Source organism: Lutimaribacter degradans (genome assembly GCF_023703375.1).
In the GTDB taxonomy this organism is placed as follows: Bacteria; Pseudomonadota; Alphaproteobacteria; order Rhodobacterales; family Rhodobacteraceae; genus Lutimaribacter; species Lutimaribacter degradans.
On sequence record NZ_JAMQGO010000009.1, the window covers coordinates 54911 to 137313 of the forward strand.

Annotated in this window: 87 protein-coding genes (1 of these 87 cut by a window edge); 52 read left to right on the top strand and 35 right to left on the bottom strand. The window is 62.7% G+C overall.

The genetic code is table 11. The features are described 5' to 3' along the window. Positions 1-318 carry the 3' portion of an ArsR/SmtB family transcription factor gene (locus tag M8744_RS13145; RefSeq protein ID WP_251418480.1) on the top strand. Its footprint begins 12 nt before the window's first position, so only the last 318 of its 330 coding nucleotides appear in the window; its start codon lies off the left edge, out of view; it ends in the stop codon at positions 316-318. Between the two features lie 4 nt (positions 319-322). Here the strand turns inward: M8744_RS13145 and M8744_RS13150 are convergent, their stop codons facing one another. Both M8744_RS13150 and M8744_RS13155 read right to left on the bottom strand, forming a co-directional pair. After that, on the bottom strand, positions 323-1255 hold the full coding sequence (locus tag M8744_RS13150) for a DMT family transporter (protein ID WP_251418482.1): 933 nt from the start codon (positions 1253-1255) through the stop codon (positions 323-325). Beyond that, positions 1252-2145, bottom strand: a complete 894-nt coding sequence (locus M8744_RS13155; protein ID WP_251418484.1) for a LysR family transcriptional regulator — start codon at positions 2143-2145, stop codon at positions 1252-1254. Before M8744_RS13155 ends, M8744_RS13150 begins: the two co-directional genes overlap by 4 nt. Positions 2146-2552: 407 nt before the next feature. On the opposite strand from M8744_RS13155, the gene ffh reads away from it, so the two are divergent. From ffh to M8744_RS13215, 12 genes are all read left to right on the top strand, one after another. After that, positions 2553-4043 carry a signal recognition particle protein gene (gene ffh, locus M8744_RS13160; RefSeq protein ID WP_251418495.1) on the top strand — a complete coding sequence of 497 codons (1491 nt, stop codon included), beginning with the start codon at positions 2553-2555 and terminating at the stop codon, positions 4041-4043. 4 nt (positions 4044-4047) lie between these two features. Further along, complete coding sequence (locus tag M8744_RS13165) at positions 4048-4602, top strand: GNAT family N-acetyltransferase (RefSeq protein ID WP_251418510.1); 555 nt, start codon at positions 4048-4050, stop codon at positions 4600-4602. Beyond that, positions 4599-5123, top strand: a complete 525-nt coding sequence (locus tag M8744_RS13170) for a GNAT family N-acetyltransferase (protein ID WP_251418511.1) — start codon at positions 4599-4601, stop codon at positions 5121-5123. The genes M8744_RS13165 and M8744_RS13170 overlap by 4 nt, the downstream gene beginning before the upstream one ends. 3 nt (positions 5124-5126) lie before the next feature. Further along, positions 5127-5732, top strand: coding sequence for a GNAT family N-acetyltransferase (locus tag M8744_RS13175; RefSeq protein ID WP_251418512.1), 606 nt, complete (start codon positions 5127-5129; stop codon positions 5730-5732). Next, the gene (locus tag M8744_RS13180) at positions 5725-6024 is read left to right on the top strand and encodes a chorismate mutase (RefSeq protein WP_251418514.1); all 300 of its coding nucleotides are present in this window, start codon (positions 5725-5727) and stop codon (positions 6022-6024) included. Before M8744_RS13175 ends, M8744_RS13180 begins: the two co-directional genes overlap by 8 nt. 48 nt (positions 6025-6072) lie before the next feature. Further along, positions 6073-6453, top strand: a complete 381-nt coding sequence (gene rpsP / locus M8744_RS13185; protein ID WP_251418516.1) for a 30S ribosomal protein S16 — start codon at positions 6073-6075, stop codon at positions 6451-6453. A gap of 124 nt (positions 6454-6577) precedes the next feature. Further along, a complete protein-coding gene (gene rimM, locus M8744_RS13190; RefSeq protein ID WP_251418518.1) occupies positions 6578-7081 on the top strand; it encodes a ribosome maturation factor RimM in 504 nt (167 codons plus the stop codon). A 4-nt stretch (positions 7082-7085) separates the two neighbouring features. Then, positions 7086-7880 carry a hypothetical protein gene (locus M8744_RS13195; RefSeq protein ID WP_251418520.1) on the top strand — a complete coding sequence of 265 codons (795 nt, stop codon included), beginning with the start codon at positions 7086-7088 and terminating at the stop codon, positions 7878-7880. Between the two features lie 52 nt (positions 7881-7932). Next, positions 7933-8724, top strand: a complete 792-nt coding sequence (trmD, locus tag M8744_RS13200; RefSeq protein ID WP_251418522.1) for a tRNA (guanosine(37)-N1)-methyltransferase TrmD — start codon at positions 7933-7935, stop codon at positions 8722-8724. 338 nt (positions 8725-9062) lie between these two features. Then, entirely contained in the window at positions 9063-9446 is a 384-nt protein-coding gene (gene rplS / locus M8744_RS13205; protein ID WP_251418524.1) for a 50S ribosomal protein L19, read from the top strand. 11 nt (positions 9447-9457) lie between these two features. Beyond that, positions 9458-9679, top strand: a complete 222-nt coding sequence (gene rpmE, locus M8744_RS13210; protein WP_251418526.1) for a 50S ribosomal protein L31 — start codon at positions 9458-9460, stop codon at positions 9677-9679. A gap of 229 nt (positions 9680-9908) precedes the next feature. Then, positions 9909-10718, top strand: coding sequence for a division plane positioning ATPase MipZ (locus tag M8744_RS13215; protein WP_251418528.1), 810 nt, complete (start codon positions 9909-9911; stop codon positions 10716-10718). A 53-nt stretch (positions 10719-10771) separates the two neighbouring features. Here the strand turns inward: M8744_RS13215 and M8744_RS13220 are convergent, their stop codons facing one another. Together M8744_RS13220 and M8744_RS13225 are read right to left on the bottom strand one after the other, a co-directional pair. Next, positions 10772-11632, bottom strand: coding sequence for a DMT family transporter (locus tag M8744_RS13220; RefSeq protein ID WP_251418530.1), 861 nt, complete (start codon positions 11630-11632; stop codon positions 10772-10774). Between the two features lie 43 nt (positions 11633-11675). Beyond that, complete coding sequence (locus M8744_RS13225) at positions 11676-12110, bottom strand: MarR family winged helix-turn-helix transcriptional regulator (RefSeq protein WP_251418532.1); 435 nt, start codon at positions 12108-12110, stop codon at positions 11676-11678. Between the two features lie 165 nt (positions 12111-12275). On the opposite strand from M8744_RS13225, the gene hmgA reads away from it, so the two are divergent. From hmgA to M8744_RS13255, 6 genes are all read left to right on the top strand, one after another. Continuing rightward, complete coding sequence (gene hmgA, locus M8744_RS13230; protein ID WP_251418534.1) at positions 12276-13631, top strand: homogentisate 1,2-dioxygenase; 1356 nt, start codon at positions 12276-12278, stop codon at positions 13629-13631. Further along, positions 13628-13786, top strand: a complete 159-nt coding sequence (locus M8744_RS13235; RefSeq protein ID WP_251418536.1) for a hypothetical protein — start codon at positions 13628-13630, stop codon at positions 13784-13786. Before hmgA ends, M8744_RS13235 begins: the two co-directional genes overlap by 4 nt. A 21-nt stretch (positions 13787-13807) precedes the next feature. Continuing rightward, the gene (gene maiA, locus M8744_RS13240) at positions 13808-14446 is read left to right on the top strand and encodes a maleylacetoacetate isomerase (protein WP_251418539.1); all 639 of its coding nucleotides are present in this window, start codon (positions 13808-13810) and stop codon (positions 14444-14446) included. Positions 14447-14497: 51 nt separating this feature from the next. After that, complete coding sequence (gene fahA / locus M8744_RS13245) at positions 14498-15754, top strand: fumarylacetoacetase (protein WP_251418541.1); 1257 nt, start codon at positions 14498-14500, stop codon at positions 15752-15754. Positions 15755-15878: 124 nt separating this feature from the next. Continuing rightward, entirely contained in the window at positions 15879-16829 is a 951-nt protein-coding gene (locus tag M8744_RS13250; protein WP_251418543.1) for an MBL fold metallo-hydrolase, read from the top strand. A gap of 77 nt (positions 16830-16906) precedes the next feature. Next, positions 16907-17107, top strand: a complete 201-nt coding sequence (locus tag M8744_RS13255) for a hypothetical protein (protein WP_251418545.1) — start codon at positions 16907-16909, stop codon at positions 17105-17107. A 27-nt stretch (positions 17108-17134) separates the two neighbouring features. Here M8744_RS13255 and M8744_RS13260 read toward each other — a convergent pair whose 3' ends face one another. Beyond that, positions 17135-17701, bottom strand: a complete 567-nt coding sequence (locus tag M8744_RS13260) for an HdeD family acid-resistance protein (protein WP_251418547.1) — start codon at positions 17699-17701, stop codon at positions 17135-17137. 159 nt (positions 17702-17860) lie between these two features. On the opposite strand from M8744_RS13260, the gene M8744_RS13265 reads away from it, so the two are divergent. The 5 genes from M8744_RS13265 (at position 17861) to M8744_RS13285 (ending at position 22873) form a co-directional block, all read left to right on the top strand. Continuing rightward, positions 17861-19474, top strand: a complete 1614-nt coding sequence (locus M8744_RS13265) for an FAD-dependent oxidoreductase (RefSeq protein WP_251418549.1) — start codon at positions 17861-17863, stop codon at positions 19472-19474. 5 nt (positions 19475-19479) lie between these two features. Then, positions 19480-19680 carry a DUF2783 domain-containing protein gene (locus tag M8744_RS13270; protein ID WP_251418551.1) on the top strand — a complete coding sequence of 67 codons (201 nt, stop codon included), beginning with the start codon at positions 19480-19482 and terminating at the stop codon, positions 19678-19680. 172 nt (positions 19681-19852) lie between these two features. Further along, positions 19853-21271, top strand: a complete 1419-nt coding sequence (locus tag M8744_RS13275) for a pyridoxal phosphate-dependent decarboxylase family protein (RefSeq protein WP_251418553.1) — start codon at positions 19853-19855, stop codon at positions 21269-21271. A gap of 3 nt (positions 21272-21274) precedes the next feature. After that, on the top strand, positions 21275-22048 hold the full coding sequence (locus M8744_RS13280; protein WP_251418555.1) for an aldolase/citrate lyase family protein: 774 nt from the start codon (positions 21275-21277) through the stop codon (positions 22046-22048). Positions 22049-22222: 174 nt separating this feature from the next. Further along, complete coding sequence (locus tag M8744_RS13285; RefSeq protein ID WP_251418557.1) at positions 22223-22873, top strand: GntR family transcriptional regulator; 651 nt, start codon at positions 22223-22225, stop codon at positions 22871-22873. Here the strand turns inward: M8744_RS13285 and M8744_RS13290 are convergent. Continuing rightward, positions 22870-23580: a type 1 glutamine amidotransferase gene (locus M8744_RS13290; protein ID WP_251418559.1), complete on the bottom strand. Its 711-nt coding sequence runs from the start codon at positions 23578-23580 to the stop codon at positions 22870-22872. The two genes, M8744_RS13285 and M8744_RS13290, sit on opposite strands and share 4 nt — an antisense overlap. Positions 23581-23648: 68 nt before the next feature. Here M8744_RS13290 and M8744_RS13295 point away from each other — a divergent pair, with 68 nt between their 5' ends. The 7 genes from M8744_RS13295 to M8744_RS13325 all read left to right on the top strand — a co-directional run bounded on the left by M8744_RS13295 (position 23649) and on the right by M8744_RS13325 (position 30353). Next, positions 23649-24905 (top strand): cytochrome P450, encoded by a 1257-nt coding sequence (locus tag M8744_RS13295; RefSeq protein ID WP_251418562.1) that lies wholly within the window; start codon positions 23649-23651, stop codon positions 24903-24905. Between the two features lie 52 nt (positions 24906-24957). Continuing rightward, positions 24958-26247: a type I glutamate--ammonia ligase gene (locus tag M8744_RS13300; RefSeq protein WP_251418564.1), complete on the top strand. Its 1290-nt coding sequence runs from the start codon at positions 24958-24960 to the stop codon at positions 26245-26247. Positions 26248-26269: 22 nt separating this feature from the next. Further along, entirely contained in the window at positions 26270-26584 is a 315-nt protein-coding gene (locus tag M8744_RS13305) for a 2Fe-2S iron-sulfur cluster-binding protein (protein WP_251418566.1), read from the top strand. Positions 26585-26882: 298 nt separating this feature from the next. Then, complete coding sequence (locus M8744_RS13310) at positions 26883-27899, top strand: TRAP transporter substrate-binding protein (protein ID WP_434481371.1); 1017 nt, start codon at positions 26883-26885, stop codon at positions 27897-27899. Between the two features lie 107 nt (positions 27900-28006). Beyond that, positions 28007-28609: a TRAP transporter small permease gene (locus M8744_RS13315; RefSeq protein WP_251418678.1), complete on the top strand. Its 603-nt coding sequence runs from the start codon at positions 28007-28009 to the stop codon at positions 28607-28609. A gap of 3 nt (positions 28610-28612) precedes the next feature. Further along, positions 28613-29899 carry a TRAP transporter large permease gene (locus tag M8744_RS13320; RefSeq protein ID WP_251418568.1) on the top strand — a complete coding sequence of 429 codons (1287 nt, stop codon included), beginning with the start codon at positions 28613-28615 and terminating at the stop codon, positions 29897-29899. A gap of 16 nt (positions 29900-29915) precedes the next feature. After that, positions 29916-30353, top strand: a complete 438-nt coding sequence (locus M8744_RS13325; RefSeq protein ID WP_251418570.1) for a universal stress protein — start codon at positions 29916-29918, stop codon at positions 30351-30353. 23 nt (positions 30354-30376) lie between these two features. Here the strand turns inward: M8744_RS13325 and M8744_RS13330 are convergent, their stop codons facing one another. Beyond that, positions 30377-31729 carry an aspartate aminotransferase family protein gene (locus M8744_RS13330; protein WP_251418572.1) on the bottom strand — a complete coding sequence of 451 codons (1353 nt, stop codon included), beginning with the start codon at positions 31727-31729 and terminating at the stop codon, positions 30377-30379. Positions 31730-31740: 11 nt separating this feature from the next. Further along, a complete protein-coding gene (locus M8744_RS13335; RefSeq protein WP_251418574.1) occupies positions 31741-32550 on the bottom strand; it encodes an IclR family transcriptional regulator in 810 nt (269 codons plus the stop codon). Positions 32551-32705: 155 nt separating this feature from the next. On the opposite strand from M8744_RS13335, the gene M8744_RS13340 reads away from it, so the two are divergent. The 7 genes from M8744_RS13340 (at position 32706) to M8744_RS13370 (ending at position 40687) form a co-directional block, all read left to right on the top strand. Beyond that, positions 32706-33647 (top strand): tripartite tricarboxylate transporter substrate-binding protein, encoded by a 942-nt coding sequence (locus tag M8744_RS13340; RefSeq protein WP_251418576.1) that lies wholly within the window; start codon positions 32706-32708, stop codon positions 33645-33647. A gap of 63 nt (positions 33648-33710) precedes the next feature. Next, the gene (locus tag M8744_RS13345) at positions 33711-34241 is read left to right on the top strand and encodes a tripartite tricarboxylate transporter TctB family protein (protein ID WP_251418578.1); all 531 of its coding nucleotides are present in this window, start codon (positions 33711-33713) and stop codon (positions 34239-34241) included. Positions 34242-34250: 9 nt separating this feature from the next. Continuing rightward, entirely contained in the window at positions 34251-35870 is a 1620-nt protein-coding gene (locus M8744_RS13350; protein ID WP_251418580.1) for a tripartite tricarboxylate transporter permease, read from the top strand. Continuing rightward, entirely contained in the window at positions 35753-37219 is a 1467-nt protein-coding gene (locus tag M8744_RS13355; protein ID WP_251418680.1) for an aldehyde dehydrogenase, read from the top strand. Before M8744_RS13350 ends, M8744_RS13355 begins: the two co-directional genes overlap by 118 nt. Next, complete coding sequence (locus M8744_RS13360) at positions 37204-38502, top strand: aspartate aminotransferase family protein (RefSeq protein ID WP_251418582.1); 1299 nt, start codon at positions 37204-37206, stop codon at positions 38500-38502. The genes M8744_RS13355 and M8744_RS13360 overlap by 16 nt, the downstream gene beginning before the upstream one ends. Then, positions 38499-39446, top strand: a complete 948-nt coding sequence (locus tag M8744_RS13365; protein WP_251418584.1) for a phosphotransferase — start codon at positions 38499-38501, stop codon at positions 39444-39446. The genes M8744_RS13360 and M8744_RS13365 overlap by 4 nt, the downstream gene beginning before the upstream one ends. Next, the gene (locus tag M8744_RS13370) at positions 39443-40687 is read left to right on the top strand and encodes a Tm-1-like ATP-binding domain-containing protein (RefSeq protein ID WP_251418586.1); all 1245 of its coding nucleotides are present in this window, start codon (positions 39443-39445) and stop codon (positions 40685-40687) included. The genes M8744_RS13365 and M8744_RS13370 overlap by 4 nt, the downstream gene beginning before the upstream one ends. Here the strand turns inward: M8744_RS13370 and hpaR are convergent. After that, entirely contained in the window at positions 40684-41133 is a 450-nt protein-coding gene (hpaR, locus tag M8744_RS13375; protein WP_251418588.1) for a homoprotocatechuate degradation operon regulator HpaR, read from the bottom strand. The two genes, M8744_RS13370 and hpaR, sit on opposite strands and share 4 nt — an antisense overlap. A 103-nt stretch (positions 41134-41236) precedes the next feature. Here hpaR and M8744_RS13380 point away from each other — a divergent pair, with 103 nt between their 5' ends. From M8744_RS13380 to hpaH, 6 genes are read left to right on the top strand one after another with little or no spacing between them, the layout of a single operon-like run. Beyond that, positions 41237-41632, top strand: a complete 396-nt coding sequence (locus tag M8744_RS13380) for a 5-carboxymethyl-2-hydroxymuconate Delta-isomerase (RefSeq protein WP_251418591.1) — start codon at positions 41237-41239, stop codon at positions 41630-41632. 3 nt (positions 41633-41635) lie between these two features. Next, on the top strand, positions 41636-43147 hold the full coding sequence (hpaE, locus tag M8744_RS13385; RefSeq protein ID WP_251418593.1) for a 5-carboxymethyl-2-hydroxymuconate semialdehyde dehydrogenase: 1512 nt from the start codon (positions 41636-41638) through the stop codon (positions 43145-43147). Between the two features lie 57 nt (positions 43148-43204). After that, the gene (hpaD, locus tag M8744_RS13390) at positions 43205-44185 is read left to right on the top strand and encodes a 3,4-dihydroxyphenylacetate 2,3-dioxygenase (protein ID WP_251418595.1); all 981 of its coding nucleotides are present in this window, start codon (positions 43205-43207) and stop codon (positions 44183-44185) included. 12 nt (positions 44186-44197) lie between these two features. Then, the gene (locus M8744_RS13395; RefSeq protein ID WP_251418597.1) at positions 44198-44515 is read left to right on the top strand and encodes a cupin domain-containing protein; all 318 of its coding nucleotides are present in this window, start codon (positions 44198-44200) and stop codon (positions 44513-44515) included. Between the two features lie 2 nt (positions 44516-44517). Beyond that, on the top strand, positions 44518-45378 hold the full coding sequence (locus tag M8744_RS13400; RefSeq protein ID WP_251418599.1) for a fumarylacetoacetate hydrolase family protein: 861 nt from the start codon (positions 44518-44520) through the stop codon (positions 45376-45378). Continuing rightward, complete coding sequence (gene hpaH / locus M8744_RS13405) at positions 45375-46175, top strand: 2-oxo-hept-4-ene-1,7-dioate hydratase (RefSeq protein WP_251418601.1); 801 nt, start codon at positions 45375-45377, stop codon at positions 46173-46175. The genes M8744_RS13400 and hpaH overlap by 4 nt, the downstream gene beginning before the upstream one ends. A gap of 108 nt (positions 46176-46283) precedes the next feature. Here hpaH and M8744_RS13410 read toward each other — a convergent pair whose 3' ends face one another. The 10 genes from M8744_RS13410 to M8744_RS13455 all read right to left on the bottom strand — a co-directional run bounded on the left by M8744_RS13410 (position 46284) and on the right by M8744_RS13455 (position 56387). Then, positions 46284-47165 carry an alpha/beta hydrolase gene (locus M8744_RS13410; RefSeq protein WP_251418603.1) on the bottom strand — a complete coding sequence of 294 codons (882 nt, stop codon included), beginning with the start codon at positions 47163-47165 and terminating at the stop codon, positions 46284-46286. Beyond that, entirely contained in the window at positions 47162-47965 is an 804-nt protein-coding gene (locus M8744_RS13415; RefSeq protein ID WP_251418605.1) for an aspartate dehydrogenase, read from the bottom strand. Before M8744_RS13415 ends, M8744_RS13410 begins: the two co-directional genes overlap by 4 nt. Beyond that, the gene (locus M8744_RS13420; RefSeq protein ID WP_251418607.1) at positions 47952-48653 is read right to left on the bottom strand and encodes an ABC transporter ATP-binding protein; all 702 of its coding nucleotides are present in this window, start codon (positions 48651-48653) and stop codon (positions 47952-47954) included. Before M8744_RS13420 ends, M8744_RS13415 begins: the two co-directional genes overlap by 14 nt. Continuing rightward, positions 48653-49402, bottom strand: coding sequence for an ABC transporter ATP-binding protein (locus tag M8744_RS13425; RefSeq protein WP_251418609.1), 750 nt, complete (start codon positions 49400-49402; stop codon positions 48653-48655). Before M8744_RS13425 ends, M8744_RS13420 begins: the two co-directional genes overlap by 1 nt. Further along, positions 49399-50370, bottom strand: a complete 972-nt coding sequence (locus M8744_RS13430) for a branched-chain amino acid ABC transporter permease (protein WP_251418611.1) — start codon at positions 50368-50370, stop codon at positions 49399-49401. Before M8744_RS13430 ends, M8744_RS13425 begins: the two co-directional genes overlap by 4 nt. 3 nt (positions 50371-50373) lie before the next feature. Then, positions 50374-51288 carry a branched-chain amino acid ABC transporter permease gene (locus M8744_RS13435; RefSeq protein ID WP_251418613.1) on the bottom strand — a complete coding sequence of 305 codons (915 nt, stop codon included), beginning with the start codon at positions 51286-51288 and terminating at the stop codon, positions 50374-50376. A 71-nt stretch (positions 51289-51359) separates the two neighbouring features. Beyond that, positions 51360-52526, bottom strand: a complete 1167-nt coding sequence (locus M8744_RS13440; RefSeq protein WP_251418615.1) for an ABC transporter substrate-binding protein — start codon at positions 52524-52526, stop codon at positions 51360-51362. A gap of 109 nt (positions 52527-52635) precedes the next feature. Further along, entirely contained in the window at positions 52636-53187 is a 552-nt protein-coding gene (locus M8744_RS13445; protein ID WP_251418617.1) for a 3-hydroxyanthranilate 3,4-dioxygenase, read from the bottom strand. 51 nt (positions 53188-53238) lie between these two features. Next, positions 53239-54192 (bottom strand): dihydrodipicolinate synthase family protein, encoded by a 954-nt coding sequence (locus tag M8744_RS13450; RefSeq protein ID WP_251418619.1) that lies wholly within the window; start codon positions 54190-54192, stop codon positions 53239-53241. Then, on the bottom strand, positions 54189-56387 hold the full coding sequence (locus M8744_RS13455) for a xanthine dehydrogenase family protein molybdopterin-binding subunit (RefSeq protein ID WP_251418621.1): 2199 nt from the start codon (positions 56385-56387) through the stop codon (positions 54189-54191). The genes M8744_RS13450 and M8744_RS13455 overlap by 4 nt, the downstream gene beginning before the upstream one ends. 82 nt (positions 56388-56469) lie before the next feature. Here M8744_RS13455 and M8744_RS13460 point away from each other — a divergent pair, with 82 nt between their 5' ends. Beyond that, positions 56470-57360: a LysR family transcriptional regulator gene (locus M8744_RS13460; protein ID WP_251418623.1), complete on the top strand. Its 891-nt coding sequence runs from the start codon at positions 56470-56472 to the stop codon at positions 57358-57360. Here M8744_RS13460 and M8744_RS13465 read toward each other — a convergent pair. From M8744_RS13465 to M8744_RS13500, 8 genes are read right to left on the bottom strand one after another with little or no spacing between them, the layout of a single operon-like run. Continuing rightward, positions 57357-58079, bottom strand: a complete 723-nt coding sequence (locus tag M8744_RS13465) for an SDR family NAD(P)-dependent oxidoreductase (RefSeq protein WP_251418625.1) — start codon at positions 58077-58079, stop codon at positions 57357-57359. The genes M8744_RS13460 and M8744_RS13465 overlap by 4 nt on opposite strands. A 3-nt stretch (positions 58080-58082) precedes the next feature. Then, positions 58083-58856, bottom strand: coding sequence for a cyclase family protein (locus tag M8744_RS13470; protein ID WP_251418627.1), 774 nt, complete (start codon positions 58854-58856; stop codon positions 58083-58085). Continuing rightward, on the bottom strand, positions 58853-60091 hold the full coding sequence (locus M8744_RS13475) for an SDR family NAD(P)-dependent oxidoreductase (RefSeq protein ID WP_251418629.1): 1239 nt from the start codon (positions 60089-60091) through the stop codon (positions 58853-58855). Before M8744_RS13475 ends, M8744_RS13470 begins: the two co-directional genes overlap by 4 nt. Next, on the bottom strand, positions 60088-61251 hold the full coding sequence (locus M8744_RS13480; RefSeq protein ID WP_251418631.1) for a thiolase family protein: 1164 nt from the start codon (positions 61249-61251) through the stop codon (positions 60088-60090). Before M8744_RS13480 ends, M8744_RS13475 begins: the two co-directional genes overlap by 4 nt. Next, on the bottom strand, positions 61248-62864 hold the full coding sequence (locus M8744_RS13485) for an AMP-binding protein (protein ID WP_251418633.1): 1617 nt from the start codon (positions 62862-62864) through the stop codon (positions 61248-61250). The genes M8744_RS13480 and M8744_RS13485 overlap by 4 nt, the downstream gene beginning before the upstream one ends. Continuing rightward, complete coding sequence (locus tag M8744_RS13490; protein WP_251418635.1) at positions 62861-63340, bottom strand: aromatic-ring-hydroxylating dioxygenase subunit beta; 480 nt, start codon at positions 63338-63340, stop codon at positions 62861-62863. The genes M8744_RS13485 and M8744_RS13490 overlap by 4 nt, the downstream gene beginning before the upstream one ends. Beyond that, the gene (locus M8744_RS13495) at positions 63337-64677 is read right to left on the bottom strand and encodes an aromatic ring-hydroxylating dioxygenase subunit alpha (RefSeq protein ID WP_251418637.1); all 1341 of its coding nucleotides are present in this window, start codon (positions 64675-64677) and stop codon (positions 63337-63339) included. Before M8744_RS13495 ends, M8744_RS13490 begins: the two co-directional genes overlap by 4 nt. An 11-nt stretch (positions 64678-64688) precedes the next feature. Then, positions 64689-65636, bottom strand: coding sequence for a PDR/VanB family oxidoreductase (locus M8744_RS13500; RefSeq protein ID WP_251418639.1), 948 nt, complete (start codon positions 65634-65636; stop codon positions 64689-64691). 139 nt (positions 65637-65775) lie between these two features. Between M8744_RS13500 and M8744_RS13505 the strand changes: the two genes are divergently transcribed. Then, positions 65776-66261 carry a MarR family winged helix-turn-helix transcriptional regulator gene (locus M8744_RS13505; RefSeq protein WP_251418641.1) on the top strand — a complete coding sequence of 162 codons (486 nt, stop codon included), beginning with the start codon at positions 65776-65778 and terminating at the stop codon, positions 66259-66261. Positions 66262-66264: 3 nt separating this feature from the next. Here M8744_RS13505 and M8744_RS13510 read toward each other — a convergent pair whose 3' ends face one another. Continuing rightward, on the bottom strand, positions 66265-67494 hold the full coding sequence (locus tag M8744_RS13510; protein WP_251418643.1) for a cytochrome P450: 1230 nt from the start codon (positions 67492-67494) through the stop codon (positions 66265-66267). Between the two features lie 168 nt (positions 67495-67662). On the opposite strand from M8744_RS13510, the gene M8744_RS13515 reads away from it, so the two are divergent. From M8744_RS13515 to M8744_RS13525, 3 genes are read left to right on the top strand one after another with little or no spacing between them, the layout of a single operon-like run. After that, positions 67663-68682: a TRAP transporter substrate-binding protein gene (locus tag M8744_RS13515; RefSeq protein WP_251418645.1), complete on the top strand. Its 1020-nt coding sequence runs from the start codon at positions 67663-67665 to the stop codon at positions 68680-68682. Positions 68683-68737: 55 nt separating this feature from the next. Then, on the top strand, positions 68738-69247 hold the full coding sequence (locus M8744_RS13520) for a TRAP transporter small permease (RefSeq protein WP_251418647.1): 510 nt from the start codon (positions 68738-68740) through the stop codon (positions 69245-69247). Next, complete coding sequence (locus M8744_RS13525; RefSeq protein ID WP_251418649.1) at positions 69240-70553, top strand: TRAP transporter large permease; 1314 nt, start codon at positions 69240-69242, stop codon at positions 70551-70553. The genes M8744_RS13520 and M8744_RS13525 overlap by 8 nt, the downstream gene beginning before the upstream one ends. 141 nt (positions 70554-70694) lie before the next feature. Here M8744_RS13525 and M8744_RS13530 read toward each other — a convergent pair whose 3' ends face one another. Next, positions 70695-72374: a thiamine pyrophosphate-dependent enzyme gene (locus M8744_RS13530; protein WP_251418651.1), complete on the bottom strand. Its 1680-nt coding sequence runs from the start codon at positions 72372-72374 to the stop codon at positions 70695-70697. A gap of 132 nt (positions 72375-72506) precedes the next feature. Here M8744_RS13530 and M8744_RS13535 point away from each other — a divergent pair, with 132 nt between their 5' ends. Both M8744_RS13535 and M8744_RS13540 read left to right on the top strand, forming a co-directional pair. Then, complete coding sequence (locus M8744_RS13535) at positions 72507-73658, top strand: TAXI family TRAP transporter solute-binding subunit (RefSeq protein WP_251418654.1); 1152 nt, start codon at positions 72507-72509, stop codon at positions 73656-73658. An 84-nt stretch (positions 73659-73742) separates the two neighbouring features. Then, positions 73743-75719, top strand: a complete 1977-nt coding sequence (locus M8744_RS13540) for a TRAP transporter permease (protein WP_251418656.1) — start codon at positions 73743-73745, stop codon at positions 75717-75719. 69 nt (positions 75720-75788) lie between these two features. Here the strand turns inward: M8744_RS13540 and M8744_RS13545 are convergent, their stop codons facing one another. Next, the gene (locus tag M8744_RS13545) at positions 75789-77993 is read right to left on the bottom strand and encodes an NADP-dependent isocitrate dehydrogenase (RefSeq protein WP_251418658.1); all 2205 of its coding nucleotides are present in this window, start codon (positions 77991-77993) and stop codon (positions 75789-75791) included. 196 nt (positions 77994-78189) lie between these two features. Between M8744_RS13545 and M8744_RS13550 the strand changes: the two genes are divergently transcribed. Further along, positions 78190-79155 (top strand): Gfo/Idh/MocA family protein, encoded by a 966-nt coding sequence (locus tag M8744_RS13550; RefSeq protein WP_251418660.1) that lies wholly within the window; start codon positions 78190-78192, stop codon positions 79153-79155. A 36-nt stretch (positions 79156-79191) separates the two neighbouring features. Here the strand turns inward: M8744_RS13550 and M8744_RS13555 are convergent, their stop codons facing one another. From M8744_RS13555 to M8744_RS13575, 5 genes are read right to left on the bottom strand one after another with little or no spacing between them, the layout of a single operon-like run. Beyond that, positions 79192-80133, bottom strand: a complete 942-nt coding sequence (locus M8744_RS13555; RefSeq protein ID WP_251418662.1) for a TonB family protein — start codon at positions 80131-80133, stop codon at positions 79192-79194. Further along, the gene (locus tag M8744_RS13560; protein WP_251418664.1) at positions 80130-80516 is read right to left on the bottom strand and encodes an ExbD/TolR family protein; all 387 of its coding nucleotides are present in this window, start codon (positions 80514-80516) and stop codon (positions 80130-80132) included. Before M8744_RS13560 ends, M8744_RS13555 begins: the two co-directional genes overlap by 4 nt. Further along, on the bottom strand, positions 80513-80926 hold the full coding sequence (locus tag M8744_RS13565; protein WP_353049795.1) for an ExbD/TolR family protein: 414 nt from the start codon (positions 80924-80926) through the stop codon (positions 80513-80515). The genes M8744_RS13560 and M8744_RS13565 overlap by 4 nt, the downstream gene beginning before the upstream one ends. Next, entirely contained in the window at positions 80886-81536 is a 651-nt protein-coding gene (locus tag M8744_RS13570) for a MotA/TolQ/ExbB proton channel family protein (RefSeq protein ID WP_251418668.1), read from the bottom strand. The genes M8744_RS13565 and M8744_RS13570 overlap by 41 nt, the downstream gene beginning before the upstream one ends. Then, positions 81533-81970, bottom strand: coding sequence for a hypothetical protein (locus tag M8744_RS13575; protein WP_251418670.1), 438 nt, complete (start codon positions 81968-81970; stop codon positions 81533-81535). Before M8744_RS13575 ends, M8744_RS13570 begins: the two co-directional genes overlap by 4 nt. Positions 81971-82403 lie beyond the last annotated feature (433 nt).

The following is an 82403-nucleotide window of genomic DNA, read 5'->3' on the forward strand; positions in this document are numbered from 1 at the left end:
CTCGACGCAATCTTCGCCGCCCTGGCCGACCCGACGCGGCGTGCGATCCTGTCGATGCTGCTCGAGGATGACATGGCCGTCACCGATGTGGCCGATCCCTTCGAGATGAGCCTGACCGGCATTTCCAAGCACCTGACCATCCTCACCCGCGCCGGGTTGATCACACAGGAAAAGCGCGGTCGCGTGAAATGGTGCAAGCTGGAACCCGATGCCCTTCGCGAGGCCTCCGTATGGATGCAGGGCTTTGGCCAATTCGAAGCGATCAACCTTGACGCGTTCGAGGCATTCCTGGCGCGCGAATTCGGCGCCGATACCTGAAAATCTATACTGGCCCGCCCTGAGCGGTGCCTTGCGCCGCGCCGGCAGCCTTGCGCGCCTCGTCGTCGCGCAACAGCAAAAGCAGCGCCAGCACGCTCAACCCGACACCGCCCAGCAAGATCGTGGGTGGCGTGCCATGGCCCAGCATGAATTCCCACACCACGACCCAGGTCGGCGTCAGGTAGGTATAAGCCATCACCTTGGCCGAGGGCAGCCGCAGCGTGGCGTATTGCAGCAATACGAATGTCGCCGAGGAGGCAAAGATCGCCAGGTAAGCCAGCGCCACCCAGACCAGCCCCGGCAGCGCGGCCCAGTCGGTGGCCACGATGTCTTGCCAGCCCCACGCACCCACCAGCAAACCGCCCGCCAGCAACATGCCAAAGGTGAACACGACGGCAGGTTCGCCCCGGTTCAATACCCGTACCAGCGGGGTGTAGACCGCGTGCGCCACGCAACCCACGAAATAGATCGCCTCACCCCGGCCAATCTGAAATTGCGCCAACAGGCCCAGATCGGCGCGAAAGATGACCCAAAGCGCCCCGACCGCCCCGATGGCCAGCGCCAACGCCATGCGCGGCGTGGTGACCTGCCGCAGCAACACCCAACCCGCCACAGCCGACACGATGGGTGTCAGCGTGAAGACGGCCGAGGCCGAAACCGCCGGCGCGGTTTTCAGCCCCTCGAACATCAACACGAAATAGGCGCCGAAAATTCCTCCAAGCACCAGGTAGCGCCACGGTGCGCGAAAGGCGCTGCGGGGCAGGCCATGGGTGGCCAGCGCCACGCTGCCCACGATGACCGCCGCCAGCGCGAACCGCAACGCGTTCAACGCGCTTGGCGCGATGTCGTTGGCCACCAGAACGCCAAGCGAGAAAGACCCCGCCACCAGCGCCGAGAACAAAAGCATTGCCAGGTGGCCGCGTGCGACCTCGCTCATGCCGTGGGGCCTTCGCTATCCCAGTCCTTGGCGCGATCCTTGAGAAAGGTCAAAAGTCCTTGCACCTTGGCGGTACGATGAAGATCGACATGGGTGACGAGCCACATTTGTACCGCCCACATCTTTTGCGGCGGCATCACCTCAAGAAGGTCTTCATGGCGCGCGGCCTCCCACAGGGGAAGGAAACCGATGCCCGCCCCCTCCAGCAAGGCCAGTTCCAGCGCGCGGCTTTCGCTGCTGCGAAACCGAATGGCATCTTCATTGACACGGTCGCGCAGCCAGCGATTGAACGGCGCGCGCATCGACGGGTCATCGGGCGCGACAAAGGCGTGGCCGGCAAAATCCTCGGGCCCCTCGGGCAGGCCATGCGCATCGGCATAGGCCCGCGCGGCATAAAGCCCGTGCATCTGGGTGAAAAAGGGCTGAACCACATTGTCGGGTTCTTCCGGTGTGGCACCGGCACGGATGGCCACGTGGGCCTCGCCGTATTCCAGGCGGAACAATCGTTCGCCCGTCAGGTAACGCAGCACCAGTTCGGGATTGTCACGCTGGAAATCCGTCAGCGCCGGAGCCAACAGCGGCGCCAGCCCGGCAAGCGATGTCAGCACCAGTTCACCCCGCATGTCATTGCCGCCACCTTTCAACCGGCCCGCCAATTGCTGAAATTGCTCATCGGTGGTTTGCGCCACCCGCAACAGGTCTTGCCCGGCCTCGGTCGGGGTATAGCCGCGCGCATGGCGCTGGAACAGCTTGACGCCCAGCCGCCCCTCGAGCGCGTCAATATGGCGGATCACGGTGGCGTGGTGCACGCCCAGAACCTCGGCCGCGCCACTGACAGTGCCCAGGCGCGCCACCTGGAACGCGGTGCGAATTTCGTCCCAGTTATCCATCTCTTCCCCATGCTGCCATTCGTGCCACCCGACTATGCGCCGCGGCGACGGGAATGACCAGACCAGCCCGGCAACGGGCCCGGCCCTGCGCAAAGCCCTGCCGCCCCGGCCCGCGCACGCACCAAACCCGCCGGGCACAACAGCGGTATTCGGAACCATGCACACACCACTGTTGTACATGGGCGCAGGCGCGCATGGCTTGACTCGGGTCGCCGCGCGGCATATGCCCCTGATCGATATCCCGGAAGGCTCTGTTCTTCCGGTCCTTGGCCGCAGGCAAGGATCGCCCCCCGTCAGCGCGTTGCGCCCACGGGGGCAATTCTGGTTTGGACGGCCGGGGTTTCGAAACAAAACGCGCGCCCCCATCTGGGCAGGCAAGAATTAGGCCACGCAAAGGAGCCTGCGGCATGTTTGAAAATCTGTCCGAACGCCTTTCCGGCGTATTCGACCGCCTGACGAAACAGGGTGCGCTGTCCGAAGATGACGTGAAAACCGCCCTGCGCGAGGTGCGCGTGGCCTTGCTCGAGGCCGACGTATCGCTGCCCGTCGCGCGCGAATTCATCAAGACCGTGCAGGACAAGGCCACCGGCCAGGCGGTTACGAAATCGGTCACGCCGGGCCAGCAAGTCGTCAAGATCGTGCATGACGCGCTGATCGACACGCTGACCGGCGACGAAGACCCCGGCAAGCTGAAAATCGACAACCCGCCCGCGCCTGTGCTGATGGTGGGCCTGCAGGGCGGCGGCAAGACCACGACCACCGCCAAGCTGGCCAAGCGCCTGAAAGAGAAAGAGGGCAAGCGCGTGCTGATGGCCTCGCTTGACGTCTACCGACCTGCCGCGATGGATCAGCTGGCCGTGCTGGGTGCGCAGATCGGCGTCGATACCCTGCCGATCGTGCCGGGGCAAAAACCCGTCGACATCGCCAGGCGTGCCAAGCAGCAGGCAACGATGGGCGGTTACGATGTCTACATGCTGGACACTGCCGGCCGCCTGCAGATCGACGAAGTCTTGATGCAAGAGGTCGAGGATGTGCGCGATGTCGTACACCCGCGCGAAACCCTGCTGGTGGTCGACGGCCTGACCGGCCAGGTTGCCGTCGAAGTGGCCGAGGAATTCGACGCCAAGATCGGCATTTCCGGCGTGGTCCTCACGCGGATGGATGGCGACGGGCGCGGCGGTGCCGCCCTGTCGATGCGCGCGGTCACGGGCAAGCCCATCCGCTTTGTCGGCCTGGGCGAAAAGATGGACGCGCTCGAAACGTTCGAGCCCGAGCGCATCGCCGGCCGCATCCTCGGCATGGGCGACATCGTCAGCCTTGTCGAGAAAGCGCAGGAAACCATCGAGGCTGAACAGGCCGAGCGCATGATGCGTCGCTTCAAGAAGGGTCAGTTCAACATGAACGACCTGAAGATGCAGCTTGAACAGATGCAGAAGATGGGCGGCATGGAATCGATCATGGGCATGATGCCCGGCATGGGCAAGATGGCCAAGCAGGTGCAAGAGGCCGGATTCGACGACAAGGTGATCCGCCAGCAGGTGGCCCTGATCAACTCGATGACCAAGAAGGAACGCGCCAACCCCCAGATCCTGCAGGCCAGCCGCAAGAAACGCATCGCCAAGGGTGCCGGCATGGAGGTGTCCGACCTCAACAAGCTGCTGAAGATGCAGCGCCAGATGTCGGACATGATGAAAAAGATGGGCAAGATGGGCAAGGGCGGCGCGCTCAAGCAGGCCATGAAGGGTATGTTCGGCAAGGGCGGCATGCCCGACATGAACGACCCCAAGGCGATGGAAGAAGCCGCGAAGGCGATGGGTGGCAAGATGCCCGGCGGGCTTGGCGGCCCCGGGGGCATGCAACTGCCCGGCGGGCTCAGCGGCCTGGGCAAGAAGAAGTAAGCCAATGCCCCTGACCAACGCCCCCACACTGGAAACCGCGAACCTGATCCTGCGCAGCCACGAGGCGCGGGATATCGAGCCGATGATCGCCTTTCTGACCGATCAGGAACGCGCGGCCGGGTTCGGCGCCTATGACAACCGCCACGACGCGTGGCGCTGGGTCGCGCTGTCGGTCGGGCACTGGCACATTCACGGCTACGGCTACTTCACCATCGAAGACAAGGCATCGGGCCAGCCTGCCGGGTTTACCGGCATCTGGAACCCCGATGGCTGGCCCGAGCCGGAAATCGGCTGGGTCGTGTTCGACGGGTTCGAAGGCCGCGGCGTGGCGTTCGAGGCCGCCGCCCGCGCCCGCGACTGGGCCTATAGCGACTTGGGCTTCACCACGCTGACCTCGAACATCGTGCCGGGCAATACCCGCTCGGTCCAGTTGGCCGAACGGCTGGGCGCGTGGTTCGAACGCCAATACCAGAACGCCTACATGGGCACCGAAATGCTTTACCGCCATCCAGGGCCTGACATGCTCGACTCCGACGGCGGAATCGAGGCTTACACATGACGCGGATCACCGTTGATATCCCGGTGATCGAAACCGACCGGCTGATCCTGCGCGCCATGCAGGAGACCGACCTGGACGTGATCGCCGATTTCTTTGCAGATGACCGCAGCAGCTTTGTCGGCGGTCCCAAGTCGCGGGCCGACAGCTGGCGCACCATCGCGGGGGCCCTGGGGCACTGGATGCTGCGCGGCTACGGCATGTGGCTGGCGGCCGAGCGGGCCACCGATCGGCCCGTCGGCGGCGTCGGCTTCCTGTTTCCCGAAGGCTGGGACGAACCCGAACTGGGCTGGCATCTCTATAACGGGCACGAGGGCAAGGGCTACGCCTACGAGGCCGCAATTGCCGCCCGCACCCACGGGGCCAGGCATTTCGGGCTGGATGGCGTAATCAGCTACATAGCACCGGACAACACCCGTTCGGCGGCGCTGGCCCGACGCATGGGGGCCACGCTGGAACGGCAGGGCACCCTTCTGGGGCATGCGGTCGATGTCTACCGCCACCCCACGCAGGAGGCCGCGTAAACCATGGCCACCCGCATGATCCCCACGCTGGAAACCAGGCGCCTTGTCCTGCGCGGCCCCGAGCCGCAGGATTACCCCGATTTCAAGGCGACGTTTTCCAGTTATCGCTCGCGCTTCATGGGCGGGCCGCTCGATGCCTACGAGGCATGGATGCTCTACGCCGCCGAGATCGGGCACTGGCAGATCCGCGGCTACGGCATGTGGATGATCCATGACCGCGGCACCGAAAAGACGCTGGGCATGGCTGGCGGCTGGTTCCCGGCAAAATGGCCCGAGCCCGAGATTGCCTGGATCATCTGGCCCGACGTGGCCGGGCACGGATACGCGCTTGAGGCCACGCACCGCGTGCGCCGCTATCTCTACAACGATCTGGGCTGGCAAACGGCGGTCAGCTATATCGACCCCAAGAACCTCGACTCGATCCGCTTGGCCGAACGGCTGGGCGCGGTGAAAGAGCCCGATGCCCCCTCGATCGACGGCAATGACGCGGTCTACCGCCACCCCGCGCCCGGCGCGCTGGACGGCAGCCAGTTGGCCCACGGGATAGAGATGGAGATCGCCAATTACGCCGATCCGCTGTTCAAGCCGAAAGGGTTTGCCATTGACTGACGATACCACGCAGCGCGCCGCCGCGCTCCTGAAGGAGCACCGCGCCAGCATCGACCGGCTGGACGCGATCCTGGTCTATACCTTGGGTGAGCGGTTCAAGCACACCCAGGCGGTGGGCAAGCTCAAGGCCGAACACGACCTTCCCCCGTCCGATCCCACGCGCGAGGCCGCGCAGATCGAACGGCTCGAAGACCTGGCGCGCCGGGCCGATCTCGACCCGGAATTCGCCAAGAAGTTCCTGAACTTCATCATCGCTGAAGTCATTCAGCACCACAAGAAGCACCAATCGTAGGGCGGGGTTCACCCCGCCTGCCCCCAGCCATTCAAAGGAGAAATCACAATGGCAATGAAAATCCGTCTGGCCCGTGGTGGCTCGAAGAAACGTCCCTTCTACCGCATCGTGGCCGCTGACAGCCGCATGCCCCGCGATGGCCGGTTCATCGAGAAACTGGGCACCTACAACCCGCTGCTGCCCAAAGACAGCGAAGACCGTGTGAAGATGGACCTGGAGCGCGTGCAATACTGGCTGGGCCAAGGCGCCACGCCGACCGATCGCATCAGCCGCATGCTCGAAGCCGCCGGTGTTCTGGACAAGAAAGAACGCAGCAACCCCAACAAGGCAAAGCCGGGTCAGAAAGCCCAGGATCGCGCCGAGCAAAAGGCCGCCAAGGCAGCAGAAGCCGCCGAAGCGCCCGCAGAAGAAGCCACAGCCGAGGAATAATCCCGGCTTTCGGCATACAGGCGGCGCCCGCGTTCAACGGGCGCCGCCTGCCCCGATCCCCTTGCTTTCACGGCACGGATCGGTGTTATTTCTAGCATGAACCCCTCTGTCCGAAGGAGGCAGGATGTCCGAACGGATCTGCGTCGGTGCCATCGGGGGCGCTTTCGGCGTCAAGGGCGAAGTGCGGCTTAAAAGCTTCACCTCGGTGCCTGAGGACATTGCCCATTACGCCCCCCTCGAAACCGAGGACGGCGCGATGGAATTCGACGTGACGCTCGACCGTCCCATAAAGAACGGGCTGGCGGTGCACCTGTCGGGCATTGCCACCAAGGAACAGGCCGACGCGCTGCGCGGTGTGCGGCTTTACGTGCCGCGCGACCGCCTTCCCAGCCTGCCGGATGACGAATTCTACCATGCCGACCTGATTGACCTGCCGGTCTTTGACACGGGCGGCACGCAACTGGGTAGCGTTAAGGCGGTGCATGATCACGGGGCCGGCGATTTGCTGGAAATCCAGGGCCCGGGGCTGAAATCCACCGTCCTTCTGCCCTTCACGCGCGAGGCGGTGCCCACCGTCGATCTCGAGGCCGGGCGCATCGTCGCGGACCCGCCCGAAGGGCTGTTCTGACCATATGCGCATGGTCGTGCATGCCGGGTTCCACAAGACCGGAACCACCAGCATCCAGCACATGTTGCGCCGCAACGGCCGCAAGATCGCCCGCTATTACCGCGTCTTGACCCGCCGCCAGATGCTCGCCACATGCGAGGCCGCGCGCGCTTTTTCGCTTGGGCAATCCACGGCCGATCTTGGGTTGTTCACCTTCGAACTGGCCCAGCTGTTCGAAACACTCGATCCCGCCGACCCCCGCCCCGTCCTGATCAGCGCCGAGGATCTTTCGGGCCACATGCCGGGGCGTTTTGGCCTGACGGGCTATGACGCCGCGCCCCGACTGATGGCCACGCTGGAAGAGGTGGCCCAAGCCTGCCTGCCCGGGCTGGACTTGCACCTGGTCTTCACCACCCGTGCCGCCGCGCCGTGGCTGCGCAGCACTTATGCCCAGCACGTGCGCGCCATCCGCTTTACCGAGGCGCACGATACCTACCTGGCGCGCATGGCCGAGCATGCCGACCTCTCGGCCTGGGCCGCGCGCATCGACGCGGCCACAAGTGCCCCCGTAACGATCGCGCCGCTCGAAACCCACGGCGCCGGGCGGCTCGGCCCGCTAACCGCGCTGCTTGACGTGGCGGGCGCCCCGGCCGCGCTGCGCGACCGCCTTACCCCGCTGCCCCCCGCCAACCCATCCTTCCCCGATCACGTGATCGCGGAAATGCTGGCGCTCAACCGGTCGGACATGGACCATGACGACTGGGTGGCGGCCAAGAAACAACTGATGGAGGCGTGGCGCGCTCAAATCGCCGCCCCTTGACCGGCGCGCCGGGGCTGGCGCCGCGCCCGCGTTTCGGCGTATATCGCGTGCCATGACGCAGACACCCAAATCGCATGGTCGCAAATCCATTACCGCCTCGCCGAAACCGCGGGGCCTGCTGGACGAAACACGCCTTGCCCGCGCCTGGACGGCACAGGTGATCACGCTCTTTCCCGGCGTCTTTCCGGGCGTTCTGGGCGAAAGCCTGACCGGCAAGGCGCTGCGCGACGGAATCTGGCAGCTTGAAACGATAAACCTGCGCGATTTCGGCGAAGGCAAGCACCGCAACGTCGATGACACGCCGGCCGGTGGCGGCGCGGGCATGGTGTTGCGCGCCGATGTCATGGGCCGCGCGCTTGACCATGCACTGGGGCGGGCGCCCGGTCCGCTCGTCTATCTCAGCCCGCGCGGCAAGCGGTTCGACCAGCAGATGGCGCGTGACTGGGCCGCCCTGCCCGGCGTCACGCTGATCTGTGGCCGCTTCGAGGGGCTCGATCAACGCGTGCTTGATCATTACCGCATCGCCGAGGTCAGCCTTGGCGATTTCGTCATGACAGGCGGCGAAATCGCCGCGCAGGCGATGCTGGACGCCACCGTGCGCCTGCTGCCCGGCGTGCTGGGCAATGCCGACAGCACCGCCGAGGAAAGCCATTCGGCCGGGCTGCTGGAACATCCGCAATACACCCGCCCGGCCGAATGGAAAGGCCACAAGATCCCCGATGTGCTGATGTCGGGCCATCACGGCGAAATCGAGAAATGGCGCCGCCACCAGGCCGAAGAGCTTACACGCAAACGCCGCCCCGACCTGTGGAAAGCCAACACCGCGCCGCACAAGGGCGACTGACCCCTTCATCCGGCCCAAACGCCCGCCATCGGACCCGGGCCGCCGCGGGCGCAAGGCTGCCGATCCTGCACGCCCCGCAGCGCCCGCAGGCCTTGCCAGCGAAGGCCAAAGCCCCTATACACCGCGCGTCCGCGACTCGTTTCGGGTCGACGGGCCCTTTTGCGTTTTGCGGCGGGTGATGTCTTCGTTACCCAAGGCCCCGCGCGACTGGCGACTGACAAAGCAATGATGACCTGAACTCTGGCGGGCGGCATGACCGGACCCGGAAGAAGACCAAGAGCTCTGAGGCGCAAGACACCTTTGCGGGAAAAACCGCAAGCAAATCAGGAGACGGTCAGATGGATCTGATCAAGCAACTCGAGGCCGAACAGATTGCCTCGTTGGGGAAAACCATCCCCGATTTCAAGGCCGGCGATACCATTCGCGTCGGCTACAAGGTGACCGAAGGCACCCGCACCCGTGTTCAGAACTACGAGGGTGTTTGCATCAGCCGCAAGAACGGCCATGGCATCGACGCCTCGTTCACCGTGCGCAAGATTTCCTTTGGCGAAGGCGTGGAACGTGTGTTCCCGCTCTACTCCACCAATATCGAATCGATCGAGGTGGTGCGCCGTGGTCGCGTCCGCCGCGCCAAGCTGTATTACCTGCGTTCGCGCCGCGGCAAGTCGGCCCGTATCGCAGAGGTCTCCAACTACAAGCCGAAATCCGGCGCCGAAGCATAAGGACGCACGAGATGAAAAAAGACACTCATCCCGACTATCATTTCATCGACGTCAAGATGACCGATGGAACCATGATCAAGATGCGCTCGACCTGGGGCGCTGAAGGCGACACCCTCTCGCTCGACATCGACCCGACGGTGCACCCGGCCTGGACGGGCGGCTCCTCGCGCCTGATGGATGCCGGCGGCCGCGTCTCGAAGTTCAAGAACAAGTACGCCGGCCTGGGCTTCTGATCCCACGCGCCAGCGCGATAACACCGTGAAACGCCGCCCTCCGGGGCGGCGTTTTTCGTTGCACGGGCACAGTTCGCTGACCCGGCGCGCCACATCCCCCTTCCATATTTCTGCAACAGATGCGAAAGCATCGCCCGGCGGGGAAGTTCCACGCTTTGCAATTTTCCGCTTACACCATATCGTGTTGAGAAATTGCAGCGCGCGACAAGATAAAGGGGCAAAAGCAGCCATGGCGCATATCATCGTGGTCGGCAACGAAAAGGGCGGCGCGGGAAAATCCACCGTGTCGATGCATGTGGCAACCGCCTTGGCGCGTATGGGCCACAAGGTTGGTGCGCTCGACCTGGACTTGCGGCAGAAAAGCTTTGGCCGCTACGCGCAGAACCGGCAGAACTATTGCCAGAAACATGGGCTCGATCTGCCCTCGTCCAGCTATCATGAATTGCCCGAACTCGACCAGGACACGCTGAAACCTGGCGAAAACCCTTATGACCAGCGCCTTTCGGCCGCCGTGGCCCAGTTGGAGCGCGACAGCGATTTCATCCTGATCGATTGCCCCGGCTCGCACACCCGGCTCAGCCAGGTGGCGCACAGCCTGGCCGACACGCTGATCACGCCGCTCAACGACAGTTTCATTGATTTCGACCTGCTGGCCCGCATCGACAGCGACGGGCAAAAGATTCTCGGCCCCTCGGTCTATTCCGAGATGGTCTGGAACGCGCGCCAGTTGCGCGCGCAGGCGGGGCTGAAACCCATTGACTGGGTGGTCTTGCGCAACCGCGTTGGCGCCCAGCAGATGGTCAACAAGGAAAAGATGGGCCGCGCGCTCGACAACCTGGCGAAACGCATCGGGTTTCGCGTCGCGCCGGGCTTCAACGAGCGGGTGATCTTCCGCGAGCTTTTCCCTCGCGGCCTGACCCTGCTGGACCTGCGCGATATCGGGGTAAAACAGCTCAACATCTCGAACCTGGCGGCACGGCAGGAGTTGCGCGACCTGATGAAGGCACTGGACCTGCCCGGCGTTTCGGTGGATTTCTGAAACCGGCCTGCTCCGGGGGCGTCGCCCCCGACGCACACCATCCAAAAAAACGGTCAGGCGCGGCGGCGTGACAGCGCCACGGCGTTCGAAACAGCCAGCGCGCCAATGACCACGGCCCCACCCAGCAGCGCGTAAGCACCCGGATCTTCGCCCACCACCGCCCAGGCCAGAAGCGGCGCCAGCACCGATTCCAGCAAGATGAGCAACCCCACCTCGGCAGAGGGGATATAGCGAGGCCCCAGCGCCAACCCGATCGAGCTGCCGGCGATGAAAACGCCGTGGAAGATCGCGAAATGCCATTGCCCGTCGGGAATGCTGAGGGGCGCGATAAAGGGCCACAGCAGCAGGCTGCCTCCGATATAGCCCACCGGCACCATGGCCACCATCGACACGCTGCGCACCTTGCGCGCCGCTGTCAGACCCGCGGCGAACAGCGCGGCCACCCCCAGCGCGGTCAGGTCGCCCGTCCAATGCGCGCCCTCGGTCTCGCCCGAGCCGTAGGCAAGCAGGCTCAATCCAACGGCGACGGCAAGCATGGTCAACACCATCCGGCGCGAGATGCTTTCGCCCAGGAAAATGCGTGAATAGATCGCGGCGAATACCGGCATCGCCGCAAGGGTGAACACCACGTTGGCCACCGAGGTCAGGCTGATCGCCAGCGGAAACATGATCCCGGCACATCCCACGGCCACGGCATAGATCACGCCGTAGATGCCGGTGCCGGGCAACGCCCGGTAGGGCCGTGTGCCCTGCCAGACGAGCACGCCAACCACAAGCAGTACCCCCGCAATCATGTTGCGCCAGAAGGCGATCACCAGGGCATCGGCTTCGATAAGCCGCACGAAAAGGGAATCAGGCACAACCATCAGAACGCCCAGCGCGGTAATGGTCAGCCCCTTGAGTTGATCCGACATGCGCGCATCTGGCGTCGGGGCGCCTTGAAAGTAAAGCCGGTATTTACCGATCCTGCGCCAGTTTACGCAGGGCCTGCCGCAGCACCGCGTTTTCCCGCGCGGTCAGCTTGTCTGACAGCCCCGCATCGTATCGCATGGCGATCTCGCGCAGGTCGCGATAGGCCGCCCGGCCCTGGCTTGTCAGGTCAAGCCACTCCAGCCGCCGATCATCGTCATCGGGGCGCCGCGTCAGGAAGCGCCGGTCGGCCAGTTTCTGCACCGCGCGGCTTATCTTGGTCTTGTGCATCTTCGAGCGTTGCCCGATCTCGCGGGCGGTCATGCGCCCGTAGATGCCCAGGTGGAACAGAACCCGCCATTCCGTGCGCAACATCCCGTACCTGTCCTTGTAGACCTGTTGAAACGCCAGGCTGCTGGCCTCGGCCGCCTGGTTCAGAAGGTAGGGCAGGAAATCCTGCAGGTCGAAATCATCGCTTTCCATCCAGGCAGTTTCAGCCACAACCGTTTCATCTGCAACCACGATTCGTCCGACGCGCGCCCGAACAGGTTTCGTGCTAGACTGCGCGCAACCGATCACATCATGCGGAGAGGCGTTGTTAGTTACAAAATCAACCGTTAACTCCGCAACAAAACAGGAGGATGCGCAATGAATCAGCAGACCAAATCGCACGGACTGGTGCAGGCGCCAACGCCGGTGGGCACCACGCCCGGTTACATGCCCGGCTTTGCCAATGACTTTGAAACCGAGGCCCTGCCCGGCGCCCTGCCGCAGGGCATGAACAGCCCGCAGAAATGCAATTACGGCCTTTACGGCGAACAATTGTCGGGCACGGCCTTTACCGCCAACCCCCCCGAGCGGACATGGACCTATCGCATCCGGCCCAGTGTGAAACACTCGGCGCGGTACACGAAGATCGACCTGCCGTACTGGAAATCGGCCCCTCACGTCGACCCGGACGTGATCAGCCTTGGCCAATACCGGTGGGATCCGGTGCCCCATACCGACGAGGGGCTGACCTGGCTGACGGGTATGCGCACGATGACAACGGCCGGCGACGTGAACACGCAGGTCGGCATGGCCAGCCATATCTACCTGGTCACCGAGTCGATGAAGGACGCTTATTTCTACTCGGCCGATTCCGAGCTTCTGGTCGTGCCGCAGGAGGGGCGCCTGCGCTTTGCCACCGAGTTGGGCATCATCGACCTCGAGCCGAAGGAAATCGCCATCATCCCACGCGGCCTTGTCTACCGGGTCGAGGTTCTGGATGGTCCGGCGCGGGGTTTCGTCTGCGAGAATTACGGCCAGAAATTCGAGCTTCCGGGCCGTGGCCCGATCGGGGCCAACGCACTGGCCAACCCGCGCGATTTCAAGGCCCCCGTCGCGGCCTTCGAGGATCGCGAGGTTCCATCAAAGCTCACTATCAAGTGGTGTGGCCAGTTCCACGAAACGGAAATCGGGCAAAGCCCGCTCGACGTGGTGGCCTGGCACGGCAATTACGCGCCCTACAAATACGACCTGAGCACCTACTGCCCGGTCGGCGCGATCCTGTTTGACCACCCCGATCCCAGCATCTTTACCGTGCTCACCGCCCCCTCGGGCCATCCGGGCACGGCGAACATCGACTTCGTGCTGTTCCGCGAACGCTGGATGGTGGCCGAGGACACGTTCCGCCCGCCCTGGTATCACAAGAACATCATGTCCGAGCTGATGGGCAACATCTATGGCCAGTACGACGCCAAGCCGCAGGGCTTTGTTCCCGGCGGGATGAGCCTGCACAACATGATGCTGCCGCACGGACCCGACAAGAACGCTTTCGAAGGCGCATCGAACGCCGATCTCGGCCCCGAGAAGCTGGACAACACGATGTCGTTCATGTTCGAAACCCGCTTCCCGCAGCACCTGACCGGCTTCGCCGCGAACGAGGCGCCCCTGCAAGACGACTACATTGATTGCTGGGACAGCCTCGAAAAGAAATTTGACGGCACGCCGGGCAAGAAGTGAACGAAAGCGCCATCGTCATAGTGGCCCTTGCAGTGGTCGTCGTGGCCATCGCCGCGAAAAACCGCAAGGGCCGGATGCACCGCGGCGACGGGCGAACCATTGGCCATCATCGTCACGGTGATGGCCCGGCCGGGCCGGATGCCGGTGACGACTAGGCACATTCCCGGGGAGGGGACATGAAACTTTACAGCTATTGGCGCTCGACCACGTCGGTGCGCGTGCGCATCGCGCTCAACCTCAAGGGCGTGGATTACGAGCTGGAAACCATCGACCTGACAAAGGGCGAACAACGGGCCGAAGGCTATGCCGCGCTGAATCCGGCAAAGGGTGTGCCGACGCTCGTACTGGACGACGGCACCGCCCTGACGCAATCCATGGCGATCCTCGATTACATCGACACGGCCTGGCCCGAGCCGCCGCTTTACCCCGCCGACCCGAGGGAACGTGCGCTGGTCGATGCCGCGGCACACGCGATCGCGCTCGACATTCACCCGGTCAACAACCTGAAGGTCCTGGGCTATCTCAAGTCCAGGCTGGGTCACGGCCAGGACGAAACACTTGACTGGATGCGCCATTGGATGCACGAGGGTTTCACAGCCTTCCAGCAAATGATACGCCCCGACACGCCATTCTGCTTCGGCGATCAGATCGGCATGGCCGACCTGTGCCTCGTGGGCCAGATGGTCAATGCCCGCCGCTGGGGGCTCGACCTTGCGCCATTCGCGCGCCTTGTCGAGATCGACGCCCGCGCCCGCGAAATCGACGCGGTGCAGCGCGGCATGCCCGAAAACCAGCCAGACGCACAACCGACGTAGGGCGGGCAATTCTGCCCACCCACGCGAAACGACAAACGAACAGGACACAACATGCCATTGATGAAAAGCTGGGTCGAAACGGCCAACGCGCCCGACCACCCCTTTCCGCTGAACAACCTGCCATATGGCGTCTTTTCCGTGGGCGATGCCGACCCGCGCTGCGGCGTCGCCATCGGCGACATGATCCTCGATTGCCGTGCCGCCGAAGAAGACGGGCTGATCGACATGGGCACCGGCCCCTTGTTCGACGTGCCCTTCTGGAACGAGGTGATGGAAGAAGGCCCCGAGGTCTGGGCCGGTCTGCGCAACCGCTTGACCGAGCTTCTGGCCGAAGGCGCCGCCGAAAAGGACCAGGTCGAACCGATGCTGGTGCCTGCGAAAGACGCGGTGATGCACCTGCCCTTCCTGGTCGCCGAGTTCACCGATTTCTACGCCGGCAAGCACCACGCGATGAACGTGGGCACCATGTTCCGCGGCGCCGAGAACGCGCTGCCGCCCAACTGGCTGCATATTCCCATCGGCTATAACGGCCGCGCCTCTTCGGTGGTGGTCTCGGGCACGCCCGTGCGCCGCCCCTGGGGCCAGCTGAAATCGCCCGAGCATGACACGCCCGCCTTTCTGCCCTGCCGTCGGTTCGACCTGGAGCTGGAAATGGGCGCCATCGTGGGAATGGGCAGCGAAGGGCCGGTAACGGTTGACGAGGCCGACGAGATTATCTTTGGCTACGTGCTGCTGAACGACTGGTCGGCCCGCGACATCCAGGCATGGGAATACCAGCCCCTTGGCCCGTTCCAGGCCAAGGCCACGGCCACCACGCTCAGCCCCTGGATCGTGACGAAGGCGGCGCTTGAACCCTTCCGCACCGATTGCCCTCCCCGCGAGGTCGAGCTTCTGCCCCACCTCAAGGATACCGGCCCGATGCTCTATGACATCGACCTGTGGGTCAGCCTGGCACCGGATGAAAAACCCGCAACTGTGATCGCGCGCACAAATTACAACGAGATGTATTACAGCTCGGCCCAGCAATTAGCGCATCACACCACCGCAGGCTCCCCGATGAACCCCGGCGATCTTCTGGGCTCGGGCACCGTGTCGGGGCCGGAAAAGGAAAACCGCGGCTCGCTGCTGGAACTCAGCTGGGGCGGCAAGGAACCCGTGGCGCTCGATACCGGCGACACCCGCACCTTCCTCGAAGATGGCGACACGCTCACCCTGCACGGCGCGGCGCGCGGCGATGGCTACACCATCGGCTTCGGCGATTGCGTGGGCCAGGTGCTGCCAGCGCTGGAAAACCCCTACGAAAGATAACCGCGCGGCGGGCCAGGCCCCGCCCTACTCCACACCCGCGGGCCGGGCTTCGGCCAGGCCCCGCCCCCACACCACACCCGTAGGCCGGGCTTCAGCCCGGCACCGCTGAAAAAGGAAAGTACCAATGGCAAAAGCCTTCGCATCCCAGGGCGACATGACCGAAAAGAACATCTCCTTCACCGAAGTCGGCGAGGGCCTGTGGGCCTTCACCGCCGAGGGCGACCCGAACTCGGGCGTCATCATCGGCGATGACAGCGTGATGATCATCGAGGCCCAAGCCACCCCGCGCCTGGCCAACAAGGTCATCGAAAAGGTGCGCGAAATCACCGACAAACCCATCAGCCACCTTGTGCTGACCCATTACCACGCCGTGCGCGTGCTGGGCGCCAGCGCCTATGGCGCCCCTCAAATCATCATGTCCGACGCCGCGCGCGCCATGGTCGTGGAACGCGGCCAGGAAGATTGGGATAGCGAATTCCAACGCTTCCCGCGCCTATTCGAAGGCCACGAAAGCATTCCCGGCCTGACCTGGCCCACCACCACCTTCAACGATTCCATGACCGTCTATCTCGGCAACCGCCGGGTGGACCTGATGCACCTGGGCCGGGCGCACACGGCGGGCGATATCGTGATCCACGTGCCGGACCAGAACGTGATGTTCACCGGCGATATCGTCGAATACCACTCGGCCTGCTATTGCGGCGACGGGCATTTCGCAGACTGGGGCGATACGCTCGACGCGATCAAGTGGTTCGATGTCGATGCCATCGCACCGGGGCGTGGCGACGCGTTGGTGGGCCGCGAGATGGTCAATGCCGCGATCGAGAACACCCGCGATTTCGTCGAAAGCACCTTCAAGCCGGTGGCCCGCGTCGCCGCGCGTGGTGGCAGCCTGAAAGAAGCATGGGATGCCTGCCGCGCCGAATGCGACCCCAAGTTCGCCGATTACGCGATCTACGAACATTGTCTGCCGTTCAACGTCGCCCGTGCCTATGACGAGGCGCGCGGGCTTGACACCCCCCGCATCTGGACGGCCGAGCGCGACCTGGAAATGTGGGACGCCCTCCAAGGCTGACCGCCCAACATTCCCTGCGGGCCCCCTGACCACGACGGGCCCGCAGGGCAAGACCCGCCCGGATCAAGAGAAGACACATGCCTGACTACGGCCCCACACGCGGAGAGTTGAAATTCCGCCTCGGCTTTTCCGCGGCGGGGCTGATCCTGCTGGCGGCCGCGCTGGCCCTGCATGGCGTCAAGGGGCTCGCATGGCTTGAAATCGCGCTGATCGCGGGCGGATTTTTCGGCGGCAGCTTTTGTTGGTCCGCCCTGAAACTTTGGCGTGGCGAGGGCTGACATGACGACCCACGCCCATATCACCCGTCACTGGCGGCGCCGCGCGCGCAGCGCCATGGCCAGGGCAACCAGGCCGGATGTGACCAGGTCAACGGCCAGGAACAGGCCCAGCAGCGCCAACGCCGATTGCGGCAGACTGACGAAAATCAGCACCGCCAGCGCCACCGACACCACGCCCGACGCCATCATCCAGCCCCAGCCGCCACGCGGGCGCACATCCCACGCGATCAACATGCGCAAAGCGCCCATCAGCGCGAACAGCACGCCCACCGCGAATGTCAGCGACACGAGGCCCGCCAACGGGTTGGCCAGCAAGGCCACGGCCAGCACGACCAGCGCCAGGCCCAGCGCGCCACCCAGCAGCCGGTTGCCACCGTCGCGGCCCGTCATCACCACCCATAGCTGCCAGGCCCCTGCCGCCAGGAAGGTGGCGCCGGCAATCGCCTCGACCGTCAAGGACGCCAGGAACGGGTTCAGGAAAGCCAGTACCCCGCCCAGGATCAGCATCACGGCCAGCGCCATCATCCAGCGCCAATCGATCATCTCGGGCCAGTCCGGCAAGGTCTCGTCGGCATGTTCGGTCAGTTTCACCATTGCGTTCTCCAATCGGTTTTTCCGTTGCCAGACGCATCGGCCGCGCGTCCGGCCTTGTGGCGCACATAAGGCCCGGAACCGGACAATTCAAACACCGCCATCCCGCGACGGGGCCATGCCACGGCCCGCCCCGGCGCCGCGCTTCACCGGAGGAGAGTCATGAACAAGATCTTCGAAATCCCCCTTTACCCCTATACCCGCAGCCCCGACCAGGACGCCCAAACCCCGGCCCGCCGCAAGGTCGTGATCGTGGGCGCGGGCCCCGTGGGCCTGGCCGCCGCCATCGACCTGGCCCGGCAGGGGGTCGAGGCCATCGTGCTCGATGACAATGACAAGGTCAGCTTTGGCAGCCGCGCGATCTGTTTCGCCAAGCGCACGCTGGAAATCACCGACCGGCTGGGCTGCGGGCAAGAGATGGTCGACAAGGGCGTGATCTGGAACCTGGGCAAGGTCTTTTTCGGCGACCGCAAGGTGTATGAGTTCAACCTGCTGCCCGAAGAGGGCCACCAACGCCCGGCCTTCATCAACCTGCAACAGTATTATTTCGAGGAATACCTGGTCAAACGCGCCCGTGAGGTCGAGGCCGAGGGCGCCCCGATCGAGCTGCGCGGCCAGAACAAGGTTCTGCAAGTCACCGACCGCGGTGACCATACCGAGCTGCTGATCGATACCCCCGAAGGGCAATACACGCTCGAAGCCGACTGGCTGATCGCCTGCGACGGCGCGGGCAGCCCGATCCGGTCCATGATGGGGCTCGATTTCGTGGGCCGCGTGTTCGAAGACAACTTCCTGATCGCCGACGTGGTGATGGATGCCGATTTCCCCACCGAACGCTGGTTCTGGTTCGACCCGCCTTTCAACAAGGGCCAGTCGGCGCTTTTGCACAAGCAGCCCGATGGCGTCTGGCGGATCGACCTGCAACTGGGCTGGGATATCGACAAGGAAGAAGAGAAAAAGCCGGAAAACATCGTCCCCCGCCTCAAGGCGATGCTGGGCGAGGATGTCCAGTTCGACTTGGAATGGGTCAGCATCTACACCTTCCAATGCCGCCGGATGGAGAAATTCCGCCATGGCCGCGTGATCTTTGCCGGCGACAGCGCCCACCAGGTCAGCCCCTTTGGCGCGCGCGGGGCCAATTCGGGCCTGCAAGACAGCGACAACCTCGTGTGGAAACTGAAGATGGTGATCGACGGCACCGCCCCCGATACGCTGCTGGACAGCTACGATACCGAGCGTATTCACGGCGCCGACGAGAACATCCTGAATTCCTCGCGCTCGACCGATTTCATCACGCCGAAATCGGAAACCAGCCGCATTTTCCGCGACGCGGTGCTGGACCTGTCCGAGAAATACGAGTTCGCCCGCCCGCTGGTGAACTCGGGGCGCCTGTCGATGCCCTGCGCCTATGACGGCTCGCCGCTCAACACGCCCGACGCGTTGCCCGATGGCCCCGCGCGCACCCGCCCCGGCGCGCCCTGCCCCGACGCACCGCTGGGCAACCGGTTCCTGCTGGATGATCTGGGCGACCGCTTCACCCTGCTGACCCTCGACGCCGAGGCGCCCGACACATTCGAGGAAAGCGGCATAGCCGTCACACGGCGGGCGCTGTCGGTCGCCGACGACCCCACCGGCGCGCTGACCGCACGCTACCTGGGCGGCGCGCCTGCGGCGGTCTACCTCATCCGCCCCGATCAGCACGTGGCCGCCCGTTGGCCCGCCTTCGACGAAACCGCCGTCCGCGCCGCCATCCGCCGCGCCACCGGACAGGAGTGAATGCCATGGCCGACCTGATCCTGAAACCGAACCTGGACCGCGCCGATGATGTCTATGCCGACCTGCTCGCCGCGCATGAGGGTCTGAGCAAGGCCGAAAGCGACGCGTTGAACGCGCGGCTGATCCTCATCCTCGCCAATCACATCGGCGAGCGCACCGTGCTGCAACAGGCGCTTGACGCCGCCAGGGCCGCGGCACCCGAATAAGCGTGGGGGCCTCGCCCCCGACCTTCCCGGCACCACGAAACGGGCCCCTGGCCACGGCCAGGCCCGCCGGGCGGGCGGGCCGCCTTGCCATTGCCCAACGTATCGGCAAATCCTGTTGCCTGGCGCCGCTGCTTGATTTACTTATCATGTTAATTACCACGGGAGGCACGGGATGCGCTGGAGCGATTTTCCGAAATGGGGCCATTGGCTGGCCGATTGGGCGGCGCGCTATCACGAAGGTCTGCGTGACCGGCCGGTGCGCGCGCAGGTGAAACCCGGCCAGACCTTGGCCGCCCTGCCCGATACGCCACCAGACGCCCCCCAGCCGATCGACGACGTGATCGCCGATTTCGAGCGTATCGTGATGCCCGGTATCACTCATTGGCAGCACCCACGGTTCTTTGCCTATTTCCCCTCCAACGCCTCGCCCGCCGCCGTGCTGGCCGACCAGCTTGTGACGGTGATGGCACCGCAATGCATGTTGTGGCAGACCTCTCCCTCGGCCACCGAGATGGAAACCCGGATGATGGACTGGCTGCGCCAGGCCATCGGCTTGCCCGACGACTTCGCCGGTGTCATCCAAGACAGCGCCTCGTCGGCCACGCTGGCCGCCGTTCTGACCATGCGCGAACGCGCGCTGGGGTGGGATGGCAACGCGAACGGGCTGGCCGGACAAAAACCCGTGCGCATCTATTGCTCGGGCGAGGCCCATACATCCATCGACCGCGCGATCTGGGTCGCCGGCATCGGCCAGGCCAACCTTGTGCGCATCCCGCTGGCCCCCGGCCCGATGCGCGGCATGGATGCGGACGCGCTGGATGCCGCGATCCGGGCCGACCTCGCGGCAGGTTACCTGCCCGCCGGGGTCATCGGCTGCACCGGCGCCACCGGAATGGGTGCCTGCGACGACATCGCCGCCATCTGCCGGGTCGCTCGGGCGCATGGCCTTTTTACCCATGTCGATGCCGCCTGGGCCGGCAGCGCCATGATCTGCCCGGAATACCGCGACCTTTGGCAGGGCATCGAAATGGCCGATAGCGTCGTTTTCAACCCGCATAAATGGCTGGGCACGCAGTTCGACCTGTCGGCGCATTTCATTCGCTCCCCCGAGGATCTGACGCGCACGCTGGCGATCCAGCCGGAATACCTGAAAACCCACGGCGCCGACGGTATCATCAACTATTCCGAATGGTCCGTGCCGTTGGGGCGCCGGTTCCGGGCGCTGAAACTGTGGTTCCTGATCCGCGCCTACGGGCTTGACGGGCTGCGCCAGATGATCCGCAACCACGTCACCTGGGCGCAAGATCTGGCCCAACGTCTGCGCCAGGTACCTGATTTTGAAATCGTGACCGAGCCGGTCCTGTCATTGTTCACCTTTCGGTTCGCGCCGCCGGGCCACGCGCCCGAGCAGGCCACGCTCGACCTGCTGACGCGCATCAATGACGATGGCCGCATTTACCTGACCCAAACCCGCGTCGATGGCACCTTTGTCATCCGCTTCCAGGCCGGGCAGTTCGACTGCACCGCCGAAGATATCGACACCGCCTATTCGGTCATCACAGAGATCGCCGACCAGATCAGGAAAGGATAAGCCATGCCCGCACCCACCAACGTTTTCAAACAGCGCCTGGCCCGTGGCGAACGCGTGATCGGTTGCTGGGCCGGCTTTGCCGACCCTTATGCAACCGAGGTGCTGGGCACCGCCGGGTTCGACTGGCTGGTGATCGACGGTGAACACGCGCCCAATGACCTGAAATCCATCATGGGCCAGTTGATGGTGCTGAAAGGGTCAGACAGCGCGCCCGTCGTCCGCCTGCCGATGGGCGAAGCATGGGCGATCAAGCAGGTGCTGGATGCCGGCGCGCAAACGCTGCTGATCCCGCTGGTGGAAAGCGCTGAACAGGCGCGCGAGCTGGTGCGCGCCATGCGTTACCCGCCCGCCGGTATCCGGGGCGCGGGCGCCGCGCTGGCCCGCGCATCGCGGTTTTCAGGCATCCCCGATTACGTCGCCACCGCCGATGCCCAGATGTGCCTGCTGGTGCAGGTCGAAACCCGCGCCGGGCTCGACGCCCTGGACGAGATATTGTCCGTCGACGGTGTCGATGGCGTGTTCATCGGCCCGGCCGACCTGGCCGCCGACATGGGGTTCCCCGGCAATTCCGCCGACCCGCAAGTGGCCGATGCGATCCGCGACGCGCTGGGGCGTATCGCGGCCAGCGACAAGGCGGCGGGTATCCTGGCGGTGGATGACGCCACCGCGCAGCAATATGCCGATTGGGGGGCGCAGTTCCTGGCCGTGGGCATCGACGTCGTGATGCTGGCGCAGGCCGCGCGGCAGACGGTCAAGCTCTGGGCCGGTCGCGGGTAACGCATTGGCAACCTGTGTTAACGGTTGGCAAAGCCGCGCAGCGTTGCCAACCCGCCTGTGGCAAAAAAACACCGCACGGTTTGCCGCCCGAACCGCGCGGATCATGCATATTTTGGAAACCTGTAAATATACATAACGCTTTACACCTAGCCGATTTCATCCCAGATTCATCCCATGGCAAACCAGACCGATACCATCATTACCGCCATTTTCGACCGGATCGAGGCGGGCCGACTGAACCCCGGCGACCTGGTCGACGAGGCGCCGCTGATCGCCGAATACGGCGTGTCGCGCACCCCTGTGCGCGAGGCGCTGATCCAGTTGGAAACAGCGGGTTTGATCAAGCGGTTACCGCGCAAGGGGGCGGTGGTTTTCAAACCCACGCTTGAGGAATTCCTTGCCATCCTGGAGGTCCACGCCAAGCTGGAAGGGCAGGCCGCAGGGCTGGCGGCGCGGCGGCTTTCGCCCGCTTTCGCCAACAAGCTCGAACAGGTCACCAAGTCTTGCGAGAACCACGCCGCCATCCTGGGCGATGCCGAGCCCGACCGCTATTACCAGTTGAACCTGGCCTTTCACGCCCGCGTGGCCGAGGCCGCAGGCAACCCGTTCCTGCTGGATATGATCAAGACGAACGCGCGCAAGCTGATGGCCTATTACCGGGCGCGCTATCATTACAAGGGCGTGATCGCCGAAAGCGCGGCGGAGCATCGTGAAATCACGACCCTGATCCTTGATCGCGACGCTGCCGGGGCCGAGGCGGCGATGGCCCGCCACGTGCAGTTCGACCACGTCACCGCGATGGATTTGCTCGCCGCCCTCAGCTAGGCGCGGGCTTGCTCGAAAAAGCGGGCAATGGTTTCCGCAAAATCCTTTTTATCCGGCACGTTAGCCAAGGACTCCTTGCCTTCTTTCACCACGGCTGCGGGCAGGTCACCAGCCAATTCGTCCAACAGGTCAGCCATGAAATCCGGGTCTATCTCGGGGTGGTATTGCGTGGTGTAGACATGCGCGCCAACCGCAAAGCCGCCCACCGGGCAGCCGGGCGTTTCGGACAGAATACGCACGCCGGCCGGCGGCTCCAAAACCTGCTCCTTGTGCGCCGCATAAAGCCCCAGCGTGTCAGGCGCCCCGTCCATCCACGGCGCACGATCGACCACCCGCGTTTCGATGCGCCCCATGACCCAGCCACCGGGGTTGTAGCCCACCGTGCCGCCCAGCGCCTTGGCAATCACCTGGTGCCCGAAACAGGCGCCAAACACCGGCACCCCCTGCCCCACCATCTGGCGGATCAACTCCTCCAACCGCGTGACCCAGGGGGCATCGTCATGAACCGAGGCAGGGCTGCCCGTGATCATCACGCCGTCGAAGGGCGCCAGGTCATCGGGAAACTCCCCCTTGGTCACGTCGAACGCCCCGACCTCCCAATCGGGACGCACAAGGTGGATCAGCTTGGCAAATTTCACATCATCCATGTCGCGCGCATGAGCGAAATCGCTGTCATCTGTGTTGGTCACAAGGGTTGCGAGGCGCATGAGGAATCCTCTTTACATATTTATACGCCCGCTTAATATACATAACAAGTTAAGAAAAGGGATTTTGCATGACCGTCTGGACCCCAACCGACACCGGCCAAGCCGATCTGACGAGTCATGACACGTTCCTTCAGGGGCCGCCGCACAACACCTTTGCCCGCCTGCGCGCCGAAGACCCTGTGCATTGGACCGATTACGCCGATGGGCAAGGATTCTGGTCAATCACGCGAATGGCCGACATCCTGGAGATGAATCGTAAACCAAACATTTTCTCATCGGCCCGCGGCATCCGAATGGAGGATCAGACTTACGAGGAATACCTGGCCCGCCGCACCTTCCAGGAAACCGACCCGCCGGAACACATGCAGACCCGCATCAAGGTGGCCAAGGCATTCTCGAAACCCGTGATCGCCGGTTTTGAAAATGATATCAAAGCCTTGTGCGATGAGATCCTGGACGCGGCCATTGAAAAAGGTGAATTCGACGCGACCAAGGAAATCGCCCGTCAATTGCCCATGCGGATGCTTGGCCGGATCATTGGCACGCCGGATGAAGACCTGCCCTGGCTCGTGGAAAAGGGCGATGCGCTGATCGCCAATACCGACCCGGATTTCACCGATCACGTGCTTGACAAGATGACGACCGATGAATTCCGCATGATGCCCTTCAACTCTCCCGCCGGGGCCGAGCTGTACCAGTATGCCAAAGACCTGATGGCAAAAAAGGAAGCGGCGGGCGATACGTCGGGCGTGCTGCATCTGATCCTACAACCGGGCAAGGATGGCAGCCGCATCAGCGAGGAAGAGTTCCGAAACTTCTTTTGCCTGCTGGTGGCTGCGGGAAACGACACCACCCGGTATTCCATTGCCGCCGGATTGCAGGCACTGACCCATGACCCGAAGTTCCTGCACCAGATGCAAACGCAGGATGTCTGGGACACCGCACCTGACGAGATCATTCGCTGGGCCAGCCCGACGATTTATTTCCGCCGTACAGCCACCCAAGATTACGAGACACACGGCAAGACGATCCAGGCCGGCGACAAGGTGCTTTACTGGTTCGTCTCGGCCAACCGCGACGAAGCGGCGTTCGATGATCCCTTTGGCTTTGACCTGCACCGCAACCCCAACCGGCATGTCGCCTTTGGGCAGGGCGGCCCGCATGTCTGCCTGGGCATGTGGCTGGCGCGGCTTGAGGTGCGTGTGCTGTTCCAGGAACTGGCGAAACGCATCAAATCCATCGAACCGACTGGAACACCGAAATTCCTGCGCTCGAATTTTGTCGGTGGCTACAAGGAATTGCCGGTGCGCGTCGTGCCGGCCTGATGCCTGGATCGGGGCGCAAAAGACCCCGGCCAGCCCAACAGGAGAGACGAATATGAACACCCGCCTGCGTGCGCTTTTCTGCGACCACCTGTCGATCATGCGCGGCAAATACCTGCCCGGATCGAAAATCGGCGATGGCTCGACCCGGTTCTGCCGGTCGAATTTCGGCGTGCATTACGACAAGGATTTGCTTGATGCACCCGGCGCAATGATGATGCAGGGCTTGCCCGACATGGAGCTGCATTGGGAGGGCGAGATGATCCGCGACAGTTGGGATCGCGCCACCAAGATCGTCGTGGGCGACCTTTACGACACCGAGGGCAACCCGCTGGAAATGTGCGGCCGCGGCGCCCTGAAGCGCGCGGTGGCGGATTGGCAGGCGCACGGGCTGACCCCCAAGGTGGGAATCGAGCTTGAGGCCTTTGCCCTGGTGCCCGATGAAAACAACCGGCTAGTGCCTTATGACACGCCGGGCGGGCATGTATATGGCACCGGCCCGTTTTCCGATCCACTGCGTTTCAACGACGCGATCTGGGAAAAGGCGGATGAACTGGGGTTCAAGCTGGACCTGATCACCAGCGAGTATGACACTCCGCAGTTCGAATACACGTTGACCTTTGACGACGCGGTGCGCGCGGTTGACGATATCGTTCTGTTCCGCCTGATGGCGCGCGAAATCGCGCTTGAACACGGGATCGTCCTGTCTTTCATGCCCAAACCCATCGCCGAGGCTGGCGGATCGGGCATGCATATCAACTTTTCCTTCCTCGATGGCGATGGCGGCAACGCGTTGTCGGCAGGGCCGGTGGGCGGCCCCGAAAACATCAACGACCTGTCGCGCGGCTGCATCGCGGGGATGATGCACCACCATCGCGGCCTGGCGGGGCTGATCGCGCCCACGGCCAACAGCTATCAGCGATTGCAACCCGGCTCGCTTTCGGGGTTCCTGTGCAACTGGGGCGGCGACCACCGCAACGTGACAACGCGCATCTCGTCCGAGGGCGGGGCAAAGGCGCGGCTGGAACACAGAATGGCCGATGCGTCATCCAACCCCTATGTCGCGGTGGCGGCAGTTCTGCAGGCCGCGCGCCTTGGCGTGGAGAGCGGATATGCGCTGCCCGCCATGGAAACCGGCGACGGATTCGAAAAATGGGACGCCAAGGAAACCACCGCCATTGACCTGAAAGGTGCCGTCGCCGACCTGAAGGCCGACACCCCGTTGCAAGCGGCGGTGGGGCAGCTTTTGTGCGAGAACCACATTTTCATGAAAGAGAAAGAGGTCAAGAAAACCCGCGACCTCGAAGGCGACCAACTGCGCGATTTCTACGTGTGGTTCGTGTGACGCCGACAGAAAGGAACACGCAATGCAAGTGACCTGGAAACTGCCCGACGGGGCCGAGATAACCGCTGATGTGGCCGATGGCATCAACATGATGGAGGCGGCGACAGCCAACAATGTGCCCAACGTCATCGGGGAATGCGGCGGCAACCTGTCTTGCGCCACCTGTCATGTCTACGTTGCTGACGACTGGGCCGAAAAGACTGGCGCGGCGGACGAGTTCGAAGATGCCATGCTGGACGTGGCAGAGGCCCCTCGCCGCGACACCTCGCGCCTGTCGTGCCAGATCACCGCATCAGAGGGGCTGAACGGCCTGGTGCTGATCGTGCCCGGGGCCTGACATAGCCCAATAGCGCGGTGTAAAACCCCATTTTCTAAATATTTTTCAATATCCTAAGCCGCACCATGCGCTTTAGTTTGACATCTACGTCAGGCATGTCATCGTTATGGGGTAGATAGCGGGTATGCCGTGGCATCATGCAGGTGCCTTTCGCCCGCCGATCGGTTTTTGCAGCCCAGCCTGCGAAGGCCAGCCGGGAGGGATGCCAGAATCACCCGGCAGAAACCAAGAATCTCTCGCGTGTATCGGTGCGTTTGCGCCGAACCATACGTGTTTTTAATTTGAAAGGGAGAAGTCCATGAAAACGATTAAACACCTAATGACCGGCTCGGCCGCCGTCGCGGCCTTTGCCGCCAGCATGACGGCAGCACAGGCAGAAACGTGGCGTTACGCCTTCGAAGAGGCGATCACCGACGTGCAGGGTGTGTACGCGACCAAGTTCAAGGAAGAGGTCGAAGCCAATTCGGACCACGAGATCCAGCTGTTCCCCTATGGCACGCTGGGTGAATCGGCCGACACGATGGAACAGACGCAGGCCGGCATCCTGCAATTCGTTGACCAGTCGCCGGGTTTCACCGGTTCGCTGATCCCCGAGGCGCAGGTGTTCTTCGTGCCTTACCTGCTGCCGCAGGACACCGAGCAACTGGGCGAGTTCTTCCGCACGTCCAAGGCCATCAACGAGATGTTCCCCGAGATCTACGCCGAGCAGGGGCTTGAGCTTCTCAAGATGTTCCCCGAGGGCGAGGTCTGCATGACCACGCAAGAGCCGGTCAAGTCGCCGGAAGACCTTAACGAGGTCAAGTTCCGCGTGATGACCAACCCGCTGCTGGTGGAAAACTATCGTGCCTTCGGCGCGACACCCACGCCGCTTCCTTGGGGCGAAACATATGGCGGCCTGCAGACCGGCATCATCCAGGGCCAGGAAAACCCGATGTTCTGGATCGAATCGGCAAAGATGTACGAGGTGACCGAGGTCATCACCTGTGCTGGTCACAACAACTTCACCACCGCGGTGATGGCCAACAAGGACTTCTACGACGGGTTGTCGGAAGAGGATCAGCAGATGATCCAGGACGCGATGGACGTGGCATTTGACCACATCATCGACTACCAGAAGGGCCTGCACGAAGAGAGCCTGGAAAAGATCCTCGAAGCGAAACCTTCGATGACCGTGAACGTTCTGACCGAGGAAGAGCGCGCACCCTTCGTGGCCGCGGCAGAAGAGGTCGAAGCGAAGTTCATCGAGATGACCGGCGACAGCGGCCAGGAGCTGCTTGAGCAGTTCAAAGCCGACCTGGCAGCCGTAACGGAATAAAGCTCAAAAACTTGGGATGCGCCCGATGATTTCGGGCGCATCCGAATTGCCAGAAAATAATTCAGGATAGGGACAGTTCGGTGTCAGAAGACGAAAAGCGCAGCCAGCTGCAATCCCAGACCGACACGACAGGGACTGACGACGCCCCGCTGGAGGATTACCAATCAACCTTGCCAGGGGCCTTGGGCAACATCGACAACGCGATCAGCCGGATTGAAAGCGTCTTGCTTGCGGCCGGTGTTCTGTTGATGGCCCTCAACACCATCGCCAACGTGATCGGCCGTTTCATTTTTCAGAATTCGCTTTTCTTTTCCGAGGAATTGAACCGGATTCTCATCATTCTCATTACATTTGCCGGCATTTCCTACGCCGCTCGCCATGGCCGCCATATTCGCATGTCGGCCATTTTCGATGCACTGCCGGTCAAGCCGCGAAAGGCGCTGATGATCCTGATCGCTGTGGTTACCGCGATCTTCATGTTCGGGCTGGCGTGGTATTCGACGCAATACATCATGACGCAGGCCGGGCGCGGGCGCGTGCTGCCCTCGTTGCAGATCCCGGTGTGGATCATTCTCATCTGGGTGCCCGTCGGCTTTTTCATGACCGGGCTGCAATACGCGCTGACTGCCATCAAGAACCTGATCGAAAAAGATATTTACCTCTCGACCGGTGTTCTTGAGGGGTATGACGACGACGAGCTGGAGATCTGAGCCATGGCAATGACAATCTTTTCGATCATGATCGTTCTCTTGCTGCTCGGCTTTCCGATGATGATCCCGCTCATCGTCGGGGCCTTTGTCGGCTTCTACTCGATGTTCGGCGGCATGGGGCAGATGGAAACCATGGTGCAACAGATGATGGCCGGCATAAGGCCGGCATCGCTGATTGCGGTTCCGATGTTCATCTTTGCCGCGGATATCATGACACGCGGCCAATCCGCCGGGCGGCTCATTGATCTTGTCATGGCCTTTGTCGGGCATTTGCGCGGCGGGTTGGCGGTCTCCACCGCCGCGGCCTGCACGATGTTCGGCGCGGTTTCGGGGTCGACCCAGGCCACGGTCGTCGCCATTGGCGGCCCCCTGCGCCCACGGATGCAGAAGGCCGGTTACAAGGACAGTTTCATCCTCGCCCTGATCGTGAACTCATCGGATATCGCGTTCCTCATTCCGCCCTCGATCGGCATGATCATCTATGGCGTTGTCTCGAACACCTCGATCGCCGAACTGTTCATCGCGGGCATTGGGCCGGGGCTGCTGATCCTGGCATTGTTCTCGGCCTATGCCTGGATCTACGCGGTCAGGAATAACGTGCCAACAGAAGAACGGGCCACTTGGGGCGAACGGGCCGGCGCATTGCAAAAGGCGCTTTGGCCCCTGGGCTTTCCGGCAATCATCATCGGCGGCATTTATGGCGGCATCTTTTCCCCGACCGAGGCCGCGGCTGCCTGCGTGTTCTATGCAATCATCCTGGAAATGTTCGTGTTCAGGGAACTGGACATGCGCGGGCTGTACGATACCGCGAAATCCACGGGCCTTATTACCGCCGTGGTCTTCATCCTGGTGGGTGCAGGTGCCGCGTTTTCATGGGTGATCTCCTTCGCGCAGATTCCGCAGGCGATCCTGTCGGGCATCGGTATCGACGAAATGGGCCAGGTCGGCGTGCTTATCGTGATCTCGATTGCCTTTTTCATCGGCTGCATGTTCGTCGACCCGATCGTGGTGATCCTTGTTCTGGTGCCGATCTTCGCGCCGGTGGTCAATGCCGTCGGGCTGGACCCGGTTCTGGTGGGCACGATCATCACGTTGCAGGTGGCTATCGGATCGGCGACGCCACCCTTTGGGTGTGACATTTTCACGGCCATCGCGGTGTTCAAGCGCCCCTATTGGGAAGTCATTCGCGGCACGCCACCGTTCATCTTCATCCTGCTTTGCGTTTCGGCATTGTTGATCACCTTCCCGCAGATCGCGCTGTTCCTGCGTGACCTCGCCTTTAGCAAGTGACGGAAAGGAAGAAGCAATGTTCAATCGAATCCTTGTCCCTTTTGATGGGTCGGTAGGCGGCGAACAGGCGCTGATAAAGGCCGTCGAACTTGCCAAGGTGACCGGGGCCGAAATCCAGGTACTCACGGTCTATCGGCACCATTCCATGCTCGAGGCGTCGTTCTCGATGGTGCGGGCATCGGACCCGGGCAACATGGATGACGCGATGCGCAGCCATGCACGCGAAGTGGCCGAGCACGCCAAGAAGCTGGCCAAGGAACACGGTGCGGAAACCGTGCGTGCCTTCGTCAAGACAGGTCAGCCCGCGCGCACCATCGTGCGGTTTGCGAACGAGCATGAGTGCGACCTGATCGTTCTGGGTGCACGCGGCATGGGCTCGGTCGAGGGGTATCTTCTGGGCTCGGTGTCGCACAAGGTCACCGGGTTGTCGCGGGTGCCGGTGCTGGTGGTCTGACCAGGCACCGGCAGGGGGTGGCCTCAGATCGAGGCGAACCCCTTGTCCAGCGACGACAATATCACCTGCACATCCTCGGCGGTCAGAACCAGAGGCGGCGACAGGATGATGTTTGGCCCCGAGACGCGCACCATCGCCCCGGATTGATAAGCCACCTCTTGCACCTTGCCGATGGTGGCCTTGTCGATCGGCGTCTTGGCGGCGCGGTCACTCACCAGTTCAACCGCACACATCAGCCCGTGGCCGCCTCGGACATCACCGATCACGTCGTGGGTTTCGGCCAATTTCTGCAAGCCGGCAAACAGCTCGGCCCCGCGAGCGGCGGCATTGGTGGGAACGTCAAGCCGCTTGGTTTCCGCAAGGCAGGCCAACGCGGCCGCCGCACCCACTGGATGGCCCGAATAGGTATACCCATGCCCGATAGCCGCGCGGCCGGTTTCGTCCTTTTCAAAGACCTGTGCCACGCCCTCGGCGATCATCACGGCGCCAAAGGGGAAATAACCGTTGGTGATGGCTTTGGCCGTGCACATCAAGTCGGGTTGCACGCCCCAGTGGCGGCTGCCGGTCCAACTGCCGGTGCGGCCAAAGGCTGTGATCACCTCGTCGGCAATAAGCAGAATCCCATGCTTGCTGCAAATCTCGCGCACGCCGGGCATGAAACTTTCATGCGGCGGGATGACCCCACCTGCCCCTAGCACAGGCTCCATGATGAAGGCGGCGATGGTACCCGCGCCCTGGAACGCGATCTCGTCTTCCAGCGCGGCCAGGCAAAGCTGCGCCAGCCGTTCCGGGTCGGTTTCATTGAACGGGTTGCGATAGGTGTACGGCGCGGGAAGCTGGTAACAGCCGGGCAAGAGCGGCTCGTATTGCGTGCGGAAATTGGCGTTGCCGTTCACGCTGGCCCCCCCGATATGGGTGCCGTGATAGCCCTTCTTCAGGCTCAGGAACTTCGTGCGTCCCGCCTCGCCGCGAATCTTGTGATACTGGCGCGCCAGCCGCAGCGCGGTTTCAACGCTGTCGCTGCCGCCACTGGTATAGAACGCGCGCGTCAGCCCGTCGGGAGCAAAGAAATCGCGCAGCTCTTCGGACAGCTCGATTACGCAGTCATTCGTCGTACCACGGAAGGTCGAGTAATAGGGCAGGCGATCCAACTGCGCGGCAATGGCATCCTTGATCGGCTGGCACGAAAACCCCAGGTTGACGTTCCAAAGGCCGCCGACGGCATCGACCACCTCGTGCCCGTCCACGTCGGAGATGCGCACACCCTGCGCACCCGTCACGATGGTGGGCGGGTTGGCAAGACTGTCGGCCGGGTGCGCCATCGGGTGCCACATCGAGCGGGCATTGTGTTCTTTCAGGAAGTTACCGTCTTTCATGGATCGTCCTTTCATGCAGGGGCAGGCGCATGGCCTGCCACGGTATCGGGGGTGTTCCTTGGGTAATCGGGGGGCGGCAATCCGCCCAACATGCGGGTCAGGCGCAGCGCCTGCGCCTTGACGGCGACGCGAATACGCGCGGCCAGCGCGGCATCCATGCGCGCCGTGGGCGCGGCCACGGCGATAGCGCCCATCGCACGGCTTTCCGCGTCAAAGATCGGTGCGGCGTGGGAATGCACGTCGTTTTCAAAACCGCTGACGGATTCTGCCACGCCATCACGGCGGATTTCATCCAGCATCCTGCGGATGTGCGCCGGGTCGGTTATCGTCTGGTCGGTGCGCGCCTCAAGCGGCCCTTCCAGCACGGCACCCACCAGGTCCGGCGCGCTGTAGGCCAGAACCGCCAAACCAGAACTGGTGGCATGCAACATCAGGACATCGGCGTCTTCCATCGTGACGCGGGTGCCATGTACGGGGCTGTAGGCGTAGGTAACGGTCGACAGCGTGCGCCCCTGCATCAGGGAGAAATGCGCGGTTTCCTGCGTCGCGTCCGACAAGTCACGCAACACTTCGGCCGCCACATCGCGCATCGGCACAGCGTGTTCACGCAGCGCCGCCAGCCGCATCACGGCTGGCCCAAGTCGGTATTCGCGCCCGGTTCCGACCTGTTCGACAAACCCGGCCTCTGCCAGCTCACCCATCAGGCGGTACACGGTCGCCTTGTTCAGGCCGGACAGGCGCGCCATGTCGCTCAGCCCGACCAAGGGGCGGGACCGGGTGAAATAGTTAAGCAATGACAAGGCTTTGGCTGTCGTTCCCATTTGTTCGGGTGGCCCTTTCCTGTGCTGCCTTTTCCAGCATTGCGCCCGGAACGGTCGCGGCTGCCTCTAAATTTGTTGACAGAAAGTCGCAGCCTCTGTCAATGTAAAACAGAACCATAGGTTCATATAATGAACCAGAAACAGGGAGACATTAAATGAAACTCAATACCCTTCTTGGCGGCGCACTGTCGGCCGCGATGGCCACGATGGGCGGCATGGCCGCGGCGGAATATCCCGAAAAACCCGTCAGCTTTGTCGTGCCCTTCCCGCCCGGTGACCTGGAAGATGTGCTGACACGCATGATCGCCGAGGATTTCCAGAACGAGTACGGCGTCTCGGCAGCGGTGGTAAACAAGCCCGGCGGTGGCGGCGGCCCCTTTCCCGGCGCGATCGAGGTGGCAAACGCCCCCGCCGATGGCTACACGATCGGGTCGTTCGTGATCGGTTTGCCGGTGGTCGGCCACCAACTGGGTATCGACGACCTGACACCGGCACAGTTCGACCCGCTGGGCATTTTCCTGACCTATCCCTTTGTCATCGCAACCAGCGCCGATGCTCCGTATTCGACCATGGATGAACTGGCCGCCCACGCACAGGAAAACGACGTGGCCTTGGGCCATTTCGGCGATCCGCTGACGCCGACCCAGGTGACCAAGGCACTGGCTGTCAACAAGGGGTTCGAGTGGGGAAGCGACGCGGCATTCGACGCGCTGGATTGCAACACGCTGGCGTCGGGCGATGCGGATGTGATCAATACCACGCTACAACTGGTTCTGCCGTGCCTTGATGACATCAAGGTGTTGGTGTCGATCACCGATGAACGCATCAACCTGGTGCCGGACGCCCCGACCGCGGGCGAGGTTGACCCGACGCTGGATATCGCGCTGTGGAACGGCCTGTTCGTGCACAAGGACACCCCACAGGACGTGCGCGAAAAAATCATCGCGGTGGCACAGGAAACGGTAAAGAGCGAACGCGCCCAGAACGTGGCCAAGGAAACCGGCGCGCTTGTCTACTGGCAAGACGCCGAGGAAAGCGCCGCGCGCATCGCCTCCAACATCGAAACGGTGACACGCATCGAGGGCCTGTTGGAATAACCGCAGATCGTATCGGGCCGGGCCGCGCGCCCGGCCCTTTTCCTTTGCCAAGGGTTCGCCACCATGAGCACCCCCGAAGAACGCCGTTTCGTGGGCCGACTGCAAGGCCAGGTGATATTCGCCATCGGCTTTGTCGCATTTTCCGTGCTTCTGCTCAGCCAGATCGGTGAGCAGACGAAATGGGCCAAGGGCACCAACCTGTTTGCACAGCCACGGTTCTGGCCCGCCGTGGGGCTGGGGGGCATGGTGTTGTTCGGCGCGCTGCATTTCTGGCGCCTGCCCCGCCACCGCGTGCGCCGCACCGATGTGATCGAGGCCCGTATCTGGGCCCAGCCGCTGGAATATGCGCTGTGGTTCATGGGCTATGTGCTGCTGGTGCCGATTATCGGCTATCTGCCGGTGACGATGGCGTTCGTGCCGGCACTGATGTGGCGGATGGGGTATCGGTCAAAGCGCATACTGTGGATCGGCGTCGCGTTCGGTGCGCTGGTGGTTGTGATGTTCAAATCGCTGCTACAGGTCAGAATTCCCGGTGCCGTGCTCTATGAATACCTGCCCGGTGGCCTGCGCTCTTTCTTCATCCTGAACCTCTGAAGGGCGATCATGGAGCTTATCTTTTCCAGCCTCGATATTCTGGCCCGCTGGGACGTGGTGCTGGCCCTGCTGGTGGGCTCGGTCGGGGGTGTCCTGATCGGCGCGATTCCGGGTGTGGGGCCTGCTGTGGCCATTGCCATTCTGCTGCCCGCGACCTTCAGCCTGGACCCGATCGTGGGTCTTACGGTGCTATTGGGGATTTACGGCAGTTCCATGTATGGCGGGGCGATCCCGGCCATTCTGGTCAATACGCCGGGCACGGCGGTAAACGCACTGACAACCTATGACGGCTTTCCGATGACCGCACGCGGCGAGGCACGCCGCGCTCTGAGCCTGGCCTATTCTTCGTCTTTCTTCGGAGGGATGTTCTCGGTCATCTGCCTGATTCTTTTCGCGCCCGTTCTGGCGAAAATCGCGCCCATGTTCGGCAGCCGCGAGATATTCCTGGCCGCGCTATTGGGCATCATCCTTGTCGTCGTGGCCCATCGCGGGCAGGCGTTGATCGCCGCGGCACTGGCCTGTTTCGGCATTTTCCTGAACACGGTCGGGCTGGAAGCGGTAAAATATTCGAAACGCTACACTTTCGACCAGGCGTTCCTGTCCTCGGGCATCGACCTGATCGTGGTGGTGCTGGGGTTGTTTGCATTGTCGCAGGCGTTTTTCCTGCTTCAGGGCGAGGATGAGAAAACCCGCATCACCAGGCTGCAGGGCGGGCTGTTCCAGGGCCTGCGCGAACTGTCGCGCCATCCGCGTATCGCGGGTGTATCGGCCAGTTTCGGCGTGGTCATGGGCATGATCCCCGGCGTGGGCGAATTCACGGCGCAGTTCCTGTCATATACCTATGCGCAGAAATCTTCGAAACGGCCGGATGATTTCGGGCACGGCTCCAGCGAGGGGTTGATCGCGGCCGAAACCTCGAACAACGCGGTGCCGGCGGCTGCGATGGTTCCTTTGCTGGCGCTTGGCATCCCCGGTGAGGCGCTGACCGCCATGATGCTCAGCGTGTTTTACGTGCACAACGTGGTGCCCGGCCCGCAACTATTTCAAAACCAGATGGATTTCGTCGTCGCGCTTTACCTGGCGCTGCTGGTTCTGAACGTGATCGTGCTGGTGTTCTTGCTGTTCGCGACACGCCATCTTGTCAACGTGGTCAAGATACCCAACCGCTTTCTGGGCGTGTGCATCCTGACCCTGTCTTTCGTGGGGGTCTACAGCCTGCGCAACTCGGCAACCGATTGCATCATCGCCGCAGTGTTCGGGCTTATCGGCTTTGTCCTGAAACGCCTGTCATTGCCGGCGGTGCCGATCATCCTCGGCATGGTTCTGGGCGGCATCATGGAGGTCAAGCTGCGCGCCGGCATGGCGCGGGTCAAAACCCCGCTCGACTTTATCGAGCGCCCCATCTCGATGATCCTTTTCCTCATGATCCTCGGGGTTCTCTTCATTCATTTCCGCCGTACCTGGCTGGATCGCAAGGAGCTTAGACAAGAAAAATGGTCGACCAAACACTCATCGACGAGCTTCGGAGCGCACCTGTCGCGCCGCAGAAACTTCTTGTTGACGGAACGTGGGAAAGCGCGTCGGGCGCGCCGCTCGATGTTCTCTCGCCGATCGACGGACGAAAGCTGACCACCATCGAAAGCGCGGGCCCCGATGACGTGGCCCGTGCCTGCGGCGCCGCACGACGCGCCTTTGACGATGGCCGCTGGTCACGCATGGCGCCGGCCGCGCGCAAGAAGGTGCTGCATGCCATCGCCGACCGGATCGAGGCCGAGGCCGCCGCCCTGACCGTTCTGGGCGTGCGCGACAACGGCACCGAATTCAACATGGCGCTCAAGGCCGAGGCCGGATCGGCTGCGGGCACGTTTCGCTATTACGCCGAGGCGCTGGACAAGATGTATGGCGAAATCGCCCCCACCGCGCCCGACGTTCTGGGCCTTGTTCATCGCGAACCCGTGGGCGTCGTCGGGGCAATCGTGCCATGGAATTTCCCGCTGATGATCGGTGCCTGGAAACTGGCGCCGGCGCTGGCGGCGGGCAACTCGGTTGTGCTGAAGCCGGCGGAAACGGCGTCCTTGTCCTTGCTGCGCCTGGCCGAGATCTGCATGGAATGCGGCTTGCCCGATGGCGTGCTGAACGTGGTAACGGGCCCCGGCGCGATGACAGGCGAGGCTCTGGCACTGTCGATGGATGTCGATATGCTGGTGTTCACCGGCTCGGGCGCGACCGGGCGGCGGCTGCTGGAATACGCGGCGCGGTCGAACCTGAAACGGGTGTACCTGGAGCTTGGCGGGAAATCCCCCAACGTGATTTTCGCAGATGCGCCCGACCTTGAAAAAGCGGCCAAGGTCAGCGCCATGGGCATTTTCCGCAACTCGGGGCAAGTCTGCGTGGCCGGCAGCCGCCTTCTGGTGGAACAGTCGATCCACGACGAGTTCGTACAGCTACTGGCCAAAGAAGCCGGAAAGCTGCGCGTGGGCGATCCGCTCAACCTCGACACGCATATTGGCGCGATCAATTCCGAGGCGCAGTTGATGGGCAATCTCGGTTTCGTCGACGATGCCCGCAAACAGGGCAATACCATCGCGCTCGGGGGCAATCGTATGCTCGATGACACGGGCGGGTACTACATGGAGCCGACGATCGTAACCGATGTGGCCCCCGATCACCGCATCGCACAGGAAGAGGTTTTCGGCCCCGTTCTGGCCGTCACCGCGTTTGACAGCGACGATGACGCGGTGCGCATCGCGAATTCCACCGATTATGGCCTTGCCGCGGGCGTCTGGACGGGCAACCTGTCGCGTGCCCATCGCATGGTGCGCGACATTCGCGCCGGCGTGGTGCATGTGAACACGTATGGCGGCTCGGACAACACCGTGCCCCTTGGAGGTGTCAAGCAATCGGGCAACGGCCATGACAAGTCGCTGCACGCTTTCGACAAGTATTTCGACCTGAAAACCGCATGGATGCAATTGTGACCGAAACGCTGCAAGACCGTCGCGCCCGCCTGCTGGGCCCGAACATGTCCACCTTTTACGACGAACCCGTGCACCTGGTGCGCGGCGAAGGCGCGCGCCTTTGGGATGCCGACGGGCGCGAATACCTGGATTGCTACAACAACGTTCCCCATGTAGGTCATTGCCACCCGGTGGTTGTGCAGGCCATCTGCGACCAGGCAGGCACGTTGAATACCCACACGCGTTACCTGCACGAGGGAATACTGGATTATGTCGAGGCGCTGACCGCCACGTTCGGCCCAAACCTGGACACTGCGCTGATGTGCTGCACCGGGTCCGAGGCAAACGACGTGGCGCTGCGCATGGCGCAGGCCCTGACCGGCAAGACCGGCGTGATCGCCACCGATCACACCTATCACGGCAACACGACCGCAGTGCACCAATTGTCGCGGTCGAACCCGCCGCCGGGCGGGTACTGGGACAATGTCGGTTTCGTGCCCGCGCCCGACAGCTACCGCCCGCTGGGCGGAGAGGCCGGCATGGCCCATGCCCGCGCCTTCGCCGCCGAGGTGGAAAAGCAGATCGCCGTTCTGGAAGAAAAGGGATGCGGGTTTTCCACCCTTATCCTGTGTCCGTTTTTCGCCAACGAGGGCTTTCCTGATCTGCCCGCCGGCTGGCTGGACCCGACGGTCGAGGTGGTGCGCCGCGCCGGGGGCGTGGTCATCGCCGACGAGGTGCAACCCGGCTTTGGCCGACTGGGCACCCATTTCTGGGGGCATGAGAAAATCGGCTTTACCCCCGATATCGTCACAATCGGCAAACCCATGGCCAATGGCCACCCGGTGGCCGCCGTCGTGGCACCGCGCGATACTATGGAACAATTCCGCAGCAATTTCCGCTATTTCAATACGTTCGGCGGCAACCCCGTGTCCTGCGCGGCCGCCATGGCGACGCTGCGCGTGGTGCAGGAGGAAAATCTGCAAGCCAATGCTGCCGATGTGGGCGCCTATGCCAAATCGGGGCTGCAAGAACTGGCCAAGCGGCATGAATGCATCGGCGATGTGCGTGGCTCGGGGCTGTTTTTCGGCGCGGAAATGGTGCTGGATCGCACCACGAGGGAACCGGCCACCGCCTTTACCAAGCAGGTGGCCAACGGCATGCGCCAACGCGGTGTGCTGCTCAATTTCCTTGGTCGCCATTACAACGTGCTGAAAATGCGCCCGCCCATGGTGTTTTCCCGCGCCAATGTCGATCAAGTGATCGAAACGCTGGATACCGTCCTGGCCGAGACGCCGCTGGCATGAGTGACACGCTGGCACATCAGGCTGCCCGGCTGTGGGGGTTCGACCCCGCCCACGTCACGCTGGCCGCCCGGCGTGAGAACATCGTCTATCGGGTCGACGGGCCGGATGGCGCCTTTGCCCTGCGCCTGCACCGGCCTGGCTATCGCACGCGGGCGCAACTGCAATCGGAATTGCACTGGATGACCGCGCTGGAGCGTGGCGGAATGGCGGTGCCGCGCCCCCTGCCCCTGCCCGATGGTGCGATGACGGCGCGTTTGGGCGACACTCTGGTCGATGTTCTAAGCTGGTTGCCCGGCCAGCCATTGGGTGCGCAAGGCGCGCTGGACGGTGTGTCCGACCGGCCCGCGCTGGCGCACAGGCTGGGGCGGCTGCTGGCGCAGATGCATGACCTGTCGGATACATGGACGCCCCCGGCCGACTTCACGCGCCCTGCATGGGATCGTGCCGGGTTGCTGGGCGATGCACCGCTTTGGGGCCGTTTCTGGGATCACCCCGACCTGACCGCCGATCAGCGCAGCACCTTCACCGCCGCCCGCGCCCGCGCGGATGCCGACCTAGCCGCTCTTGAGACCGGGCTGGATTACGGGCTGATCCATGCCGACGTTATCACCGAAAACGTGATGCGGGATGGTGACGCGCTTTATCTCATCGATTTCGACGACGGCGGCTGGGGTTTTCGTGATTTCGAACTGGCCACGTTCCTGATGCGGTTCCTGACCGCCCCGGATTACAGTGAAATACGCGCCGCCCTTGTGGATGGTTATGCCATGCGCAGGCGCGTGGATGCGCGCACGCTCGACCTGTTCCTGCTGCTGCGCGCGTTGACCTATCCGGGCTGGATTATCCCCCGGCTGCACGAACCGGGCGGTGCCGAACGATCGGCCCGCGCCATTGCAACCGCCATCCCGCTTGCCGAACGCTACTTGAACGGAGGAAAGGCATGACCGCCGACAAGACCATCCTTATCGTAGGCACCTATGACACCAAGGATGACGAACTCAATTACCTGGGCCAATGCATCCGCAGGCAGGGCGGCGGCGTAATGACAATGGATGTCAGCGTGCTGGGCGACCCCGGGCAGCCCTGCGACATTTCCAAGCACCAGGTGGCCGAGGCGGGGGGCAGCACCATCCAGGCTGCCATCGACAGCGAAGATGAAAACACCGCCATGCAGATCATGGCCGAAGGTGCCGCAGCCGAGGCCCTGCGCCTGTACCGCGAAGGGGCCATTGACGGCGTCATCGTTCTGGGCGGCACAATGGGTACCGACCTGGCGCTGGACGTTTGTGCCGCGCTGCCGGTGGGCGTGCCGAAATACGTGGTCTCGACGGTCAGTTTCTCGGCCATGCTCCCGCCCGAGCGGCTGGCAGCCGATATCCAGATGATCTTGTGGGCCGGGGGGCTTTACGGGCTGAACTCGGTCTGCCAATCCTCGCTGTCCCAGGCTGCGGGTGCGGTGTTGGGCGCGGCCCGCGCGGTCGAGCCGCCGAAACGCGACCGGCCCCTGATCGGGATGACGAGTTTCGGCAAGACGATCCTGCACTACATGGTCAAGCTGAAGCCTGAGCTGGAAAAACGCGGCTACGAGGTGGCGGTGTTTCACGCCACCGGCATGGGGGGGCGGGCCTTTGAAAGCCTGGCATCCGAAGGCGCCTTTGCCTGCGTGATGGATTTCGCAACGCAGGAGGTGGTCAATCATCACATGGGTTCGGGCATATCCGCCGGGGCCGACAGGATGACCAACGCCGGGCGCAAGGGCATTCCGCAAATCGTGTCGTCCGCCTGCTATGACCTTGTCGACCTGATCGGCTGGCAACCCATACCGGAACGGCTACAAGATCGGCCCACCCATGCGCATAACCGACTGCTGACCTCGGTCATCCTCAGCCCCGAAGAGCGGCGCGAAATTGCACAGGTTTTCGGCAAGAAACTGGCACAGGCCAGCGGCCCGTCGATTTTCCTGCTGCCCAAGGGTGGCGGCAACGAATGGGACCGCCCCGGCGCACCGCTGCATGATGCCGAAGGGCTGGTTGCCTTCAACGAGGCGATGCAAGAGGCCGTGCCCGAAACCACGGACCTGCGCGTGTTGGAGTGCCACGTTAACGACGACGCGTTCAGCGAAACGGTGTTGGAAATTTTCGATGAGTGGGTGGCGCAGGGCGTGGTGCCGAACGGCGCGGCTTAACGCCCGTTCGGCCGGTCCAACTGGTCAAGCTCGTTCAAGAGATCCAGCAGGCTGTCCAGCTTCTCGGCCCCGAGGCTGTCCCGCAGCCACGCGTTCAATCTCTGGCTTTCTTTAAGGTTCTCGGCAATCAGCGCGCGGCCCGCGTCGGTGATCGTGACCACCTGCTTGCGCCGGTCGGTGGGGTGTGGCGCGCGGCTGAGCAGGCCCTTGCCCTCAAGCGTTTGCAGGATACGCGTCAGGCTGGGCAACAACAGGCATGACCGATCTGCAATCTCGGTCGGGTCCAACGGGCCGCGTTCATCCAGAACGCGCAGCACGCGCCATTGCTGTTCGGTTACGCCCACATCCGCAAGCATCGCGCGGATAGGGCCCATCACCTTTTCGCGCGCGCGCAAAAGCGCGATGGGCAGGGATCGGTTGGTTTCTGGCGCTTGCGGTTTTGTCATGTCGGGTTGTTTGCCCCGAAACGCGCAGCCGCGCAACATGCAGGCTTGACGCAGGGCAATCAATCTATTTAACATGTTAACTGAAAGCAATGGGAGTCGCCCGATGCCTCACATCACGGTGGATTACTCGGCCAATCTTGAACAGGCCATCGACATGGCAGCGTTTTGCGACCTTCTGCGTCGCGCGGCGATTGAAACGGGCGTTTTGCCGCTCGCCGGGGTACGGGTTCGGGCGTTCGCTGCCACCCATGTCAGCATCGCCGATGGCAACCCCGAACATGCGTTTATAGATATCGCGCTGCGCCTGCGGGGCGGGCGCGACCTGGCCACGCGCAAACGTGCCACCGCGCATATCTTTGACACGGCGGAAAAATTCCTTGCGCCGATCATGTCGAAACGCCCGATCGCCCTGTCGTTCGAGATGCGCGACATCGACCCCGAACTTTCCCCCAAGACCGGCACCATCCGCGACCACCTGCCCGACCACCTGAAAGGCTGATCCATGTCCGATTTGCAAGACAACATGCAGAAACTGCAACCGATCCTCGACAGGGTGCGCGCCTCGGGCGTCATGAATAGAATTGCTGGGCAGGATCATCCGGCGCAATCGGGCAAAACATTCGCCAATCATTCGCCAGTCGATGAAAGCCACATCTGCGAGGTGGCGCAATCGGGTTCGGCCGATGTCGACGCGGCGGCCCAGGCCGCCAAGGTTGCCTTTCCCGCCTGGCGCGATTTTCCAGCGGTCGAGCGCAAGAAAGTGCTTCATGCCATCGCCGATGGCATCGTGGCGCGCGCCGAAGAAATCGCATTGGCCGAATGCTGGGATACGGGGCAGGCCATTCGCTTCATGTCGAAGGCGGCACTGCGCGGGGCCGAGAACTTTCGCTTTTTCGCTGACCGCGCGCCCGCCGCCCGCGACGGGCAGCATCTGCCATCGCCCACGCTGATGAACATAACCACCCGCGTGCCCATTGGCCCGGTAGGCGTCATCACACCGTGGAATACGCCCTTCATGCTGTCGACCTGGAAGATCGCGCCCGCCTTGGCCGCCGGATGCACCGTTGTCCACAAGCCGGCCGAGTTCAGCCCCATCACCGCGCGCATCCTGATGGAAATCGCCGAAGAGGCCGGCTTGCCCCCCGGAGTCTGGAACCTTGTGAACGGCATGGGCGAGGAGGCGGGCAAGGCCCTGACCGAACACCCCGATATCCGCGCCATCGCCTTTGTCGGCGAATCGAAAACCGGCAGCATGATAATGAAACAAGGCGCCGACACGCTGAAACGGGTGCATTTCGAGCTGGGCGGGAAGAACCCGGTGATCGTGTTCGACGACGCCGACCTGGAGCGCGCGCTGGATGCGGCGATCTTCATGATCTACTCGCTCAATGGTGAGCGCTGCACCTCGTCCTCGCGGCTGCTGGTGCAAGACAGTATCGCACCTGAATTTATCGCCAGGCTGACGGAGCGGGTAAACAATATCCGCGTGGGCCATCCGCTGGACCCGCAAACCGAGGTCGGTCCGCTGATTCACAAGGTGCATTTCGACAAGGTGTGCAGCTATTTCGACGTGGCGCGGCAGGACGGCGCCACCATAGCCGCAGGGGGCGCGGCACTGGATCAACCGGGCCACTACGTGCGCCCAACCCTGTTCACCCAGGCCAGAAACGACATGCGGATCGCGCAAGAGGAAATATTCGGCCCCGTTCTGACGGTCATTCCCTTTGCCACCGAGGAAGAGGCGCTGCATGTCGCCAATGACGTGGCCTATGGGCTGACCGGCTATGTCTGGACGAATGACCTGACCCGCGCGCTGCGCTTTACCAATGCGCTTGAGGCCGGGATGATCTGGGTGAACAGTGAAAACGTCCGGCATCTGCCCACGCCCTTTGGCGGGGTCAAGGCATCGGGCATCGGCCGCGACGGCGGAGACTGGTCGTTCGAGTTCTACATGGAACAAAAGCACGTAGGCTTTGCCACCGGCCCGCACAAGATCGCGCGACTGGGTGTATGATGTTTTTGCGTCTTGCCCATCCCGCCCCGAAAGCACCTGATCCGAGAGGAGCATGTCATGCCCGTTCCTGCCCCCAACCTGTACCCGCCCTTCAACATCGTGCGGCTTTCGCATGTTGAACTGGTCGTCACCGACCTGGCCAAATCGCGCGCGTTTTATGTCGATACGCTGGGCCTGCAAGTGACAGACGAGGACAGCGAGGCGATCTATCTTCGCGCGATGGAAGAGCGCGGCCACCACTGCATCGTGCTGCGCAAGGGCCAAACCGCGCAGGCCCGCGACCTGGGGTTCAAGCTGTATGATGATGCATCGCTTGACGCGGCCGAGGCATTTTTCAGGGAAAAGGGCCTGCCCGTCGAATGGGTAGACCGGCCTTACCAGTCGCGCACCTTCCGCACGCGCGACCCGCATGGAATTCCGCTGGAATTCTACGTCAAGATGGATCGCTTGCCGCCCATTCACCAGCAATACGCGCTCTATCGCGGGGTCAAGCCGCTGCGCATCGATCATTTCAACGTGTTTTCGCCCGATGTCGATGAAAGCGTGGCGTTCTATAACGACCTGGGGTTCCGCGTCACCGAGTATACCGAGGACGAGGAAACCGGCCGCCTGTGGGCCGCCTGGACTCATCGAAAGGGCGGTGTGCACGATATCGCTTTTACCAACGGCACCGGCCCGCGCCTGCATCACACCGCGTTCTGGGTGCCGACACCGCTTAATATCATCGACCTGCTCGACCTGATGGCCACCACTGGCTGGGTGGACAACATCGAACGCGGGCCGGGCCGCCACGGCATCTCCAACGCGTTCTTCCTTTACGTGCGAGACCCGGATGGCCACCGGATCGAGATCTACTGCTCGGACTACCAGACTGTCGACCCCGACCTAGAACCGATCAAATGGGATCTGAAAGACCCGCAACGCCAGACCTTGTGGGGCGCGCCCGCCCCGCGTAGCTGGTTCGAGGAAGGCTCGCTGTTCGAGGGCATCACGCCGCGCGCGTCGGCCCTTGCCGCGCAACCGATCATCGCCCCATAAGGAGTTATACCGATGTGCAACGATACCGGCCCGGAACAGACCGCCACCGCGGATATCCTGATCGAGAACGACAGGGTGCGCGTCACCCGCTGGTCATTCGCCGCGAAGGGGGATCGTACCGGGTGGCACCGGCACGAACATGATTACGTGGTGGTGCCGGAATTCGACGGAGAGTTGCATATCGACCTGCCGGGCGGAGACCAGATGACCGCCGCCCTGCAAACCGGCGCCCCCTATTACCGCCCGCTCGGCACCGAGCATGACGTGATCAGCGGGAACGACTTTGCCTGCTCGTTCATCGAAATCGAAATGCTGGACAAGAAGGGGTGAGCATGACGCGCATTGCAACCGTGGAAACCGATGAGGGCACGCTTTACGGCGCGATCACCAACGACGGCTTCGTGGCCCTGTCGCCCGACCACCCCGAATGGCCCACGCTGCGCGAGTTGATCGCGGCCGACGCCCTGGCCCGCCTGGCCGACGAGGCGCAGGGCCGCGCGCCCACGCATACGCCCAACGAGTATCGCTATCTGCCGCCGATCCCTGCACCGGAAAAGATCATCTGCGTCGGCGTGAATTTTCCCGACCGCAACGCCGAATACAAGGATGGCAGCGACCAGCCGAAATTCATGTCGTTATTCCCGCGCTTTCCACGCAGCTTTACCGGCCATGACCGCCCGCTGATACGCCCGCCGGAAAACCATACGCTGGATTACGAAGGCGAGGTCGCCATCATCATCGGCAAGGGCGGGCGCCGCATCGCGGCCGAGAATGCGTATGACCATATCGCCGCCCTGACACTGGCCAACGAAGGCACCATTCGTGATTGGGTGCGCCACGCCAAGTTCAACGTCACGCAAGGCAAGAACTGGGACAGTTCCGGCGCCCTTGGCCCGTGGCTGGTGCCCTTCACCGACGCCGCGCAGCTTGACGATGCGCGCATCGTCACCCGCGTGAACGGCGAGGTGCGGCAGGATGATACGCTGGACCGCATGATGTTTCCGGTACGCCAGGAGATCGCCTACATCAGCACCTTTACCACGCTGGTGCCCGGCGACATTATCATCACGGGCACTCCAACCGGCGCGGGTGCGCGGTTCGATCCGCCGCGCTACCTGCAACCCGGTGACGTGGTCGAGGTCGAGGCCACCGGCATAGGCACCCTGCGCAACACGGTCGAGGACGAGGCATGACACCGCTTGAAATCGAACAGGCCGCCGAAACCCTGTGGCAGGCCGAACAGACCGGGCAACAATGCCCGATGCTGTCATCGACCTATCCGGGCATGACGATGGACGACGCCTATGCCATTCAGGCCGCGCTTATCAACAGGCGGCAACAGGCTGGTCATTCCCTTATTGGATGGAAAATCGGCCTGACCAGCAAGGCGATGCAATACGCGCTGAATATCGACATTCCAGACAGCGGCGTGTTGATGGATGACATGGCGTTCCCAGACGGTGCAACCGTGCCCGCAGGCCGTTTCATACAGCCGCGCATCGAGGCCGAGATTGCCTTTGTCATGAAGGCACCGCTGGCCGGCAGCGACGTTTCGCGCAATGACGTTATCGCGGCGACAGACTACGTGGCCCCGTCGATCGAAATTCTGGATACGCGCGTGCAACGCAGCGACCCGTCCACCGGCAAGACCCGCGCTATCACCGACACGATCGGTGACAACGCCGCCAATGCGGGCATCGTCATGGGGCGGCAGCGCCACGCGGTCGATGCGCATGATCTGCGCTGGGTCGGCGCAATTGTCAGCCGCAACAGCGAGGTCGAGGAAACCGGGCTTGGCGCCGGCGTGCTGAACGACCCCGTTGAAGCGATTATGTGGCTGGCCCGCCGGATGGAGCAATACGGCCAGCGGATCGAAGCGGGGCAGGTCATCCTGTCGGGCAGCTTCATCCGCCCCGTGGAATGCCCGCCGGGCGCTCGTATCGACGCCGATTTCGGAAACTTTGGCAGCGTGCAAATCGCCTTTGCATGATCGTGGGAAATCCTTTTTCAAAGGATTTCGGGAAAAGTTTTCCTAGAAACTCTTCCTAGCCGGTCACATGCGGCACAGTTGGCATCATGATCGCGCCTTGTCTAACGCCTATGCTTCGTGGTGCGCCCCGGTTTCACCGATCATCTGCAACAGCGCAGCAGAAAGTGCGCTTTGATCCGAGCACAGGTCCAGAATGACATCGAAATGATTTCGCTGCGGTATCACCATGTGGCTTACCGGGTGGCCCGCGTCTGACCATGCGCGGGCGTAGGCTTGGGACTGGCGGACAAAGCCCGGCGCCTCATGTTCGGCCAGGGCCACGACCATCGGGCAGCTTACAGCCGGTACATGGCGCATCGGGCTGGTGGCATCCAGTTCCGCGTCGGTCAGGTTCAGCCACTCTTGCGGATGGCCCCGTGCGAGGGGCGACAACTCGAACAGGCCACTTATCGGCATCGCGCCGGCAAGCACCTGCTCGGGCAGGTCATGCGCCGCCTGCCATCCATCCGCTGCAAGGCAGGCCGCCAGATGCCCGCCTGCCGAACTGCCAACGGCGAATATGCGGCGGCGGTCGATGCCCAGGTCTGCTGCGTTGTGCCAGACATACGCCAGTGCCGCGCGCACTTGGCGAGTGATTTCCGAAAGCGAGACGGCAGGCGCCAAGGTATAATCGGGCACAACCGTTGCCACGCCCCGCGCGGCCAGCATCGGGGCCATGAACCGAGAATGCGCGCGCGACAGGGCCCGCCAATATCCGCCATGCACGAAAATGACGGCGGGCCGCCCGTCGCCGCCGGCGCCCAGCACGTCGAGCTTTTCGCCGCACGGGTCATAGACCACGCCCGCGTGCTCCATGAAAAGGGCTGCCGCCTGATCCGAGAACCGCGAATAATCGGCGATGATGTCCTGGAACGCGGCTTCGCTGACGGTCGAACGGGCGTTGTAATCCTCGTCGATCTGCGCGCGATCAAGGGTTGCATCAAGCGTCATATCACCAGTGTCCTCACGCGGTTTTCGATAAGCCGGACAATATTCAGCGCGGTCATCGCGCTGGATTTGGGGTTGCCGGGCAGTGGCGCGTTTTCGATATCCATGGTCATGCGGCCGAACGCGCCCGCCGCCTCGATGCGGTGGGTGTTGGCGGTCGCGCCCGGATCTGCCACCAGCGCAAGCTGCGTGCGATCAAGCCCCAGGCCGGCCAATGACGATATGACGGCTACGTTGGCATTCTTCGGAAAACGGTCAGCCGCCTCGCGTGCGGTGCCCCGAAAAAAGGTTATCACTTCGGTCAACCCGTGCAGGTCGCACAGCGTTTCGGCCTCGGTGCCGGCCCAGGCGCCGGCGGGCTTGGTCACGACATGGGTCACGTGATCAAGCCCCATGGTCGCAGCAGCCGCCAAGGCATCGATGCCACCCAGAGCACCGGGCGGCACCAGGATTTGCGCCCCATTTGCCTGCGCCGTGCCCTGCATCCGCGCCAGCAACGCGTCATCGACAAAGGCCGAGGTCGAAGACACAGCGAAATCGGCCCCTGCCTGCAAAGCCGCCATTCCCCAGGGTTCGACCGAGGCACGGCCTGCCGCCTCGACAACCAGCGTCGCCCCCATTGCGGCCAGCGCCGCGGGGTCATCGATCAAGGCCGACCCGTCGGGTACTGAACGCGGGCGCGTTGCATCGGACACAGCTACCGCGACGATGCGGGCAGTCGGCAGGCGGTCGGTCAGCAACCGGACCACCTCGGACCCGATAGCGCCAAGGCCTACCAGGGCAATCCGCTCAGATGCCGACATAGCCGTGCACTGTATCGGCGTCGCGCGCCAGGTCGGTGCTGTCGCCCGTCCAGACCACGTTGCCCTTTTCAAGGATGTAATGCCGGTCGGCCAAGCGCTTGAGAACGTTGATATTCTTATCGATCAACAAGATCGACTGCCCCTGCGCCTTGAGTTGCTCGACCACGTGCCAGATCTCGGCCCGGATCACAGGGGCCAGCCCCTCGGTCGCTTCGTCCAGTATCAACAGCTTGGGATTGGTCATCAGCGCGCGCCCCACGGCCAGCATCTGCTGTTCGCCGCCCGACAGGGTGCCGGCCATCTGGCCTGCCCGCTCTTTCATCCGTGGGAACAGCTCGTAAACCTTGTCCAGCGTCCAGGGATCAGCACGCTTTAGGCGGTTGGCGGCCGTGGCCACCAGGTTTTCGCGTACCGTCAGCGTCGGGAAAACCTGCCGCCCCTCGGGCACCAACCCGGCCCCCAACCGCGCCACACGCTCGGGCGCGGCGCCGTGGATATCTTGCCCATCAAACACGATCCGGCCACCGCGCGGGCCCAGCAGCCCCATGATACTGCGTACCGTGGTGGTCTTGCCCATGCCGTTGCGGCCCATGAGTGTGACCAGTTCACCATCATTGACCTGCAAGGATACGCCGAACAGCACCTGCGCGTGCCCGTATCCGGCCTGCAACCCGTCGACTGTCAGCATCACGCGTCCTCCGTTCCCAGGTACGCCTCGCGGACGCGGGGGTCGCCGCGCACCTCGTCGGCCGTGCCGGTCATGATGATCTGGCCATAGACCAGCACGCTGATCCGGTCGGCCAACGCAAAGACCGCCTCCATGTCATGTTCGACCAGCAGCATCGAGACCTCGCCATGCAGCCCCCTGAGCGTTTCGATCATCTGCCCTGTTTCCACGTGTCCAAGCCCGGCCATCGGCTCGTCCAGCAGCAAGAGACGCGGCTGGGTAGCCAGCGCCATGATCAGTTCGAGCTGCTTTTTTTCACCATGGCTCAGGTCTGCGACCCTGGCATCGCGCCGGTCATCCAGCAGACTTCCCGACAGCAGGTGGGCTGTCTCTTCCCAAACCGATTTACGGCCCGCGACATTGTCAAAGACACGGAAATTCCCACCATCGCGAGCCTGCACGGCCAGCCCGACATTTTCGCGCACGGTGAACTCTTCAAGCAGGCTGGTCACCTGGAACGTCCGGCCCAACCCCAGGTCGACCCGGTCGGGCGCGGCCATGTGGCTGATGTCGCGCCCCGCCAGGTGGATCATGCCGTCATCCTGGCGCAATTCGCCGCAAAGCTGGTTTATCAAGGTCGATTTGCCCGCACCGTTCGGCCCGATCAGGGCGTGGATCTCGCCGGTATGGACATCCAGAGTGACATTGTCGGTGGCCACCAGCCCGCCAAAGCGTTTCTGCAACCCCTCGATACGCAGGATCTCGGTCATTGGCGGCCCCCTCTCAACCGGTCGATCATCCCAAGGATGCCCCCCTTGGTGAAAAGCACCACGAACAACAGGATGATGCCGAGGCCCAACTGCCAGTGTTCCGTCCAGTCGGCCAGGTAGAACTCAAGGATAAGGAAGGCCGCCGCGCCAAGGATCGGGCCGAAAAAGGTGCCCAGCCCACCTAGGATCACCATGATGATCAACTCGCCTGACTTGGTCCAATGCATCATGTCGGGGCTGGTAAATCGCAGGAAATTGGCCATCAGCGCCCCGGCCAGCCCCGCGCCCATACCCGCCAGAACAAAGGCATACAGTTTGTAGCGGAAGGTGGCGATGCCCATCGCCTCCATCCGGCGCTCGTTCTGGCGGATGCCTTTCAGCACCTGCCCGAAGGACGAGTTCACCACCCGCCACATCCACGCAAAGTAAAGCACCGCGACGACAAGGATCACGTAGTAAACGGTGGTCTTGTCACGCATGTTCAGGCCCGGCACCTCGTTCGAGCGGCGGATGATGATACCGTCCTCGCCGCCATAGGCGGTGAGCGACACGAACAGGAAGAATATCATCTGCGCAAATGCCAGGGTGATCATGATGAACTGAATACCCCCGGTGCGCAGGCTGAGCGCACCGATGACCAAGGCCGCAAAGCCCGACAACAGCATCGCCGCAGGCAAGGTGATCAACAACTGGTTGCTGCCCGGAAACAGGCCGAAAATCGGCACCTCGGACATCCAGTGCGAATAGAGGATGCCAACCACGTAGGCCCCCACCCCGAAATAGGCCGCATGGCCGAAAGACACCATGCCGCCATACCCCAGGATCAGGTTCAGGCTGGCCGCAGCCATCGCGTATATCAGGATACGCGCCGACAGGGTCTGCAACGCGTTTTGCCCCAATAGGTCGGCGGCCAAGGGCATCAGCGCGAAAATGGCGAGCAGAACGACGGCCAGGATCAATTTGCGCATGGCCTAGCCCCCCGCCGCGAAAAGGCCCTTGGGCCGTATCAGAAGAACGATTGCCATAAGCAGGAAAATTCCCATCGACGAAATTGACGAGCCGAGTGCATCAGCATCAGATGGAGCCATGAACCCGCGTAGAATGGTGGGGAGGAAGGCGCGCAACATCGTATCCACGACACCCAGCCCGATACCCGCGACGAACGCCCCCTTGATCGACCCGACGCCGCCAATCACCACGACGACGAATGTGGCCAGCAATATCTCTTCGCCCATACCAACCTGCACCGCCAGGATCGGCCCCGTCATGTAGCCTGCAAGCCCCGCCAGCAGTGCGCCAAGGCCAAAGACCACCGTGTAAAGCAGCCGCACGTCCACACCCAGCGCACGCACCATCTCGCGGTGGGTCGATCCCGCGCGCACCAACATTCCGATGCGCGTGCGGTTGATCAGGAAATACAGGCCCACCGCCACCAACAGACCGACCGAGATGATCATCAGCCGATAGGGTGGATAGAACAGCCCCGGAATGATCTCGATCGAGCCGTAAAAGACCTCGGGCAACGGTGTGAAAATCGGCTGCCGGCCAAAGATCAGAACGATCAACTGGTTGAAGATCAGGATCAGCGCGAAGGTGGCCAGCACCTGGTCCAGGTGGTCGCGGGCGTATAGTTTTCGGATCACCGTCGCCTCGACGACCAGCCCGACCAGCCCGGCAATCAGCAGGGCCGCGGGGATACCCGGCCAGAAACTGTCCGCCTGCGTGGCGACCCAGGTACCGGCAAAGGCCCCAACCATGTAAAGCGATCCATGCGCCAGGTTGATCACCCCCATGATCCCGAAGATCAGGGTCAGGCCAGCGGCCAGAAGAAACAACATGACGCCGTATTGCAGCCCGTTCAAAAGCTGCTCTAGGAACAGGATCATACCCGTCTCCTGCGTGCAATTTCGTGGGTGGGACGAAAGAAGCCCCGGCCAAGGCGGCCGAGGCCATCAGGTTACATTTCGCACTGCGCGGCGTAGGCATCGCCGTAATTTTCCAGCAGCACTTCCTTGGTCACCGCAACGGGCTTACCATCATCGCCGGCCACGATATCCAGCTGGTACCAGTTATGCACCGGGTGCTGGTTGGGGCCGAAGGCAAATTCACCCCGCACCGAGTCGAAGTCGGCCTTTCGGATTGCCTCGCGCAGGGCATCGATATCGTCAACGCCACCGGTTTCGCGCAAGGCCGAGGCGATCAGCAACCCCGTGTCATAGCCTTGGCTGGCATAGTAGGTGATCGGCCGATCGTAGGTTTCGTTCCACGCGGCAACGAACGCCTTGTTGGACTCGTTGTCGAAATCATAGTTCCAGTGGGCTGTTGCGGTGATGCCGATGGCAGCGTCCCCAACGGCATTCAACACGACGGCATCGGTCGAAGGTTCGGACAGGACCATGGGGATATTCCCCAAAAGACCCGCCTGCTGATACTGGCGCAAAAAGGCAATACCCATGCCACCGGGGTGGAACTGGAACACCACCTCCGGATCGACAGAGCGGATCTGCGCCATTTCGGCCGAGTAATCGGTCTGACCCAACTGGGTATAGATTTCGGAGACTTCGCCTTCGAACGTCCGCTTGAAGCCTTCGATTGCGTCCTTACCCGCCTGGTAGTTGGGCGCCAATGCCATGGCGTTTGTATATCCAAGCTTTTTCGCCGCAGCGCCCGCCGCCTCGTGCAGGGCGTCGTTTTGCCAGCTGACGACAAAGTAATTCTCGTGGCAGCCTTTGCCGGCCAGGTTGGACGGGCCGGCATTGGGGCTGATATAGATCGCGCCGTTATCCACGATCTCGGGGACAGTGGCGCCGGCGACGTTGGAAAAGATGATGCCGGTCAGCAAGGTCATGCCTTCGTCATTCATGAACTTGTCGGCGATCTGACGGCCATTGCCGGGCTTCAGGCCGTCATCTTCGACCACCAGTTCAACCGGAACGCCGCCCAGCTTGCCGCCTTCCATGTCGATGGCCAGTTGCAGGCCGTCGCGCACATCCTGGCCCAGGTAACCCGCCGGGCCACTGAGCGTGGTGATAACGCCGATCTTGACCGCGTCTTCGGCCAATGCCGGGGCCGCGCTGGCAAAGGCCGCCAGCACTGATGCCTTCATGACAGATGTCAGTTTCATTCCAGTCTCCCTGTTTTCCGGGCCTTTTTGGCCCTGATCTTTTCGGGGATGATTCCCCGATTTTTAATTGAAGCCTAAAGTATCGCGGCTTTATTTCAATCCTGAACTATCAGTCCAGCTTGACCCAGCCCTCGGGTGGCTCCTTGCCCGGATGCACCACGCCGCAATTGGGGCAGGTGCGGGCCTCTTCGTCAGCGTAAAACGCCTGGTAGATCGGCGGCAGATCATCCACGATCGACACCAGGTCAACCTCGGCCCGGTGAACGCGTGCGTTACATTCGAAGCAATACCATTCGATGGCGTCCAACGCACCCTCGGGGCGTTTGGGTTCGATCACCAGGCCAACCGAGCCCTCCTGCGGGCGTTGAGGGCTATGGCGCACATGCGGGGGCAACAGGAACACGTCACCCTCGCGGATCGGCACATCGTAGAACTCACCGTTTTGGGTATCGTGGATCTTCAGCAGCATGTCACCCTTGAGTTGGTAAAAAAACTCTTCCACCGGGTCATCATGGTAATCGGTGCGCTTGTTGGGTCCGCCCACGACCGTCACCATCAGGTCGCTATCCTCGAACACCATCTTGTTGCCGACCGGCGGTTTCAGCAGGTGCTGATGCTCGTCGATCCAGTTCTTGAAATTGAACGCGGCCAAGCGGCTCATTTGTCATCTCCCCATTGGTTCAGGTCAGTCTTGCACAGTCTTTCGCGGCTGTCACATTTTCAGGCCACAGGCATCGAACGCCGCGCGGGTGGCGGCCTTTTCATCCTCGGTCAGGGCCAGGATCGGGGGGCGCACATGGCCGCCCGTCTGCCCCAGCAGATCCTGCCAGTATTTCTGATGCGCGTGCGGCTTTTCAGCGGGGCGGGTCGATTTCAACGCATCCCGCACCGGCTGCAAACTGGCCGAGATCTTGCGCGCCTCGTCGGCCCGCCCGGCAAATGCCAGGTCGGTATATTCCTTCATGCGGCGGTCATTCGCCGTCTGGATCAGGTAGGGGGGCGAGGAACACAGGTAGAGCTGCCAGTTCAGCTCAAGGATATTGTCCAGCCACTCCTCTTCGCTGGCGGTCGATACCAGGATCTTGTCGCCCGCCAGTTCGGTCAGCCGCGTATACATATCGCGCGGCACCGAATACTTGATGGCAACCACGGTTTCGATCTCGGCAAGCCGCGCGCATAATTCGGGGCTCATGAGGTAGCCGCTGTCAGGATGCGACCACAGCGCGATGCCGATATCCACCTTGCTGGCAATCGTTTCGTAGTAGCGGATCAGGGTTTCATCCTGTTGTTTCAGGAAATGCAGCACAGGCGCGTGAACGACGATGTAATCGGCGCCACATTCCTGTGCGTGGCGGGCCAGGTCGATCACCACATCCATGTTCTGATCGGAACAGGACATGATCGTTTGTGCGCGGTCGCCCGCACATTCCACCGCCAGATCGAAACATCGCTTTCGTTCCTCGACCGACATCGAGAAGAACTCGCCCTGCTTGCCGGCGACGAAAAAGCCGTCGATGCCCAGGTCGTCGATCCAGTGATCGATGTTGGCGCGAAATCCCTCCTCATCCATCGCCCCATCGGCGCGGAAGGGCATCAGGGCAGCGGCCCATATGCCGCGCATCGTGGCGCGGGAATGGGATTTGGCATCTTTACGAGAATATTTCATGGCAACTCCTCGGGGCAATGAATGGCACGCCACAGCATCTCAGAGGTGGCGGGGATCGGCAGGTCACGACTGGTGAAGGGGCGCACCGCATCCTGCAGAGCGTTCAGAACAGCGGGCGGTATGGCAATACAACCGGCCTCGCCCACGCCCTTGACGCCCAGCGGGTTGGCCGCGCTTGGCGTCGGGCATTTTTCCAACTGCACCGTGGCGGGCATATCTGTGGCGCGCGGCACGGCGTAGTCCATCAGGCTGCCGGTCAGCAATTGCCCGTCCTCGTCATAAACCATCCGCTCGGACAGAACGCAGCCCAGACCCTGTGCCAGACCGCCCCACAACTGCCCCTCGACCAGCAGAGGGTTGATAACCCGGCCCGCATCATCGACCCAGACAATTCGTTCAATCTCCGGCTGGCCGGTATCACTGTCGATGGCCACCTGCGCAAAGGCCGCGCCGCTGGCCCATGCCTCGTGCGGGGCGGTAAAGGTTTCGCTGGCCGTGCGGGCGCCTTCGGGCAGGCGCGCGGCGATGGCGGCCCAATCACATACCGCGCCGTTTGCTGATGCGCCGCACGGAACGGTCGCCAGGTCATTCACCCCCAATGCCTCGGCAATCTGGGTGCGCAGTTTTTCTGCCGCAAGCCGCATCGCGCTGCCGCCGATCGCAGTTGAGCGGCTTGCCAACGCACCAATGCCATTGGGCAAATCGGCGGTATCTCCCTCGGCCACTTCGACCAGATCGGGGGGCACGCCGATGGAATCGGCCACGATCTGCGCCCAGGCGGTTTGCCGCCCCTGTCCCTGCGCCGAACTGCCAGTATGGGCAACGAAATGCCCCTGCGGCGAAAGCGAAATGCGTGCGGTTTCCCAGCCTTGCCCACAAGGTTCGATGTAAAGCGCAAGACCCAGGCCCACGATTTCTCCCGCCGCGCGCCGACGAGCCTGTTGTGTGCGCAAGTCGGCGTAACCGGCAGCCTGCTCCAACTGCGCCAGCAACGCGGGGTAATCCCCGGCATCGCGCCACTCGCCGGTGACGCCCCGCGCCGCCAGGTTGCCGGGTTGCACCACGTTGCGACGACGCATTTCCAGCGGATCGAGCCCCAGTGCGTCGGCCGCCTTGTCCATCAACCGTTCCATCAGCATCGCCGCCTCGGGCCGGCCCGCACCGCGATAGATGTTGACCGCAGCCCCCGCCGTGGGGCGCACCGACAAATCGGCCTGAACCGCGCCCACATCATAGGGCCCCGGCAAGATCCGGCCTGCATTGCGGGGTGGGGCGTAGGCCGAATAGGGCGTCCAATGGCCCAGGCGCCAGTCAAGATGTGCCGCAAGCCCCGCCAGACGCCCCTGTGCATCCACAGACAGCGCACCGTCGAGCCGGGCACCACGCCCCTGCGTTGCGGCCATGAAATCATCCGACCGGGCCGCAACCCATTTGACGGGTTGCCCCAGATCATTTGCGGCCAAGGCAACCATCACGTCCTCGGGATAGACCGAGGCCTTGCCGCCAAAGGCTCCACCGACGTCAGGCGCGATCACCTGCACCTTTTCCGTGGCCATCCCGAGGATGCGCGCGATGTCGTCGCGCCCGCGAAACGGGGTTTGCGTCGACATCCAGATACGCAGCCCATCACCCGAAGGTTCGGCCAGGCAGGCGCGCGGCTCCAACGCCATGGGGGCGACCAACGCGTGGTCGTGCCGGGCCTCGACAGTCAGCGCAGCGGTGCGCTCCCGCCCACCTTGCCAGGAGGCCGTCGGTATCGGTTTCGCGGTTTCCGGGCTGTCCTCGATCTCCAGCATGATAGCTTCGATCGCGTCCAACGCGGCATCGGGCGTCTGGGCGACAACTGCCGCGACCGGCTGCCCGACCGCGCGCACCTTGCCCGCGGCCAGAACGTCGAATGGCCGGGCAAAGGCGTCTACGATCAACATGTTGACGGCCTGCGCACCGTGCAGGGTCAGGTCATCATGGCCATAAACGGCCCGCACCCCGGGCATGGCGCGCGCGTCCTCCAGGTCCAGTTCGGCAATTCGTCCGCCCGCCACTGGACTGCGCAGGAATGCCAGGTGCAGGCACCCTTCCGGCAACAGATCACCGACGAACCGCCCCTGCCCACGCAAAAGCGCAGGGTCTTCGCGGCGGGGCATTGCCTGCCCCGTCCATGCCACGGTCTTTGTGGTGGTGTCTCCGCTGTCCATTATGACATTAGGCCAAAGCGCGTTTCATAGGGCAACTGGGACATGATTTATAAATTGATAATAATAATGATATGAATTGGGCATGAACATTACGCTCAGACAGATCGAAGCCTTTCGCGCCGTGGCCGAGCTTGCCAGCTTTTCGCGCGCCGCCGAACGTCTTGGCACGTCGCAGCCCGCGCTGTCGCAGGTCATCCGCGATCTTGAAACTGCCGTCGGCGTGCGTCTGTTTGACCGCACCACGCGCCGGGTCGACCTGACCGAGGCCGGGCATATCTTTGCCGCATCGGCGCTGACCGCGCTCGACGGTATCGCCCGGGCGGTGACGGACGTTCAGGACATGGGGCACTTGCGCCGGGGCACCGTGCGTGTTGCCGCCCCGCCGCTGCTGGCTGCAACGGCTCTGCCGCAAGCCGTGGCCAAGGTGGCAAAAACCCATCCCGGCCTGACGGTCAAGATCGCCGACCTGGGAACCGACGCGATCGTGGCACAGGTCAGGACCGGCCAGGCCGATCTGGGCCTTGGCACCTTTCCGCCGGGGGCGGACGGGTTGGACCGCGTGCCCGTTTTGCAAGACGAGTTGATGGTATTCACCCACGACCACTGCAACGGCGAGGCAAGAACATGGGCGGGATTGTCGGATGCTCCTCTGATCACGCTGACCCGTGAAAGCGGCATTCGCTTGCTGACCGAGGTTGGATTTGAAACCGCAAAGGCCCCATTGCGCCCGACCTACGAGGTTCACCAGGTCGGAACGGCGCTGGCGCTGGTTTCCGCCGGGCTGGGCCACGCGGTCCTGCCAGCCTATGCCCGCGCCGCGGTTGGCGCGCGCCCAATAAAGGCCGTACCCCTGACGGATCCGGTCATAGCACGCGAGATCACCCTGATCACCGCGCGCGACCGGGCGCCATCACCTGCCACCATCGCAGTGCGCGGCATCATTCGGCAGGTTCTGCGCAGAATTGTCGGTTAAAGGCTGATCGTGCCCACGCTGGCTCCGCCACAGACATACAGAACCTGCCCGGTGACAAAGCTGTTTTCCGGCGCGCAAAAGAACAGGAACGCGTTTGACACGTCACGCGTGGTGCCCAGCCTGCCCACGGGGATGCGTGTGGCCAGTTCTGCCTCGCGGTCTGACCCCTTGGGGACGATACCCCAGAAATTGTCGGTCTGGATCGGGCCCGGCGCGACGACGTTGACAGTGATGCCATGCGGGGCCAGTTCCAGCGCCCAGGTGCGGGCCATGCCGATCATGCCGGCCTTGGTCGCCGAATAGGCGGTGCGCGTGGGCACGCCCAGGGCCGCACGCGAGCCGTTGAACAACACCCGGCCAAAGCCCCGTTCCTTCATGCCCGGCACCACGGCCTGCAAAAGCGTCAACGCCGCGCCCAAATGCAGTTGTGCCAGCCCGGTGATATCGGCCGGCGAGGCCTCTTCCACCAGGTTCGGCCAGATCAACCCGGCATTGTGGATAAGGTGCGTCACGCCGCGCCCAGGCAATTGCGCCGCAACCTCGGCGACAGCTTGCGCATCCAGCAGGTCGACGGGCATCGTTTCAAGCCGGTCATGGGTAAAGCCGGGCGCGTTGCGCGACAGGTTGATCACGCGATATCCTTGGTCAAGCAGACGCTGCGCCAAGTCTAACCCGATGCCTTTTGAAGCGCCGGTAATAACGGCGGTATGGTCAGTCATGCGTCACCCTTTCGGAACAAGCGCCAGAACGCGCAAGGGACTGCCGGTGCCGCCCCTGATCTTGAGTGGTGGGGCAATCAGCACCGCGCCGGTTGGCGGAAGCCGATCAAGGTTGCACAGGCATTGCAGCCCGTATTTTCCCGCGCCATGCAGCAGGAAATGCGCGGGATAAGGCGGGTCGTAATGCGCGCCCTGCCCCGCATCCGTGCCCACGCATTCGGTGCCAAAGCCGCGAATGTCGCGGCTCAGCAGCAGGCGAATCGCATCGGGAGTGGGGCCGGGGCTATGTGGGCCATCTTCGGCCATGTTCAGGTACTCTGCCCCCTTGCGCCGCGACCAATCGGTGCGCATCAGCACCCATGCCCCGGCCGGAATCTCGCCATGCGCGCGCTCCCATGCTTCGATGATGGCCGGCGTCAGTTCGAAATCGTCGTCCAGCGTGGCACCGGCTGAACAATCGATAACGCAAACCGGGCCGATCAGGTGTTCGGCCGGGATTTCGTCCACCGCACCGTTCGGCCAGTCGCGCCCCGACACCCAGTGAATTGGCGCGTCGAAATGCGTGCCGGTGTGTTCGTTCAGCGTAAGGTTATGCCACTTCCATGCCGGGCCGCGATGGTCATAGGCGCTGACCTCTTCCATGCGGAACCGGGCGCATTGGCCGAATTCGGGGGGCAAGACCATGACCGGGAAATCTGGGTCGAGCGCGTGAGTCAGATCGACCACTTCCAGCTCGTCGCCCGCAAGGGCCATGCTAAGTTGCTCAAGAATACTCATGCGCCACCCCCGGTTATTTCGCGTTCCAGCAATGCGGGGTTCTGTTGCCACCGTTCGGCAAGGTCGCGCGCCACGTCGCCGCAAAAAACCTCTTCGTGCCCAAGCTGCAGCCCCTCGACAATGGCGCGCGCCAGCGCCTTGGGCGCGACCTTGGGCGGCGGCAAGGGTTGGTGCCATTCATCATCGGTTGGGCCCGTGTAAACGGCCATGACACGCAGGCCCGCGCCCGCGAATTCAGCCCGCAGGGTCTGCACCACAGACCGTGCCGCCGCCTGCGACGCGTTGAACGCGCCAAAAGCCGGATCTGGCGACAGGGCATGTGCAGACAGGATGGTAATCAGCGCAGCCGAAGCGTTTACACCATCCGCCGTGCGCCCGGCCATAGCAGGACCAAAGGCCTGCGCCAGGCGCATCAGGCCAAGGGCGTTTACCTCCATCTCGTCACGTGCGGCGGTGGTGTCATGGCCCATCACGCCGCCGGGGCGGATATGGCGGGCAGTGTTGATCAGGATGTCGACCTTGCCGCCGATTTCGCTGGCGGCATCCTTGAGGCCTTGCTGGTCGGTCACGTCAAGCGGAACAAGGCTGACATTCTCCAGCCCTTCGACTGCTGCCATTCCAGGCGGTCGGCGCCACATCTCGGGGATACCGGCAAACACATGGTCGGCGCCGGCTGCCATCAGCGCGTCGATCAACGGGCGCGCCACTGGCTGCGTGGCGTCGGAAATCAGGATGCGGCGGTGCTTGGGGTGCGTGCCCATCGCGCGCAGCACGGGGTCGTCTTCCATGTCCTCGCTCCTTTCAACGGGGCGCGCCACCATCACGCCCTGACCGGCGCGGTCCAGACGCAATTCCATCTTAACGCGGTCCCCTCGTCCCACGCCGACCAGATGGGCCAGCACGACCGGCCCGGCCTCCAACCGCACGCTGCCCATGCGCCATGGCAGGCGTTCGCGGAAATATGGGTCGGGCGAGGCCTGAATACGCGTTTCGGCCAAGAGCTTACCGTACGGCTCCGTACCTTTCCACGAAAGCGCGGACGACAGACACGCGGCACAGGCTTCGCGTGGGGGATACTGCACCGCGCCGCATTCGTCGCAATGCTGCAACGCGAATTTCCCTTGGGCCGCCATGACAGCCATGCCCAGCGCCGCGCGCGACCGCGCACCGGGCGGCAGTGTAGGCACCCGCGTTCGTATTTGCGGGTTTTTCTTTTTCGGGCGGTCCAACGTCATTCAACGCCCTCCAGAATACCAACGGCAGAGCAAACGCCGCGATCATAATTGACCATGCCAAAGCCGGACACCATGGCCAGGCGGGCATCGGCGACCTGCGTCGGGCCAGCCTGCCCGGTGACCTGCCGGATCGCCTCGACGAACCCGAGGTACCCCCCCGCGGCCCCGGCCTGGCCCGCCGAAAGTTGCCCACCGCTGGTGTTGTGCGGGAAATCGCCGTCAATCGTCAGGTCATGGTCGCGCACAAAGGCCGCTGCATCGCCCTTGTCACAGAAACCCAGATCCTCGATCTGCATCATCGAGATCACAGGATAGTCATCGTAGGTTTGCAGCAGGTCTATATCGGCCGGACCGCATCCGGCCTGATAGTACAGCGCGTCGATATCCCGCGCCCAGCCACCGCGCAACTGCACGGGGTCATCGGGAAAGGCGTTATGCGCCTCGATACTACCACGAAGGCGGGCAAAGGGCAGGTTGCGGCGAATGGCCTCATCCTCGCGCATGACAAGGAACGCCTCGGAGCCGGCGCAGGACATGACACAGTCGAACAGGCCCACCGGGTCGGAAATCATGCGAGCGTTCAGATACGCCTCAAGCGTCAGCGGTTTTTTCATCAATGCCTGCGGGTTGCGCAGGGCATTGGCGCGTTGGGCCACGGCAATGCGACCGAAATCATCGCGCGTGGCGCCGTACTCGGCCATGTAGGCGTCCATTATCAAAGCGAATGTCGCGTTGGGCCCGCCGAACCCGTAAGGGTAAGACGCGTCCAGAGAGAACCGAGAGAAGGCACTGAGAAGGTTACGAAAACTGTCGATCCGGTTGGCATCACCCGCGACGCAGGCCACGATATCGACATCGCCCGCCTGCACCGCGCGCGCAGCCCTGCGCGCGGCCACCACGCCGCTGGCACCGCCCATCGGGATCGTGTCGAGATAGCGCAGCGACAGGCCCAGGTGCTGGGTCAGGCCGACCGGCGTATCTGGAAACAACGTGAAAGAACTTACCGATAGCCCGTCGATGTCGCGCGGAGAAAGGTCGGCGGCCTGCAACGCCCCGCGCAGGGCCCGCGCGATCCACCAATGCGCGGTTTCATTGGAATAGCGCACATAGGGCACCGTTATCGGGCATGTCAGAACCACTCCGTCGTAAGGGGTGCTCATGCCGCGTTCCGCTTTTTCAGGTGTCGCAGGTCATGCGTGCCGGGCTTGCCCAGCAGCTCGGCGGCCATTGTTTTCAACTGTCCTCGTTGAATTTTCTGCGTTGCGGTCAACGGCAGCTCTTCGACGAAGGCTATATAACCGGGTGCCTTGTAATAGGCGAGTTGCGTCAGGCACCAGCGCGTTATCTCGTCGGCCAGCGCGGCGGTGGGGGCGTCCACCACAAGGCAGGCGAACACCTCGTCCCCTCGCACCGGATCGGGCACTGCGGCCACGGCAGCGTGACGAATGGCCGGGTGGCGCATCAGCACCGACTCCACCTCGACCGCGGCGATATTTTCACCCGATCGGCGGATCACGTTCTTCTTGCGATCGACAAAGAACATCGCGCCATCGGTGTCTTGACGCACGATATCGCCGGTATGAAACCAACCGCCTGCCCAAGCCTCGGCGGTGGCCTCTGGGTTCTTGTAGTATTCCGCGAAAAATCCCCGTTTCGGGTCATTGCCCGCGTGACGCACCAGCAACTCGCCCGGTGCGCCGGCCGTGTCCTGCCCCGCGTCATCGACAATTCGGACTTCCAATTCCGGCCCCGGTTTGCCCAGACAGCTTTCACCTACCCGGCGCGGCAGATCGTTGGCGCAGATCACCGCGCCCGCGCCGGTTTCCGTCATTGCCCATGCTTCCACCAGTGGAAAACCGAACCGTTCCTCGAACGATACGTGCAATTTCGGGTCGACCCCTGCGCCAAAACCGAACTTTACCGTATGGTTCTTGTCCTGAGCGCTTTCCGGCAACCCCATCAGCATGGATGGCATGACGCCAAGATAGTGCAGGCAGGTGGCTCCGCTATCGCGCACCGACTGCCACCATGTGCGCGGATGGAACCTGTCGAGCACGGTGAGGCACCCACCCACGGCAATCATCGACATCAATGAATAGGCCATCGCGTTCATATGGAATATCGGCAGCGGCGTTATCATCCGTTCACCATCCGCCGACAGCGCGCACAACCCGCCGGCCTCGGCATACCAGCGCCCTGCCATCAGGAAGTATTCATTCGGCAGCACGCAGCCCTTTGGCTGTCCGGTGGTGCCGCTGGTATATAGCATCGCGGCCTCGGCCTTGAGCCCATTGCCCTGCGCCAGATGCGCGCCGTCGCGCGGGGCGGGCGGGACATCATCGAGCGTGACGACAGGCATGTTGACGCCCGCGGCCTGGGCCGCATCGGACAGTTCGTCGACGCGGTTCGGTGTCGACACGGCCAGGGCGGGTTCTGCATGGCCGATCATATAGTTCAATTCGGTCGACCGCAGATCGGGGTTCACGGGCACGATCGAAGCACCGATCTTGTTAAGCGCCAGGAACCAAATGAAAAATGCAGGCCGGTTTTCCAATAGCACCATCACCCGGTGCCCGGCACCGTACCCCGCAGCCAGAAGACTGGCAGCGATGGTATCGACACGCTTCGCCACCATGCGATACTGTATGTTTTCTGCCGTTATCCCGTAAACTTCCGCCGTTTCCGGCAGAACCATCAGCAAATCACGATCCGGCCACCGCGATGCGCTGGCAGCAAAAGCGGCGTGCACGCTCGGACATTCTGCCGCGATCATGGCAGCAACTGGATATTGCCAAAGGCTGCATCGCAATTCAGCAAATCCACCCGCTTGTTCGCGATGCGCAGCCTGCCATCGACCAGCTTCAGCTCATGCGTCGCGGTCAGCGCCAAAAGAAATTGTTCGTCCTGGCGGGTTTCCACGTAATGCATGTTGGTATTGGTGACATAGCGGCCCGCCTCGTCGTTCATCTCGTCGACGAACGGGCGCTGGATCACGTGGTGGCACCGGCTTTTGGGTTTCTGGGAAAAGGTACGTGCACCGTTCAGGCGCTCGACACGAAGTTTAAGCATGAACATGTCTTCGAACAAAAACGACGTGACGTGCAGCGGATCGGTTTGCTTCCAATCCAGCGGCATCCAGTAATGTCCGTCGGGCAGCCAAAGCTCCAGCCACTCGTCATAGCGGCCTTCGTCCAGCATCCGCGCCTCGGCATAGACGAAGTCAACCAGGTCATCGCGTTTGATGCTCATTCTGCCGCCTCCTTTTCATTCATGCTGACGGTCATGAACTTGACCCAGGCGTGAAACTGGTTGCGCATCTGGCGCTCGGTGGTGCCATTCTCGACGCGCTCTTCGTCGAAATCCTCGTCTTCTTCGTACAGCCGTTGAACGTTGACCCATTCAAGGCCATCCGCATGCAGCCCCTCTTGCGCGCGCTCGTACATTTCCAGGTCATCATGGCCGACGATCGACGTGGGCGCGTTGATCATGCGGTTATACATGGCCGTGCGCGCGGTTAGTTCATCGGGCGCATCGACAAGCCGGTAGATATAGCTTTCAACCAGCGTCTTGTCGGCAGCCAGCGGAATGAACACGCGCAGCTGCTGGATCGGACCCTTGATCATGATATTTGGAAAATAGACCGTGTTGTGCCGGTTCTCATCAAGGATCGCCTTGGCCTTTTGCTTGCCATAGGCATCGCAAAGCGCCTCGAAATATCCCGGTATGGCCGAGTAATTCGAGTGGATCGAGTGATTCACGCCGGTATGCCCATGCCCGTTGGGCCAGGTGCGTATCCCCATGTTTTCAAAGAATTCATAGGGCGACATGAAGGGCGCGATTATTTCCATCGCCGGGGGCTTGGGATCATCCTCGGTATAGCCAAGCTCGTTCCAGATCTGCACTGCCGTGCCCGCGCTGCTTTCATGGGCCACCATCGGGTGACAGGTGTCGGTCTGGTTCTCGACCAACATTTTCCAGTTGCACCGATGCATGTAGCGTAGCGGCGGGCCCGCAACCTCAAGCCGGCCGGCCGGAGAACGATCAACCATGTTATCGAGCGAAGACAGCGCATTGCCGAAAAATTCCTCGAACGAAATGCCCTCCTCGGCCAACCGCGCGAAAACGAAGCCGCGATAATTTTTCACCGCCCCTACCGCTTTCATGCCTCGGCTTCCCTCGGACTGGTCCAGCCCGGTGCCCTCGTAACCCTTTTTCAACGGAATCGCCAAAAGGCAACCATCGGTCTTGAATGACCACGCATGATAGGGGCAGCGAAAGAACTTGCCAGTGTTTCCGGTCCGGTCGATCGCGATCTTGGTGCCCTTGTGGGGGCAGCGATTGTACAGAACCTTGATCTCGTTATCGGTATGGCGAACCATGATCACCGGCTGATCGCCAACTTGCGTGGTGAAATAATCCCCCTTGTTCGGGGTTTGGCTGTCATGCCCAACGAAAACCCAGGTGTTGGCAAACAGGTGCTTCATCTCCAGCCGGAACACCTCGTCGTCGATATAGACATCGCGGTGCACCTCGCGCCCGCGTACCAGCGCGGCAACGGCCTCGCGGTTGTCGGTATAGCGTCCCATCTCGTCCTCCCTTACAGGTCCAGAACCAGCCGGGCGGATTTCGCGCGGCTGACGCAGATTTGCATGAGCTTGCCCCCGGATTTCTCGGCATCCGACAGCACCACGTCACGGTGGTCGGGCTCGCCCGAAATCACCTCGGCCTGGCAGATTCCGCAATCGCCGCGCTGGCAATCATAGATCAGGTCGTGCCCGCCCTCTTCCAGCACCTCGATGATGGATTTTCCGGGCGGGATAGTGAAAACCTCGCCGGTCGATGCCAGCTCGACCTCGAAAGCCGCATCGTCATCTCGACCGGCGCTGCCATTGTCGAACAGCTCGACATGGACGCGATCGATGGGAATGCCGGCCGCCTCGGCGCGCGAGCGCGTGGCATCCATAAGGCCCTTTGGGCCGCAAATATAAAGATGCCGATCACCCAGGCTGTCGACCACGCGATCCAGGTCAAGCGCGCTGGCCTCATCATCACAATGGATGTGCACCGCATCGCCCATCAGGTCCAACAAATCGTCGCAATAGGCCATAGCGCCACGGCTGCGCCCGGTGTAATGCAGCGTCGCTTCGACACCCTGCGCCTTCAGCGCGGCCGCCATCGAGATCATCGGCGTGATCCCGATTCCCCCGGCCAACAGCACGGCGGGCTCACCCGGAATCACCGGAAAATCGCATTTCGGCGCAAACGCCTGCACCTCGCCGCCTTCGGCCAGCCCGTGCATGTGGCGCGAGCCGCCGGCGCCGCCATCTTCGCGCTGAACGGCGATCGTGTAATGTTTGGGCGCGTCCCGCGCATCATCCCAGGCGATCAACGAATAGGCCCGGTCACCATCCGCGACATCGACACGGATATGCGCGCCAGCCGTCCAGCCGGGCAGCGCCTGACCTTGTGGATCTGCCAGGGTGAACTCGGTGATCCGGTCGGTCAAAGCACGTTTTTTCACAACGCGCAGCGGTCGTTTCGTCATTGTAGCGTCTCCCTTGGCAATAAGTATGAAAATTCATATAATTGCGGTCAAGAGTTTTCTTCAGGGACGCACCAAGGTCTTTTTCGTTGACTTTTCGGGACTTTCCCGGCTTTTCCAAGGGCCGCAACAGGGGACGCCGATGCAAGCAGACCACGATATACCCGACGATCAACAGCGCGACGGAACCGAGGGATTCGTATCATCCTACCTGCTGTACCTGCTGGCAGCCGCATCCGAGGCCGCCAGCGCGCAGTTCCACGCCCATGTTCGAAAGGCTGGATTGCGCGTGCCAGAGTGGCGGGTTCTGGCCTGGCTGCATGATCGCGATGGCGAGATGATCACGCGGCTGGCGCTCATTTCGCTGATCGAACAATCGCGCCTGACCAAGATCATCATTCAGATGGAGGAGCGCGGCCTTGTCACCCGGCAAGGCGACAAGGCAGACCGGCGCCGAGTGCGCGTGTGGCTGACAAAGTCCGGGCGCGACCTTTCGCAACAATTGGTGGCCGATGCGCGCCAGCACGAGACAGGGTTGCTGAGCAAGTTGGAAGGCGGCGATGCCGCGCGGCTGAAACAGGCACTGATCACGCTGCTGGATGTGTTGGAGAACGATAGCACAGCCTGACAGTCAGCCCATCACCGCGGGCAGTTTCGCATAGCCACGGAACCGCATCCGCCCGCCCAGCTCGCGCCCGTCGGTCAAGCGATACCCCGGAAACCGGTCAAGAAGACGGCCGATGGCGATCCGCCCTTCCAGCCGCGCCAGCGTTAGGCCAACGCAGACATGCGGCCCGCCCGCAAAGGCAAGGTGACGGTTGGGCTTGCGCGAGATGTCGAAATGGCCCGGTTCATCGAACATCGCAGGGTCACGGTTGGCCGCCCCGATCACGAGGTGCAAATTTGTACCCTTGGGCGCGGGCACCCCGTCGATCTCGATATCCTGCGTGGTTTCTCGGTTCCCCAGTTGGTTGGGAGAGGCATAGCGCAGGAATTCTTCGATCGCAGGATTGATCAGGTCGGGTTGTTCCAGCAGCCGTGCCCTTTGATCGGGATGGTCATTCAGCAATGCCAGCCCGTTGCCGATAAGGTTGGTCGTGGTTTCGTGCCCCGCGTTCAGGATGAAAATGCAGTTTTGCAAAAGTTCGATCTCGCTCAACTGTCCATCGGCGCCTTCACCGCGGATCAGGCGGGTCAAAACGTCGGTTTCCGGGTCGCCCGGGTTGGCGCGACGGCGGGCAACCAGATCTACCAGATATGCCTTGAACTCGGTCACACTGTCATGGCCGCGCTTCAACTGGTCGTCGGTCAGCGTCGGCTCCAGCGCGCCCAGGATGGCCAGAGACCAATCGCGCAGCGGTCCGCGTTCTTCCATCGGTACGTCCAGCAAGTTGCCGATGATCTGGATAGGGATGGAGCTGGCGAAATCCTCGATCAAGTCCACATTTGCCTTGCCCGCCATCCGGTCCAGCAGATGATCGACCGTGTTCACCAGCCCCGGCTCCATCCGCGCGATGGCCCTCGGCGTCAGCGCCGAGGTCATGATCTTGCGCACACGCGTGTGCAACGGCGGGTCGCTGAACACCAGGGACGTGGTGTGATGCTCATAAAGCGGGCTGCCCGCACCGAATTTTGGTGCAAAAGCCACCTTTTTATCCGAAGAATAGAGCGTCGTGTCCTTGTAGATCCTCTCAAGGTCGGCATGCCGGCTGACCAGGATGGAACCGTCAGGCTGGGGCAGAACCGGCGCGTGCGTCAAAAGTGCATCGTACCAAGGGAACGGGTCATCGACAAATCCCGCCGGCGGCGCGGCCAGATCGAAGGACCGGGCTTGCTTGGCGGTGATCTCCTGTGCTGGCATGTCGTCTACTCTCCTCTGGTTACGCAGCGCATCATTTTCTTGACACAAAAACCGACCGTATGGTCAGCTTTGCAGAATACAGGTTCACAAGCCAGTGATTCTGTGGATATATGAAATTGCATATAATCGCCGAACACAAGGTAACGGCGAAAAACGGGAGGAACTAACATGAAGTTCACACGGATCATGGCCAGCGCCGCAATTGCGATTGCGGCCGCCACTGCAGGCCACGCCAAGGAAAACCTGATCATCTCGAGCTGGCTGCCGCCAAGCCATCCGATCAATGTCGATATGCTGGAAGGGCTGGTCGACATGATGGAAGAGGCCACCGGCGGCGAGGTCACCGGCGAAGTCAAGATGGGCCTGGCCCCGCCGCCCGCCCAGATGGACCTGGTGATGGACGGCGCGGCAGACATGACTGTCATCTTTCACGGCTACCAGCCCGGCCGCTTTGTAGGCACCAAGCTGATCGAACTGCCGGGATACGAAGGCAATGCCGAGGCTGCATCTGTCGCCTATTGGCGTGTGCACGAGGCGCATCTTTCAGAGTTGGACGAACATCGCGGTGTCAAGCTGATCGGTCTTTCCACCCACGGTCCGGGCCAAATCCACTCCAACCAAGCGGTTCAGTCACTTGATGACCTGAACGGCCTGAAAACCCGCCTGGGTGGCGGCGTTTCCGCCGATGTCGGCGCCGAGCTTGGCCTGGTGGGCATCCAGGTACCCGCGCCCAAGGTATATGAAACGCTCGACAGTGGCGCGGCCGATGCCGTGGCCATGAACATGGGTGAGCGGATCAGCTTCAAGCTGAACGAGGTGGCAAAGAACGTCTACGAAATGCCCGGCGGTCTTTATCGTGGGTCGTTCGCCGTGCTGATGAGCCAGGAGCGTTTCGACAGCCTGCCCGAAGCCGCGCAAAAGGCGCTTGAAGAGAACGTATTCGGCGAACCGTTCAGCCGCATGATGGGCAAGGCGTGGGACGAGTCCGACGTTCGCGCCCGCAAGGCGACCGAGGAAGCCGGCGACAATACCATCGTGCAGGCATCGGAAGAGGATCAGGCGAAATTCGCGGAAATGGCCGCGAAGGTGCGCGAAAAGATCCTGGCCGAGATCGCCGAAGCCGGCATCGACGCGCAAGCCGCGTACGAGATGGTCACGGCCGAGATGGCGAAAGAATCGTCGATGTAAACCCCTGCGAAAGGGCCGCCCGGGCGGCCCTTTCCCGCAACTCCGGTCTGCCTGCATGACATTGCTGACACGCCTTGCCCAGCTGGCCGCGGTCCTTCCCATGTTCGTCGCGTCGATCTCGCTTTTCGCGTTGATGGTGCTGACGTTTTGCGATGTGATCCTGCGTTCGGCTTTCAACGCGCCCATCGAGGCCGCGACCGAACTGACCCGTATCGCGATTGCCGTGGTCGTGTTTTCGGCCCTGCCGCTGCTATCGGCGCGCGGCCAACACATCTCGGTCGATCTGCTCGACCCGCTTTTCGCGCGCCTGCGCCTTGGACGTATCCTTGACGGCCTGGTGAACCTGGCCTGTGGGATAATGCTGTATTTTCCCGCAGAACGGGTCATCGACCTGGCCGAGCGCGCGCGCAGCTATGGCGACGAGACCGAGTATCTGAACATCCCCACATTCTATATCGGGTGGTTCATCGCGATCATGAGCTTTGCCACGGCACTGGTGTTCATCTTGCGTGGCGCCGTGATCCTATTTGCCCCTTCCAAGCTGGGATTGATCCGAAATGACTGAATCCCTTATCGGGTTTGCCGCCGTTCTTGTGCTGGTGTTGGTGCGCGTGCCCATCGCTTTTGCGATGGGGCTGGTCGGGCTTGTCGGCTACATGATCGAAACAAGCTGGCGCGGCGCGGTTTCCATGGCAGGACGGCTGATCATCGACACCAGCCAGGATTATGGCCTTTCGGTGGTCCCGCTCTTCATCCTCATGGGGCTATTCGTCAACAAGGGCGGCATCAGCCGCGAGCTTTACGCCGTGTCCAATGCCTTTTTGGGCCATATGCGCGGCGGGCTGGCCATGGCCACGATCTGCGCCTGCGGCGGGTTTGCCGCGATCTCGGGGTCATCGCTGGCAACGGCAGCGACGATGTCGAAGGTCGCGATGCCCGAAATGCGCAAATTCGGCTATTCCGATGGGCTGTCGACGGCGTCGATCGCTGCGGGGGGGACGCTGGGTATCCTGATCCCGCCAAGTGTGATCCTGGTGATCTATGGCATCCTGACGGAAACCTCTATCGGACAGTTGTTCATCGCCGGGATCATTCCCGGCGCGTTGGGCATCCTGTTCTACCTGATCGCCGTGCGAATTACCGTCGCACGCGACCCCAAGGCCGGGCCCGCCGGATTGCGCACCGACTGGGCAGGGCGCTGGAAAGCCATAAAGGGCGTCTGGGCGGTCTTGCTACTGTTCGGCCTTGTTATCGGGGGGCTCTACGGTATCCTGGATTTCTGGCCTATCCACCTGACATTCTCGCCGACCGAGGCTGCCGGCATGGGCGCCATGGGCGCGTTCCTGATCGCGCTGGCCCGCCGCAGCCTGTCCTTTGCCGATTTCCGCGAAGTGCTGTCGGAAACAACCATGACCACCGCGTCGCTTTTCGCGGTGCTGATCGGGGCTTGGATCTTTTCGAACTTCGTCAACATCGCCGGCCTGCCCGAGGCACTGCGCACCATGGTCGAGAACCTCGGGCTGTCACCCTGGATGGTGATGGCGGTGATCCTTCTGATCTACATCATCCTGGGCTGTGTATTCGAAAGCCTTTCGATGCTGCTGCTGACCGTCCCGATATTCTTCCCACTGGTGACAGGGCTTGGCTTTGATCCGGTGTGGTTCGGCATCATCGTCGTGGTCGTCACCGAGATCAGCCTGATCACACCCCCGGTCGGCCTGAACGTGTTTGTCTTGAAGGGCGTGGTTGGCGACGTTTCGACCGGCACGATTTTCAAGGGCGTGACACCTTTCTGGCTGATGGACATCCTCCGGCTGGCGCTGCTTTTGGCGATACCGTCACTGGTGCTGTACCTGCCTTCGTTGATGTGATGCGCCTCAAGCCAGCCCGCGTGCCGGCCACGTCGCAACAGTAGGCCGGGCCGGAAAAAAAGGGGCATCCGGTTTCCACCGTGATGCCCCTGAAAATTTACGGCGCAGGCTTTGCCGCGAAACCGGACCCGCTTGAGACCTTCAGCTTTTGGCCATGCGCGCGTGCAACCCCGAGATCGTGACATAGGCCGAAATTGCCTCGGCGCTGGAGCGCACGGAAAGCAGCGCGGGCCCGTCATGGGCAAGGAAATCGGCGACGATACCGGCAATGTCATCACCCGCCCCGATCCTGAAACCGCGCAACCCGAACGCCTCGGCCCAAGCCGTGAAATCCGGGTTCACCAGGTCGGTGCCCGACACGCGATTAGGGTGGTCGCGCTCCTGGTGCAGGCGGATCGTACCATAGGTGCCATTGTCCGAAACCACGATCTTGGGCTTGGCACCCTTGGCCATTGCCGTGGCCAGCTCGTTCCCGGTCATCAAGAGACCGCCATCCCCGGCAAAGCCCAGAACCGTCTTGTCGGGATGGCGCAACGCGGCCGCAACCGCCCCCGGCACGCCCAGCCCCATGGCCCCGCCCGCGGCACCAATCGCCTGCTGCGTGCCATCCCAGGGCCAAGTCAGGTGGACCCAGCCCGAGAAATTGCCGGAATCCGTGACAACGATGCTGTCGCGCGGTGCCTGCCTTGCCAGTTCGGCCGCAACCGCCCCGAAATTCAGCCCGTCATGCTGGTCGGTGGCGTCGAAGGCGGCAATCTTGCGGGCCATCGCGTTCACCTCTGCGGCCCAATCGGCACGCGCGGGTGGCGCGTCAGAAGGTAGCGCGGTAAGCGCATCACAGAACAGCGCCGGGTCGGCCGCCACCGGAAGATCGGTTTCGAACACCTGCCCCAGAACATCCGCGTCGGGCCAGACGTGAACAAAGGGCTGGTCGGGCCTTGGCGCCTTGGGCAACCGGTACCCCTGGCTGGGCGTGTCGCCCATGCGGGTGCCGATGGCGAGGATAAGATCGGCTTTTTGCAGGGTCTTGACCAAGGGCGCCGGGATCTTGAACCCAAGGTGCCCCGCATAGAGCGGCGACCCGTTGTCGAAAATCTCTTGATGCTTGAAGGTCAACGCCACCGGAATGCCATGCGCTTTTGCCAGGGCGGCCAGCGCGCGGCGCCCCGCCTGACTGTCCAGCCGGCTCCCCGCGATGACAAGCGGGCGCTCGGCGCCCTTTAGCAATTCGGCCGCGCGGGTTACATCCTGCGGCGCGGGCGCGGCGCGCGGCACCCGCACCGGGGCAGGTAGCGCGGCGTCGTCCACGGTGTCGGAAAGCATGTCTTCGGGCAGGGCGATGACCACCGGACCTGGCGTGCCGGAAAGCGCCAACGCCCAGGCGCGCGCAACGGTTTCGGCCAGTTTCGTGCCCTCCGTCACCTCCCATACGCCCTTGGCAATCCCGCCGAACATTTGCGTATAATCGACTTCTTGAAACGCGCCCCGCCCGCGCTCAAAACGGGCGACCTGCCCGATCAGGCAAACCAACGGTACGGCGTCCTGATCCGCCAGATGCAGCCCGATCGACGCATTTGTCGCCCCCGGCCCCCTGCTGACCGCCAATAGGCCCGGGCGGCCCGTCAACTTGGCGTCAGCCACGGCCATCATCGCTGCCCCGCCTTCGTGGCGGCACACAACCGTTTCGATCGCCGACTGGTCATGGAGCGCGTCAAGGAAAGACAAGTATGATTCGCCAGGCACACAGAACATCCTGTCTGCCCCAAGCGCGGCCAAAACCTTTGCCATATGGTCTGCTGCGCGTGTCGTTGCCTGTTCCATTCTTGCCTCCCTTGACTTTTGCGCCATGTGACGGACTATCGCATAGCGAAAACAAATTCCGCAGACAAACTGCGGGGCAATTCAAACGGGGTCAAGCACTCCGCGAGAATGACCAACCAAGGGGAGGAGACTATGAACAGTCTTTTGAAAGTGCTGGCAGTTGCTGGCGCGACAACAATCGTCGCGGGCACCGCGACAGCGCAATCGACAACGGCTGAACTGCCCAGGCAGATGTCATGGACAGCATATGACACGGGCTCGGCCGGGTATAACCAGGCGGTCGCCATCGGTGCCGCGCTGCAAGATGCGACGGGCGTGAACCTGCGCGTCCTGCCGGGCAAAAACGACGTGAGCCGCACAGAACCGCTACGCCAGGGGCGCGTACAGTTTTCGGCCACAGGCGTTGGCGGCAGTTTCATGGCCCAGGAAGGCGCGTTCCAGTTCGGCGCCGAAAACTGGGGACCGCAGCCCATTCGGGTTTTGATGGCCAACAACGGCGGCGCGATCAACCTGGCCGTCGGCGTAGCCGATGACCTGGGGATCGAAGAGTTTTCAGATCTCAAGGGCAAGCGCGTTGCATGGGTCGTGGGCGCGCCGGCACTGAACGTCAACACCGAGGCATATCTGGCCTATGGCGGCCTGACTTGGGACGACGTTGAACGTGTCGATTTCGGCGGCTTCGGCGCTTCGTGGAAGGGCCTGATCGAAGGCCAAGTGGACGCGGCATTCGCTTCGACCAACTCGGGCTTTGCCTACGAGGCCGAGACCGGCCCGCGCGGCCTGTTCTGGCCGCCCATCGACCCTGACAACACCGAAGGTCTTGAGCGGATGCAATCCATCGCGCCCTTCTTTAACCCCAACAAGGCCGTTGTCGGCGCCACGATCGACGGCACCGATGGCTACCAGGGGGCCGGCTATGCCTATCCGGTCCTGGTCGGCACCGACGAGACAGAAGCCGATCTGGCCTATAACATGACCAAGGCCATGGTCGAACTCTACGATGCCTATGCCGGCAAGGCGCCCGGCATCAACGGCTGGGCCCTGGACAAGCAAGACATGACCTGGGTCGTTCCCTACCACGAAGGCGCCATTCGCTATTACACCGAGGCGGGCCTGTGGAACGACGAAGCACAAGCGCATAACGACAACCTGATCGCGCGCCAGGCCGCCCTTCAAGCCGCTTGGGAAGAGCTGAAAGCCGAAGGCCCGGACAACTGGGAGGAAGCATGGGCCGAAAAGCGCCGTGCCGCGCTTGAAGCGGGCGGTTTCTCGGTGGTCTTCTAAAACACCTGCAAAAGATGGCGGCCTCGCGACAGGGTGCGCGGGGCCGTTTTGATATTCCGACTCGGACCGTTTGGGGAGGCAGGCATGGGCGCAAATCAATCCGCGCTGGAACGGGAAACGGATGCCCCGGGCAATCCGGGCATGGGTCACGCGGCGCGCGTGGCAGTGATCGTTGCAACGGTCTTCGGCATTTTGCTTGTCATTAACCAGTTGTTCAATCTGCAGGTGGGCGGCCTTGTTCTGATTGAGGGTCGATACCTTTATATTCTGGGCGGCTTGTTCATGGCCGTGTCGTTCCTGGTTTTCCGCATCAACGGCAGCAAGATGGGCCAGCCGATCTGGCTGGATTGGCTGCTTGCGGCGGCGTCGCTGGGCAGCACGGCCTATCTGGCGCAAACTGCCGAAATGAACCTTGCGCAAGGTTGGGAATATGCCGCACCCCAAACCGCGCAATACGTGGCCTATGTCTTTTTCGCGCTTGTGCTCGAGGCGACCCGCCGCGCGGGTGGGTTGATGTTGTTCACGATCGTATGCCTGTTTGCCTTCTACCCGACATTCGCGGGCCACGTTCCCGACCCGTTTTCGGGCTTTCAAAGCACGCTTAGTGAAGCCGTATCATATCACGTCTACTCGTCCGAAAGCTCTTTCGGGATACCGATGAAGGCGTTCGGCGGCGTGGTGATCGGATTCATCCTGTTCGGCGCGGTCTTGCAACGCACGGGCGGCGGCAAGTTCTTCAACGACCTGGCACTGGCGCTGGTGGGCGGGTATCGCGGCGGCGCGGCCAAGGTGTCGATCTTCGCCAGCGGGTTCATGGGCTCGATGTCGGGCTCGGTCATTTCCAATGTGCTGACCACCGGGGCGGTTTCGATTCCGGCGATGAAACGGTCCGGGTTCTCGGCCCGCACGGCCGCGGCGACCGAGGCCTGTGCCTCGACAGGTGGGGTTTTGATGCCCCCGATCATGGGGGCCACGGCATTCGTGATGGCCTCTTTCTTGTCGGTTCCATACGTGGAAATCGCCATCGCGGCGGCCATTCCATCGCTGCTGTTCTATTTCGCGCTGTTCGCCCAGATCGACGCCTATTCTGCCCGCAAGGGGCTTCGCGGGTTGCCACGCGCCGAGTTGCCGGTCATGCGGCAGATCCTGCGCGAGGGGTGGCTTTATATCGGTGTATTCGCCTTGCTAATCTTCATGCTGCTGGTCATGCGGCGCGAAACATCGGCACCGTTCTATGCCACGGCGCTGTTGCTGGTGGTCAACCAGATCCTGCCGGAAAGCCGTCTTTCGCTAAAGAGGCTTGGTGAAATGATCATGGGCGTGGGCCAGGGGCTGGCAGAATTGACGGCCATCCTGCTTGGCGTCGGGCTGATCGTGGGGTCGTTCAGCGCAACCGGCCTGGCCGGGACGCTTGTGAACGAGTTGATCTTCATCGCGGGTGACAACGTGTTCGTTCTGCTGCTGATGGGGGCAGTTACGGCCTTCATCTTTGGCATGGGCATGACGGTGACTGCCGCCTATATCTTTTTGGCGGTGGTGCTGGCGCCCGCGCTTGAGCAGGGCGGGCTCAACCAGATCGCCGTGCATCTGTTCATCCTGTATTGGGGCATGATCAGCTTTATCACCCCGCCAGTTGCATTGGGAGCCTTTGCCGCTGCTACCATGGCCGGTGAAAACGCGATCAAGACCGGGTTCGAGGCCATGCGCCTTGGCGGCGTCATCTATATCGCGCCATTCTTTTTCGTGCTGAACCCGGCGCTGGTGGCACAAGCCCCCTTGCCCGAGGTCTTGCTTGCCCTGGTTTCAGCGCTGTTCGGGGTTGGCATGATCTCGATGGCATTGCAGGGCCATGTCAGCCTTGTGGGACCGATCCGCAAAGGGCCGCTGGGCTATGGCCTGCGGGTTATGCTTTTCCTTGGCGGACTGTTCTTTGCCCTGCCCGAAACCGATGTATTCGGCATCGGCTTTTTCCAAACCGCGGCCATCGGCCTGGCGCTGTGCGCGCTGCCCCTGTTCATTGCCTTCAGTGATCGCAAGCGCGAGGGCTGGTCAGCCCCCTAAGGGGCCGTATATCAAAGAAAAACGCCGCCTCAACCTGGGCGGCGTTTCCATTTTTGGAGGCTAGTCGTATCAGCCGATGATCGCGTTCAGCGTTTTCGACGGACGCATGACAGCAGCCGTTTTCGCAGGGTCGGTGTGATAATAGCCGCCCAGATCGGCAGGCGCGCCCTGTGCCGTGGCCAGTTCGGCGACGATATCAGCCTCACCCTCTGCCAGCGCCTTGGCGATAGGCGCGAAATGCGCGGCCAGATCGGCATCATCACCTTGCGCGGCCAGCGCATCGGCCCAGTAGCGCGCGAACCAGTAATGGCTGTCGCGGTTATCGGGCTCGCCAACCTTGCGGCTGGGGCTGCGGTTGTTGTCCAGAACACCTTGCGTCGCCGCCTCGACCGCCTCGCCCAGAACCCGCGCCTTGGCGTTGTCCTTCTGGTCAGCGAGGAACTTGAAACTTTCGCCAAGCGCGCAAAATTCGCCAAGGCTGTCCCAACGCAGGTGGTTTTCCTCGACCAATTGCTGAACGTGCTTGGGGGCCGAACCACCGGCACCAGTTTCGAACAACCCGCCACCATTCATCAGCTTGACGATCGAAAGCATCTTGGCCGAAGTCGCCAACTCAAGGATCGGGAACAGGTCAGTCAGGTAGTCGCGCAGCACGTTGCCGGTGATCGCGATGGTGTTTTCACCCTTGGTGATGGTTTCCAGGCTGGCGCGTGTCGCCTCGCGCGGGGCCATGATCTCGAACTTGTCGGTCACGCCCTTGGCTTCGAGAATGGGCTTCACGTATTTGATAAGCTCCGCGTCATGCGCGCGGTTTTCATCCAACCAGAAAATCGCGCGATACCCGGTGGCTTTCTGCCGCTCGATCGCCAGGTTCACCCAATCCTCGATCGGCGCCTTGCGCGCGCTGGCCGAGCGCCAGATGTCACCTGCCGCGACCTTGTGCTCGTGCAACACGGTGGCGTCATCCAGGATCATCTTGACCGTGCCACCCTCGGGGATTTCGAACGTCGTTGGGTGGCTGCCGTATTCCTCGGCTTTTTGCGCCATCAGGCCAAGGTTCTGCACGGTGCCGGCGGTGGCCGGGTTCAGCTTGCCGTTCTCCTTGAAGAACTTGATCGCCTCGTCATAAACGGGCGCGTAAGAGCTGTCGGGAATGACACAGTTGGTGTCATGTTCCTTGTTATCGGGGCCCCAACCCTTGCCGCCGCCACGGATCAGCGCGGGCATCGACGCGTCGATGATCACATCGGACGGTACGTGCAGGTTGGTGATACCCCGATCACTGTCGACCATGTACATCGGCGGGCGCTGCGCGCGGCAGGCCTCGATATCAGCCATGATCTCGGGCTGGTCCTTGACGCGTTCCAGCAGGTCGCCCATGCCCGAGCTCGGGTCCACACCCAGTTCCTTCATCTTCTGGCCATGCTTCTGGAACACCGGCTTAAGCCATTCCTTGACCGCATGGCCAAAGATGATCGGGTCGGAAACCTTCATCATCGTGGCCTTCATGTGCAGCGAGAACAGCGTGCCCTCGGCCTTGGTCTTTTCGATCTCCTCGGCCAGGAAAGCATCAAGAGCGGTCGCGCTCATGTAAGTGGCATCAACCACAGTGCCTTCGGGGAAGGAAACACCTTCCTTCAACACGGTTTCGCCACCGGCGGTTTCCAGCACGATCTTCGCGGTTGCTGCCTTGGGCAGCGTGGCCGATTTCTCGTTCGAAAAGAAATCATCCGCCTGCATCGTGGCCACGCGTGTCTTGCTGTCGGCCGACCAGTCACCCATCCGATGCGGGTTGTTCTGGGCAAATTTCTTGACGGCGGCGGCGGCGCGGCGGTCGCTGTTGCCCTCGCGCAGGACGGGGTTCACAGCCGAGCCCTTGATGCCGTCATATTTGGCACGCACGGCCTTTTCTTCGTCGTTTGCGGGCACTTCGGGGTAGTCGGGCAGGGCATATCCCTGGCTCTGCAACTCCTTGACCGCAGCCACCAGCTGCGGCACCGAGGCCGATATGTTGGGCAGCTTGATCACGTTGGCATGGGGCTGCTTCACCAACTCGCCCAGCCAGGCCAGATCGTCGGGCTGGCGCTGATCTTCGGACAATGCCTCGGGGAAGGTGGCCAGGATACGACCCGCCAGGCTGATGTCGCGGGTATCGACGCTGACACCGGCAGCTGCGGCGAACTTCTGGATGATTGGCAACAGAGACGCCGACGCCAGTTCCGGCGCCTCGTCGACCTTGGTATAGATGATATCGGGTGTTTTCTGATCGGACATCGGACAATCCTTTCCTTTGCTGCCCTCGCCATAGTGCAATCCGCGCCCGGCGTCTACAGCATACAGTAGTATACAATTCGTTTTTGCCACGGTTTGCCGCAGCTTTCATCGCCGCGCGGCGGAGGTCGGCGATCCGGGCTTGCGCGCGTCATCTCTATTCGGCAACCCTGCATCCGGCAACATGGGGACGAAAGACATGGCAATACGAACGGCAATCATCGGCTTGGGCATCATGGGGCGGCGCCTTCTTGGCCAGATGCAGCAACATCCCGGCTACGAACTTACCGCCATGTGGGACCCGGACAAGGCTGCCTGTGCCGCCGCGCAAGACATGGCCCCAGACACCCCCATGGTCGCGTCGGCCGAGGCCGCAATAGACGCGGCCGACCTTGTCTATCTTGCCTGCCCGCCCGGCCCGCGCAAGACCTATGCCTTGGCGGCGGCCAGCGCGGGCAAGGCGGTTTTCCTTGAAAAACCGCTGGGCGTCGACGTGGCCGAAAGCGAAGACCTTGTTGCGCAACTGGCCCAGCATGGCACGCCCGCTGCAGTGAACTTTACCCAGGCGTCAGGCCCCGCGATGACCAACACGGTTGCAGCGGCGCAAAGCGGTGAAATGGGCCAGTTACTGGGGGCAGATATCGTGCTGAACTATGCCGCCTGGCCGCGCGCGTGGCAAAAGGCGGCCGACTGGCTGCGCTTTCGCGACGAGGGCGGCATGACACGCGAGGTGATCTCGCATTTCCTGTTTTTCTCGGAGCGCCTCCTGGGCCCGCTGCATGTTGTCAGCGCCGAGCCGTCATATCCCGATGATCCGGCGCTATGCGAGACGCATCTTTTGGCGCGGCTGGAAAACGAGAATGGCCTGCCTGTCAGCATCCTTGCCAGCGTCGGCGGCGCACAGCCCGATCGGCAGGAACTGACCATCAAGGGCAGTGCACAAAGCCGCCGCATCACCGATTTCTATGTCGAATGGATTTCGGATGGTGGCGACTTCGTGCTTGCCAACTCGCTGCCGGAAGATGCGCGCGCCAACAGTCTGAAACAGCAACTGGACGCGCTGGAAAAATGCATCGCATCTCAACCCAATGCCCTGGCCACCCCGGCCGAGGCGCTGCGCGTGCAAAAACTTGTCGAACGAATGTTGCGCGGCCCAGGCGCATGATCGCTTCAGGCGCCAAGAACTTGGCGCCGGGCCCCCTCACCGCCCCTTGATCTGGATCGAGAAACTGCGCTGCGCGCCCACCGGCGGGCTGGGGAATGGCCCGGCGCCACGCACCAGTCGCAGGGCTGCCTGATCCAGCGCGGACGAGCCCGAACTGCGCGCCAGCGAAACCGAGGCAAGGCGCCCGTTCGGGGCAATCGTGAACGCCACAACAGCCGAGCCCCGCGCATTGACCCGGGGCTTGCCGGCCCGAGACAATGCCCGCATGACCTGCCCGGGGTAATTGCTTGCCGCCGCGTTGCCGCTGGCCTGCTCTTGCCCGTCGCTGCCGCTTTGTGCTGCTTTTGCCTGCGCCTGCCCGCTTTCCGTCCCCGCGCGCGCGTTGCGCGATGCATTACCGCGCTGTGTTGGCCGTGGCTTGGCCTGGGGCCGTGGTTCCGGCGCCGTGCGGTGCGTACGCTCGAACGTGGCGCTGCGCGGCTTGGGCCGCAACGATCTTGCGACTGCCGCACTGTCCGGCTCGGTGCCTTGCAGCGCCTCGGGTTGACCTGCCTTGCGCACCGATGCATCGGCGTCCGCCGGGGCGGGCTTTATGGCCTCGGGTGAGGTTTGCGGGGCGCGGGGCGCGCGGTCGACAGGTTCAGTTGGAACAACGGCCCGCTGTGCAGGCGCGGCCGAGAGCACGTTTGGCGGCGAGGGATTGGCGGCGGTGCGCGCGGGCTGGGCAGTCAACCGTTGCGGTGCGCTTTCCGCACTCTGCTTGTCAGGGCGCGCCGCAGCGATTTTTTCGGGCGGCATAGGGGCCAGCGTACCAGCGGCCATGTCCTGGAACGCGCTACCCAAACGAACTTCGGATGCACCACCCCCGCCCTCGATCTCGACCGGCGCAGGCGCGACCCAGGCAAGCGCCAACACCCCGTGCGCGGCGAGCGCCAGTCCAAGCGCACCGAATTTGGCCACGGGGTTTGACCCGATCATTCAAGCCCCCTTTCGGTTACGATCAGAACCTTGCCTGCCCCCGCCTCGCGCAGGGCACGACCAAGTGCAACTAGGTTTCGTGCGGGCAGGTCACGGTCGGGCACGATGCGCACGCTGTCTCGGGCGTCTTCAGGCAGCGCCGCCAGGAAATCCGCGGCCGAGGCCACTGGCGCACCGGCGCGCGTCAGGCGCCCATCGGCATGCACGACCAGCGCGTCGGGTGGGGCCGTTCCGTTCAGGCCTTTCGTGCGCACCAATGCCAGGTCGCGCTCCAACGCGGGCGCCAGCGTGCCGGCCACTAGGAAGAAGATCAGCATAAGGAAAACGATGTTGATCAGGGCGATCGTGGGCTCGCGGTTCTTCCTGGCACGACGCGGTATCATGAGCCTTCCAATACCGTGACGCTCAGGTTCTTGAGCGGTCGCAAGGCAACCAGAATATCCGTCAGGCGTTGCGCCGTCACATCCGCTTGGGTTGCGATGAGCACGGCCAACGCAGCATCACCATCGCGATGGCCGGCAAGTGCCTCGGGCAACGCCCGCAACGAGGTTGGCGCGCCATTCAGGCGCAGGCTGTCTGCCCCAAGCGACAGGAACACCGGCCTGTCTGGCGCGGTCGCCCCCCCTGCCCCGGCCGAAGCCAGCTCGACCTCGGCAAAACGGGTGAAGGTCGAGGACAACATGAAAAAAAGCAGCAACAGAAAGATGACATCGATCAGTGATGTCATCGACAACCTGCGCCTGCGCCGCTGCCTACGCATGAATCGGCTGCGCCTGTGCCGCTTTGCCATCATGCCGTCGGCTGGGCGCGAGGATCGTGCGCAGCCCCTTTTGCGCCAGCAGGCGATCGGCATCCATGCGTGCCTCGAACCAGCTCAGGATAACCGATGTCGGCATGGCAACAGCCAAACCCACCGCGGTTGTAAGCAGCGCCACCCATATGCCCCCGGCAAGAACAGAAGGGTCCACCTGCGCCCCGGCTTCTTGCAGGGCCTGAAAGGCAGAAATCATCCCCAGGACCGTGCCGAACAGCCCCAGAAGCGGCGCCAACTGCGCAACCGAATCGAGCAGGCGAAACCCGCCTTCCAGGCGGGAAAACCGGGCCTCGGCCTCGGCCTCGAGCCGCGCGGCATCTTGCGGACCATCAAGCGCCATGGCGAAAACCGGCACAAGGTAGCTGCGCGAAGTTTCAAGATATTGCCGCGCGGCGGACCCGTCGCCCGCGTCCCAGGCCGCGATTGCATCCTGCAACGCCCTGTGCCGACCAACGCCCGCCGCCGCGAATTGCCACAGCTTGTAGATTGTGACCGTCAGCACCACAACCGAAAGTCCTACCAAAAGCAGAACGACGGGCCCGCCCAGTTCGGCAAGCTGCACAACCGCATCCCGGAGTGTCACGATCATCCGATTACCTCGACATCCGTGCGGCTGCGCAGCTCCAGGTCGCGGCTGCAGGCGCCTTCGGGCAAGCCGCTGCCAGCGCAGGTCTCGGCACCGTTGATCAGCAGCCGCCCCAATCCGGCGCAGGCCAGCCCCGGCACCACGAACTGCCGCACGCGCGGGCGGTTCGCGGGCAAGACCCCGAAATCGAAAAGCGTCAGCCGGTCAACGCGGCCTTCGGCATCGAACAGGACCGCCTCGTATACGGCTTGCGTGATATCCACGTCGTGCCCATTCTGAACGAAGAAACTGATACGGCACGCGTCATCGAGCGGTTCAAGCGCGTTCAGCTCGATAGAGACATGCGCGCCCTGTGCCTCTTCCTGGGCGAAGGCGGCGCCGGCGCCCAGGCAAATGGCCAGCGCCGCGACGATCGAGCGTTTCGTGAATCCGCGCATGGCATGAATCTCCTGAATCGGGTTTGTCCTTCGGGCAGGACAGATAAAGGATAACTTACGTCGCATCATCATTCGATTGCCATCTTTTCAAAACTTGGCAGAAACAGGTCAGTTCGATGCGGCGGCAAGCGCGTTCTGCCACTGCACATGCAAACCAAGGTCGAAACCGGCCACCTCACCTTCTCGGAATATTGAGTGGCGCGCTTTTCCGGCGCTTTTGCACGCAAATGCCACCTCCGTTGCAGCGCAAGCAAGTTCCGGCAAAAGCCGCTTGGTATCCAGCGAAACGCGTTCTAGATCGGGGCGGGCATGCCCGGGCAGGGGTTGAACAACCTAGGGTCAGGACCCATTGATTTCTGCGAGGCGGCGTGATTCACGGTTCGAAAAACGAGCGGTGAACATGTCTGATCTCTTCTGGTTGACCGACGCCCAG

What these genes read in the sequence shown, in the direction of transcription:
- M8744_RS13215 (WP_251418528.1), top strand. Translation starts at nt 9,909, where the DNA reads ATGGCGCATATCATCGTGGTCGGCAACGAAAAGGGCGGCGCGGGAAAA.
- trmD (WP_251418522.1), top strand. Translation starts at nt 7,933, where the DNA reads ATGACGCAGACACCCAAATCGCATGGTCGCAAATCCATTACCGCCTCG.
- M8744_RS13555 (WP_251418662.1), bottom strand. Translation starts at nt 80,133, where the DNA reads ATGATCGGGTCAAACCCCGTGGCCAAATTCGGTGCGCTTGGACTGGCG.
- M8744_RS13350 (WP_251418580.1), top strand. Translation starts at nt 34,251, where the DNA reads ATGGAGCTTATCTTTTCCAGCCTCGATATTCTGGCCCGCTGGGACGTG.
- M8744_RS13325 (WP_251418570.1), top strand. Translation starts at nt 29,916, where the DNA reads ATGTTCAATCGAATCCTTGTCCCTTTTGATGGGTCGGTAGGCGGCGAA.
- hpaD (WP_251418595.1), top strand. Translation starts at nt 43,205, where the DNA reads ATGCCCGTTCCTGCCCCCAACCTGTACCCGCCCTTCAACATCGTGCGG.
- M8744_RS13300 (WP_251418564.1), top strand. Translation starts at nt 24,958, where the DNA reads ATGAACACCCGCCTGCGTGCGCTTTTCTGCGACCACCTGTCGATCATG.
- M8744_RS13295 (WP_251418562.1), top strand. Translation starts at nt 23,649, where the DNA reads ATGACCGTCTGGACCCCAACCGACACCGGCCAAGCCGATCTGACGAGT.
- M8744_RS13155 (WP_251418484.1), bottom strand. Translation starts at nt 2,145, where the DNA reads ATGGATAACTGGGACGAAATTCGCACCGCGTTCCAGGTGGCGCGCCTG.
- M8744_RS13510 (WP_251418643.1), bottom strand. Translation starts at nt 67,494, where the DNA reads ATGCCAGCACAGGAGATCACCGCCAAGCAAGCCCGGTCCTTCGATCTG.
- M8744_RS13420 (WP_251418607.1), bottom strand. Translation starts at nt 48,653, where the DNA reads ATGCTGACAGTCGACGGGTTGCAGGCCGGATACGGGCACGCGCAGGTG.
- M8744_RS13550 (WP_251418660.1), top strand. Translation starts at nt 78,190, where the DNA reads ATGGCAATACGAACGGCAATCATCGGCTTGGGCATCATGGGGCGGCGC.
- M8744_RS13225 (WP_251418532.1), bottom strand. Translation starts at nt 12,110, where the DNA reads ATGGAAAGCGATGATTTCGACCTGCAGGATTTCCTGCCCTACCTTCTG.
- M8744_RS13525 (WP_251418649.1), top strand. Translation starts at nt 69,240, where the DNA reads ATGACTGAATCCCTTATCGGGTTTGCCGCCGTTCTTGTGCTGGTGTTG.
- M8744_RS13455 (WP_251418621.1), bottom strand. Translation starts at nt 56,387, where the DNA reads ATGGACAGCGGAGACACCACCACAAAGACCGTGGCATGGACGGGGCAG.
- M8744_RS13320 (WP_251418568.1), top strand. Translation starts at nt 28,613, where the DNA reads ATGGCAATGACAATCTTTTCGATCATGATCGTTCTCTTGCTGCTCGGC.
- M8744_RS13500 (WP_251418639.1), bottom strand. Translation starts at nt 65,636, where the DNA reads ATGACGAAACGACCGCTGCGCGTTGTGAAAAAACGTGCTTTGACCGAC.
- M8744_RS13380 (WP_251418591.1), top strand. Translation starts at nt 41,237, where the DNA reads ATGCCTCACATCACGGTGGATTACTCGGCCAATCTTGAACAGGCCATC.
- M8744_RS13275 (WP_251418553.1), top strand. Translation starts at nt 19,853, where the DNA reads ATGCGCTGGAGCGATTTTCCGAAATGGGGCCATTGGCTGGCCGATTGG.
- M8744_RS13450 (WP_251418619.1), bottom strand. Translation starts at nt 54,192, where the DNA reads ATGAAATATTCTCGTAAAGATGCCAAATCCCATTCCCGCGCCACGATG.
- hmgA (WP_251418534.1), top strand. Translation starts at nt 12,276, where the DNA reads ATGAATCAGCAGACCAAATCGCACGGACTGGTGCAGGCGCCAACGCCG.
- M8744_RS13480 (WP_251418631.1), bottom strand. Translation starts at nt 61,251, where the DNA reads ATGAGCACCCCTTACGACGGAGTGGTTCTGACATGCCCGATAACGGTG.
- M8744_RS13175 (WP_251418512.1), top strand. Translation starts at nt 5,127, where the DNA reads ATGGCCACCCGCATGATCCCCACGCTGGAAACCAGGCGCCTTGTCCTG.
- hpaE (WP_251418593.1), top strand. Translation starts at nt 41,636, where the DNA reads ATGTCCGATTTGCAAGACAACATGCAGAAACTGCAACCGATCCTCGAC.
- M8744_RS13255 (WP_251418545.1), top strand. Translation starts at nt 16,907, where the DNA reads ATGCCTGACTACGGCCCCACACGCGGAGAGTTGAAATTCCGCCTCGGC.
- M8744_RS13290 (WP_251418559.1), bottom strand. Translation starts at nt 23,580, where the DNA reads ATGCGCCTCGCAACCCTTGTGACCAACACAGATGACAGCGATTTCGCT.
- M8744_RS13575 (WP_251418670.1), bottom strand. Translation starts at nt 81,970, where the DNA reads ATGCGCGGATTCACGAAACGCTCGATCGTCGCGGCGCTGGCCATTTGC.
- M8744_RS13445 (WP_251418617.1), bottom strand. Translation starts at nt 53,187, where the DNA reads ATGAGCCGCTTGGCCGCGTTCAATTTCAAGAACTGGATCGACGAGCAT.
- M8744_RS13540 (WP_251418656.1), top strand. Translation starts at nt 73,743, where the DNA reads ATGGGCGCAAATCAATCCGCGCTGGAACGGGAAACGGATGCCCCGGGC.
- M8744_RS13220 (WP_251418530.1), bottom strand. Translation starts at nt 11,632, where the DNA reads ATGTCGGATCAACTCAAGGGGCTGACCATTACCGCGCTGGGCGTTCTG.
- M8744_RS13515 (WP_251418645.1), top strand. Translation starts at nt 67,663, where the DNA reads ATGAAGTTCACACGGATCATGGCCAGCGCCGCAATTGCGATTGCGGCC.
- M8744_RS13330 (WP_251418572.1), bottom strand. Translation starts at nt 31,729, where the DNA reads ATGAAAGACGGTAACTTCCTGAAAGAACACAATGCCCGCTCGATGTGG.
- M8744_RS13485 (WP_251418633.1), bottom strand. Translation starts at nt 62,864, where the DNA reads ATGATCGCGGCAGAATGTCCGAGCGTGCACGCCGCTTTTGCTGCCAGC.
- M8744_RS13310 (WP_434481371.1), top strand. Translation starts at nt 26,883, where the DNA reads ATGAAAACGATTAAACACCTAATGACCGGCTCGGCCGCCGTCGCGGCC.
- fahA (WP_251418541.1), top strand. Translation starts at nt 14,498, where the DNA reads ATGCCATTGATGAAAAGCTGGGTCGAAACGGCCAACGCGCCCGACCAC.
- M8744_RS13400 (WP_251418599.1), top strand. Translation starts at nt 44,518, where the DNA reads ATGACGCGCATTGCAACCGTGGAAACCGATGAGGGCACGCTTTACGGC.
- maiA (WP_251418539.1), top strand. Translation starts at nt 13,808, where the DNA reads ATGAAACTTTACAGCTATTGGCGCTCGACCACGTCGGTGCGCGTGCGC.
- rimM (WP_251418518.1), top strand. Translation starts at nt 6,578, where the DNA reads ATGTCCGAACGGATCTGCGTCGGTGCCATCGGGGGCGCTTTCGGCGTC.
- hpaR (WP_251418588.1), bottom strand. Translation starts at nt 41,133, where the DNA reads ATGACAAAACCGCAAGCGCCAGAAACCAACCGATCCCTGCCCATCGCG.
- M8744_RS13270 (WP_251418551.1), top strand. Translation starts at nt 19,480, where the DNA reads ATGGCCGACCTGATCCTGAAACCGAACCTGGACCGCGCCGATGATGTC.
- M8744_RS13495 (WP_251418637.1), bottom strand. Translation starts at nt 64,677, where the DNA reads ATGGGACGCTATACCGACAACCGCGAGGCCGTTGCCGCGCTGGTACGC.
- M8744_RS13570 (WP_251418668.1), bottom strand. Translation starts at nt 81,536, where the DNA reads ATGATCGTGACACTCCGGGATGCGGTTGTGCAGCTTGCCGAACTGGGC.
- M8744_RS13410 (WP_251418603.1), bottom strand. Translation starts at nt 47,165, where the DNA reads ATGACGCTTGATGCAACCCTTGATCGCGCGCAGATCGACGAGGATTAC.
- M8744_RS13430 (WP_251418611.1), bottom strand. Translation starts at nt 50,370, where the DNA reads ATGCGCAAATTGATCCTGGCCGTCGTTCTGCTCGCCATTTTCGCGCTG.
- M8744_RS13425 (WP_251418609.1), bottom strand. Translation starts at nt 49,402, where the DNA reads ATGACCGAGATCCTGCGTATCGAGGGGTTGCAGAAACGCTTTGGCGGG.
- M8744_RS13345 (WP_251418578.1), top strand. Translation starts at nt 33,711, where the DNA reads ATGAGCACCCCCGAAGAACGCCGTTTCGTGGGCCGACTGCAAGGCCAG.
- M8744_RS13360 (WP_251418582.1), top strand. Translation starts at nt 37,204, where the DNA reads ATGGATGCAATTGTGACCGAAACGCTGCAAGACCGTCGCGCCCGCCTG.
- M8744_RS13545 (WP_251418658.1), bottom strand. Translation starts at nt 77,993, where the DNA reads ATGTCCGATCAGAAAACACCCGATATCATCTATACCAAGGTCGACGAG.
- M8744_RS13560 (WP_251418664.1), bottom strand. Translation starts at nt 80,516, where the DNA reads ATGATACCGCGTCGTGCCAGGAAGAACCGCGAGCCCACGATCGCCCTG.
- M8744_RS13435 (WP_251418613.1), bottom strand. Translation starts at nt 51,288, where the DNA reads ATGATCCTGTTCCTAGAGCAGCTTTTGAACGGGCTGCAATACGGCGTC.
- M8744_RS13460 (WP_251418623.1), top strand. Translation starts at nt 56,470, where the DNA reads ATGAACATTACGCTCAGACAGATCGAAGCCTTTCGCGCCGTGGCCGAG.
- M8744_RS13370 (WP_251418586.1), top strand. Translation starts at nt 39,443, where the DNA reads ATGACCGCCGACAAGACCATCCTTATCGTAGGCACCTATGACACCAAG.
- M8744_RS13260 (WP_251418547.1), bottom strand. Translation starts at nt 17,701, where the DNA reads ATGGTGAAACTGACCGAACATGCCGACGAGACCTTGCCGGACTGGCCC.
- M8744_RS13530 (WP_251418651.1), bottom strand. Translation starts at nt 72,374, where the DNA reads ATGGAACAGGCAACGACACGCGCAGCAGACCATATGGCAAAGGTTTTG.
- M8744_RS13395 (WP_251418597.1), top strand. Translation starts at nt 44,198, where the DNA reads ATGTGCAACGATACCGGCCCGGAACAGACCGCCACCGCGGATATCCTG.
- M8744_RS13365 (WP_251418584.1), top strand. Translation starts at nt 38,499, where the DNA reads ATGAGTGACACGCTGGCACATCAGGCTGCCCGGCTGTGGGGGTTCGAC.
- M8744_RS13465 (WP_251418625.1), bottom strand. Translation starts at nt 58,079, where the DNA reads ATGACTGACCATACCGCCGTTATTACCGGCGCTTCAAAAGGCATCGGG.
- M8744_RS13565 (WP_353049795.1), bottom strand. Translation starts at nt 80,926, where the DNA reads ATGATGGCAAAGCGGCACAGGCGCAGCCGATTCATGCGTAGGCAGCGG.
- M8744_RS13535 (WP_251418654.1), top strand. Translation starts at nt 72,507, where the DNA reads ATGAACAGTCTTTTGAAAGTGCTGGCAGTTGCTGGCGCGACAACAATC.
- M8744_RS13195 (WP_251418520.1), top strand. Translation starts at nt 7,086, where the DNA reads ATGCGCATGGTCGTGCATGCCGGGTTCCACAAGACCGGAACCACCAGC.
- rplS (WP_251418524.1), top strand. Translation starts at nt 9,063, where the DNA reads ATGGATCTGATCAAGCAACTCGAGGCCGAACAGATTGCCTCGTTGGGG.
- M8744_RS13280 (WP_251418555.1), top strand. Translation starts at nt 21,275, where the DNA reads ATGCCCGCACCCACCAACGTTTTCAAACAGCGCCTGGCCCGTGGCGAA.
- M8744_RS13170 (WP_251418511.1), top strand. Translation starts at nt 4,599, where the DNA reads ATGACGCGGATCACCGTTGATATCCCGGTGATCGAAACCGACCGGCTG.
- M8744_RS13340 (WP_251418576.1), top strand. Translation starts at nt 32,706, where the DNA reads ATGAAACTCAATACCCTTCTTGGCGGCGCACTGTCGGCCGCGATGGCC.
- M8744_RS13165 (WP_251418510.1), top strand. Translation starts at nt 4,048, where the DNA reads ATGCCCCTGACCAACGCCCCCACACTGGAAACCGCGAACCTGATCCTG.
- M8744_RS13470 (WP_251418627.1), bottom strand. Translation starts at nt 58,856, where the DNA reads ATGAGTATTCTTGAGCAACTTAGCATGGCCCTTGCGGGCGACGAGCTG.
- M8744_RS13490 (WP_251418635.1), bottom strand. Translation starts at nt 63,340, where the DNA reads ATGAGCATCAAACGCGATGACCTGGTTGACTTCGTCTATGCCGAGGCG.
- M8744_RS13265 (WP_251418549.1), top strand. Translation starts at nt 17,861, where the DNA reads ATGAACAAGATCTTCGAAATCCCCCTTTACCCCTATACCCGCAGCCCC.
- M8744_RS13150 (WP_251418482.1), bottom strand. Translation starts at nt 1,255, where the DNA reads ATGAGCGAGGTCGCACGCGGCCACCTGGCAATGCTTTTGTTCTCGGCG.
- M8744_RS13415 (WP_251418605.1), bottom strand. Translation starts at nt 47,965, where the DNA reads ATGTCGGCATCTGAGCGGATTGCCCTGGTAGGCCTTGGCGCTATCGGG.
- M8744_RS13250 (WP_251418543.1), top strand. Translation starts at nt 15,879, where the DNA reads ATGGCAAAAGCCTTCGCATCCCAGGGCGACATGACCGAAAAGAACATC.
- M8744_RS13305 (WP_251418566.1), top strand. Translation starts at nt 26,270, where the DNA reads ATGCAAGTGACCTGGAAACTGCCCGACGGGGCCGAGATAACCGCTGAT.
- hpaH (WP_251418601.1), top strand. Translation starts at nt 45,375, where the DNA reads ATGACACCGCTTGAAATCGAACAGGCCGCCGAAACCCTGTGGCAGGCC.
- M8744_RS13440 (WP_251418615.1), bottom strand. Translation starts at nt 52,526, where the DNA reads ATGAAACTGACATCTGTCATGAAGGCATCAGTGCTGGCGGCCTTTGCC.
- M8744_RS13475 (WP_251418629.1), bottom strand. Translation starts at nt 60,091, where the DNA reads ATGACGTTGGACCGCCCGAAAAAGAAAAACCCGCAAATACGAACGCGG.
- rpsP (WP_251418516.1), top strand. Translation starts at nt 6,073, where the DNA reads ATGGCAATGAAAATCCGTCTGGCCCGTGGTGGCTCGAAGAAACGTCCC.
- rpmE (WP_251418526.1), top strand. Translation starts at nt 9,458, where the DNA reads ATGAAAAAAGACACTCATCCCGACTATCATTTCATCGACGTCAAGATG.
- M8744_RS13285 (WP_251418557.1), top strand. Translation starts at nt 22,223, where the DNA reads ATGGCAAACCAGACCGATACCATCATTACCGCCATTTTCGACCGGATC.
- M8744_RS13520 (WP_251418647.1), top strand. Translation starts at nt 68,738, where the DNA reads ATGACATTGCTGACACGCCTTGCCCAGCTGGCCGCGGTCCTTCCCATG.
- M8744_RS13335 (WP_251418574.1), bottom strand. Translation starts at nt 32,550, where the DNA reads ATGGGAACGACAGCCAAAGCCTTGTCATTGCTTAACTATTTCACCCGG.
- M8744_RS13505 (WP_251418641.1), top strand. Translation starts at nt 65,776, where the DNA reads ATGCAAGCAGACCACGATATACCCGACGATCAACAGCGCGACGGAACC.
- ffh (WP_251418495.1), top strand. Translation starts at nt 2,553, where the DNA reads ATGTTTGAAAATCTGTCCGAACGCCTTTCCGGCGTATTCGACCGCCTG.